Origin of the sequence: Nocardia sp. NPDC059240, assembly GCF_042753865.1 — a bacterium.
Taxonomy (GTDB): Bacteria; Actinomycetota; Actinomycetes; order Mycobacteriales; family Mycobacteriaceae; genus Nocardia.
In genome coordinates this window covers 1-113,340 of sequence record NZ_JBHZAC010000008.1, presented here as the reverse complement: position 1 = coordinate 113,340, position 113,340 = coordinate 1, and the positions used below count along the sequence as shown (strand labels likewise).

Here is a 113,340-nt window from a genome sequence, read left to right as displayed (position 1 = left end):
GCAGGATCGCGACGGTTCTGGACTGGCCACCTTGCGCACTTTGCCGCAGGTCCGGGCCGTGCTCGCCGATATCGAGCCGGGCGCCCGCCCGCCGCGCTTCCCGGTGCTGGCGGTGCAGGGCGTGCACGATCTGATCATCCCGTGCGGCAATGTGGACGCCTTGGTCGATCGCTATCGGGCCGCAGGCACCCCGGTCCGGTATGTCCGCGATGTGCTCGGCGGGCATGTCACTCTGGGGTTGCTGGCCGCACCGCTGTGCGAGAACTGGCTCGCCGATCGTTTCGCGGGCCGCCCGCTGCCGACCGGTACGACGGAAACCGTTGTTTCCCTGGCACTTTCGTTGTCGGCGCTGCGTGGTTATCTGGGCCTGGCCGGGGTGCTGGCCCGCGCACTGACCGCTCGTCCGCTGCCGGGCGCGAGTCTTCCGCCCGCGTCGTCACCGCCCTCGGTGAAGTTCGAGCATCGATTCCGCTGAACCGTGCGCACCCCCTCCGGCGGACTCCTACGGTGGATCCGTCCGGAAGGGGGACGCCATGAACGCAACCGACAAAGTCCTCATCATCGGTGGACTGCTGACCCTCACCTACGGGACGCTGCTCGGCTATCCCATGACCATGCTGCGCATGAAAGAGGGCAATCCGCCGACTCCTCGCTATCTCACCGTTGCCCACGTCGGCGCGGTCCTGCAGGGCGTGGTCCTGTTCGGCCTGGTCTTCGCCGCCAATCTCTCCGACCTGTCGAGCGGCTGGAACCTCACCGCCGCCTGGCTGGCCGTCGTCTCCGGCATCTTCATCGCAGCCAAGGACACCATCAACTGGCTGACCGGCATCAAGGACGAATTCGCCGAGAAGGCCCGTACCGCACCCCTCGGTCTGGCGGGCGCGGTGACTCTCACCGTCGCGCTGGCCATCTTCATCATCGGCGACCTCGCCGCCCTCTGATCGGAGCCGCGCCACCCACCACGCGTGCCACGACACCGGACCAGTCGTGCCGAGTTGATCTTCACCGGCGCGGCGTGCACGACTTTGCGTCAAAATCTTTGTGTCCGGTCACAAGTCACCGACCGGACGGTTCTGTAACCGCAGCCCGCACCCGGAAGGCCCTTCGTGCCCAAGCACCTGATCACCCTGGCGACCCTGACGGCAATGGTGGCCGTTCTCGTGGGCTGCAGCGACCACCGCAGCACCCCCCTGACCCCACCCACCACCACCGCGGTCCCCATGCTCGGCGGCGGCCAGATCCCCGACGTGATCGACGTGCCCACCGGAACCACCACCCCGGCATCGACAACTACCCCGACCACCACGACAACCGCCACGACCACGGCCACCACCACCCCGACCACGACCACAGCCACCCCGAGGGCCGCGGTCACCCAGGTGCGCTGACCGCTGGTTACAGCGTGTCGGCCTTGCTGATCCAGGCGACGACCGCACGGGTGACGAAGGGCGGGGACAGGCGGGTGGCCAGGGCCGTCAGCTTGGTCTGGAGGCCGACGAGCACGTGCGGGCCGCGCAGAGTGCGCGGCGTGGTCGCGGTGTGCCACACGGTGTTCGCGATATCGGCCGGGGTGAGGTGGACGCCGAGCGTGGTCGCGGACTTCGAGGCGCGGGTCACCTCGGTCATCATCTCGGTGGCCACGAACAGGGGGAGCAGATCGGTGACCCGGATGCCGTAGTGGCGCCATTCGAGGTCGAGGGCCTCGGTGAGGCTGCGGACGGCGGCCTTGGTCGCGCCGTAGGTGGCCAGGCCGGGCTGGCCGTAGAGGGCAGAGGCGGACGCCAGGTTGATGACCTGACTGTTCGCTGTGACACGCAGGTAGGGGAGAGCGGCGTGGCAGCCGTTGAGGACGCCCTTGATATTGACGTCCACCAGGCGGTGCTGGCGGTCGAGCGGGATGTCGGCGAAGGGACCGGAGAACAGGATGCCCGCATTGTTGACCAGTAGGTCGAGACGGCCTGTGGCATCGGCGAACTGCTTCAGCGCCGCGTCCCAGCCGGCGGGGTCGGTGACGTCGAAAGAGCCGATCACGGTGCGACCGCCGATCGCCTCGGCGGTGGCGCGCACCGCGTCCGGGTCGATGTCGTAGAGCCCGACCGTCCAGCCTTCCCGGGCGAAACGTTCCGCGATGGCACGGCCGATACCGGCGGCGGCACCGGTCACGAAGACGGCGGAAGCGTTGGCAGGCTGTGTCATCGGAGCCTTTCGGTGATCGGGGCCCTTCGGTTCAGGCCGCGCTGCGACCGGATTGCCCGCCTTCGATCATCGCACGGTGGAACTCGGCCGCATCGCGGGCGGCGTCGCGGCCGTCGGCCAGCAGCCCGGCGCCGAGATGAATCAGCGTGTGCGGGGCGCTCGGCCGGACCTGCAGGCGCAGCGGCACCCCGGCCGCCTCGGCATTGCGCGCCACCGCCAGTGCGTCGGCCAGCAGCATTTCCCGGGAGCCGACCTGCAGCAGAATCGGTGGCAGACCGGTGAAGTCGTGGTTGACGACCGACCAGGCCGGATCCAGCACCCCGTCCACCGCGATACCGCGACGCACCACCATGTCCGGGCCGAGCGCGGGCAGCACCGCGTCGTAGCGGGCGTTCGGGTGCGCCAGGCGCGCCGTGGAATCGAAGTCCGCCCACGGCGATGTCACCGAAAGTGCCACGGGCAGTGGCAGACCCAGCTCTCGCAGCGTCAGCGCCAGGCGCAGGGCCAGCCCGCCGCCCGCGGAATCTCCGGCCACGATGATCTGCTCGGGCGGGAATCCCTCGGCCAGCAGATGCCGGTAGGCGGCCAGGGCGTCGTCGAGGCTCTCGTTGGGATGCGCGTCGGGCAACTGCCGGTAGTCCACGGTCAGCACCGGCAGTTCGCTCAGCACCGCCATGCGTGCGGTGTGGCGGCGATAGCTGTTGAGCCCGCCCGCGATGAACGCGCCACCGTGGAAGTAGAGGATGGCGGCGTCGCGGTCCACGCGCGGATCCGGAATCGGCGACTGCCAGAGCCATTCGGCATCGCAGTGTTCGAAGCGCAGCGGTTCGCGCCGCACACCGCGCGGTTTGCCGAGTACGGCGGCGGGCTTCTCCGACAGCCGGGTGGCCCGGAAGATCAGGTTCGCGGGCTGCGGTCCGAGGTCGGCGACCCAGGCGCCGGCGCGCAGGAACTGCTGCAGTGTGGTGCGCAGGACGGGATGGACCAGCCGGGTCCCGATGCGGGCCGGTCGGATCGTTTCCACGATCACCGACGAGCTCGGCTCCGAGTTCTGCGGCATCGTCGCCACGGGCACTCCCCTCCGCGCCACGAAACCACGGGCACTGGTGAAACAACGTTGTTCGGTGGCCTGGGCCGTTGATCATCTTGACCCGCGATACGCGAATTGTCATGCCCGAGAATGAAATTCCCACGTGAGAAGGGGTGTCGGCAGCGGCCGGGAGCGACCCCCGTTGACTTATGCAGGTAAATGCCTGCATAATTTCGGGGTGCACTCCGAACCCGACATGGATGTGGTTTTCAAGGCCCTGGCCGACAGCACCCGCCGACTGGTCCTCGACCAATTGCGCGAGCGCAACGGCCAGACCTTGAGCGAGTTGTGCGAGCGGGTCGCGATGGCCCGGCAGTCGCTCACCCAGCATCTCGACATCCTCGAGCGGGCCGGTCTCGTCACGGTGCTACGCCGCGGCCGCGAACGGGTGCACTACATCAATCCGACCCCGATTCACGACATCGAACAGCGCTGGATCTCCGTCTTCGACCGCCCCCGGCTGGATGTCCTGCGTGCCATCAAGAACCAGGCAGAGGAGTACGCCATGACCACCACGATCCCGAACTACGTCTACGTCACCTACATTCACGCCAGCGCCGAGCAGGTCTGGAAGGCGCTCACCGATGCGGATCTGACCGCCCAGTACTGGGGGCACGCGAATGTGTCGGACTGGCAGGAGGGTTCGGACTGGGAGCACCGGCGGGTGGACGGCTCCGGCAAGGTCGACGTGGTCGGCAAGATTCTCGAGGTCGACGAACCCAACCGTCTGGTCCTCACCTTCGAGGATTCCCCCGAGGAGGACCGCTCGCCGTCGGTGGTGACCTTCCTGATCGAATCGCATGAGGACATCGTCCGGCTCACCGTGACTCACGAGAATCTGCCGAACAACGAAATGCTGCAAGGCATTTCGAGTGGCTGGCCCGCCGTGCTGGCCAACCTGAAGTCGCTGCTGGAGACCGGCAAGGTGCTGCCGCAGGCCCCCTGGAGCATGTAGCCGGGGCATGCGAAAGGCCCCGGAGCGAGTCGAATTCGCTCCGGGGCCTTTCGTTACCGAAACTAGCGCAGGGCCGTGCGGATCTACCGCGGCGCCATGCGGATCGCGCCGTCGAGGCGGATGACCTCACCGTTGAGCATCGGGTTCTCCACGATGTGGCGCACCAGCGCCGCGTACTCGACCGGGTCGCCCAGGCGCGAGGGGTGCGGCACCTGCGCGCCGAGCGCGTCGATGGCCGCCTGCGGCAGGGTGGCGAACAGCGGGGTGTGGAAAAGGCCCGGCGCGATGGTCATCACGCGGATCTTGAACGAGGCCAGATCGCGCGCGATCGGCAGCGTCATGCCCACGATGCCGCCCTTGGAGGCGGAGTAGGCGGCCTGCCCGATCTGTCCGTCGTACGCCGCGACCGAGGCGGTGTTGACGATGACGCCGCGCTCGCCGTCGGCCTCCTCGACCGCCGAGATGCGCTCCGCGGCCAACCGGATCACGTTGAACGTTCCGATCAGGTTAACGTTGATGATCTTGGTGAAGGCCTCCAGCGGGAACGCGCCCTGCTTGCCGACCGTCTTGACGGCATTGCCGATTCCCGCACAGTTCACCGCGATTCGCAGCGTGCCGAGCTCCTGGGCGGCGTCCAGCGCGGCGGTCACATCCGCTTCGCTGGTGACGTCACCGGGCGAGAACACCACGCGCTCACCGAGTTCCTCGGCGATGGCCTTGCCCTGCGACGAGGGAAGATCGACGATGACGACCTTCGCGCCGGCCGAGTGCAGTTCGCGCACCGTGGCCAGTCCGAGTCCCGAAGCGCCGCCGGTGACTACCGCTGCGATGTCTGCTGTCTTCACAAAACCTCCAAAATTCTTGGTCTTGTTAATGTAGATTCTGCTCTATTCGGACGGAAGACCGCCCCGTCGGCGTGGCGTTCACGGGCCGCCGCGATGGCTGCTATCCGCACGCGCGCGCGGATTTAGCGGAGTGGCATCCGGCGCGTCGAGTCGTTGGAATCCTGTTCATGCGAGAGAATTTCCGATCGGGACCGTTCCGAGGTCAGCGCCGTGGTTTGGCGCAGGATCGGTACCGCCGAACACCGACGACAACAGACCGTCCGCCACGACCGACGCCGAGAGGGTCAGACGATGCAGAGCGACGTGCCCGCACCGGGAATGTTGAAGTCGTACAAAAAAGTGTCGCGCTGGTACCCCGCCCTCGACCCCGCCGCCCAGTCCGCCGCCCCCGAACCGTCCGACGATGAACCGGCTTTCGAGCAGGAGGCGGGCGCGGCCCGTTTTCCGCACTACATCGCGGAGGCCGACCCCGAGCTCGATCTGCCGCCGGTGCCCGAATCGGTGCTGCGCCGCAATCACTTCGACGGGTCCTGGTCGGATTGGATGACCGAGCGCGGCGAGACCGGTTCGTACGCACCGCCGGTCCGTTTCCGCGGCAGCACGGTGGTCGAATTTCCCTCGGACACCGATGAAGCCGAGCCGGCGTCCACCGATCGGGCCTCGGAGCTGCTGGACGCCGTGGCCGACGAGGCCGCCGCACCGCCCGAACGCGGTCTCCGACGGCGGTTTTCCGCCATTGCCTTCTTAATTGTTGCCATTGTTTTGCTAACCATCGCCGGTGGGGTTGCCCTCTATGTGCTGAATTCCCACGGCGGCACTGCGCAATCCACCGGCACACCCGATGCGGGGCCCGGTTCCGGCCCGATCGCCGTCGCGGCGGCGTACAACGAAATGACGGCCCCCGCGATCATCGGCGACCATGAACCCGCCGCGGGCGTTCCGGCCGGATAAACAGGAAGAGCGGAGACAATGGATCAGGACTGGAGCCGCTGGCTCGACGAGGTGCCCGAAGAGGGTGAATCGCCGAGCCGTGCCGCGCGTTCCAAGGCCCCCGTGGTGCGCTTGCGCAAGCGCCGCGGCGACGGCGGCGACGCCGATCCCGCGCCGCGCCCGATTCTGGTGGTGGGTGGCTGCGGCGGCGCGGGCACCACCACGACGACCCTCGGCATCGCGGGGGAGCTGGGTGCCGGGGGCAGTCAAACAGTGGCCGTGGACGGCACTTTCGCCGGGAGTGACCTGGCTTTGCGCGGCGCCGACGAACACCTGAGCCCGATCAGCCTGCAGGCCTGGCTCTATGGCCGCGGTGAGGACGAACCCGCACCGCTCAAGGAATGTCTCTCGCGCGCGACCTCCGGAATCGGCCTGCTGTGGCGCGATCCCGCGCCGCTGCGCCGGCGCGCCACCTATCTGACCGTCGCGCGCGCGCTCGGCGAGACCGGCTACACCCCGGTGTACGACGGCGGCTCACCGATCGCCAGCCGCCACCTGCGCCCTCTGCTCGAGGACGCCGATATCGCACTGGTGCTGGCTATTCCGGCGCGGGTGGACGCGGCCAACCGGTTGCGGGTGACCCTGGAATGGCTCGACGACCAGTTCGGCGGTCAGGGCGAGGGGCCCGGCGACGGCATCGTCGGCGATACCACCATCGTGGTGTCACATCAGTTGCCGGGCAGCGACTCTCGGATCGCTGAACATTTGCGGGAGCATTTGGACGGTTGGGTCCGCGAAATCGTCGAGATACCCTATGACCCGCACCTCGCACGCGGAGAGTTGGTGCGGCACAGCAACCTGGCCGCCGAGACACGCCGCGCGTATCGCCGCCTGCTTGCTGGAGTGGCATCATGACCGCAGCCATGACCGAACGCCGATCCTACGACCGGAACCTCACCGCCGGAGCCGCAGTGGCGGCCGGAGTGGTGCCACCGCCGGAATCCCGCCGCGCACCCATCTGGGACCGACCCGTACCCGGGGGCGGTCGAGCGCCCCTGGTGTGGCTGCTCGGCGTGCACGGCGGCGCGGGCGCGACCACGCTCGCGCATGTGCTTGCGCCGGCGGCGGATTCGTACCGGCGCTGGCCGGGTGTCTTCGACCGCGAATCCCCGTTCGTCGTGCTGGTGGCGCGTGAGACCATCGCTGGGCTCACCCGCGCCCACGACCTGCTGCGCCAGCATCACGCCGGCCTGGCCGGTCCGTGCGAGGTGCTGGGCCTGGTGACCGTGGCCGCGCGCCCGGGCCGGATCCCGGCCGAGATCCGCCGCTACCGCGATGTGGTCGGCTCACTGGCCGGGCAGGTCTGGCAGCTACCGTGGCACGAGGAATGGACGCTGGTCGAGGCCGATCAGCTGCCGGTGTGGTCGCCCGGCGACCCGATCCCGCAGCAGCGCAAGCGCAAATCCGATCCGCTCGAGGAGATCACCACCGATGTGCGTGAGCTCGGCTCCGGCATCGTGGCGGCCGCGCAGGACGCGCTCGACGCACCCCGCTCCGATGACGCGGACGCGGAGGAGTGATCATGGTCACCGACGGAATCCGTTGGGCAGCAAAGATTTCCCGGTCACCGGGGATGCAGGGGCGATTAGCCGAGGGAGTTGTCGTGACCGGTTGGACGGCAGGACCGGTGATCGGCGAGATTGTTACTAGCAGTTCGCTTTTGGAGAAGGACAGACAATGAGCATGCTCCTCGCCGTACATGACGCGTACGGGCAGTTCCTCGCTCAGGTCGGGAATCCGACCCCCGAGGCGCCGCCCGCGTCGGACAAATTGCTGAAGCTGGTTCGGTATTTCACCTGGTTCGTACTGTTGTCGGGAGTCATGGGCATCACCTACGCCGGTGGCCGGTTTGCCTGGGAGAAGTGGACGGGAGGCGGTTTGGAGTCGCCGAAGATGGTGGCAGGGGCCATGATCGGAGGGATCATTGCCACGAGTGCGGGCACGATCATGAACGCTGTGATCACCTAATGTCCGCCGCGGTGGTAGTGCCACAGGCGCTGGATGCCGTGCTGGCCTACAAACAGATGCCGTCGGATGTGATCCGGCCGTTCATGCAGCTCATCGACTGGCTGCTGTGGTGCGTACTGCTGTTCTGCCTGGCCTGGATGATCCTGGCGGCCGGACGCCTGTGGTACGCGTTCCGCGACGACCTGGCCGCCAACGACGCGACCCACGGGGTGGTGATGAGCTTGCTGGGCGCGATCATGGCGACCTCGGCGAGCGGCATCGCACTGGCCCTGCTGCCGACCTGACCGGCACGGGCCGGCCGAGTTGTCCATAGGTACTGAATTGTCCACTGTCACACTTACTTCGGAGGCGAAGCGATGAGCGAGAAGGAGTCGCCCGAGCGCGACGGCGTCTCGTTCGGTGTGATCGCCTCGGCAGCACTGGTCGCGGTGATCGTGATCGCGGGCCTGGTGGTGTATTTCGGGCACGGCGACACCAAGCCGAGTGCGAAGAGCGACCCGAGCGCCGCGGTGACCGCGCCCGACACCACCGGGGTGACCGGATTCGCCTCTCCCGAGGTGGATCTGTTCGGCCGCCGGGTCGACATCCCGAACAACACGGCGGGCCAGCCGCTGCCCCAGGACCCGTCCAAGCAGCGCAAGGCGGGTGACCAGGATTGGCTGACCGCCGCACCGCTGGGCACCACCGGTCCCGACGGCTGGCAGCGGGTGTACGGCGCGTCGGTGCCGTTCTCCACCTCCGACGGTCCGGCCCGGCTGGAAAACGGTCTGGCCGTGGGGTATTCGCATACCCCGCAGGGTTCGGCGCTGGCGGCCGCGCAGATCACCTACCGGCTCAATGCGCGGCCGGCCGATCGGGAGCTGTACGTGCGACAGGTGCGCGTGGCGGCCGAACAGCTCACCGCCTACGACCAGGCGCTGGCCGATCAACGGCTGCCGAAACAGCAGCCGGAGAAGGTCACCCGCTATCTGGTCGCCCCGGATGCCTTCCAGATCGAGAACTACGCCGACGACATGTCCATCGTGCGGCTGGCCGCGCGCGGACCGGTCGTCGACAACCGGCAACTGTGGGCGGCCGTGCGTTTGATCATGGTCTGGGACGCCGGCGATTGGCGGCTCAAGCCCTCCACTTCCAAGACGGCACAAACCGAATACGTGGACTCACTGGCGGGGTGGACCCGATGGTGATGGCATCGCGACCCATCGAAAGGTGGACCACATGCTGAGGCGGCTCGTTACGATTCTCGCGGTCGTATTCACCGTCATGATCGCGACACCGACGGTGGCCTACGGGCAGACCTACGGTTTCGACCAGGCCTGCAACGAATTACACGACTCCCTCGACGGCCTGGGCGTGCCCGGCATCTCGCTGGGCGACGCGGCCTCGGCCGCGTGCAAGGCCGGCAATGTCGCCACGCATCCGTCCGACGCCGCGGCCGCGGTGCGGGACAAGGCGTGGGACTCCACCTTCGGCAAGGTGGTGGACTCGCTGATGAACGGCCTGGGCGAGGCGCTGATCCTGGCCCTGACGTTCTGGATGAAGCTCCCGAACGACCGGGTCAGTGACGCGGGAACGCTATTCACCAAGATCAACGACTACACCTATCAAGCGCAGATCATCCTGCTGATGGCGTCGGTGATCCTGACCGGCTTCAGACTCGCCAAAGCCAGACGCGGAGCCGCGGTCGACCAGGCCACCGACTCGTTCTGGATGTTCGCCCGAGTGGTGTTCAGCTCCTGGATGCTGGGTGCGGTGATCGTGGCGGCCACCCAGGCCTCGGACAAGTTCTCCGAGTGGGTGATCAACGACTCCACCAACGGCAATGCCAAGAACATGGCCGAGCTGATGGTGAAAACCTCGAAGCTGCAGGCATTCTCGCCCGGCCTGGTGTTGATCATCGCCATCGTCGGCCTGCTCGGGGCGCTCGCGCAGATCGTGCTGGCCATCGTGCGTCAGGGCATGCTCGTGGTCGCGGCCGGCGTGCTGCCGCTGGCGGCGGCGGGCTCGGGCACCAGCATCGGAATGTCGTCTTACAGCAAGCTGATTCGCTGGATCGTCGCGTTCATGCTCTACAAGCCGGTGGCCGCGATCGTCTACATGATCGCCTTCACCACCGCGGGCACCACCGACGACCGCACCGGCACCACCAACCTGCCCGACGCCGACGAGGCCCAGCGCATGCTGGTCGCCATCGTGCTGCTGGGCACCGTCGCCTTCGTGCTGCCGGCGCTCATGCGCCTGGCGACCGCGGGCGAGGTGGCGATCGTCGGTAGTGGCGGTTCGGGTTTGGCCGCGACCACCGGCACCCTGGTCGGCATCGCGGCGCTCGGCGCGGTCGGTTCGCGCGCGGTGGCCCCGCGTGCGGCGGCCGGTGCCCCGGGCTACGCGGGTCTCGGACGCGGTGGGCGTGGTCGCCCCGGACCGGGCGGCGCCGGACCCGGTGGTGGCGGTGGCGCGCCGCGTCCCGCACCGCAACCCCGGCCCGCCGGCGGCGGTGGTGGCGGTGGTGGCGCCGCGAGTCCTGCGGCCCAAGGTGGCGGTGGCGCAGTACCGTCAGGCGCATCCCGCGTGGCCAACCGGGTCTCCCAGGTGCGCGCCGCGACGGCGTCGCTGGGTAAGGCCGAGAACACAGCGGGTGACGTCGCCGGCGACCGCTGGGTCAACCGTTCACCCGACCTGGGCAGGAGCACCATTCCGCGATGACGATGACCGACACCTACGAGCGCCGCTCGTACGGACTGTGGAACAAGCCCCGCAGCGCCGGCCTTTTCGGCCTGCGCTGGGGTGAGACCGTGGTCGGTTTCGCCGTCGTGATCACCGCGCTGCTCACGGCGCTGGTGGCCGGCCCGAAACCGGCGCTGTTCGTGGCGGTCATCGGCACGGTCGTGATGATTCCCCTGGTGTGGCGATCGGGCGGCCGCTCCGGCTACGAGAACGGATTGATGATGTTCCATTGGCTGCGTGGCCGTTCCAAGGGCGAGCACGTGTATCGGGGCGGCCGGTTCTCCCGCATTCCGGGCGGCGTCACCCGGCTGCCCGGACTGATGGCCCCCTCGCGGCTCTACGAGGGCATCGACGCGGGCGGCTACAGCTTCGGCATGATCCACCTGCCCCAATTCGCCCAGTACACCGTGGTTCTGCGCGCCTGGCCGCAGGGCCACGAGGCCGTCGACCAGCCGGTCATCGACCGCTGGGTGGGCGCGTGGGGCACCTTCCTGGCCTCGCTGGGTCAGACCTCCGACATCGTCGCCGTGGTGCCGGTCATCGACACCGTGCCCGAGACCGGAAACCGTTTGCTCGCCGAGGTTTCCGCCATCACCCGGCCCGAAGCCCCCGATCTCGCCCAGCAGGTCATGTACGAGCTGGCCACCGAGCTGCCGCAGGAACGGGTGCAGCTGCTACCTCGGGTGGCCATCACCTTCAAGGCCACCACCGCCGAGCGCCGCAAGAACCCGGCCGAGGAGGCCGTCGAGATCGGCCGCCGCCTGCCCGGCATCTGTGCCGCGCTGGCCGAGGCCGGGGTGCGCGCCCAGCCGATGGCGGCCGAGGAGATCATCTCGTTCATCCGCCGCAGCTACGACCCGGCGGCCCAGGCCGACCTCGAGGTGGCGGCCGCGGAACCCGGTGGGCACGGCCTGGATTGGGCCGATGCGGGCCCGGTCTCGCACGAGGAGCGCTGGGACCACTTCATCCACGACGGCGGCCGCTCGGTCACCTGGGAGATGGACACCGCCCCCGAGGGCGCGGTCGACGAGCGGGTGCTGCAGCGGCTGCTGGCCCCGAATCCGGAGGTGCCGCGCAAGCGCATCACCATCGTCTACCGCCCGCACTCCGCCGGTGACGCCGCCCAGATCGTGGACGACGACTTCAAGAACGCCTTGGTCGCACAGCAATCCGAGCGCGGCGTCGTGTCCGCGTCGGCGACCCTGCGCGTCGGGGCCACCCAGCAGGCCCGTGAGGAACAGGCCCGCGGCCACGGCGTCACCCGCTTCGGCGCGCTGGTCACCATCACCGAACCGCTGCGCGGCGACCTGCCCCGCATCGAGGCCATCACCCGCGACCTGTCCACCCAGGCGCGCCTGAAGATCCGCCGCTGTTACCGGTATCAAGCGGCCGCGTTCGCGGCCTCCCTCGGCTGCGGGGTGATCCTCCCCGAACACGCCACCATTCCGAAAGCGCTTGCGGGGTAACCCACCATGCCACGTGACATCGAACCCCCCGTCCGCGAACGCGACGCCGCGCCCACCCGGCGCGGCTCCCGCCGCGAACAGGAATCCGCCGACCGCCGCGAACCACCGGACGACTTCGCCCCGCCGACCTCCCGGGTCGCCCGCGACGAACACCGTCCTCGCCGCGGCACCCTCCCCGACCGCCGCATGCTCCGCCGCGACCCGCCGATCGACTACTCGGCCGAGTTCACGGACCCGGACCCGGCGGCCGATGCCACGCGCGCACCAGCGCCGGAAGAGTTTGCGGCACAGCCGAATCAGGAACCCCTGGCCCCGGCCTTCCCGCCGGAGCCGGACCCGGTGATCGCCGCGCCACGTGCCGACGTGATCGCCACGCCACGGGTGGAGTCGATTGCCGAGCCACCGGTGGAGTCGGTCGTCGAGCCGGTCGTGTCGCCCGTGTCATCGGAGACGGGGTCGCCCGCAGTGGCGGCGGAGCCGGACGGTGGCGTGGCCGTGAGTGTCGACGAGGTCGTGAGTACGCCGGTGAAGCGTCGGCGTCCGGCGTTGCCCGCGCTCGAACCGCCCACCGTCGCAACCGAATCCGGGGCGTCCGAAACGGGCCGGGAGATCGCGATTCGGGCCGAGGCCGGGCCGGGCGATGCGTTGCGGGCCGGGGCGGCGGTGCTCGAGGGGGAGCACACCGTTGAGCGGCCGGCGAAGAAGCGGGTGCGTTCGGCGGAACCGACCGAGGGGGATCGCATGGAGCGCAGGCGAAGTCGTGACACGGTGGGGGAGAACGGCGAGGCCGGGCGGCGGCCGCAGCGCGAACGGCGCGGCGATCTCGACCAGGAATCGCGGCGTCCTGCGCCCGGCGGCGCCGAGTCCGCAGATCGCGGACCCGAATTCGAGGGCCGTGGCCGCGAGGCCGACGGGCGAGTCCGTGGACCTGAGCGTCGCGGCCGTGATGCGGACGGGCGTCGACGCGAGGCTGAAGGTCGTGGGCACGGGACCGACGGACGTGGGCGCGATGCTGACCCGCGTGGCCGTGATGCGGACGGGCGGAGCCGCGAATCCGAGCGGCGTGGACGCGAATCCGAGGGACGCGGCCGGCCTACCGATGCGGATCGGGTGCATTTGGGTGGGCGTGCCGGATCGCCGGGCCGGGCACGACCGCGGCCGGAGGGTGAGCCGGGGGAGCGCCCGGTGCGGGAGCGGCCGATGCGGAAGGGGAAGCCCGACCGGACTCCCACGGAGCCGCCGCGCAGCCGTAAGGGCAAGCGGGACAAGGTGACCGAGCAGGCCGATCGTGAGGCCGCGGCCAAGCGGGTGGCGGCGCGGCGGGCGGCGGCGAAGAAGAAGCCGAGCGGGCCGAAGCTGCTCGACGACTCCACCCGGGCCAAGCTCGAGGTCACCGCGCGCGAGAACAATGGCATCAAGGCGGCGTTGGCCACGTTCCGGCTGCATACCGATGATCTGCGGCGGCGGAATTTCGCGGCGCGCGCGGAGCGGATCGAGTACGGCAGCTTCGACGAATTCGACCGCACCACCGCGCAACTCACCGATCGCGGCTATATCGGCGCGGGCGGCGGGCGGATGAACGTGGTCGGGCGGCCGGTCGAGTATCGCGCCACCACCGCGCAGGTCGCCGGTCTGTGGCCGTGGTCGGTCGGCGCGGGTGCGCCGCTGATCGGTACCCCGCTGGGGTCGCATCTGCACACCGGCGCACCGGTCTGCTTCGACCCGATGAACTGGTTCATGCGCGGCAGCTTCATCACCGCGCCCAGCCTGTTCGTGCTGGGACTCAACGGTTTCGGTAAGTCCTCGCTGGTGCGCCGCATTGTGTTGGGCGGTGTCGCGCAGGGCATCACGCCGCTGATCCTGGCCGACGTCAAGCCCGACTACCGCAAGCTGGTGGAGATGGTCGGCGGCCAGGTCATCGACCTCGGTTACGGCCACGGCAAGCTCAACCCGCTCGCAGCCGGTGTGCTGGGTTCGATCGTGCCGCTGCTCGACGACCTGCCCGAGTTGCAGACCCAGGTGATGCAGGAGATGCGCGCCCGCCAGGTCACGCTGCTCGCGGGTCTGGTGGAGCTGGTGCGTGGCGCGCGCGTGCGCGACTTCGAGGAGACCCTCATCGCCACCGCCCTGCGCGTCCTCTACCGCGAGGGCAGCGGCTTCACCCCGGACCAGCCGCCCATCATCGAGGATCTCCTCGAGATCGTGGTGACGGGCGGCGATGAGCTGCAACTCGATGCGGGAGCGGACAATCCGGACGAATACCACGAGGCCATCAAGGGCCTGCGCCGCTCGCTGCGCGCGCTGACCCAGGGCCCGTTCGGTGCGGTCTTCAACGGCCAGACCACCACTCCCATCGACACCGACGCCACCGCCGTCTGCATCGACGTCTCGCACATCCCCACCGGCGACAAGAAACTCAAGGCCGCCGTCATGCTGGCCTGCTGGGCCGACGGTTTCGCCTCCGTCGAGGCCGCGCACGTGCTCGCCGACGCGGATATGGGCCCGCAGCGCTACTTCCAGGTCGTGATGGACGAGCTGTGGCAGGTGCTGGGCCTGGGCGACTTCATGGTCGACCGCGTCGACGAACTCACCCGACTGCAGCGCGGCATCGCCACCTCGCTCATCATGATCAGCCACACCATCAAGGACCTGCAGGCGCTGGGCTCCGAGGCCGCCATCGCCAAGGCGCTGGGCTTCTTGGAACGCGCGCGTGCCAAGATCTTCGGCGCGCTGCCCGCCGAGGAGATCTCGCGCCTGGATTCCACCGTGCCGTTCACGTCCGCCGAGGAGGAGATGGTGACCAGTTGGTCCGCGCCGCAGGCACTCACCGGCGAGGCGCTCAAACCGGGCCAGCAGCGCCCGCCCGCGCCCGGCACCGGTAAGTTCCTGCTCAAGATCGGCGAGGACCGCCGCCCCGGGATCCCGTTCCATATGGAGTTCACGCTTTCGGAGAAGGAGAGCGGAATCCACGACACCAACCAGCGTTTCAGCGAATTCACCGAATCGACCGCACGCCGCGGCGCGGACGAGGGGAGCGTCGCATGATGCCACACCGGTCGTATCGAAGAGTGTCGCCGGAGGTCCGCCAGGCCGCCGTCGAGCAGGTCATCGCGCTCACCGGGAAGCTCCGGTCGGAGTCCGAGGCCTGCCGGGTGGTCGCCGATCAGATCGGTGTGCACACCAATTCGGTACGCAACTGGGTGCGCGCGGCGGAAACCCCCGGCCTCGAACGCATGGACGCGATCGCCCTGCGGCGCAAGGTCGCTCTGCTGCAACAGCAGCTGGCCGCCGCCGCGGAGATGAACCGCACGTTGGTGGAAACGTTGTCCGACGCCAAGCGCGGCACATGACCGGACTCCGGCGACTAGCCTGGAAGGCAGGCCCTTCGCAGGTGGTGATGGTTGTGCTGAGCGTCGCGATGCTGGCCACCGCATGTGGCGGCAACTCGACCGGCGGTGGCTCGAAATCGACCGCCGCGCAACCGCCCACGTCCACCACCCGGCTGCTGGAACAGGCCCCGGCGCCCGACCCGACCACCCCCGACGGTGTTGCGGTTACCGCGCTGGAACAGATCTACACCTGGTATCCCGCCACCGAATCCGAGGGCGCGGCCCTGCAGCGCGCGCGGAAGTGGCTCGGACCCAGTCTGATCCGTACCCTGGATACCCCGTCCACCAGCGTGGATACGCCGAGACCGACACTGCGCTGGGCCGACTGGGCCAAAGCGGGTGCCCACGTCGAAGCCTTCGCGTTCGCCTCCGGTGAGAAGGCGCCCACGGGCGCCGATCCGAACCGGCAGCAGTACAAGATCGGCATCGAGCAAACGGTCGTCTACCCGGACGGCAAGCGTGAACCGCTACCCCCGGCCACGGTCGTCGCCACGGTCGTGCGTGGCGCTACCGGCGGCTGGCTGCTGGACGAATTTCGTTGAGCGGTAACGACTTACAGGTCATCCCAGGAGGATAGTGATGGCGAAGACACCGGTGAAGGACCCGGCAGATCCCGGTCCCGACACCACCCTGCACCTCATCTACGCCGGTTTCGCGATCTTCGGAACCCTGTGGGTGTCGGTCCAATTGGGCAATATGCTGTCCAATCCACGCCAGAAGATGCCGATCAACCCGATCTCCATCGTCGTCAACATGATCAAGGGCGAGCTGCACTGGCCGGGCTGGGCCGGCGTGATCATCGCCGTGATCGTGCTGCTCGGCGTCGGCTGGCAGTTGTTGAAGCGACGCCGGAAGGCCAATGCGAGCAAGGGGCGATTAGCGGTCGACGACAAGGCCGACTTCATGGGCTCAGGCGGTGCGATCAAATCGCTGAAGGCCGCAGGAGTCGCGGAAAAGGCTGAACAGCTCGGCGTCCATCTGGAGAAGCATGCGTTCACCGGCGAACTCTACGTGCCTTCCTCGCTGATGCAGCCCGGTGAGGTGGTGGTCCCGGGTGTTCCGATTGGCGTGTCCGTGGCAGACGGTGAAATGCTCTACGGCTCTTATGAAGACCTGCACGTGGACATCTGGGGACCTCGACAGGGCAAGACGACTTCCAGGGTGATTCCGGCGATCCTGTCGTCCATCGGTGCCACGCTCGTCACGTCGAACAAGCGTGACGTGGTCGATGCCACCCGCGATGTTCGCGCCGCAAAGGGCAGCCCGATCTTCATTTTCGACCCGCAGGACATCGCGGTCGACTTCAATTATCCGGCAGATCCGGCGCGGAGCTGGTTCTGGGATCCGCTGGCCTGGGTCGACATCCACAGCGAGGGCTGCGAGGCACGCGCTGCTCGCCTCGCCGGGCATTTCGCTGATGCGGAGAGTGGCTCTGGGTCGGCGCAGGTCTCGTCGGACTCCTTCTTCGATCAGGAGGCCGAAGATCTTCTCGCAGGGCTTTTCCTAGCGGCTTGTGTTGCGGGGGAGTCGATCACCAAGATCTGGGACTGGGTCACGCGCCCCTTCGATGGCTTCCCCGTGGAGGTGTTGCGACCGTCGCCGGACGTGGAAGAAGGATCGCCCGGCGATCGCTGGTCTTTCATGAGATCGGGTCTGGCTGCGCAGTACAATGTTGATCCCCGTACCCGCAGTGGTGTCTTCGGTACCGCGAAGAAGATGGTGCGCTGCCTGCAGCTGTCGAACGTGCACCCGTGGGTCCGGGGAGGGCCCGGTCGTGTTCGGTTCGACGAATTGGACTTCATCCATCGCAACGGCACACTGTACAGCCTGTCGCTCGAGGGCCGGGGTTCCGCGGCCCCGCTGGTGAGCGCGCTCTCCGAGGCCGTCATCGATGTGGCAATGCGCAGCGCTGCACGTTCGCGGGGTGGCCGCTTGCCGATCCCATTGCTGGCGGTGCTGGACGAGGCCGCGAACGTGGTGCGCTGGCGTGATCTGCCGAAGCAGTACAGCCACTTCGGATCTCGTGGCATCGTCGTGATGACTGTGCTCCAGTCATGGGCGCAGGGAGCACGGTGCTGGGGCGTGGACGGTATGGAGGCCCTGTGGGGCGCCGCCAATATCAAGGTGCTCGGCAGCGGTGTCGACGACATCAGGTTCCTTCAGGAGCGTTCGGAGGTGATCGGCGACTACGACTCGATCTCCCAATCGGTGTCGGAATCCTCGGGCGGAAAGAGCTATTCGCGATCCCTCGGATCGTCGAGGACCTTCAACGCGAACGCGCTGGCCACTCTCCCGCGAGGCAGAGCGATCGTGTTCTCCTCCGCGACACCCGCCGTGCTCGTCCGGACTGTGCCTTGGTGGGAGGGCGAGTACGAAACCGAGGTAAGGAATTCCATTATCAAGCACGAGCCGCAGAACCCGAACCGGATGCGGACCACGGTCGAGGATCTGATCGCCGAACAGCGGCAGAAGCAACGACTGACGTTGCCCACGAGCGAAAAACAGGGTCCCACAGAGTCGGGAACGATTGAGGAGGTCACGCCGCTGTGAGCGACCAGCAAGACGAACGTATGGTCTATGCCAGCGTGGTCGAGTTCGTCGAGAACTATCTCAGTCTCGTCTACCGCCGACAGGTCACCGACATCAGCGACACTGTCTGGTGCCCGGAATGGTGGAAGCACGCCGAGGCGGTCGCGCGCATGGACGCGATGTGGCGGGCGTGGGAACATCTCCGGCTCGACGGCAAAACCGGTCTGAGCATGTGGTTCCTGGATCATGCGGACATGCACATGGCGAAGCTGTTCGACCCGAAGGGGCCTTTCAAGTATTGCAGCGTGCGCAACGGCCACAAGGACATGCTGACACCGTTGCCGCTGAAGTCTCCTGAGCGCGGGATGTTCAGCGATCCGGGCGTGGGCGACTTCCTAGTCTGACTACGGGTCCGATATCGGGCTGAAACACGTTGTGGCGGAATGCAAATGGATTGCGTTCCGCCACAATACGAATGATGCCGATGGCCTAGCCGAGGGTGCGAACCACCGCTTCGCGTTCCCGTGCCCTGGCCTCCTGCTCGCGCTGCCGACGCTGCGCGGCCGTGGCCTCCTGTTCCCGGGCGCGTACGGCCTCGGCCGCGGACTGCGCCTGACCGACCTCCAGAAGCATGCGCACGGAAGCCAATTCGGGTGAGATGCCCATGCGATTGAGATGCTGGGCGAGTGCCTGCCGGCGTTCTACCGAGTCGTGGCGGACGAGACCCTTGTTCATCGCCGCCTGGGTCGCTGCCATCCGGGTGGTCTCCGCCTGAGCCGCGAAGCGGTCCTTCTCGAGTGTCACGCCCTGCTTTTCCAAGGGCGGCTTCTCGATCATGCGGGAAAGTTCGCGGTTGCGTGGGTCCTTGGCCTTGGCATCTGCGGCCTCGCGGAGCACGCGCTCGCGGCCTTCCTTTTGCCGGGCCTCGGTGACCTTAACGCGGGCTTCCGCTTCCTTCTGGCCACGTTCCCGGGTTCGCAGCGCGACAAGTGTCGCCAGCTGCAACATTTGCCTCATCATCGCCGCTGTTTCGCGGCCGATGTCGTCGAGTTCCTCGGCCATTGCCTGCTCCCCGATGCTGCAGTGATCACTATGGATGGTGGTGCTTCGTCACGGACATCGCCCGAACGGTAGTTCGAGAAGCAATGTCCCGCCTGCAAACGTGGACACCGGGAGCACGCGGGGCGCAGAGACTGCCCGTTTCGGGGGGTGACCCTGGGCTTTACTACGCCTTTGTACTCCGTTCTACGAGGTTACCAGCGAAAACTCGAATACCGCCGTACGTGTGAGTCGCGATCCAGCATATATCGCACAATTCCGGCAGGTGGCGAAAAACTCAGGATTTTCTTTGGTTAGGGAAGCCTTACCCCGAAGGTTCAACGGGACCTTCCCGAGACCTGCACCGGAAAAGCAACGGGCCCGGCGCACGAGTGCGCCGGGCCCGAAAAAGCATGCTGGTCAGTTGATTTGAACCGACTGGATGTTCACATCGAGGGCCGGCTTGCCGTCCGCACCGCCACCCTGCACGCCCGCCTTGGCGATCTTGTCGAGGGTCGCCAGGCCGGCGTCGTCGACGGTGCCGAAGATGGTGTACTGCGGCGGCAGCTGCGAATCGCCGTAGACCAGGAAGAACTGGGAACCGTTGGTGCCCGGTCCGGCATTGGCCATGGCCAGTACGCCGCGCTTGTAATCGACCGGGTACTGCGCGGCCTGATCGTTCGGGTCGTACTGGTCGGTCGGGTACTCGTTGTCGAATTGGTAACCCGGACCGCCCATTCCGCTACCGGTCGGGTCGCCGCACTGCAGCACCTGCAGGCCCTTGCCCGTGGTGATGCGGTGGCAGGAGGTGTTGTCGAAGAACTTCTGCTTGGCCAGGCTCTCGAAAGAATTGACCGTGCAGGGGGATTCACCCGGATTCAGGGTCATGGTGATCGGACCCTGACTGGTGTCCATGGTCGCCTTCACCTCACCGGCGGTCGAGATATTCGCCGTACCGGGTGCGTTCACCGGCTTGTCGGCGGGCTTCTGCGACGGGGAGTAGGTGCAGTTCACCTGGGCGGCCTTGGCCTTCGCGGCCGGCGGCGGCGCGGCGGTCAGCGAGGCGTCGGGAGTCTCCGAGGCCTTCGCGCTGGTGCTGCTGTCATCGCCCCGCGTCAGGAAGTAGATGCCGACACCGGCCGCGACCGCGACCGCGACGCCGAGAGCCGACGCGGCGATCGTGAGCTGCTTGCGCTTGCGCGCCCGCTGGGCCCGGTTCTCGAGTTGACGCTCCAGCTTCCGTTTCGCCGCAGCGCGTCGCTGTTCATTGCTCGGCACTAACTGTCCCTCCGTGAACGGTCGGTTTACTAGTTACGGCCGTCAGCCCAGCGGCCGCGGCAGACATTACCTGCATTCGCTGAGAAAAACCTACATATGCCAGGGCTGGATGGTAGATAGGCCGGGAACCGGTTGGACTTGGCGGACGGCCGTGGTGAAAACTGAACGCCGTGACCAAGACCAGCAGCTTCCGTGCCCCGAGGGGGGTCCCCGATTATCTGCCGCCCACTTCCGCGGAGTTCGTCGCCGTTCGTGACGGCCTCGTAGCGACCGCGCGACTGGCCGGATACGGGCATGTGGAGTTGCCGGTTTTCGAAGAGACCGCCCTGTTCGCACGGGGTGTGGGCGAATCCACCGACGTGGTGTCCAAGGAGATGTGGACCTTCGCCGACCGCAACGGGGAGAGCTTCACGCTGCGGCCCGAAGGCACCGCCGGAGTCATGCGCGCGGTCATCGAACACAGCCTCGACCGCGGCCAGCTGCCCGTCAAACTCTGCTACGCCGGACCGTTCTTCCGCTACGAACGACCGCAGAAGGGCCGCTACCGGCAGCTGCAACAGGTCGGTGTGGAGGCCATCGGCATCGACGATCCGGCCCTGGACGCCGAGGTCATCGCCATCGCGGACACCGGATTCCGCAGCCTCGGCCTGGACGGATTCCGGCTGGAGCTCACCTCGCTCGGCGATGACACCTGCCGCCCGCAGTACCGCGAACTGCTGCAGGACTTCCTGCTGAAGCTCGACCTCGACGAGGAGACCCGCCGCCGGGCGCAGATCAACCCGCTGCGCGTGCTCGACGACAAGCGGCCCGAGGTCAAGGAGATGACCGCGGACGCGCCGCTCATGATCGACCACCTCTCGGAGTCGGCCAAAGCGCACTTCGAGCAGGTGCTCGGCCACCTCGACGCGCTGGGTGTGCCGTACGTGGTCAACCCGCGCATGGTGCGCGGCCTCGACTACTACACCAAGACCACCTTCGAATTCGTGCACGACGGTCTGGGTGCACAGTCCGGCATCGGCGGCGGCGGCCGCTACGACGGCCTGATGGCCGAACTCGGCGGGCAGCCGCTGTCGGGCATCGGCTTCGGCATCGGCGTCGACCGCACCGTCCTGGCCCTCGAAGCCGAAGGCAAATCCGCCGTCGACGGCCCCCGCATCCAGGTCTACGGCGTCCCCCTCGGCGACGTCGCCAAGCAACGCCTGGTCGTCATCGCCGCCGAACTGCGCAAGGCCGGCATCCGCACCGACCTCGCCTACGGCGGCCGCGGCATGAAGGGCGCCATGAAGGCCGCCGACAAGTCCGGCGCCCAACTCGCCCTGGTCCTCGGCGACCGCGAAGTCGCCGAAGGCCAGATCGGCCTCAAGGACCTGAGCACCGGCGACCAACGCCAGATCCCCCTCGACGAGGCCGTCGCCCAGGTCGCCGCCGCCCTTGCGGGGCAACAGGATTGAGCAAGCGGCCGGGCCAGGGTGGTGCTACCACCACCCGGACCCCGGCCTGTTCGCGGCATGGTCGGACCGACCGACCGGGCTTTCCGGCCCGGGCTGCAATCCCGCACAGCGCGGAGTCTGGCACCGCAGCCTGATTCGTGCGGTTGGCGAGTGACGGATGTGGTCGGCAGGGGAGCGGCCGTCCGGTATTGGACGGGCGGATTGCTGTGCTGTGGTGGGCGGGTCAAGTGGGCGTGGCGCGAGGGAGCCGGGCCGGGGCGCGAATCCTGGCTTGGGGTGCGGGAAATCGGGGTATGGAGCTATGGCCTGCTGGTACCGTGCGGTGCGTCGTGCGGGGGCGGCGTGTGCCATCGGGCCGCGTGACTCATCGAGACTTGGATGAATGCAGCTGTGACTGATGAATCGAAAGCGGGGTCCGTCGGCGAAGTCGGGCTCGATCTGGTGGCACCGGAGTTGTTGGCTCCGGCGCTGCGGAAGCTGACCCTGGCCGCGCTCGGCGTGGGTGTCGGTGTCGGATTGCTGGCGGCGCTGTTCGTGCATTGGCCGGTGGCGTTGGCGACCGGGCTGGTGCTGGGTGCGCCGACGGCGTTGTACGCCATGGCGGTGCAGCGGCGGCGGATCACGGTGGCGGGCACGGTGATCCGGGCGCGGACGTGGCGCGGTGAACGGAGCATCGACGTGGCCGCGGCAACGGCGGCGGAGATTCTGGTGTATCCGGGCAAGATCAGCCGGATCGTGTTGCGCATTACCGCCGGGCCGGATACGCGCATCGTGCCGCTGGCCCTCTACAGCGACTCCGGCAGTGGGCGCGAACTTCATATTCTGGGTCTGCGCAAGCTCGCCGATGCGTTGGCGGGGTGTCCGCTGGCGGCGGCCCTGGCCATCTCGGGAATGTTGGTGCAGCAGTTGCGGGCCGAGGCTCGGGACGCGGTAGCCGAGGAGCGGCCGCTCTACCGGGCGGTCCGTATGGTTCGGGCTCGAGATGCGGCCGCGCCGATCATTCTCGCGGATTCGGACATTGCCGATCTGGCCCGCTGAATCATATACAGATGGGCTATTTGCCCGAATATTGCGATGCCGCTGTGCCTTTCGGTGAAAGGGTTGGTGGGGTGGGGGATTCGGGGATGTTGGCTTGCTCACGTGGGCGACGGCGCGGATGTGAGGCTGGCTAGGGTTAGGGCGGAAGCACCAGTACCGCGAGGAGATCGTCGTGAGCAACGCCGCGCCAGTGACCGTCACCGTGACCGGAGCCGCCGGGCAGATCGCCTACGGATTGCTGTTCCGCATCGCCTCCGGGGCGCTGCTCGGGACGGATACGCCGGTTCGGTTGCGGCTGCTCGAGATTCCGGCCGCCGTCGGCGCGCTCGAAGGCGTGGCCATGGAACTCGAGGACGGCGCGTTCCCGCTGCTGGCGGGCATCGATATCGCCGATGATCCATGGGTCGGCTTCGACGGGGCCAATATCGCCATCCTGGTCGGCGCGCGCCCGCGCACCGCGAACATGGAGCGCTCGGATCTGCTGGCCGCCAACGGGCCCATCTTCACCGATCAGGGCGCGGCCATCAATGCCAATGCGGCCGACGACATCCGGGTGCTGGTGGTCGGGAATCCGGCCAATACCAACGCTTTCATCGCGATGAGCAACGCACCCGACGTGCCCGCCGCGCGCTTCACCGCGCTCACCCGGCTCGACCACAATCGCGCGATCGCGCAGGTGGCCAAGAAGACCGGGGCGGCCGCGGCGGACATCCAGCGGATCGCGGTGTGGGGCAACCACTCCGCCACCCAGTATCCGGATCTCACCCACGCGACCGTCGCGGGCCGCAGCGCTCTCGAGGTGATCGGCGACCGCGCCTGGGTGACCGACGATTTCATTCCGACCGTGCAGCAGCGCGGCACGGCCATCATCAAGGCGCGCGGGGCGTCCTCGGCGGCGAGCGCGGCCAGCGCCGCCATCGACCACCTGCACGACTGGGTGCTGGGAACCGCTGCGGGGGACTGGACCTCGATGGCGGTGCCCTCGGACGGCTCCTACGGAGTGCCCGAGGGACTCATCAGCTCGTTCCCGGTGACCTGTGCGAACGGCGAGTATCAGATCGTGCAGGGGCTGGAGATCGACGACTTCGCCCGTGCCCGTATCGATGACAGCGTCGCGGAACTCGCGGGCGAGCGCGACGCCGTCATCGATCTGGGGTATGCCAAGCGGTTGTGATCAGGACAGCTTGCTGATCACGTTGTCGCCGTACCACTTGATCTTGACGATCTTCTCTTCGAGCGTCTCGGTGTCCTGCTCCTTGGCGTAGGAGTTGCGGAAACCGACGATCAGGTCGGTGATGCCCTTCTCCTCGCAGCGCTTCACCCCGTCGGGGGTGTAGCCGTCGTAGGAGACCGCGTGAATCTCGAAGTCGCCCTTGTGATCCCGCTCGGCGCGCAGCTCGTTGATGCGGGCCAGGTACTTGTCGAGCTCCTCGGCATTGCCGCCCGCGTGCATCCAGCCGTCGCACAACCGCACCGCGCGCTTGAGCGCGGCATCGCTGTGCCCGCCGAGCAGGATCGGCATCGGCTCGGTGGGGGCGGGGGTGAGCCTGATCTTGCGGATGTCGTAGAACTCGCCGTGGTACTCGAAGTACTCACCCGTGCACAGGCCGCGCACGATTTCGATGCACTCGTCCATGCGCTTGCCGCGCTTCTCGAACGGCACACCCATGATCTCGAAGTCCTCCGGCCACGGGCTGATGCCCACGCCCAGGGCGAAGCGGTTGTTGCTCAGCCGGGCAAGCGAACTGGCCTGCTTGGCCACCAGCACCGGCGGGCGGATCGGCAGCTTGAGCACGAACGGGGTCAGGCGCAGGGTGGTGGTGGCCGCGGCGATGGCGGCCGACAGCACGAAGGTCTCGATGAACGGCTTGCCGTCGAGGAATTCGCGATTGCCGTCCTGGGTGTACGGGTACTTGGAATCCGACTCGGCCGGGTAGGCGACGCTGTCGGCCACGGTGATGCTGTGGAACCCGGCGGCCTCCGCGGCCTGCGCGAGGGGGATGTAGTAATCCGGGTTGGTCATCGCCTCCGCGTAGGTGAAGCGCATCGATCGTCCTCTCGACAGTGAGCAGTGCGAAAACTAGAACAGATTCTAGTTCTGTGAGTGATGCTAGCCGTAGACTCGCCGGAAGGCACCCGATCCGGCGATCCTCGCCGAGCTGCGGATCGGCGGCGCTGTGCGCGTTCACCTGTCGTATCGCGGGGCGGGGTGGCCCGGCCGTTGCGGTCCCGGTGGCTGAGATGGCAGTCCCGGTGGCCTTGTCCGCATCTCTGGATCTTGTTCTAATCGCGGTATGACGATCGCCATCACCGGCTCGGGATCCGGCATCGGCGCGGCCACCGCCGCGGCCCTGCGTGCCGCCGGGCACGACATCATCGGCATCGACCTGCGCAATGCCGACATCACCGTGGACCTGACCGACGCGGCCGCCCGGGCCACCGCCGTCGAGGAGATCCTGGCGCGCTCGGGCGGCGCGCTCGACGGCGTGGTGCTGTGCGCGGGCGTCGGACCGCAGGTGCCCGACCCGAACCTGGTGGTGGAGATCAACTTCCGCGCCACCGTGGCCCTGCTCGATGCGCTGCTGCCCGCCCTGACCAAGGGCGAAAACCCTGCGGCCGTGGTGGTTTCGTCGGTCGCCTCCACCCAGATCAAGTGGGAGGACAACCCGATCGCCAAGGGCAACGAGGCCGAAGCCTTCGCCCAGGCCGGGGATTACGCGGGCCACTACGCCTACGCGGCGTCGAAGAACGCGGTCACCGTGGCGGTGCGCGAGCGCGCGGTCGAATGGGGCGCGGCCGGGGTGCGGCTCAACACGGTCGCTCCCGGCAGTGTCGACACTCCGCTGCTGCAGGCGGGATTGGACGATCCGCGCTACGGTGAAGCCATCCGCAACTTCGTGGCTCCCATCGGGCGCAACGGCAAGCCCGAGGAGATCGCCTCGCTCATCACGTATCTACTCGGCCCACAGGCCGGGTTCATCCACGGTGCACAGTTCGTCATCGACGGCGGCATCGACGCGCAGACCCGCCCGACCGCGGTGTAATCCGCCCGGAACGGTGGCCGAGCCCGCGGGGTGTACAGCCGCACATCGGCCTCCACCGATGCCGTGGTGATCGGGGCAGCTACCCCGATCGCCGCGGCATCACTGCGTCTAGGCCTCGGCGTCGTCGGCGGGCTCTTCCTCGGCCTGGCCGATCACGCCCGGGGCGAAGGTGCCCAGATTGCCGGTGAGTTCGCTTTCCACCGAAGGACTCTGGTGCGGCTGGACGGTGCGGCCGTGCTGGCCGTCGGGTGCGCCGCCCTTGCCCGCGCCCGCCGCGGCGGGGGAGCCCATGAAGCCCGAACCGGCCGCACCGCCCATGCCGGCGATACCGCCCGCGCCCGCGCCGAACGGGTTGGCGGCATTGGCGATCTTGCCGCCCGGGATGGACGAGCCGGGGCCGCCGGGCGTGGAGGGTAGACCGCCCCCGCCGCCGAGACCGCCGCCTCCGCCACCACCCGCACCGCCGCCACCCCCGCCGACACCTGCGGCCGAGGTGTCCGGCGCGCCGCCGAGGGGATCGGTCTTGCCGGGATCGGTGGATCCGGGAGTGCCTGCCTGCAAACCACTTTCGAGCAATCCCTTGGCCTGCTCCAGGATCGGCTGACCGACGTTCTGCGCCAGTGACTGCGCGACCTCGGCCGGGTTCGGGCCGCCGCCTTGGCCGAGCAGCTGGCCGATGACGCCCTGGACCTGCGCGGTGTAGACCGACAATTCGCCGTGCGTGGCATTCACGACGGCCACCGCCTCGCCGAGATGCCGGGTGGCAGAGGCGATCAGCGTGGTCTGTCCGACCGGGGTGAGGATGAGCGGGGCCATGGCGGTCGCCTCGCCGGCGAACGCCTGCGCGATGGCGGTGAGCTGAATATTGCCGCGCTGCACCACCGCCGCGGCCTGATTGGTGATCGAGGACAGGTCGAAACCGCGCTGCGAGGTCTCCTGGCCGTGGTTCTCGGCCTGCTTGCCCGACTCCTGCGCGCTGTTGGAAGCCTTGCCCTGCCACAGGGATTCGACGGTCTTGAGCGCACCACTGCCGACCTGGACCGCGGACTCGATGACCTTCGACCCCTGGCTGAGCAGGGTGGTCGGATTGAACTGGCCCAGCACGCCGGTGCCGAAACTCTGCAGCAACTGCAGGAACGGCTTGAACAGCGCGTCCAGTCCGGGGATGGCGGGCAGCGCCAGACCCTTCATGAGATCGCCGACCGGATCGGCGGGCAGCGGCGGCAGGATCGAGGCCGGATTCGCGGCGGCCCGGGCCAGCGCGGCGCCGGCGGCATCGAACGCGGCGGGCACATTGTTCAGCGCGAGGTGGGCGTCGGCGAGGACGTTCTGCGCGTTGCCGAGCGCACCCTGCGCGCCCGAGAGTGCGCTGTGCGCGCCGTCGAGCGCGGGGGAGAGCACCCCGGCGGTCGCGGAATCGCCCGCCGGTACGCCGCCCCCACCGGGAACGCCGCCGCTCAGCGGAGTTCCGGTTTGCTCGAATTCCTTGCGGGACAACGCGAATTCCGGCGGTTCGAACGGCGGTACGTCGGCGGGCAGGCTACCCAGCAGCAGATCCGGGAGTGGGCCGGGCGCGAGGAGATTCATGCTGTCTGCTCCCATCGTGGGGGTAGCCGGACCGGACTGCGGCGCGACGCCGATGACTCCCGAATCGGCGATGACTCCCGAATCGATCGGGCTCATACCTGCTCGCCGATCTGTCCCGCGATATTGCCCAAGCCTCCGGCGAACTCGGAGTCGGTGGCGTCGTAGGTGGCCGCGGAGCCGAAGGCGGCCTGGCCGATCTTGCCGAAGCGGGCGGAGAGGGCGTTGATATCGCGATCGTGCAGAAGTTCGGCGACAGCGAAGCTGGCCAGGAAGTCCGCGCCGATGAGTCCGAAGACCGGGGTCATGGCCGCGACATGCGACACCGTGTCGAGGCCGCCCTGGGCGGCGATGTCGGTGGCGACGCCGTCATTGGCGGCGGCGAAGGTGCGAACCGCACCGGTATCGACCGAGAGATCGGCCATGTCAATGCCCCCCAATCGTCGTGAACATGCGGAGCCGAATATAACCCATCCATCGTCCAGCCGGGCGTGGTGTCGGTCGCATCGTCGCACTTCGCACCCCCTGTCCGGATCGGAATGTGACCGTGGTTGCAAATTAGAACAAGTTCTATATTCTCGTCATCATGAAGGTCGCAGTCACCGGCGCTGCCGGGTTCCTTGGCACCAATTTGCTTCGCCTGCTTACGGATCGCGGTCACGAGGTGACTGCCATCGACCGCGTCGCCGGTACCACGCAGCCCGGCGTCACCTGGGTCAACGGCGACGTCCTGGACCCCGCGTCCATGCGTTCCGCCCTCGACGGGGCCGAGGTGGTCTACCACTTGGTGGCGCTCATCACCCTCGCGCACAAGAACGATCTGGCCTGGCGGGTCAATACCGAAGGCGTGCGCGTGGTCGCCAATGCCGCGCGCGAGGTCGGCGTGCGGCGCATGGTGCACACCAGCTCCATCCACGCGTTCAACCAGTACTCCTGTGGCGGCCGCATCAACGAGCGTTCGCCGCGCTCGGTCGACCCGGACCTGCCGGTGTACGACCGGTCCAAGTGGCAGGGCGAGATCGAGCTGCGCAAGGTCATCGACCAGGGTCTGGATGCGGTGGTGTGCAACCCGACCGGTGTGTACGGCCCGATCGACAACACCGCCTCGCGCATCAACCAGACCCTGTGGGACGCCGCGCGCGGCCGGGTGCCGGTCATGATCAGCGGCGGCTTCGACCTGGTCGACGTCCGTGACGTGGCCCAGGGCCTGATCCTGGCGAGCGAGCGCGGCCGCACCGGCGAGAACTACCTGCTCGGCGGACATTTCACCGACATGTTCCAGGCCACCCGCACCGCGGCCGAGGTGAACGGAAAGATGAAGCCCGCCTTCGCGATTCCCGCCAAGGTCATCAATGCCTGCATGCCGGTGATGGAGCCCGTCGCCAAGGCGTTCGGCAGCGACCGCATCTCCAAGGCCGCCATGGGTGCGCTGCTGAGCGCTCCGATCGTCGAACATTCCAAGGCCACCGAGGAATTGGGCTACCGCCCGCGGCCGGCCGAGCAGACCATTCGCGATCTGGTCGCCTTCTACAATGGGCAGCCGATCGAGGCCGACACGCAGAAGATTGCTTGACAGTAGTTAGAACACATGTTCGACTTGGGTGGTGCGGTGGCAACGGCAAACCTTAGGCGCTGACGACGGCGCGCTGCCCGGGCTCGAACGTGCGGGTTTCGTCCGCAGCGTACAGACGCCCGAGTTCGAGGGCATCACGTTTCACGAGGTGCTCTGCAAGAGCGCCTTGAACCGGGTGCCCGAATCCACCTTGCCGTTCAGCTGGACCATCAATCCCATGCGCGGGTGCTCGCACGCGTGCCGCTACTGCTTCGCCCGCGGCACGCACGAGTACCTCGACCTGGACGCGGGCGCGGACTTCGACTCGCAGATCGTGGTCAAGACCAATGTGGTGCCGATCCTGCGGCGCGAACTGCATCGCAAGTCGTGGCGGCGGGATTCCGTTGCGCTGGGCACGAATACCGATCCCTATCAGCGGGCCGAGGGGCGCTACCGGCTGATGCCGGGCATCATCTCCGCGCTCACCGAATCCGGGACCGGGTTCTCCATCCTCACCAAGGGCACGTTGCTGCGGCGGGATCTGCCACTGCTGACCCAGGCCGCCGGGCAGGTGCCGGTGCATCTGGCGGTGTCCATCGCGATTCTCGACGAAGAGCTGCATCGGGGACTCGAGCCAGGCACACCCTCGCCGCGCGCGCGGCTGGAGCTGGTGCGCGCGCTGGCCGAGGCCGGGTTCGCGGTGAATGTCATGGTGGCGCCGATCATTCCGTACCTGACCGACTCCAACGCTCATCTCGACGAGCTCTTCGGCGCGATCGCGGAGGCAGGGGCCGCCGGGGTTACCGCGTTTCCCATGCATCTACGCGGTTCCACGCGTGGCTGGTTCCTCAACTGGCTGGCCGAAGCCCACCCGGCGCTGCTGCGCCGCTACCGGCAACTGTATGGTCGCAGTACTTCGGTGACCCCGGAGTATTCTGCGTGGCTACGCGGCCGAATCGAGCCGTTGCTGGAGAAACACCGCTTGAACCGCGAACGGCAGGCCGAACCCGAGGTACGCGCCGCCGAATCGCACACGCCCGATACTCAGCTGGCGTTGTTCGCCTGACGTCGGTTCTTTGATCGAAACCATTGCGCTTCACGGGTGTGTCGCGAATATTGCGGAGTAGTTTGGCGTTGGTACCTCACACCTGACTAGGAAGTGATGCGCGCGCATGGTTTCGCAGCATGATGACTCTGTGACGACTCCGGGTGAACTCGGAGCCGCTGCGCTCGGAAGCGGCAGCGGCACAGAGAAATTGGCGGTCGAGAAACTGGAAAGGGTCGTCATCCGCTTCGCGGGCGACTCCGGGGACGGCATGCAGCTCACCGGTGACCGTTTCACCCACGAGGCCGCCGCATTCGGCAATGACCTTGCCACCCAACCGAACTTCCCGGCCGAGATCCGCGCACCTCAGGGCACGCTGCCCGGGGTGTCGTCGTTCCAGATCCAGATCGCGGACTACGACATTCTGACCGCCGGCGACCAGCCGGACGTACTGGTCGCCATGAATCCTGCTGCGCTGAAGGCGAATCTGGAGGATTTGGCCCGCGGGGCGATGGTGATCGTTAATACTGATGAATTCACCAAACGCAATATGGCGAAGGTCGGCTACGCCGGTGATCCGCTCACCGATGACACGCTGACCGATTTCGTGGTGCATCGGGTGCCGATGACGTCATTGACGCTCGGCGCGACCGAACCGACCGGTGTGGGCAAAAAGGATGGGCAGCGCGCGAAGAATATGTTCGCGCTCGGCTTGCTGTCGTGGATGTACGGGCGGCCCATCGGCGGCACCGAAGCGTTCATGCGGGAGAAATTCGCGGCCAAACCGGATGTCGCCGAAGCGAATATCCTCGCATTTCGGGCAGGTTGGAATTACGGCGAAACCACCGAGGCCTTCGCCACCACCTACGAGGTAGCGCCGGCGACGCTGCCACCGGGCACCTACCGGCAGATCACCGGCAATACCGCGCTGGCCTACGGCATCGTCACCGCCGGGCAGCTGTCCGGGCTGCCGGTATTCCTGGGCACCTACCCGATCACTCCGGCCTCCGACATCCTGCACGAGCTCAGCAAGCACAAGAACTTCGGTGTCACCACCTTCCAGGCCGAGGATGAGATCGCGGGCATCGGCGCGGCCCTGGGCGCGTCACTGGCCGGGTCGCTCGGGGTGACCAGTACGTCCGGGCCGGGTCTGGCGCTCAAGAGCGAGACCATCGGCCTGGCCGTCATGACCGAGCTGCCGCTGCTGATCATCGACGTGCAGCGCGGCGGGCCGTCCACCGGTCTGCCCACCAAGACCGAGCAGGCCGATCTGCTGCAGGCGCTCTACGGGCGCAATGGCGAATCGCCGGTGGCGGTGCTCGCGCCACGCTCGCCGGCCGACTGCTTCGATACCGCGGTCGAGGCCGCGCGGATCGCGCTCACCTACCGCACTCCGGTGCTGCTGCTCTCGGACGGCGCGATCGCCAATGGGTCGGAGCCGTGGGCAATTCCGCAGGTCACCGAGTTGGCCCCGATCGATCCTGCCTTCGAAGCCGATGGCTCCGAAGAGGATTCGTTCCAGCCGTACGCACGCGACCCGGAAACCCTGGCGCGCCCGCTGGCGGTCCCCGGCACCGTGGGCCGCGCCCACCGCATCGGCGGCCTGGAAAAGGCCGACGGCAGCGGCAATATCTCCTACGAACCGGCCAATCACGAACTCATGGTGCGGTTGCGGCAGGCCAAGATCGACGGCATCGCGATTCCCGACCTCGAGGTGGATGATCCCGGCGAGCACGCCGAACTGCTGCTCATCGGCTGGGGTAGTTCCTACGGGCCGATCGGTGAGGCGTGCCGGCGGGCGCGGCGGCGCGGGGTGCCGGTCGCGCAGGCGCATCTGCGGCATCTGAATCCGTTGCCGCCCAACCTCGGTGAGGTGCTGCGGCGCTATCGCACCGTGGTGTGCCCGGAGATGAACGGCGGCCAGCTGGCCATGCTGCTGCGCGCCCGCTATCTGGTCGATGTGCAGCCCTGGACCAAGGTGGCCGGGACGGCCTTCCAAGCGCAGGAACTGGTCGGTGTCATCGATGCGGCATTGGACGGGTCCATCGCCGAGATGGAACAGGCCAAGGCGTTCACCGCTCGCGCGCGGGCGACCTATCGCACCACAGGGGGTAAGTAATGACGATCCTCGAAAACCCGCTCGTGGGTACCGATCTCGGGCTCACCGGGCTGTCCGGCATTCCCGCCGCCGCCGGACCGCAGAAGGCCAAGGACTACGCCTCCGATCAGGAAGTGCGCTGGTGTCCCGGCTGCGGTGACTACGTCATCCTCAACACCGTGCGCGGATTCCTCGCCGAGCTCGGGTTGAAGCGCGAGAACCTGATGTTCGTCTCCGGCATCGGCTGCTCGAGCCGGTTCCCGTACTACCTGGAGGCGTACGGGATCCACTCGATCCACGGCCGCGCCCCGGCGATCGCCACCGGTATGGCGGTGACCCGCCCGGATCTGTCGGTGTGGGTGGTGACCGGTGACGGCGACGCGCTCTCCATCGGCGGCAATCATCTGATCCATGCCCTGCGCCGCAATGTGAACATGACGATCCTGTTGTTCAACAACCGGATCTACGGCCTCACGAAGGGGCAGTACTCCCCGACCTCCGAGCCGGGCAAGATCACCAAGTCCACGCCGATGGGCTCGGTCGACCACCCGTTCAACACCCTGTCGGTGGCGTTGGGGGCCGAGGCCACCTTCGCCGGGCGTGCCCTGGACTCCGACCGCGCCGGGCTGACCGAGGTACTGCGCGCCGCCGCCGAGCATCGCGGGACCTCCTTCGTCGAGATCCTGCAGGACTGCCCGATCTTCAACGACGGCTCCTTCGACGCCCTGCGCCGCGACAACGCCGAATCCCATCTCATCCGGCTCCACCACGGCGAGCCCATCCGCTTCGGTGCGGACCGCGAATTCGCGGTGGTCCGTGACGGTTTCGGGCTGAAGGTGGCGAGCGCCGACACGGTCGCCGAATCCGACATCGTCATCCACGACGCGTACACCGACCACCCCGAATACGCCTACGCCCTGTCACGCCTGTCGGATCAGGACCTCAACCACGTCCCGATCGGCATCTTCCGCAGCGTCTCCCGTCCCACCTACGACGACGGCGTCCGAGCCCAACTCGACACCGCCGCCGAACGTCAACCGGTGAGCGAGAATTCACTGCAGAACCTGCTCACCGGCCGCGAAACCTGGACGGTCGGCTGACTTTTCGCCGTTACGAGGCCACGAAGGCGTTCAGCATGCGCTGGAACAGATCGTCGAAGCGCTTGCGGGACGCCTTCTGGTCATCGTTGAGTCCGTCGGACGACTCCGGTGCGTAGACGACGAGATGCACGTCCTGATCGGGTGATTGGGGCATGTAGTCGATGATCGACGTGCCCTTGTCATCCTTCTCAGGGGTGCCCATGTCCACGGCGGCGAGCGCCTTCACCTCGGCGGTCGCCGCGCCGATCACGTCGGCGGGCAGCGTGCCCTCCACCGGCTGCGCATTGTTGTCGGCACGCTTGATCGCATGACCATCGGCCTGAACCTGCAGCGACGGATGCAGATCCGTGCGCGTCTGCCACCCGGCCGGCATGGCGGTCAAGGTGAACAGGGCGACCGCGGGCATGGGCGCCTGCGCGGGCGTGGGTGCCGGGGCGGGATCGGCCAGGGCGAATGCGCCTGTGCCCGTGACCATCACCGCCGCCAGTCCGGCCACCGTGACGGCCCGCCACCCGCGCCACCCGCGGCCCTGCCCGGTTCCGCCGAAAAGTCCTGTCGCCGCGGCCATCCGCATCGCATCCCTCCGAATTCCCTTGCGGGCACCCGCCCGCCGCCGCCGATTCTGCCGCGCGCCGCCGCCCACACCCACCCCGCCACGCCGACCCCCGATACGACGATGTCCCCGGCTTCGGGAGCCGGGGACATCGGGGTTTGTGGATGGTGTTGAAGCTCAGCGCAGGCCGGGCGGGTTGGCCAGGTCCTGGGCGGAGAAGGTGTCGCAGGACTTGACCTGGCCGGACTTGTAGCCGGAGAGGAACCATTTCTGGCGTTCCTCCGAGGAGCCGTGGGTCCAGGCTTCCGGGTTGACGCGGCCGGAGGAGGCCTGCTGGATGCGGTCGTCGCCGACTGCCGAGGCCGCGGAGAGAGCGTCGCGGATGTCGTTGTCGGTCAAGGGCTTCAGGAAGGGGGTGCTGGCGCCGGGGGCGGGGAGTTTGTCGGCGTAGTAGGCCCAGACACCCGCGTAGCAGTCGGCCTGGAGTTCGGTGCGGACCGCGCCGGAGGTGGGGCCCTTCGGGTCGCGTTGGGCGCGGTTGATGTCGCCGAGCAGGTTCTGGATGTGGTGGCCGAACTCGTGGGCGACCACGTACTCCTGGGCCAGCGGGCCACCGCTGGAACCGAAGCGGTCGACCAGTTCCTGGAAGAAGCTGGTGTCGAAGTAGGCGGTCTGGTCGGCGGGGCAGTAGAACGGGCCGACCGCGGAGGAGGCGCGGCCGCAGCCGGTGTTCACCGCGCCGGAGAAGAGGTTGAGTTTCGGGACCACGTATTTGCGATTGGTTTGCTTGGGCAGTTCGGTGCCCCAGATGGCGTCGAGGCTCTGGGCGGTGAGGATGACGCGACAGTCGACGTACTTGTTCGCGTCGGCACCGGTCTTGCAGTGGCTCGGCAGGGTTGTGCCGCCGGACTTCGTATTGGAGTCCGCGCCCGTGAACTGGCCGAGAATGCTGCCGGGGTCGCCGCCGAGCAGCAGTGCCGCGATCACCGCGATGATGCCCAGCGCGCCGCCGCCGAGGACCAGACCACCGCCCATGCCGGGTCCGCCACCCCCGCCACTGGCCCGGTTCGGGTCGATTTGCAGGCCCTCGTTGAAGGTCATGGCCATTACTGTGACACGGGCGAGTCGATTCCGGTTTCCACTCGCTGAACGTGTCTCTCTACGATGGGTCTGCACCTGGTGGCCCTTGCCGGTGCTTCGAGTCCGTCGAAAGGAATCCCGTGCTGCGCACCCACTTGGCTGGTTCGCTGCGAAGCGAGCACGCCGGTCAGACCGTCACCCTCACCGGATGGGTGGCGCGACGTCGAGACCACGGTGGCGTGATCTTCATCGATCTGCGTGATGCGTCGGGTGTGTCGCAGGCCGTCTTCCGTGAAGGCGAGCCCGCCGAGGCCGCCCACAAGCTGCGCAACGAATTCGTCGTGAAGGTCACCGGCGTGGTCGAGAACCGACCGGACGGTAGCGAGAACCCGAACCTGCCGACCGGTGCCATCGAGGTCAATGTGACCGCGCTCGAGGTGCTCAACGAGGCCGCGCCGCTGCCGTTCCAGCTCGACGACGAGCCCGGCGAGGAAGCCCGCCTCAAGTACCGCTACCTGGATCTGCGCCGCGAGGGCCCGGCCCACGCGATCCGCCTGCGCTCCAAGGTGAATGCGGCCGCCCGCGAGGTGCTGGCCAAGCACGCGTTCGTCGAGGTCGAAACCCCGACCATGACCCGCTCCACCCCGGAGGGCGCGCGCGACTTCCTGGTTCCGGCCCGCCTGCAGCCCGGCAAGTTCTACGCCCTGCCGCAGTCGCCGCAGCTGTTCAAGCAGCTGCTCATGGTCGGCGGCATCGAGCGCTACTACCAGATCGCGCGCTGCTACCGCGACGAGGACTTCCGCGCCGACCGTCAGCCCGAGTTCACTCAGCTCGACATCGAGATGAGCTTCGTCGAGCAGGAAGACGTCATCCTGCTGGCCGAGGACATCCTCGCCGCGCTGTGGAAGCTGGTCGGCTACGAGATCGCCACCCCGATCCCGCACATGACCTACGCCGACGCCATGCGCCGCTACGGCTCCGACAAGCCCGACCTGCGCTTCGGCATCGAGATCACCGAGATGATGGAGTACTTCAAGGACACGGAGTTCCGTGTCTTCCAGGCTCCCTACGTCGGCGCGGTCGTCATGCCCGGCGGTGCCTCGCAGCCGCGTCGCCAGTTCGACGCCTGGCAGGAGTGGGCCAAGCAGCGCGGCGCGAAGGGCCTGGCCTACATCACCTTCCAGGAGGACGGCACCCTCGGCGGCCCGGTCGCCAAGAACCTGACCGACGCCGAGCGCGAGGGTCTGGCCAAGCACGTCGGCGCGAACCCGGGCGACTGCGTGTTCTTCGCCGCCGGTGACGCCAAGTCCAGCCGGGCCCTGCTGGGTGCGGCCCGCGGTGAGATCGCCCGCAAGTGCGGTCTCATCGACGAGAACGACTGGGCGTTCGTCTGGATTGTGGACGCGCCCATGTTCGAGCCCGCCGCCGACGCCACCGCCAGCGGCGATGTGGCGCTGGGCCATTCGGCCTGGACCGCCGTGCACCACGCGTTCACCTCGCCCAAGCCCGAGCACCTCGCCACCTTCGACACCGATCCCGGTTCGGCGCTGGCCTACGCCTACGACATCGTCTGCAACGGCAACGAGATCGGCGGCGGTTCCATCCGTATCCACCGCCGCGACGTGCAGGAACGCGTGTTCAAGGTGATGGGCATCGGTGACGAGGAGGCGCAGGACAAGTTCGGCTTCCTGCTCGACGCCTTCTCCTTCGGCGCCCCGCCCATGGGCGGCATCGCCTTCGGCTGGGACCGCATCACCGCGCTGCTGGCCGGGATGGACTCCATCCGTGAGGTCATCGCGTTCCCCAAGTCCGGTGGCGGCGTCGACCCGCTGACCGATGCGCCGACCGCGATCACCCTGCAGCAGCGTCGCGAGGCGGGCCTCAACGCCAAGCTGGACGCCGACGGCAACCCGGTCAAGGAAGACGCGAAGTAGCGAACCCTGATACCACGGTGCCCTCCGATCTCGATGAGGTCGGAGGGCACTGTCGTGTGGAAGGGGTTAGACCGGAACGACCAGTCGGCCAGTCAGGATGCGGTACGCGTAGGTGGTCGCGATGGCGCAGACCGGACCGGCCACCACCAGACCGAGCCCGCACAGCAGCGCGCCGACCGTGGTGATGACGAGCACCGCCAGCGCCAGCAGCGACACGTGCAGCGCGTTGGCGATCACCAGCCGGACGCTGGACGCGATGGCGGCGAGGGGATTCTGGTCCTGGTCGATCACGAAGTGCAGGGCGAACATGCACAGCACGCCCACGATCACCGCGGGAACGAAGCAGGCGATGGCGGCCACGAAGCACAGCGCGAACACGATGAGCGCGGTGATGAGCACATTGCCGGCATTCACGAAGCCGAAGAAGGCCGGGAAATCCGGTGGCGTGCCGTCGGTTTCGTAGAGCGCGCCGCGGATCATCGCCGCCTGCAGCAGCCACACCACCAGCGACACCACGGCGAACAGCAGGATCACCGCCGAGAGCGACTGCACATCAACCATTCTCACCAGCAGCGTCACCACCAGCCAGGCGATCAGGCCGATCAGTACCATGCCGACCCAGGGAACGGGATTGAGCCGGAACCGATCCCAGCCGTAGGTCACGGCCGCACCCACATCGAGGGTTTCGCGCGGCGGCGCGTAGGCCTGTTGCGGCGGGAAGTCACCCGGCTGTGGGCCGCCCGCCGGCGGCATCCCGCCGGGCGGGAAGCCGCCTGGCGGAGGCGGATTGCCCGGCGGCATACCGCCGGGCGACTGATACTGCGGCGGCGTCGCGCCGGCGTAGCCAGGAGGTGGCAGCGGCGCGCCCGACTGCGGGGGCAGCGGCGGCGGGGGTTCGACGGGCTCGCTGCCGTAGTGCGCGGAGCCCGGTCCCTCGAACTGCGGATATCCGGCCATACCGGGCAACTGGTGGCGGCCGTGCGCCGGGCCCGGTTCGGGCGCACCGGAATACGGTGCGGGCTCGGGGTTTTGGTGCTGGCCGGTCTGCGGCGGATACTGTTCACCGCCCCCGGGACCGGGACGATCGCCGGTGGGGCCATACGGTGCTGAGGGCGGCGTGCCAGTCATGGTCGCAAGCCTTTCACATTTCCCGGTTTACGGTGTGGCGCACAGCAAGTGACCATGAGACAACTAGACCCTCCTGGTTGTGTCAAGCAACCAGCGCCGCATGGGCAAACCCTTCACAAAGACACGCCGTCCGACGCGCGAAAGGTTGCGCAACCGCTCGCTGAAAGTGACCTGACGGGAGTAACTTGGGTTCCGATGACCGCACTATTGGCCGAACGCGCCGCCGAAGTCGTGTCCGCGGCACAACAGTTGCTCACAAAGCGAATGGGTGCTGCGGTAAAGCTGAGTGATCCGATGGAACTCAGCGGCAGTGGTAGAACCACGGTTCTCCGTGTCCGTGTTGCGGAGAACGCATTTTCACTACCGCGCACACTGATTGTGAAGCAGGTTGCGGGCACGGCGAACCAACGACGCACCGGGGGTATGGCTCCCGGTGTCGCCAGCATCGACTCCGCATTCCTACGCGAGGCGGTGTCGTACCAGTTCACCACCGCGCTGGGCCGCGACCACCGCCCCGGTGCCTACCTCCTCGGCTACAGCCTGCCCGACCGTCTGCTCATCCTCAGCGACCTCGGCGAGAACCTCTCGCTGACCGCGGTCCTGCAGGCCGCCGCCGAACCCGCCGGGCGCAATGCGTTGATGGCGTTCGCGCAGGCATTGGGCCGCATGCACGCTGCGACCGTGGGCCGCGAGGCCGACTTCGTCGCGCTGCTACGCCGGGTGGACGTGGTGCATCGCGTGGACGGCATTGCGCAGCAGGCCGAATCCGCGGTCGCCGAGGTGCCGATCATGCTGCAGCGGGAGATGGGCATCGAGGTGCCCGGGGAGATCGCCGAGCGCATCGTGCGCGGCAACCGGCTCTTCTCGGCCGGGCGCTACCGTGCCTTCAGCCCCTCGGACCTGTGCCCCGACAATGTGATCCTCAACGACGAGGGCGCGCGCTTCCTCGACTACGAGTGGGGTGGCTTCCGCGACGCTACCCTCGATATCGCCTACGCCCTGGTCTCCTTCCCCGGCTGCCTGTGCGATTTCGAGCTGTCGCGTGAACGCGCCCGCCAAATGGTCGAGGCGTGGCGCTCCGAAGTGGTCGCGGTCTGGCCCGCCCTCGCCGACGACAACGTCCTCGCCGAACGCATCCTCGAGGCGCGCCTGATCTGGGTGTGGCTGTCCACCTACTGGTTCCTGCCCGCCGACCACGCCCGCATTGCCGCCGCCCGCGAACACGGCCTGTCCATCCCGCGCTCGGCCGCCCTGATCAACCGCTGGGCCGCCCTCGCCGAGGACGCCCGCTGCACCGGCGACGACACCCTCGGCGATTTCGCCGAACACGTGTCGGCGACCCTGGAAGAGCACTGGGAGGAGTAGTCCTCCGCGAGATGTGGGCCGGAATCGCAAGATGATTCCGGCCCACATTGCTGTCCGGGGACCTCGCGACCCGGAGACCGGCGGTGCTGCTGTGGGCGCCGGCGGACCCGGTCACTGCTCGGCGCGGGCCACGGCGTCCGGCGAACGGCCGAAGCGTCGGGTCTCGACAAGGGTCGGCCGCTTGATCGCTGACGGCCCGCCGCACCGACGCGCCGTACGTGGAGCAGAGCGGACAGCGTCGTGGTCGGGGTTGTGTCGGAGGTGCTGGGTAGGGTCGTGGCGTGAGTGATGGGCTGTTCGACGCGCCGGGGACACCGGTAGCGGTCGACGACTTCGAGGCGGGAGCCGCGCGTATTCCGAGTGGGGATGACCGGTTCGCGCCGTTGGCGGTGCGGATGCGGCCGCGCACCCTCGATGAGGTGGTGGGGCAGCAGCATCTGCTGGGGCCGGGGTCGCCGTTGCGGCGGTTGGTCGAGGGGTCCGGGGCGGCGTCGGTGTTGCTGTACGGTCCGCCCGGGACCGGTAAGACCACGCTCGCCTCACTGCTGTCGCGGGCGACCGGGCGGCGGTTCGAGGCGCTCTCTGCGCTGTCGGCCGGGGTGAAGGAAGTGCGCGCGGTGATCGATCTGGCGCGGCGGCGGCTCACCGCGGGTGAGCAGACCGTGCTGTTCATCGATGAGGTGCACCGGTTTTCGAAGACCCAGCAGGATGCGCTGCTGGCGGCGGTGGAGAACCGGATCGTGCTGTTGGTCGCGGCGACCACCGAGAATCCCTCGTTCTCCGTGGTGTCGCCGCTGCTGTCACGGTCGCTGGTACTGCAGTTGCAGTCCTTGTCCGAGGACGACATTCGGACCGTGCTGAAGCGGGCGATCGAGGATCCGCGCGGGCTGGCGGGGGAGTACACGGTCACCGAAGAGGCCCTGGATCACATCGTGCGGATCGCTGGTGGTGACGCCCGGCGCTCGCTCACCGCGCTGGAAGCGTCGGCGGAATCCTCGCTGGACGGGACCGTGGACGTGAAGCTGGTCGAGGCCAGCGTCGACAAGGCCGCGGTCCGCTACGACCGTGCGGGTGATCAGCACTACGACGTGATCAGCGCCTTCATCAAATCCCTGCGCGGCTCCGACGTCGACGCCGCCCTGCACTACCTCGCCCGCATGATCAGCGCCGGCGAGGATCCGCGATTCATCGCCCGCCGCTTGATGATCCAGGCCAGCGAGGAAGTAGGCATGGCCGACCCGATGGCCCTGCAGACGGCAGTCGCCGCCGCCCAGGTAGTCCAACTGGTCGGTATGCCCGAAGCGCAGCTGGCCCTCACTCAGGCCACGATTCACATCGCCACAGCCCCGAAATCCGGCTCGGTCCCCAAGAGTCTCGGTGCGGCCGTGGCGGACATCCGAGCAGGCAAGGCAGGCGCAGTGCCGCCGCATCTCCGTGACGGTCACTACGCGGGCGCCGCGGCTCTGGGTAACGCCCAAGGCTACAAATATCCTCACGATCATCCGGACGGCGTTCTCGCCCAGCAATATCCACCGGACGAACTGGTCGGCACCGACTACTACGCCCCCACCGACCACGGCTACGAACGCGAAGTAGGCCCCCGCGTAACCAAACTCCGCCGCATCGTGCGGGGCAAATAGCGTCGCGTGCCGAATTGCACTCGCTGCCACCGGGGCTCGGTCGATCCGGCCTGAGAATGGTTGGGGCGTAGCTCAGTCCGAGAGCAGTCCCTCGTGGATGGCGATGCGTTCGATCTCGCCGGGGGTGCCGCCCATGATTTCGCGGACGTGTTCGGTGATCAGTTCGACCGGCCAGTTCCACCAGGCTGCGCGCAGGAGTCGCTGCACGTCCTCGTCGGGGAAGCGTTGTTTGACGACTTGGGCCGGGTTGCCGCCCACGATCGTGTAGGGCGGGATGTCGGTGGTGACGACTGCGCCGGTGGCGATGATCGCGCCGTCGCCGATCGTTACGCCGGGCATGATCAGCGCGTTGTAGCCGATCCAGACGTCGTTGCCGACGACGGTGTCGCCCTTGGAGGGGATGGCGGTGATGATGTCCATCGTCTCCTCGGCCCAGGTGCCACCGAAGATGGTGAAGGGGAAGGTCGACACGCCCGAGGTGGCGTGGTTGGCGCCGGCCATGATGAAGCGGGTGCCGGTGGCGATGGCGCAGTATTTGCCGATGATCAGCTTCTCGGGGCCGAAGGCGTAGAGGACGTTGTTGGTCTCGAAGGCGGTCGGGTCACCGGGATCGTCGAAGTAGCTGTAGTCGCCGACCTCGATGTTCGGCGAGGTGACGTGCGGTTTCAGGAACACCGTGCGGTGCGCGTGGGGGAGCGGGAAGCGCTGGGATGGGTCGGGGATCACAGTCACCCGGGCGATGGTAGCTATCGCCCGGTGGTGGGTGGAAACTCCCTGGACCGGGACCGGTAGGCTGGATACCTGTGCAGACCCACGAGATTCGACGGCGCTTCCTGGAGCATTTCGTAAAGGCCGGACATACCGAGGTGCCGAGTGCCTCGCTGATCCTGGCCGACCCCAACCTGTTGTTCGTGAACGCAGGCATGGTCCAGTTCGTACCGTATTTCCTCGGTCAGCAGACGCCGCCCTTCCACACCGCGACCAGCGTGCAGAAGTGCGTGCGCACCGGCGATATCGAGAACGTCGGCGTCACCACCCGCCACAACACCTTCTTCCAGATGGCCGGCAACTTCTCCTTCGGCGACTACTTCAAGCGCGAGGCCATGCAGTTCGCTTGGTCGCTGCTGACCAAGTCCGTCGAGGACGGCGGCTACGGCTTCGACCCGGAAAAGCTCTGGGTCACCGTGTATCTCGACGATGACGAGGCCGAGCAGATCTGGCGTGAGCTCGGGGTGCCGGACGCCCGCATCCAGCGTCGCGGCATGGCCGACAACTACTGGTCCATGGGTATCCCCGGACCTTGCGGCCCGTGCTCGGAGATCTACTTCGACCGCGGACCCGAGTACGGCGTGGAGGGCGGCCCGGAGGCCGACGAGGACCGCTACCTCGAGATCTGGAACCTCGTGTTCATGCAGAACGAGCGTGGCGCGGGTCGCGGCAAGGACGACTTCGAGATCCTGGGCCCGCTGCCCAAGAAGAACATCGACACCGGCATGGGCATCGAGCGTGTCGCGTTCCTGCTGCAGGGCGTCGACAACGTTTACGAGACCGACCTGCTGCGCCCGATCATCAACAAGGCCGAGGAGCTGACCGGTCGCTCCTACGGTGTCGAGCACACCGACGATGTGCGTTTCCGTGTCATCGCCGACCACGCCCGCACCGCCGCCATGCTGATCGGCGACGGCGTGAACCCCGGCAACGACGGCCGCGGCTATGTGCTGCGCCGCCTGCTGCGTCGCATCGTGCGTTCGGCCCGCCTGCTGGGCGCGGACCAGCCGGTGATGGGTGAGTTCATCAAGGTCGTCGCCGAGCTGATGGCCCCCTCCTACCCGGAGCTCGCCACCGATCACAAGCGCATCGAAACCGTCGCCGTCGGTGAGGAAGCCGCGTTCCTCAAGACCCTCAACACCGGCACCAAGCTGTTCGACGAGACCGTCGACGAGGTGAAGGCGCAGGGCAGCAAGAAGATCAGCGGCACCGACGCGTTCACCCTGCACGACACCTACGGCTTCCCGATCGACCTGACCCTCGAAATGGCTTCCGAGGCCGGGCTGCAGGTCGACGAGGAGGGCTTCCGCGCGCTCATGGCCGAGCAGCGCAAGCGGGCCAAGGAGGACGCGCTCTCGCGTAAGCACGCGCACGCGGATCTCACCATCTACAAGGAGTTCGTGGACCGCGGCGCGACCGAGTTCACCGGCTTCGACGAACTGGCCACCGAGGCCACGGTTCTCGCCCTGATCAAGGACGGTGTCCGGGTGCCGGTCGCCGAGGTCGGGCAGGACGTCGAGATCATTCTCGACCGCAGCCCGCTGTATGCCGAGTCCGGCGGCCAGATCGCCGACCGCGGTTCGATCGTGTCCTCGCACGGTCTGAAGGTGGCCGTCAACGACGTGCAGAAGATCGCCAAGAAGGTGTGGGTGCACAAGGCCACCGTCGAGGCCGGTCAGCTCACCGAGGGCGACACCGTGCTCGCCCAGGTCGATCCGGCCTGGCGTAAGGGCGCGACCCAGGGTCACACCGGCACCCACATGGTGCATGCCGCGCTGCGACAGGTGCTGGGCCCCAACGCCGTTCAGGCCGGTTCGCTCAACAAGCCCGGCTACCTGCGCTTCGACTTCAACTGGCAGGGCGCGCTGTCCGAGCAGCAGAAGGCCGATATCGAGGCCGTGTCCAACGACGCCGTCGGCGACGACTTCAAGGTCAACACCTTCGTCACCGATCTGCCGTCGGCCAAGAAGATGGGCGCGATGGCGCTGTTCGGCGAGAACTACGGCGACGAGGTGCGCGTCGTGGAGATCGGCGGACCGTTCTCGATGGAGCTCTGCGGTGGCACGCACGTGCAGAGTTCCGCGCAGATCGGGCCGATCACCGTGCTCGGTGAGTCGTCGGTCGGCTCGGGCATCCGCCGCGTGGAAGCCTTTGTGGGCCTGGACTCCTACCGCTACCTGGCCAAGGAGCGCGCGCTGCTGGCCGGTCTCGCGTCGTCGCTGAAGGTGCCTTCGGAAGAGGTGCCGGGCCGTGTCGAGCAGCTCGTCGAACGTCTCAAGGTCGCCGAGAAGGAACTCGAGCGCACCAAGATGGCGGCCGTGCTGTCGAGCGCCGGAACCTTCGCCGAGCAGGCGCAGCGGGTCGGCAAGGTGCTGCTGGTCGCCGCCGCCGCGCCCGAGGGTGTCGGCGCGGGCGATCTGCGCACCCTGGTGCAGGACATCAAGGGCCGCTTGGGTTCCGAGCCCGCCATCGTGGTGCTGCTCGGCAATGCCGACGGCAAGGTGCCGTTCGTCGCCGCCGTCACCAAGGCCGCCCAGGATCTGGGCATCAAGGCCGGGGATCTGGTGGCCGCGTTCGGCCCGTCCATCGCCGGTCGTGGTGGCGGCAAGCCGGAGATGGCCCAGGGTGCGGGTTCCGACCCGTCGGGCATCGAGGCGGGTCTGGCCGCGCTGCGCGCCCGGGTCGCCGAGCTCGCCGGGTAATGGCGGACTCCGACACATCCGACACACCCGGCTCCGATCACGGGGCCGGGTCCACCCTTGAAACGGGCTCTCCGGGGCCCGATTCAGGGCATTCCTCCGGATTTGCCCGCACGCCCACCGAAGCCTCCGGGGTGACGGCCGGGCGTGATTTCGCGTCCGAGCGACCCTCCGCCGAACGCGATCCCGGTCGCGGCCGGCGCATCGGCATCGATGTGGGCTCGGTCCGCATCGGCGTCGCCTCCAGCGATCCGGACGGCCTGCTGGCCACCCCGGTGGAAACCGTGCCGCGCGCGAAGAAGGTCGCGCCCGGCACGCTGGCGTCCGATCTATCCAGAATTGCCGAGATTGTGCGGGAGTACGAGGCCGTCGAAGTGATCGTCGGCCTGCCGCGCACCTTGCGCGGCGAGAGCGGGTCTTCCGCTAAGCTGGCGGCCACCTTCGCGGGGCGTTTGCGGGGTCTGATCACACCGGTACCGGTGCGACTTTCCGACGAACGTTTGACTACGGTGTCTGCTGCACGTGCGTTGCGAGACAGTGGAGTTCGCGCACGCGGGCAGCGGCAGGTCATCGATCAAGCCGCCGCCGTGTCGATCCTGCAAGGATGGTTGGACGAACGGAGTGCCCTTTTGAAGCCGCGCGGTGATGACGCATGACCGACCGCTGGACGCGCGCTGAGGAACGCTACCGGCAGAATGCCGAACGGCGTTACCGCCGCGACGATCTGGAATGGTCCGAAGCGGACGATTACGAGGACGACACCACCGTCATCCCGCGCTACGAGGACGAGCGCTACGAGGACGAACACTTCGAGGGCGACGACTACGAGGACGAGCCCCCGCTGGCCCCGGAACCGCCGCGCCGCAGCGCACCCCAGCGCGCGGAACGAACCGGCCGGGCCGCCAGCAGGTCCGGGCGCGGCCAGTCGCGCTCCGGCAGCCGTGGCGGCAACCGGCCCAAGCGTTCGCGGGTGGCCTCGCGCAAGGCGGCCGAACGCAAGCGCCGCCGCCGCAACCTGTTCGTCATCGCGGGCGTGTTCGCCGTATTGTTCCTCGGCGCAGTCGGATTCGCGGCCTGGAAGTTCGTCGGCAAGCTGAGCCCGCCCGCCGACTTCTCCGGCCCGCAGGGTGCGTTGGTGGTCATTCAGATCAAGCCCGGCGACACCTCCACGCAGATCGCGCAGACCATGGCCGACAAGGGCATCGTGCAGAGCAGTGGCGCGTTCTACGAAGCGGCCGTGCGCAATACGAACATGAACTCCATTCAGCCCGGCTACTACGCCATTCCGAGCCACAGCAAGGGCTCGGAGGCGGTGACCGCGCTGTTCAGCAAGGACGCGCGGGTCGGCAACGTGGTCATCTCCGAGGGCCGGCAGTTGCACGACTCCAGCGATGTCACCACCAATGCGCGCAAGGACGGCATCTACCGCAAGATCTCCGAGGCCAGCTGCGTCGGCACCGGCACCGCCGCCAAGTGCGTGACCTACGAGCAGCTCGACCAGGCCGGTGCCAATCCCGATCCGACCGCGCTCGGCGTGCCCGCGTGGGCGTTGGAACGAGTCAAGACGGCACCGGACCGCACGCGTCAGCTAGAGGGCCTGATCGCCGGTGGCACCTGGGATTTCGATCCCAGCGCCAGCGCACAGGACATCCTCAAGCAGCTGGTGGCCAGCAGCGCGCAGACCTACGAGTCCAGCGGGCTGCTGCAATCGGGCACCGCCAATGGCCTGACCCCTTACGACACGCTGATCGCGGCGTCGCTGGTGGAGCGGGAGGCATTGCCGCAGGACATGTCGAAGGTGGCGCGGGTCATCGTGAACCGGCTCGCGGCCCAGCAGCCGCTGCAGTTCGACTCCACCGTCAACTACACCCTCACCCAGACCGAGGTCGCCACCACCGACGCCGACCGGAACAAGAAGACGCCGTGGAACACCTATGCCATGGCCGGGCTGCCCGCGACGCCGATCTCCGCGCCGTCGCTGGATGCCATGCGCGCCATGGAGGCGCCGGCGCCGGGGCCGTGGCTGTACTTCGTGACCGTCGACAAGCAGGGCACCACGTTGTTCACCGACAACTACCAGGAGCATCTGCGCAATATCGAAAAGGCCAGGCAGAGTGGAATCCTCGACAGTGGGCGCTGATCGGAAGGCTGCTGTCCTAGGCAGCCCGATCTCGCATTCCCGTTCGCCGCAACTGCATCTGGCGGCCTATCGGGCGTTGGGCCTGAACTGGAGTTACGAGCGCATCGAGTGCACGGGCGAGCAGTTGCCGGGCTTGGTCGACGGGCTCGGGCCGGAGTGGGTCGGGCTGTCGGTGACCATGCCGGGCAAGGTGGCCGCGCTCGCGTACGCCGACGAACGCACCGAACGTGCCGAGCTGGTGGGTTCGGCGAACACGCTGGTGCGCACCGACTCCGGCTGGCGTGCCGACTGCACCGACGTGGACGGCGTGCGTGGCGCACTGGAAGGCGCGGGCGTGAAAGAGGTGGCCCGCGCGGTCGTGCTGGGTGCGGGTGGCACCGCCCGTCCGGCGCTGCTGGCGCTGGCGGATCTGGGTGCGCACACCGTCACCATCGTGGCCCGCGATCGCGGCCGCGCCGCCGACACCCTGGAACTGGCCGAGCAGCTGGGCATGTCGGCCGAGGTGCTCGGCTTCGATCCCGAGGGCCTGCTGTTCGTCTGCTCCGATGTCGACGCCGTCGTCAGCACGGTGCCCGCCGAAGCCGCCGCGGCCGTGGCGGATTCGATCGCAGCGGCCCCCGTCGTGCTGGATGCCATCTACAACCCGTGGCCGACTCCGCTCGCCGAAGCGGTGGCGCGTGCGGGCAATACGGTCGTCAGTGGCCTCGAGATGCTGCTGAATCAGGCGTACGGGCAGGTGGAGCAGTTCACCGGCAAGCCCGCGCCGCGCACGGAAATGGCCGCGGCCCTACAGGACTGATTCCGGCAGTTCGGGTTCGAACGACTGCCGGAAGGTGAAAGCGTAAGGCGTGGGGCCGTTCTCGCGCAGATGCTCCAGGCGGCGCATGGCGTCGTCCAGGTCCGGCACGCTGCCTTCCGGCACCCACCACAGCACCGTGAACACCTCGCGCAGCGGGACGAAGAACTCGCGACGCCGTCGCACGTATTCCATGTGCGCGCTGCGATACACGTAGTCGAACAACGCCTCTCGCGTCTCCCACACGCTCATGTTCACGAGCATGTCCGGATCCTGTTGGTAGGGGCGCAATGTGGTGGCGTTATTGGTCTCGCCGTCGACCATGCGCCAGACGAAACCGGGGGAGGACTCGGCGAGGGCATTGATCTCATCGAGGGCGGCATAGAAATCGGCGACCCGGGGGTCGCCTTCGGGTGCGACGAGCCTGCCGATATTGAGCTGTGCGAGGTGCATGCCCCGACTATAACTAATCATCATTGTTTTTAGAGAAGCTTACGCAGCATCGGCCCGGAGCCGGGTCCATCCGCGCGGTCCAACCGGCCGCTGTCGCCGGACCGGCGAGCAAGGCCAGGTTCATGCCGCAGACCAGCGGCGGGAAGTCGACGGCGAGTCGATGAAAAGGGCAGTTGCGCAGGCGAATCACATCGTCGTCGACATACGGCTCGTAACCGTGCGCGCTCAGCGCCTCGAACAGGCTGCGGCCCTCCAGATTCGGCGCGTGTGCGGCCGCCGCCTGCGCGATCGCGTCCTCGAAACCCTCGTGCTCGACCACCTCGGCGAGAACCGTTGCGACCGTTCGATAGTCGCGGGCGGGGAGACTGACCTCGAACTCGGCATCGGCGCGCCGATAGAGCTTGGCGGGCCGTCCCGATCCGGGCCCGGTGCGACCCTCCGGCCGCCGGAACACCGCGTCCAGCAGTCCTGCCTCAGCCAGTTTGTCCAGGTGGAACGCCGCGAGCGGCCGCTTGATCTCGACCGCTTCGGCCGCCTCGTCCCGGCTGACATCGTGGCCCGCGCCCGCGACATAGTCGTAGAGCCGCTTGCGGACCGGATCCTGCAGCAGGGCGACGGCTTCGATGCTCACTCCGCATTTCTAGCAGCGTGTCGGGCCCGCCCGTCCGCAGCGCCCCCGCTCCCGCTATGGTTCTGGAACAAGTTTCAGTTCATCCGGTTCGCCAGAGCGGCCGCGCAGGTTAAGGTGATCGACATGAATGCGTGGGTGTTGCGCGCCGTGGGCTTGGGCGGGTTGACCGTAGTGCTGGAAACCCTGCTCGGTTTCGGCATGATGAGCTGGCCGACCGCGGGGGCGTGGATGCGGATCCTGTGCCTGATCGTGCTGGTCGTCGCCATCGTGACCTGGGGTGTGCTGGACGGCCGCGCCGACCGGCGGGCCAATCCGGATCCCGAACAGGGGTCGGATCTGACCATGCGCTGGCTCAAGGCCGCGCTCGCCGGCGGCATCGGCGCGGGCCTGGTCGCGTGGATCCTGGACTTCATCCCCAAGTTCGACCTCGGTGATCAAGGTCTGCTCTTCAATGTCACCTCCGGTGCGGCCTGGATCGTGCTGCTCATCTTCATTCCGGGCATGCTGGGCGTGACCGTCGGCCGCTGGCTGACCGGGCGCGAGCACAAGAAGAGCGCCCCCGCCGCCTCGACCCCCGAGCCCGCGAACGCCTGACGTTCCCTTCGGCAAACCCCGCGCCAGTCTTGTTGTGGCGTGGGGTTTTTCGTTGTCCGGTACCGATTCACCCCGGGGTGATCGCCTCGATCTCCTCGGCCCAGGCATTGAGGCCCGCGACGAAACCCTCGCGCTGATCGGGGGTCAGGCGGGCCATCGCGCGCAACAGGACCTCGCTGCGCCGATCGATGAACGCGGCGAAGTCGGCCTGCCGCTCGGGCGGGACCGAGAGCAGCGTGCGGCGATGGTTGGCCGGATCGCTGTCGCGGCGTAGCCAACCCGCTCGGGTGAGTTCGCCGCTGAGCTGACTGGTGTTGGTGAGGCTGAGGCCCAACTGCCGTGCGGCATCGCTGACGCTCACCGGTCCGGACGACCAGACGAAGGCGAGCACCGCGCCGTGGCGTGCACCCAGGCCCGCCGCCTCGAACGCCTGCCGCATCTCCGGCGGCATGTCGGTCCGGGCGCGGCGCAGATAGGCCGAGATCAGCGGTACCACGGCGACCAATCGATCCCGCATGTCGGTGTCCGCCGGATGTGCCTGCGCCACCGGGCCTTCCAGATCCACAGAGCCTCCCATCGGTTCTTGACAGGCACCAGCATACAAGTTCAGACTTCTGAACTATTCAGAAATCTGAACTTTGAGAGGTTGTCATGAGCGCACGGACCTGGCAGCGCGTGCTGCGCGCGATCACCACCCTGGTCACCCTCGATTCCTTCGCCCAGGCCATGTTCGCGGGGCGGTTCATGGCCGGCAGCTACGACGCACTGGATGCTCACGCCGCCAACGCGGGGGTGCTGTTCGGCGGAATCCTGGTCATGACAGTGTGTTTCGCGGCGGCCTGGCGGTTCGCGGGCGTGCCGTGGTGGACGGCGGCGGTGGGGGTGGGGCTGACCCTGGCGGCGGGCATTCAGATCATGCTCGGCTATCGCATGGCACTGGCCGTGCACATTCCGCTCGGCGTGATGCTGGTGGCGGGGCTGCTGGCCCTGACCATCCAGGCGTGGAGCACCGCGAGCGCGGCGATTCCGGCGGCGGGCCGATGACCCTCTCGCGACGCGCCCTGTTCCGGACGGCCGCTGCGCTCGGCGTGGCCGGGGCCGCGGGAGCCTGGCAACTGTCGGTCGATTCGCCCGCCGACCGACTGCACCTGACCAGCGCGGCACGACTGCCGGAACCGTTCACCCTGCCGCTGACCGTGCCGCCCGTGCTCGCGCCGGAGGGGCGCGACGCCACCACCGACTACTACCGGATCACTCAGCGGGTCGCGAATGCCACGGTGCTGCCCGGCTATTCGACGCCGGTCTGGGGCTACAACGGGATCTTCCCCGGGCCGACGGTGATCTCGGATCGGGCCCGCCGCACGGTCGTCACGCATCGCAACGAACTGCCCGTGCCGGTGGTCGTGCACCTGCACGGCGGGCACATCCCGGAGGAATCCGACGGGTACCCGATCGACCTGCTGTACCCGGTGGGCGGCGGGCCGGGCGACATGGGCGAGATGAGCATGGCCGATATGGGCGGGCATCCGGATCCGTCCGCGCACACCATGATCGGGGAGCGCGACTACACCTATCCGGCGGGGCAGCCTGCCGCCACCCTCTGGTACCACGACCATCGGATGGACTTCACCGGTCCGGCGGTGTGGCGTGGGCTCGCCGGATTCCACCTCGTCACCGACGCCGCCGAACAGCGGCTGGGGCTGCCCTCGGGAGCGAGGGATATCCCGATCATGCTCGCCGACAGGGCTTTCGGCGCGGACGGTGGTTTCCTGTACCCGGCACTCGACCCGACCTCGCTGCACACGCCCGGCGTCGGTGGAAAATTCGGTCGCGGAGTACTCGGCGATGTCGTGCTCGTCAACGGGGTGCCCTGGCCCGCGCACCGCGTCGACACCGCGCGCTACCGGCTGCGGTTGCTCAACGGCTCCAATGCCCGCGTGTACCGGCTGCGCTTCGATCGGCGCGGCGGGTCACTGCCGATCGTGCAGATCGGCTCCGACGGCGGATTGCTCGCGCGGCCACAGGAACTCACTGAACTGACCATCGCGCCCGGGGAACGGTACGACGTGATCGTGGACTTCTCCGGTTGCGCGGTCGGCGAGCAGATCACCGTCTACAACGACCTCGGAGCCGGAACCACCACGCGCGTCATGAGATTCGAGGTCGCCGACCGGGTCATCGATACCTCGGTCATTCCCGATCGGCTCGCCGACTTCGAGACCCTCGAGCGGCGCGGTGCGGTCACCACCCGTCGCTTCGCGTTCCGGCAGGGCGACGCCGGTGGTATGCGCGGGTGGGTGATCAATGGCCGCGCCTACGATCCGGTCACCCCGATCGCCCGGCCCAAGCTGGGCGAGGTCGAGATCTGGCAGCTCTCCACCGATCTCGACCACCCGATTCACCTGCACCTCAACCAGTTCCAGGTGCTCTCGCGCGACGGCAGGCCGCCGCGTCCCGCCGACGGCGGCTGGAAGGACACCCTCTACCTCACCGCCACCGGGATGGCCGAGATCGCGGTGCGGTTCACCGACCACGCGGGCCGGTTCGTGCTGCACTGCCACAATCTCGAACACGAGGACATGGCCATGATGGCGACCTTCACCACCGTGGCCGATGTCGCGTCGTGACTACAGCAGGACGGCTCCGCTGGTCGGGCCGTCCTCGCGGGCGATGGCCGAATAGGCCGCCGCCAGCAGGCTCGGGTCCGGGCCCTCGAGGCGGCCCGGCTTGGCCAGACCGTCGAGCACCACGAAACGCAGTACGCCCGAACGGGTCTTCTTGTCGGTCTGCATGGCGTCCATCAACTGGCCGAGCGCGTCGGCGTCGTAGGTGGTGGGCAGGCCGATGCTGGCCAGGATGCTTCGGTGACGCTCGGCGGTGGCGTCGTCGAGACGGCCTGCCAGGCGGCCCAATTCGGCCGCGAACACCAGACCCACCGACACCGCCGCGCCGTGGCGCCAGCGGTAGCGCTCGCGACGCTCGATGGCGTGGCCGAGAGTGTGGCCGTAGTTGAGGATCTCGCGCAGATCCGATTCCTTCAGATCCGCGGCCACCACATCGGCCTTCACCTGGATGGCCCGGCGGATCAGCTCCGGCAGCACGTCCCCGGTCGGATCCAGGGCGGCCTGCGGATCGCGCTCCACCAGCTCCAGAATCACCGGGTCGGCGATGAAACCGGCCTTGATGATCTCGGCCATGCCCGCCACGATCTCGTTGCGCGGCACGGTTTCCAGCGTCGCCAGGTCCACCATCACCGCGGCCGGCTCGTGGAAGCTGCCCACGAGGTTCTTGCCCGCCTCGGTATTGATACCGGTCTTACCGCCGACCGCGGCATCCACCATGGCCAGCAGCGTGGTCGGCACGTGCACGATATCCACACCGCGCATCCAGGTGGCAGCCACGAAACCGGACAGATCGGTGGCCGCGCCACCACCCAGGCTGATGATGAGGTCCTTGCGGGTCAGCCCGATCCGCCCCAGCACCTCCCAGCAGAACCCCGCGACCTGCAGATCCTTCCCGGCCTCGGCATCCGGAATCTCCACCCGATGCGCGTCGATCCCCTTGTCCACCAGCGCCTTACGCACCACCTCGGCCGTCTCGGCCAGCGGCGGCTGATAGAAGATCGCCACCGTCCGCACCGCAGACCGCCCGGTCACCTGCTCCACCAGATCCCCCAGCAACCCACGCCCGATGATCACCGGATACGGGTCGGCGGTACGCACCTCGATGCGAGTCGGCTCGCTCATAGGACTCCTCCGTGAATGATCCCGCCCGACGGCGGGGAGCTGATGAATCCCCGGCGCACGGGGAAGTGGTCAAAATGCCGATCTGTCGGCGACGGCGTGCTGGATCGGTCTGCGCGAAGCCGTATCTCAGTGCCGCGAGGACCCACTCGGCGGTGTGCGGTAGCACGCACTGCGGCGGTGGCGTTCACGAATTGCCCTCCGTCGGTGGGGGCGTGGGGGCCGGGGCGGTGCCATTGCCGTTGCTCGCGATCTCGTGGTCGCGGGCGCGAGCTCGGGCGCGGCGGGCGCGGGCGCGGCGGGAGCGGCCGTTGCCGGGTGTCGCGACCGGTCCGGCCGAAGGATCGGTCTCGTTGCGCGGATTCTGCTGCGCAAGCTTCGAATCTCGGCTCGCCGCCTCGGGATTCAGCGGCGCACCGGCCGCGCGGGAGGCGCGGCGTCGACGGCCGCGTCCGGCGCGGCCTTCCGCGGACTCGGAAGAGGTTGGGCCGTCGCCGGATTCGCTCACCGCTCCGGACTGGGGCGCGGCGGCCTCGGAGGTTGTTGCGGGCGAGCCGGTTTCGGGGGATCGGCCACCGCGGCGGCGGGGACGACGGTTGCGGCGGCGTTTCGTGGGCTCGGTCTCGCCGGCCGGGGCCTGACCGTTGCGGGTGGCCGAATCCGGTTCGGCAACAGTGGTTTCGGCGGTGGCCGTGGCCGGGGGTTGTTCGCCGCGGGTGCGGCTGCCGCGGCGGCGTTTGCGGCGGGCGCGGGAACGGCTGCTCACGCCGGGCTCGACGGTGGTGGTGTCGGTGGGCGAATCGTCCGGGCGCGGTGTGGGTTCCAGGCCGAGTTTGGCCAGGATCATGCGGACCACGCGGCCGGGGCTGCGGCCGTCGGTGCGGACGCGGACCGAGGCCACCTCGCGGTAGAGGGGGCGGCGCAGCTTCATCAGCTCGCGGTACTTCTTGGCCGGGTCGTCGCCGTTGAGCAGGGGGCGGTTGGTGCTGGCACCCGTGCGCCGGAGTCCTTCGCCCACACTGATTTCCAGGTAGATGACGGTGCGGTCGCGCAGCAGGGCGCGGGTCGCGGCCGAGAGCACCGAGCCGCCGCCGAGGGAGACCACGCCGTGTCCGGCGAGGACCGCGTCGCGCACGACCTCTTCCTCCATGCGGCGGAACTCCGGCTCGCCGTCCTGCGCGAAGATCTCCGGAATCGTGCGTCCGGCCCGCTCCTCGATCCCGGCGTCGGTGTCGTACATCTCGACGCCGAGTTCGCGCGCCAGTTTGCGGCCGATCGTCGACTTGCCCGCACCCGGCGGGCCGACCAGCACCACACTCATTGCGGCCCGGTCGGTTTCATCGGGGTGTTCGGCGGCCGTGATCGGTGCGTCCTGGCCGGGCGCGGTGCTGTCGTCAGTGACCGGCGCCGCGCTGTCGTCGGTGGTCACTGCCCGGCATTGCCCGGGATGTGCGGGCGGGCATTGATCCGCTTCAGGTAGGCGTGGATATTGTCGACGGTCTCCGGCAGCGAGTCGCCACCGAACTTCTCCAGCACCGACTGCGCGACCACCAGCGCCACCATGGCCTCGGCGACCACGCCGGCGGCCGGAACCGCGCATACATCCGAACGCTGGTGAATCGCCACGGCCTCCTCGCCGGAGGACATGTCCACCGTCGAAAGCGCCCGCGGCACCGTCGAAATCGGCTTCATGGCCGCGCGCACGCGCAGCGCCTCGCCATTGGTCATGCCGCCCTCGAGACCGCCCGCGCGGTTGGTCGAGCGCAGCACCCCGTCGGCGCCGGGCTTCATCTCGTCGTGGGCCTGGCTGCCACGGCGGCGCGCGGTCTCGAAACCGTCACCGACCTCGACACCCTTGATGGCCTGAATGCCCATGAGCGCGGCCGCGAGTCGCGAATCCAGGCGCGCCTCACCGGAAGTGAACGAGCCCAGGCCGACCGGCAGCCCCTCGACCACGACCTCGACCACGCCACCGAGGGTGTCGCCGTCCTTCTTGGCCGCCTCGATCTCGGCGATCATCGCCGCCTCGGCGTCCTTGCTGAACGCGCGCACCGGGGACTCGTCGATGGCCGCGAGATCCGTGGCGCTCGGGACCACACCGCTGGTGTCGGCGGCGGTGCCGATGGACACCACGTGCGAGATCACCTCGACACCCAGGGCCTGGCGCAGGAAGTTCCGGGCGACCGTACCCGCCGCGACGCGTGCCGCGGTCTCGCGGGCGCTGGCCCGCTCGAGCACATTGCGGGCATCGTCGAAGCCGTACTTGAGCATGCCCGAGTAGTCGGCGTGCCCCGGACGCGGCCGGGTCAGCGGCGCATTGCGGGCCATATCCGCCAGCTCGGCCTGATCCACCGGATCGGCCGACATGACCTGGGTCCACTTGGGCCACTCCGAGTTCGCCACCTCGATGGCGACCGGACCGCCCATGGTGCGGCCGTGGCGCACGCCACCGACCATCGTCACCACGTCGGCCTCGAACTTCATTCGCGCGCCACGCCCGTAGCCGAGTCGGCGTCGGGCCAGCTGCGCGCCGATCTCGGCGGAGGTCACCTCGACACCGGCCACCATCCCCTCGAGGATGGTGACGAGAGCGGGACCATGGGATTCTCCGGCAGTTATCCAGCGCAACACGAGCTACATCTTTCCATGAGAGTTGGGGTGCCCGAACACACGGGCCCACGCATAGCACGATGTCAGCGCCCGGCCGCCAGCGCGATCACACTTGCGACACACATGGCGGGACCGTGCGCGAGCGTTCCGGGCAACGTGCCGGCCCGCTCCGGAAACGCCCACACTGCCGGGGTCCGTAATGCCCGAGGCCGGTTCCGGGCGGGTGAATCATGGCCCGGCGCGGCCGGTTTGCGCGGGCGCGGCAGCCTCGGTGGGCATGTCAGCAGCGTGCCCAGGGCCGCCGCGGCGGTGAGCATGGGGGCGGCCACCGCCGCCCAGGTCCACGTCGGTGCCCCGCCGAGGGCTGTCGCCGCCCCTAGACCGACGGCGAGTTTCACGTCGCCCGCACCGAGTGCGCCGGGGCGGGCGAGATGCACGAGCAGGTAGGGCAGCGTGAGCAACGCCGCACCGGCGAGCGCGGGTATCGGTGTGCCCACGGCGAATCCGTAGGCGAGCACCACTACCGCGCCCGGCAGGGTGAGGGCGTCGGGCAGGCGGCGTGCGCGTAGATCGCACGCGGTGAGCGCCGTGCACCAGAGGCTCAGTGCGAGAAGCGGAATCGGGGCCATGCTTCGAGGTTCTCGCGATCTCGGCGCCGGTGGGGCGCGCGATCGCGAAATGTGGATAACTGCTTCGGTTGTGAACACCGGTGTTTCCTTAACCGGCCGATTCACGTGTTGCGTGTCGGTGTTGCGGCGTGTCGGCGGTAGCTTTGACACATGTCTGCTGATCACGAGAAGACACAGCACGAGAAGGCACCGCACGATCCGACCCCGCGACCCGACTACGCGCTGCGCCGGGCCAACCTGCGCAACCTGCTCGTGGAGAATCGTGTCGACGCCCTGCTGGTGACGGACCTGATCAATATCCGCTACCTGACCGGCTTCACCGGATCGAATGCCGCGCTGCTGGTGTACGCCTGGGATTCCAGCGAGGACCGCACCATCATCTGCACCGACGGCCGCTACCTCACCCAGGTTGGGGTGCAGGTGCCGGATCTGCGCGCGGAGATCAACCGGGCCAGCGCGCGGCGCGTCGTCGAGATCGCGGGGGAGTGGCAGACCGGCCGGGTCGGTTTCGAGAGCCAGGTCATGACCTTCGAGCAGCATCGCGGGCTGTCGGCGCTGGCCACCGGCCTCGAGCTGGTGCCGGTCTCGGGTCTGGTCGAACAGTTGCGCATGGTGAAGGACGCCTACGAGGTGGGGCAGTTGCGGGCGGCCTGCGATGCCGCCGACGCGGCCCTGGCGGTCCTGCTCGAGCGCGGTGGCCTCGCGCCCGGCCGCACCGAACGGCAGGTGGGCCGCGACCTGGAGTGGCTGATGTTCGAGCACGGCGCGGAGGCGGTCGCCTTCGAGACCATCGTGGCCGCCGGTGCGAATTCGGCTGTCCCGCATCACCGTCCGACCGACGCGGTGCTGGCCACCGGCGATTTCGTGAAACTGGACTTCGGGGCCATGGTCGGCGGCTACCACTCCGACATGACTCGCACCTTCGTGCTGGGGCAGCCCAGCGACTGGCAGCGGGAGGTGTACGACCTGGTCAACGCCGCGCAGGCGGCGGGCCGTGCGGCGCTGGCCCCCGGCGTCTCGACCAAGGCGGTGGACGCGGCGTCACGGTCGGTGATCGAGGCGGCCGGTCACGGCGAGCTGTTCGTGCACGGCCTCGGACACGGAGTCGGCCTGCAGATCCACGAAGCGCCCGGAATCGCCAAAACCGGCACGGGTACACTTCTCGATGGCGTGGCGGTGACCGTCGAGCCAGGTGTGTACTTCCCCGGCCGCGGTGGTGTCCGGATCGAGGACACGCTTGTGGTTCGCAAGGGGGGCCCGGAACTGCTCACCAACACCAGCAAAGACCTGACCGTCGTCGACTGACGCGCGGTTGAAACGACTAGTAGGAGATCCGAGGACAGTGGCGGACACCAGTGACTTCAAAAACGGCCTCGTGCTGAAGATCGACAACAATCTCCAGCAGATTGTCGAGTTCCAGCATGTGAAGCCGGGTAAGGGTCCCGCCTTCGTGCGCACCAAGCTGAAGAACGTGGTCTCGGGCAAGGTCGTCGACAAGACCTTCAACGCGGGCGTCAAGGTCGAGACCGCGACCGTCGACCGTCGCGACATGACCTTCCTCTACCACGATGGTGAGGACTACATCTTCATGGACGGCGACACCTTCGACCAGGTGCACCTGAGCGAAGAGCTGCTCGGCCGCAATGCCGGCTTCCTGCTGGAGAACATGGCCGTGCAGATCGCGATGCACGAGGGCGCGGCGCTGTTCGTCGAGCTCCCGGTCGCCATCGACGTCATCGTCACCCACACCGAGCCGGGCCTGCAGGGCGACCGCTCCTCGGCCGGCACCAAGCCCGCCACCGTGGAGACCGGCGCCGAGGTGCAGGTGCCGCTGTTCATCAACCAGGGTGACAAGCTGCGCATCGACACCCGCGACGGCAGCTACATCAGCCGCGTCAACTCCTGACGCGACGGATAATGTCTTCCGTGGCCGATCAATCGGACAAGAAGTTCAAGAAGCTCGGCGCACGGCACAAGGCGCGCCGGCGTGCGGTGGATCTGCTGTTCGAGGCGGAGGCCCGCGATATCGATCCCGCGGACCTGCTCTCCGAGCGGGTCTCGCTGTCGGTGCGTGAGGAATCCGTCGCCCCGGTGAGCCCTTACACCCGGGTCCTGGTCGAAGGTGTCGCCGACGATCTGGACCGGGTGGACGGCACCATCGAGTCGTACCTCTCGCAGGATTGGACGCTGCCGCGGCTGCCCGCCGTGGACCGCGCCATCCTGCGGGTGGCGGTGTGGGAGTTGTTCCACGCCAACGACGTTCCCCCGGTGGTGGCCGTGGACGAGGCGGTGGAGCTGGCCAAGGAGCTCTCCACCGACGACTCCCCGTCGTTCATCAACGGTGTGCTCGGCCAGGTGGTCCAGGTGGCCCCGCAGGTCCGGGCCGCCGCGGCGGCGACCCGCGCGGTCGTGCCGCCCGCCGACGCCGAATAGTTTCGGCCGAGCAGTAATTCGAAGGAGAAGCGCAGGGTGCGCAAGTATCTCGTGATGGCTATGCGCACCCCGCGCTTCGACGATTCCGTCATCGTTCCGCACAAGGAATGGCTGGCGGGCGTCCGCGAACGCGGACAGCTGGTGGAGACCGGCAAATTCACCGACGGCAGCGGCGGCGCGTACGTGATCACCGCCGAAACTCTGGCTGCCGCTAAGGATCTGATCCACACCGACCCGATTCACACCACGGGCGCTTCGGAACTCACCGTTTACGAGTGGGAGATCACCGGCTGATCGTTCCGGCCACGGTTCCAAGATCGAACCGCGAAACCGGCTCTGCGGCACCGCCGATTGCGGCACCCTCGGGATAGGCGTCCCGCGCGGGCAGTCGGTTCGGCGGGTGGCGGAAGGAACCGGGATGGCGCGGGCTCGTGAGACGGTGGCGGGGAAGGTCGTGGCGGTGACCGGGGGCGGCCGGGGGATCGGGTTCGCCATCGCACGGGCGGTGCGGGACGCGGGCGGCACCGTCGTGATCGGCGATATCGATGCGGGCGCGGTGGAGAAGGCCGGGGCGGAGCTGGGGGTCACCGCGCTGGCGCTGGATGTCACCGAACGGAAGTCGTTCGAGGACTTCGTCGACGGGGCCGAGGCGGCGGCCGGACCGCTGGACGTGCTGGTCAACAATGCGGGACTGATGCCCATCGGGCCGGTGATCGCGGTGACCGATGCCGAGGCCGCGCGGTGTATCGACGTGAATCTGCACGGGGTGATGCTCGGGACGCAGCTGGCGTTGCGCCGCATGCTGCCGCGCGGACGTGGGCAGATCGTGAACATCGCCTCGGTGGCGGGGGTGACGCCCGCGCCAGGTATCGCGCTGTACAACGCGAGCAAGGCGGGGGTGGTGGCGTTCACCGAGGCGACGCGGATCGAGGTGCTGCGCAGCGGGGTGCGGGTGGGTGCGGTGCTGCCGTCGTTCACCAATACCGAATTGATCTCCGGCACCGGGCATCCCAAGGGGCAGCGCCCGCTCGAGCCCGCCGATGTCGCGGCCGGGGTGCTCGACATGATCGCCCGGCCGCGACCGCGGCTCACCGTGCCGCGCGGATTGGGTGTGATGCTGCGGTTGGGCGCGCTCTACCCGGAGCGGCTGACCCGCGCCCTCTATCGGTGGATGGATGTCGACACCATGTTCGTCGACATCGACCAGGCCGCACGCGCCGGGTATGACGCCAGAATCCATGCCGCGCCCGGAGATTCGGCCGGTTGAGCTCGCGTTACGGGTTCGCGGGCGTCAGTACGACGGTGCCCTTGGCGACCCGGTCCGCCAGCAGCCGATGCGCCTGGGCGGCCTGATCCAGGGGCAGGACGCGATCGACCAGCGGCGTGATCGACCCTGCCGCAGCTCTTTCCAACGCTTCCCTGCGGGCGGCGGCGACCCCGGCCAGCCAGTCCGGTCCGGAGCAGCCGATGAAGGTGAGCCCCCGCATGATCAGGTCCATGGTGCTGACCTGCGCGGCCGTGCCGGACAGGAACCCGTAGCCGAGCATGCGACCGCGCAGCGGGGTCATGAGATCCAGCAGGGCGAGGGCGGATTCGCCGCCGATCGAGTCGAACACCACGTCCAGGGTTGCGCCGCCGAGGGTTTCGCGCAGGTGGTTCGTCCAGTCGGGCACGCTGTGGTCGATGACCACATCGGCCCCGAATCCCCGTGCCTGCTCGGCCTTTTCCGGGTCGCCCGCGGTGGCGATGACCCGGGCCGCGCCGAATTCCTTGGCCAGCTGGGTGAGGTAGGCGCCCACCCCGGTTCCGGCGGCCTCGATCAGCACCGTCTCGGTGCCGGTCAGTTTCGCGGTCTCGAGCAGCGGCAAGGCCACCGAGGCGCTCATGGTGACGGCCGCCGCGTCCACGCTCGACAGGTTGTCCGGAATGCGCACCGCGATCTGCGCCGGGACGCTGACCTGCTCGGCGTAGGTGCCGAAGGTGTTGCTGCTGACCAGGACTCGCTGCCCGAGCAGGGTGGTGTCCGCGCCCGCGCCCGCCTCGATCACCACGCCCGCCGCCTGGGTGCCGAACACGATCGGGAACTGAACTGGCAGCGGGAACGCCCCTGAACGCAGCATGGTCTCGGGGAACAGCACCGGAATCGCCTCGGTCCGGATCAGGAGTTCGCCGGCCTGCGGTCGCGGCGCGGGAACCTCGCCGGGGACGAGGACGTCGGGGCTACCGGTAGCGGTCAATAGGATTGCTTGCACTGAAGACACCTCATAAGTTGACTGACGGTCAAGTTGGGCACTGCCGAACATATTGACCGCCGGTCAAGTTGTCAACGCTGTAATTCCGCACGAAAGTGGTGATATGGACCGGCCCAAGGAACGCGCCGACGCCGCCCGCAACCGGGAGGCAATCCTCACCGCGGCGCGCAAGCTGTTCGCCGAGGAGGGGGCCGAAGCCGCCTCGATGGAACGGATCGCCGCCGCGGCCGGCGTTGCCAAGGGCACGCTGTTCCATCGCTTCGGCAGTCGCGCCGGGCTATTGCACGAACTGATCGCCGAGGGTGCCTTCGGACTGATGGAGGCTGTTCGGTCGGGCCCGCCGCCGTTGGGTCCGAGTGCCCCGGCGGGGGAGCGACTGCTCGCCTACTTCGATGCCATGACCCGCCTGATCGCCGACGACATCGAGATCTCGGTCGCGTACCGGGCAATCCCCCCGCATCCACGCGCCGAGGAGCTCCACGTGTTCTGGGCCACCCACATCAGCACCCTGCTGCGCGAGCTCCGCCCCGATCTCGACGCCGACGTGGTCGGGGGTCTGCTCCTCGCTCCGCTGGGCGGAGATCTGGTGCCGCACATGGTTCGAGCCGGTCAGAAGGACCGCCTCCTCGAAGCCGTCCGCCAACTCGTCCAATCCGTGCTGAATCAACCAGTGTGAGGTCGACCGACCGAGTGTCGCTCGGCGGATGTTGTATCGATGTGGCCGTAATCAGTTCGCGGCGCGGTCGTAGGTCTCGCGCGCGGTGAGGACGTCCTCGATATAGGTCTCGGCCCAGCCTTTGATCGCCTGCATGACCGGGAGCAGGCTGCGGCCGAGCGCGGTGAGCTCGTAATCGACGCGGACCGGGACCGACGCCGTGACCGTGCGGCTGACCAGTCCGTCGCGTTCCATGCTGCGCAGCGTCTGGGTGAGCATCTTCTGGCTCACCCCGGTGACGATGCGGGACAACTCCGAATAGCGGCGCGGACTGTCGCCGAGGGCGTTGAGCAGCAGGCTCACCCATTTGTCGCTGATGCGGTCGAGTAGCTGCCGGGTCGGGCAGTCCTGGATGTAGGCGTCGTAGACGCGGCGGGCCTCTTCGCGCCGCTGCGCCGCGGTTTTGGTCGCCATGGCTCTCCCTGGTGTGCGGTACGCACTCCGAGGTACGTACTTCCCAACGGAGAGTAACACTCCCTAGGTTTGCTGCTGGAAGCGAAAGTGCTGAAGCAGAGGAGAATTCAGATGCGTGCCGTGGTGATTCGGTCGTTCGGCGGACCCGAGGTGCTGGAGATCGCGGAGGTCGCGATGCCGGTGCCGGGTCCGGGGCAGGTGCGGATTCGGGTGGCCGCGGCCGCAGTACACCCGGTGGACCTGCACACCAGGTCCGGCGGTCTCGCGGACGCCGGGCTGATGGTGCCGCGCGACGTGATCGGCCTCGGCTGGGACGTGGCGGGAACGATCGACGAAATCGGTTCCGGTGACCTGGGATTCGCGTTCGGTGACGAGGTCTTCGGACTGTCCGATCGGCTGGACGTGCCGCTCGGCACGCACGCCGACCATGTGGTTCTCGATGCGACCGCGGTGGCCCACGCACCCCGGACGGTGTCGTTGATCGAGGCGGCCGCGGTACCACTGGGCGCGCTGACAGCCGTGCAGTCCCTGGATCTGCTCGCGCTGACCGCCGGGCAGACGGTGCTGATCACCGGTGCGGCGGGCGCGGTCGGCGGTTTCGCGGTGGAATTGGCCGTGGCACAGGGGCTTCGGGTGGCGGCGACGGCGCACGTCGAGGATGAAGCACTGGTGCGGAAGCTGGGCGCGGAGTGGTTCGTCCCGCGCGGCGCGCGCCTCGGCGAAGCCGTGCGCGCACTGGTGCCCGGTGGCGTCGACGGTGCGGTGGACGCCGCGTCGCTGGGTGCCGAGGCACTCGACGCGGTCCGCTCCGCAGGGGTGTTCGCGGCCGTGGTGGGTGGTGCGGAACCGGTGGGACTGCGTGGAATTCGCGTCGCCAACACCTGGATTCGCGCCGATGGTCGCCGCCTCGACGAGCTGGCCGCATTGGTCGACGCGGGCCGGTTGACGCCGCGCGTCGCCGATTCGCTGCCGCTTCACCTGGTGGCGGACGCCCACCACCGACTCGCGGCGGGCGGCCTGCGCGGACGCCTGGTACTGGTGCCCTGACCGGCAGCCGAGCAACTTGCCGCGAGGTCGGCCGGAGTTCGGGGTTGGGCGAGCGTGATTCGGGCCGTGCGGTGCGCTGGTCGCGGTGGCTAGCCGAAGGACCAGACGGCGGCCGGGCGGCCGGTGGCCTTGACTCGCACCCGCTCGCCGGTGCGGTCGAGGCCGGGTAGTGCCGCGAGGGTGCGGTTGAGGTTGCCCGGGTCGGGTTTGGTGCCGTGCAGGGCGGTGGTGAGGTTCACCGCGCGGGTGGCGGTGAATTGGTCGCCGGTGAGGGCGCGGGTGAAAGTCAGGTCCTTCCACAGCATTTCGGCCAGGCGGGCGCGGGCCGCGGCGATGATCTGGTTGTGGTCGAAGGCCAGCGGTGGGATGCCGTCGAAGGGAAACCAGGTGGCGGTGTCGGCGGTGTGGGGGCCGACGACGGCCCACATGGCGATCGAGAGGGTCGGGCCGCGAGGGTCGCGGTGGGGTTCGTCGAAGGTGGCGACCTGGCCGACGGCGAGGATCGCGTCCTCGGGGACACCGAGTTTGGTGTGGACCGCGCGGTGGGCGGCCTCGGCGAGGCGTTCGCCGAGACCGAGCAGGACGCCGGGCAGGGCGAGCTCACCGGCGAACGGCTCCCACCGCCGCGCGGCGACGCCGAGCGTGGCGGTGGGGTCGTCGCTGCCGTAGCGCAGGGCGATCACATCGATGGATACCGCGGATTGTTGCTCCACAAGCAGACAATCATGCCTCAGCGGCGATCCGGATCCGGCGGTCGGCCCGGTCCGGGCCGTGTCCGGTGAGCACTACCGGTGCGCCGAGCTCGGTTTCGAGGTAGCCGGGGACGTCGGCGGGCAGGTCGGACAGGGCCGGGGTGGCGGCCTCGAGCAGGTCGGTCAGCGAGCGTTGGTGGTCGAGGTCCTGCCAGACGCCGGGTTCGAGGCGGTCCACGCAGCCGTCGGCGGTGAGATAGCCGGTGGCGGTGCGAATGTCGCCGACGGCGTCGAGGTGGTTGACGGCCAGTCCGTCGATGCCGTCACAGGCCTCGATCGCATAGCGCAGCAGCAGCGGATCGAGGTGCCCGAGCCGGAACGTCCCCTGGTATTCGCCGGTGCCGTTGTGCCGCTCGGGAATCGAGAGCGCCGCATCCTCGGTCGGGAACGGTCCCGCCCCGTGGCGGGTCATATACGTCCGAGTGACACCCAGGACATAACCGGGAGCGTCGATGCGAGCGAGCATGCGGCGTGCGTAGCGGGGCTCGACGGTCGACCAGGTGGTGTGGGGGTGCAGTCCCCGCCATTCGTCCAGCAGCACCCCCTGCGCACCCTCGAACACCAGCCGCCCGGTCCGGGCGAACGCGGCGAGCTGATCGCCCGGCAGGATCGCCACCGCCTCCGCGAACGCGATGTACGCGTCGACGAGATCGTCGATGGCGTCGTAGCGGTGGCGACCTCCGGCCAGCAACGGCGCGTAGTGCTGCTCCAATGCGATCAGCTTGCGCCGCAGCACCTCCGGCCGCCGGCAGTCGGCGATCCGAGGCGCGTCGTGGTCGAGCGCGTAGCTCGCCGTCTCACCGATCCCGATGCCGCACGAACCGTGCCGGGAAGTACCCCTCGTATCCTCCCGGCAACGGTTGACGGCCCCGTGGATCGGCGTGGTGAGCAGCGCCCGCTCGTCGACATAGAGCAACGACAGCGGATCGGCGACCCCGAAGGCGGCGAGTTCCCGCGCCTCGGCGGCCAGCGCCAACGGCTCGACCAGCATGTACCGCGACAGCAGGGTCGGCACCCCCGACAGGGTGCCGGACCCGAACTGGCGGAACGTGTGGTGGCGGCCGTCGGCGACGACATTGTGGGCGGCCTGCGCCCCGCCGTTGAACCGCACCACGGCGGCCACGTCGAGCCCGGCCGCCGCCGAGCACAGCCAGTCGACGGTGGCACCCTTACCGGCATCGCCGAAGCCGAGGTCTACCACGATGAGGTGCTGATCGCCGAACATGAGCTGTCCCTTCGTATTTCCGTGCTATCAGAGATCGACGTCGTCGGTCCCGGTGGCGGCGGGCAGCGCGCCGACGCTGCGGCCGCGCCGGGTGCCGCCCAGCGGTGCCAGCGCCTTGCCGACCGCGTCGGCCTCGCTGGTCGAGCCGATATCGCGGAGGTCGGCCAGCCCGGCACCGAGATCGACCCGGTCCTCACCGATGCCGATGGTCAGGGCGATGAGCTCGCACACCGCCGCCGGATCGTCCAGGCGCAGGAAACGCTCGCCCAGCAATCCCTGCCAGTGCTCCGCGATCTCCGGATCCTGGTAGTAGCTGGACTGATTGGGCAGGATGTAGTGCACGTGCCAGCGGTCGGCCAGTTCCCGGTAGATCGAGTCGACCGCGATATCGCTGGGCACGTCGTCGCCGATGACGGTGCGAATGTGCTTGGCGGTCAACCGCTTCTTGTTCAACTCGTCGCCGACGATGAACAGGTAGCCCTTCTGGCCGCGCTTGTCCCAGGCGTCGGTGGCGGTGTGCCGGGCGATGAAATACCCTGCCAGCTCGTAGCTTTCGGACTTCTGCCCGCCCCCGCCGCCTTCCAGCAGGATCAGCCGCAGCTGCTCGTCCATGCGGTTGTCGGATTCGAACTGCCCGACCTGCAACGGAACCCGGTCGCTGTCGGCATCGCCGATGGCCCCGAACAGGATCTGCGGATCATCGGCGTAACCCTTGCGCTGCAACAGACCGTGCAGTTTGGCCAGCTTCTCCTGCATGATGCGCGGCACGCTGCCCATCGATCCGGTGACGTCGAACAGCACCGCGATCGGCAGCGAATTCCCGTGGTCGGCAGAGTCTCTCGACTCCCGCACACCCACCCCCAGCGGATCCAGGGTGGGGTGCGCCTTCCACTTGTCCCACGGCACCGAGCGCATATCGGCGGTGTAACCGAAGTCGTCGAGTCCCTTCGCCGCGCGGAAGGTCCGCGCCGCGTCGTACGCCCGGTCGTCCCAGCTTCCGTAACCCATTGCTATCACTTACCTTTCGTGAGCTCGAAGGGCCGGAAGCGGCGCTTCCCGTAGAGCCGGTCGAGCAGGTCGTCGAATTCGTCGAGCAGGTCGGCGGCGTCGGGCCGCAGCCTGGGATCGGCTTGCATGCACCCGGCGGCGTAGGCGCGCAGCGGGGCCGGCGCGCGGTCGCCGAGCATGGTGAGCATGAGGCGATGCGCGAGATGGACGTCGGTGGCGGGGGAGACCCGGTCGCCGATCTCGGGTGGATAGTCCAGCGACTTCAGGGTCGCGGCCGCCGGCTGGCCCGGCCGGGTCGCGAAAGACCAGCCCACCAGCACGATTCCGTGCTGTCGAGGATGCACCAGCACATTGGCCGGACTGATCGCGGTGTGCACCCAGCCCGCCCGTTCGGTCCCGGCCAGGCATCGCAGCAGACGTCGATGCATCCACGCGTAGTCGCGGGGGTCCAGTCCGCCGGGGTAGGCGGCCCGGATGTCCTCGAGGGTGACGAAGCGGTCGGTCAGGGCGGCGAGCACGTTCACCGTCCGGTGTTCCCCGGTGGCGGAGTCCAGATGGTCGACCGTGTCGACGAGTTCGGGGAAGTAGGGCCGCAGCCACGGGTGTTCCCCGGTCACTCGCGCGAGGTCGCGCAATGCGTTCCGCTCCCCGGACAGCAGCCGGTTGGCCGCCGCGCGGCGCGGGATCTTCACGACCCGATCCGATCCGCTGAGGTACACATCGGCGACGGATCCGGTGGCGTGCAGGGCCCCGACCGGGTACCGGCCGCGCGTGCCGGTCACCTCGAAGTCTGCTTCGTCCAGTTCCAGCCACCGCCGGTACAGCTCGGCGAGCCGGGCGAACGCCGCACTCGCGAGGCTCGCGTCGACGGCCTCGACCCGGTCTGGATGGACCAGGGCGGCCATCCGGTGGTAGCGCCGGCGGGCGGCCTGGCGGGTCGTGGAATCGGTTGTGGCGGAACCGAAGAGATCCTCCGGCCGCTGTGCCGCCTGGATGGTCTCCGCGGTCTCTCGCGCTGTCGTCATGTGTTTTAGGCTAGACGACTAAAACATGCCGCGCCAGGGGTTTGGGCCATCTTTTTGTGAATCTGACAAAAAGTCGGTGCGGAGGGCGTGACCGCCGCGCGGCCCGGGTCACGGCGCGGTATTCACTTCCCGAACATCGAACGGCCGCAGAGTATTTGCCGTCCCGGCGACAGGTGATTCTTAGGATTGCCCGGCCCTGGCCGTGGTGCCCGGGTTCGTTCGAATCCTTCAGGAGGATCCGTGTTCAGCAAGCGCATCGCGCCCGTAATCATGGCGGCCGCAGCGTTTTTCGGGATGGCGACGACCGCGGTCGTCGGCTCGTCGCAGGCGCAGGCGGCGTCGAGTGTTCCCGCGTTCGACCACATCGTGCTGGTGATGTTCGAGAACCACGCCTACTCGCAGATCACCAGTTCCACAGCCCCCTACTTCACCAGCCTCGCCGGGCAGGGCGCGAAATTCACCCAGTCCTTCGCGGTCACGCACCCGAGCCAGCCCAACTACCTGGCCATGTTCTCCGGCTCCACCCAGGGCATCACGGATGACAGCTGCCCGCACACCTTCAGCGCAAACAACCTCGGCAACCAGCTGTTCACGGCGGGCAAGAGCTTCAAGAGCTACTCCGAGTCAATGCCCTCGGACGGCTACACCGGTTGCACCAGCGGCAAGTACGCGCGCAAGCACAACGCGGCCCCGAACTTCAGCAATGTCCCGGCCAGTGCGAACGTGCGGTACAGCACCTTCCCGACCGACTACACGACCCTGCCGACGGTCTCCTTCGTGGATCCCAACCTGTGCAACGACATGCACGACTGCTCGGTCGGCACCGGTGACTCCTGGCTGAAGTCGAACATGGACGCCTGCGCGCAGTGGGCCAAGACCCACAACAGCCTGCTCATCGTCACCTTCGACGAGGACAACGGCGGGTCCTCCAACCACATCTACACCGCCTTCGTCGGCGCGCACACCCAGGTCGGCAGCTTCGCCAACCAGATCGGCCACTACAACGTGCTCAGCACCCTCGAGAGCGCCTACGGCCTGTCGCATCTGAACTCCGCCTCGGAGATCACCAACGTGTGGAACTGAACCGGTCCGCACCGATCGATAGCTGACATCCCTTCCGCTCGCGGGCACAACGACGTGTCCGCGAGCGGTTCTCGCGACGCACCGAGGTGGCCCACCCCATGTACCTGTCGACGATCGACCGTCCGCACGCCGAGGACGACGGCGCGCGACCATCGCGCCGGAAGATGCTGTTCCTGTTGAGCGGCAATGTGTTCGCGCTCGGCGCGGTCAGCCTGGTCACCGACATCTCCTCGGAGATGGTGACCGCGGTGCTGCCGGTCTATCTGGTCATCGGGCTGCATCTGAGCCCGGCCGTGTACGGGGTCGTGGACGGCGGATACACCGGGGCGACAGCGCTTTTGCGGCTCGTCGGCGGTTACGTCGCCGATCGGACGCGCCGCCGCAAGCTGATCGCGGGCCTCGGCTACGGCATGTCGGCGGTGGCGAAACTCGGCCTGCTGGCCGTCGGCAACACGGTCGGTGCGATCGGCGCGGTGATCGCGATCGACCGCACCGGCAAGGGATTGCGCACCGCACCCCGCGACGCGCTGATCACCCTCTCGACTCCGCCTCGGCTCTACGGTTTCGCCTTCGGCGTGCACCGGACCATGGACACCCTCGGCGCGTTCGCCGGACCGCTGGTCGCGATCGGGATCCTGGCCGCCACCGCGCAGGCCTACGACGCGGTGTTCGTGGGCAGCTTCTGCATCGCCGCCTTCGGCGTGCTGATCCTGGTGCTGTTCGTCCGCGATCACCGCGACCTGCCGTCATCGCAGGATGACACCCGGTCGTCGCAGGGCGCTACACCACCATCCGCGAGCGCTGCGCTGCCGTCTCCGAGCACTGCACTGCGGTCCGCGAGCGCTGCACTGCCGTCGCCCAGCACTGCACTGCCGTCCACGAGCAGTGCACCACCGTCCACCAGCACTGCGCGCCAGGCCGAGCCGCGAGTGTCGCCGGCGGCGCTCGGCGGCCTGCTCCGGCTCGCGGCCGTGCGGCGGCTGGCGGTGGCCGCGTGCCTGGCCGGGCTGGTGACCATCGGTGACGGGTTCGTTTACCTGCTGCTGCAGGAGCGGGAACACGTTGGTGTGAGCTGGTTTCCGCTGCTGGCGGTCGGCACCAACCTGTCGTACTTGATTCTCGCCACCCCGCTGGGCCTGCTCGCCGACCGGATCGGCAGGCTGCCGGTGGTGCTCGGCGGCTACACCGCGCTGGTGCTGGTCTATCTGCTGCTGTTCGGGCCGCTCGGCGGCACCGCGCTGCTGGTGGTCGTACTCGCTCTCTACGGCCTGTTCTACGCGGCCACCGACGGCGTGCTGATGGCGCTGGCGGGCCCGGCGCTGCCGGAAGCGTTGCGCACCACAGGAATCGCGTTGATCCAGACCGGTCAGGCGTTGTCGTACCTGGTGTCGTCGGTGGCGTTCGGGGTGGCCTGGACGATGTGGGGTCCGGCGGATGCGAGCCGGGTCGCGGCGGTGCTGGTGGTGGCGGCGGTGCTGGTGATGGGGCTTCTTTTACGCGGTCTGCGCGCCGCCGGCAACGGTGCGGCGGCAGAAGAGAATTCGGTGGTCGATGAACGTGTGGAGGCCGATGGCGAGGGTGTGGCGGCGGACGAGGATGCCGCGCCCGGCAACGGCAAGACCTTTGCGCGCTCCGAGGGCGCGGAGGTGCGGGCATGAATCGCCCCGTGCTGCTCGCATTGCTCGGTGCCGTTCTGCTGACCGGGGTCGCCGTCGGCTACGGCGTGTTCAGCGCGAACCGCGCGCAACCGGCGTCCACTGCCTACAGTGCGCTGAGTCTCGCGCCCGGGCCGCGAATCCTGTTCCGTAGCACCGCGTCCGAGAGCAAGGGGCACGCTGCGATGGTGACCGCGGCGGATCCGGGTGCACCGCGCGCGGTATCGGAACTGGAATGCCTGCGCGTCGACGCGGCGGGCGGGACCGGCGTGTGCCTGCGTCAGGACGGCATGCTGAGCACCTTCCAGGCCGCCATTCTCGACGCCGATCTCCATGTGGCGCGGGAGATTCCGCTGGTCGGCGTGCCCAACCGCACCCGGGTGTCCGCGGATGGGCGGTTGGTGGCGTGGACGGTCTTCGTGGCGGGCGACTCCTACAACAACGGCCGGTTCTCCACCCGCGCCGGGCTGATCGATCTGCGATCCGCCGACATGATCGACTCGCTGGAATTCCTGCCGGTGACCCTCGACGGGCATCCCTACACCGCCGCCGACCTCAACTTCTGGGGTGTGACCTTTGCGGCGGACGACAGCACCTTCTACGCGACGATGTCGACCGCCGGACACCGGTATCTCGTGCAGGGCGACATCGCGAGCCAGTCGCTGCGGACCATCGCGCAGAACGTCGAATGCCCGTCGCTGTCGGCCGACGGCAAGCGCATCGCGTTCAAGTCGGCGATCGACGGGGACCCCGCCAAGGGTTGGCGGCTGTCGGTGCTGGATCTGGCGTCCGGCGTGCGCACGCCCTTGGCCGAAACCCGCAGTGTGGACGACCAATCCGCGTGGCTGGACGCGAACACGATCGGATACGCCATCGCGAGGGGGAGCGACGACGCCGATGTCTGGGCGGTCCCGGCGGACGGCACGGGCAGTCCGCGACTGCTCATTCCGCACGCCGAATCCCCGGCGGCCCTCGGCTGAATCGGCATATTCGGCCAGTGTGGCCGTTGGGATGTCACTCCCGCTCTAACGAGCGCGCCGAACCCGGACCTAGGGTGAGAGAGATTGTGTTGCCGACTCTCATCGAGGAGATCATGATGGTTGCCGCCGACCCGGCGACGGACCCTGCGGTGCGCCTGCGGGCGCTGATGGAACGTGGTGCCACGGCCGCGCAGGCCTGGGAGCTGTTCGACAGCCTGCCCACGGTGCGGGTCGAGGAGATCACCACCGGCCGCTGGCGGGGCGACGAGGTCGCGACGGGGCACCCGTGGGATGGGCTGCTCATCGCGAGCGGCTGGTACGGCAAGCAATTCGACAGTGCCGACAGTGTGCAGCCGCTGCTGTTCGCCGGGCCCGATGGCGAGGTCTTCCCCGTCGATCCCGGCCGCGTCCCGTTGGGGCTGGCCGGCAAGGTGCCGGTGACTACGGTCCGGCCCGCACGCGGGGCACTGGGTGTGCTGCGGCCGCTGCTGCGCACCCGGACCCCGCGCGCGCGGCTGCGGAATCTGGAATTCCGTGGAAAAACCAGTGCCGCAATGATCTACGACCAGTTGCCGATCATCGACATCTTCCGGCGCGTCGACGAGGACACGCTGCTGGGCGTGATGGATAAGCGCGGACTGACCGAACCGTACTTCTTCGTCCTCTACCGCGACCGCTAGCGGCTCCCGCGAAGCGTCTGTCCCCGAGCCGAATTCGGCCTACCATCGAATTCGACGGTAGTAAGTCATCGGCCGGGGAGGCCCCGATGGAACGCACGACCTGTCTGATCGCCGGTGGGGGACCGGCGGGAATGTTTCTGGGACTCATGCTGGCGCGGGCCGGTGTCGAGGTCACGGTGCTGGAGAAACATGGTGACTTCCTGCGCGACTTCCGCGGCGACACCGTGCACCCCACCACCCTGGAACTCATCGACGCGCTGGGGCTGCGCGAGGACTTCGCGAAGCTACCGCAGCGGCGGCTCAATGACATCCAGATCCCGATCGGCGGCCGCATGGTCCCGCTGGCCACGCTCGCGCACATCCCGGGCCGGCACAAGTACATCGCCATGGTGCCGCAGTGGGATCTGCTGGACCTGCTGGCGCGCGCCGGTGATGTCGAACCGGCCTTCCGGCTGCGGATGAACACCGAGGTGGTCGACCTCGTTCGCGAGGGCGGCACCGTCGCCGGGGTGCGCTATCGCGCGAAAGATGGTGTGACCGGCGAGATTCGCGCGGACCTCACGGTGGCGTGCGATGGCCGCGCCTCCGTGCTGCGCGCTGCGGCCGGGCTCGGCGTGCGCAGTTGGGCGACCCCGTTCGATTCCTGGTGGTTCCGGATTCCACGCCACGGCACCGATCCGTCCGGTCTGATCCCGGTGCTCAGTGCCGACCGGATGGTCATCATGTTCGACCGCGGCGACTACTTCCAGTGCGCCGCACTCATCGCCAAGGGCAGCGACCCGGAACTGCGTGCGCGGCAACCGGTCGGCGTCATCATGAGTGGCGTGGCGGCGGTGGTGCCGTGGCTGGCCGACCGCACCGGTGCGCTACAGAGCTGGGACGAGGTGAAACTCCTCGACGTGAAACTCGATCGGCTCGACCGCTGGTATACCGACGGCTTGCTCTGCATCGGCGACGCCGCCCACGCCATGTCCCCGGTCGGTGGCGTCGGCATCAACCTCGCGGTCCAGGACGCGGTGGCCACGGCACGCATCCTCGGGCCGAAACTGGTGTCGCACACCGTCACTACCGCGGACCTGGCCCGCGTGCAACGTCAGCGCACCCTGCCCACCGCCGTCATCCAGGGCATGCAGCGCATCGCGCACGCCAGGCTCATCGGCCCGGCCGTCGCCGGAAGGTTGAACCTGTCGAACGCACCGCAGCCGCCAACGGCCCTGCGCATTTTCCGGCGCATCCCGGTGCTGCGCAGCGTGCCGGTGACGCTGGTGGCGCGCGGTGTCATTGCCGAGCGGGTACCGGATTTCGCGCGCCGCACCTGACCACCCCTCGCGCGGAACGCATCCCGTCCCGCGCGAGGAGTGTGCGCGGCGTCCGGACCCCTCGTCTGTACGACCGGACGCCGCGCCGGGTGGGCTCCGGCATCCGCCTACCGGACGCCGCGGGGGCGGAACTGAATGCTGATGCGCGGGCCGACCGGCCGTTTCGTCTTGGGAATGGCGTGCTCCCAGGTCCTTTGACAGGAGCCGCCCATCACGATGAGATCGCCGTGGCCGAGCGGATACCGCACGCTCGCACCGCCGCCGCGCGGCCGCAGCAGCAGGGCGCGCGCCGCACCGACGGAGGCGATGGCCACCATGGTGTCGTCGGTCGCGCCACGCCCGATCGTGTCCCCGTGCCAGGCGACACTGTCGTTCCCATCGCGGTAGTAGCACAGCCCCGAGGTGGTGAACGGCTCCCTGAGCTCCTCGGAGTAGTATGCGCTCAACGCTTCTCGCGCCTCGGTCAATGCCGGGTCCGGTAGTTCGCGCCCCTCGTCGTAGAAGCACAGCAGCCGCGGCACATCCACCATCCGGTCGTACATGGCCCGCCGATCCGTCCGCCACGGCACCCCGGCCGCTAGGCGTTCGAACAGTTCGTCGGCCCCACTCAACCAGCCGGGCAGCACGTCCACCCACGCGCCGTCCCCGAGCTCGGTGCGCCGGACCCCCTTCAGCGCACCGACCCCGACCTCCCCGAATCCATCGAGCAGCGATCCCTGCAGTGGCGTCGACATGCGTTCGAACCTAGCACAAGATCGAACGTATGTTCGGATCTTGTCGGAATCCCGCGCACGTCGCGTCAGCGATCGCTCAGGCAGGCACCTGATCATGCTGCTTCGCGAACTCCAGGAACCGGGGAATCACCTGTTCGGGTATGGCCCAGAGCATCTCGTGGCCTACCCCGGGATAGATGTCGACGGTGGCTCCGGCGATATGGTCGCGCGCTCTTTGCGCCCCGGCCACGGGATCGTTGACGACCGTGTCACCGCCGAACAACACCACCGCTCAGGTACTTCGCCTTGGCCTTCGCGCTGATGAAACGTCCGATCTTGTCGGCCATTCCGGCCTCCTCTTCCTCTTTGATGCTGTGGGTTCGTGGCTGTGGGGTTAGTCGGCGCGGGACAGGTTCGCCGGTTCGTGCAGGCGGGCGAAGCCCAGCAGCCGGTCGAGCACGGCATCCTTGTCGGGGCCTTGGAACAGCAGCCCGTGGTTCGCACCCGGATAGATCTCGACCTCGCAGTGGGGAATCTGCTGTCGCGCCCGCTCCGCGGCCAGTTCGGGATCGCCCAGTACGGATACGGCTCCGTAGATGAGCAGGCTGGGGGCGTTGATGGCTTGCAGCTCTTCGTCTTTCAACCGCTGCGGCCACGGCGACCGGGTCTTGTAGCCGAGTCCGGCCTTCGCGCAGGCAATTTCCTCATCCACCGGGACATTGCCGGGCATCATCCATTCGGTGGCCTTGCGCATGTTCTTCTCCGACGGCGGGATGGCGTAGCGAATCATCTTGAACAGCACGCCCCACGGGGTCTTGCCGACCGCCCCGCCCGGCTCGACCAGCAGTAGGCTGGCGATCCGCTTCGATCCGTCGACAGCTGCCATGCACGACCGCCACGCGCCATCGGAATAGCCCATGACATGGGCGTACGGCAGTTCGAGCGCCGTGAGCGTCTCATCGAGCCAGGTCGCGTAGTCGGTGCGGCCGGTGATGGGTGCGGTCTGCACGCTCAATCCCGGTCCGCCGATGATGTCGAGCGCGTAGACGGTCCGCTCGGCGGCGAGCCGCTCGATGATCGGATACCAGACCGCCCCGTTCCCCATTACCGGCGGGACGAGTACCAGCGGTGCCCCTTCGCCGCTGCCGCACTGGCGGACATGTGTTGTGCCGTAAGAAGTTTCGACGTCGAACTCGGTGGACGGAATCGTCCACAATTTCGACAGTGACGCATAGGCCTGCATGTAGGCGTCCTCGGCCGCCTCGCTCTTCCATTGCCCGATCTTGGCCATCGCGCCTCCCCATCTCCGTTGATGGTATGAACGTACCATAAAAATGATATGGGCGTACCATCAAAAACTTCGCACCCGATGAGCCACAGGAGAGCCGGTTCGCATGCCACGTTTGGTCGATCACGAGCAGCGTCGGCGGGAGATCACCACCGCCGCGCGCCAGGTCATCGCCGCCGGTGGGCTGGATGCCGCCACCTTCCAGGCGGTGGCGGCCGAGGCAGGAATCTCGGTGCGGCTCATCCAGTACTATTTCGGCACCAAGCGCGATCTGATGCTCGCGACGCATCGGGCGGTGGTGGAGGACTGGGGGAAGGGGTTCGCGGCGGCACTCGGGAGCTTGGGGCCCGAGCCGACGCCACGCGAAGTCATCCGCGCCGTATCGATCGGCCTGATTCCGCTCGATGATGTGAAACACCAGGACAATCTGGTGTTCGCGGCCTTCCATGCGGCCAATCTGACCGGCAATACCGTCACCTCCGAGGAGATGATGGGTGCGCCGCGCTATCTGATCACGAGTTTCACCGAGCAGTTGCGCCGCCTGTGGCCGGATGAATCCGACACGCTCGCAACGGAACTCGACGCCGAACTGATCGTGCTGGCGGTAACCGGCGTCAGTCAGGCGATCCTGGCGGGCGGGACCACCCGGGAGCGCGCGGTCGAACTGCTCGACCACATGCTCGACCGGGTGTTCCTCCGGTGACCGGGGCTACTCCCGTGTGGCGACCTGGGCGCGCACGAAATCGACTACAGCGTCGGTGAATTCGTCGTTGGCGTCGCTGGCGGCGGTGTGTGCGGCGCTGTTGATCTCGGCGTAGTCGGCGTGCGGGACCAGCGCGCGGAAGGCGGCCACACCCTCGTCGCTGACCACGTCGGAGAGCGCGCCGCGCACCAGCAGCACCGGGATGGTGAGTTGGCGGGCAGCGTTTTCCAGCAGTTCGGTCTGCACGTCGATCTCCTCACCGCGCCCGTCGCCGCGCGGCGACAGCATGGCCGGATCCCAGTGCCAGTACCAGCGGCCGTCCTCGCGCTGACGCAGATTGCGTTGCAGCCCTTCGGGATTGCGGGGCCGGCGCCGGTGGGGGAGGTACTCGGCGACGGCGTCGGCGGCCTCCTCCAGGCTCGCGAATCCTTCCGGGTTGCTGCCCAGGAAGTTGATCACCCGCTCGACGCCCTTGCGTTCGGGGCGCGGCACCACGTCCACCAGCACCAGGCCCGTAATGCGTTCGCGCTCAGGGTGAGTGGTGGCGATGAGGCCGGTCAGCCCGCCCATGCTGGCCCCGACGATGAACGCGGGCTTGCCGAGTTCGCGCAGCACCGCCATCAGGTCCTCGACCATGGCGTCGCGGCGATAGTTGCCTTCCGGATCCCATTCGCTGTCGCCGTGGCCGCGCGCGTCCAGTAGGACCGCGTGCATGCCGGCCTTGGCCAGCGCCAGCCCGGAGTCCTTCCAGGATCCGCGGGTCTGGCCGCCGCCGTGCAGGAACACCACCAGTGGACCGTCCTGGGGTCCCCAGGAGTCGCCGGCGAGGGTGATGCCGCCGTGCCCACGGAAGCTCACCGGGGCCGGTTCGGAGAATTCAGCGTCGTTGCTCACCCTCCGAGCATCGCACACGTCGGTTTACGGTGTATGAAGACTGGCCGGTAGCCAAGATCGCGGGTCTACCTCGGGGGTGAAGGACAGGGTGCGCACCGGGTACGGAATACCGATGCCCTCCTGCCGATAGCGGCGGTGCAGCGCCTTGATGAACTCGCTGACCAGCAGGTACTGGTCCTCGTAGTGGCGGGTGCGCAGCACCACCCGGAATTCGATGCCGGATTCGCCGAAGGTGTGGAAGCGCACCCGCGGATCCGCGCCCGCGAAGCCCACATCGAGGCCCTTCATCACCTGCTGCGCCACTTCCAGGGTCACCGCCTCGACATAGTCGAGGTCGCTGTCGTACCCGGTGGACACTTCGACGGTCACCGCCATGTCCTGTTCCGGGCGGTGGAAGTTGGTGAGGATCGAGTCGGCGAACTTGCGGTTGGGCACGATGATGTAGTTGCCCGGGATGTCCTGGATGGTGGTGGTCCGCCAGTTCACGTCGTGGATCCAGCCGGTCTCGCCGCTGTCGAGCTTCACGAAGTCACCGGGCTGAACCGTCTTCGACGCCAGGATGTGCACGCCCGCAAAGAGATTCGCCAGCGTCCCCTCCAAGGCCAGCGCGATGGCCAGCGCGCCGATGCCCAGCGCGCCGAGCAGGGGAGTGATCTGCACACCCACCGAGTCCAGGGTGATGAGCACGCCGAGCACGAACACCACCACGCGGGTGATGGTGGAGAACAGGCTGACCGACCCCGAGACGCCGGTGATCCGGCGTGCCACCGTGCTCACCACCTCCGCGGCCAGCCGGGCCAGCGCGTAGGTGACGGCGATCATGAACGCCGCCTCCAGGATTCGGTGCACGGCCTGCGGTGAGAACGGCAGGCCGTTGGGCAGCGAGAGCGCGATGAGCAGACCGGTCAGTGAGCAGACCGGCATCGCGAGATCGCGGGCGAGTCCGAAGCCCATGCGGTGCACGGCCAGTTCACGGGTGGAGGTCTTCGCGGCCATCCGATCGATCAGCCTGCGGGCGACGATCCCGAGCAGCGGGCCGAGCAGGGCGATGACGACGGTCAGCGTCCAGATCAGCGGCTTGTTCATCCGAGCTTCCTCCCAGCAGCAGTGATGGGGGTGGAACGCCAGCGGGCAGCCTCCGGATCATAGCGAGCGGTCGAACGCCGACAGGCACAGGCACAGCGCGGCGGCTACCAGCATGAACGCGGCCAGATGATGCAATCCGGCGGCACCCGAGCCGGGGGTGAGGAACGCACCGCTGACAGCCGCCGACCCGATCGCGCCGAAGTAGGCGAAGGTGCGCAGCAGCCCGGCCGAGGAACCGATGCGCTCGGGTTCGGCCTGGTGGTAGAGGGCGTTCTGATTGGCCAGATTGTTGAGGCCCTGCGGGATACCGTTGAGGATTGCGGCGGTGACCAGCAGCCACAGCGCCACGCCCGCGTGCAGCGTCAGCAGCAGGACGGTCATGAGCACCTGACAGGTGCCGCCGACGAGCAGCTTGCCGCGAATCGCGCTACGGCGTCCGGTGATCGCGGAGATGCCGATCGCGGTCAGGGACATGGGTAGCAGGATCAGCCCCGCCCCGGCGGCGGTGAGTCCGCGACCCTCCTCCAGCCATTGGGTGAAGCCGTACAGGAAGCAGTAGCCGACGAGCGAGGTCAGCAGTGTGCGGGCGTAGGTGGCGAGCAACGGCAGGTTCCCCGCGAGCAACCGCACATCGAGGAACGGCCGCTCGACCCGGGTTTCGCGCCATACCAGCGCGATCGCCGCCGCGATCGCGAGTGCGGGCAGATACCAGTGCGCCGCTTGCGGTTTCATCAGGAAGAACAGGATGCTGATCAGTGTCAGCGTGAACCACGCGATGCCAGGCAGGTCGATATCGGTCCACCAGCGTGGCTCGGTGGCTGCCGTGTCACGCTGTGGCACGGCGGTTTTCGCTATCCGCCGCCACCCGATCGCGAGGCAGAACAGCGCCAGCGGCAGGTTGACCGCGAAGGTGGTCCGCCAGCCGCCGAGGTGAATGAGCAGCCCGCCCAGCGTGGGGCCGATGACCGCGATGGTCTGGGTGGCGACCGCGAGCACGGCCAGCACCCCGGCCGGACTGTCCTTGCCGGTGCGCCGGGATTCACTGCGAATCAGGTACATGGACGCGGGATAGCCTGCGCACGTACCGAATCCGAGGATCACCCGGGCCAGCACCAGCACCCACAGGCTGGGCGCGAGCATGCCCAGCAGTCCCGCGAAACCGGTGAGCGCCGCACCGGTCAGATACAGCCGCCGCGGCCCGTAGAGGTCGATGAGCCGACCGACGACCGGCTGTCCGATGGCGGTGGCCAGATACAGCGCCGACACCAGCCACGCGGTCTGCGCTGCCGGTGCGCCGAAGGCCACGCCGATCGGCACCAGCGAGACGGCCAGGATGGACGAATTGATCGGGTTCAGAATCGAACTGCTGATCATGGGCAGCAGCAGTCGCCGGTCGAACCCGTCGGGCGGCTGGGCCCGGGTTCGCCGGTGGAGGATGGCAATCATTGCGCCCCGAGTCTTTCCAACAGCTGCAGGGCGTCCAGCAGGGTCTGCCGTTCCGCCTCGGTGTAGCCGTCCTGCAGGGCGGAGGTGAGCCATTCCTGTCCGGCCTGCGAGCGCCCCGCCATCAATTCGAGTCCGGCGGCGGTGAGCGAAACCAGCTGCCGCCGACCGTCCTTCGGGTCGGGCCGACGTTCCACATAGCCCTGCTCGGCCAGCATCGACAGATGGGTGGCGATGGCCTGCGGGCGGACGCGCTCGGCGGCGGCGATCTCACTGGCCGTGGCGTCTCCGTGCTTCAACCGGCTCAGCACCGACAGCTGTGATGGGGTCAGCTCGCGATTGTCCGACGCCTCCAGGAATCGGCGTCGCAGGCGACTGACCAGCACGCGGAGTTCGCGCGCGGCCTGGATCGAGGAGTCGGACAGGACCGCCGGGGCATCGGGCATGCTCTTCACGGTAGATAGACAATCCAGATTGTGCAATTGAGATTGAACAATCTGGATTGTCTATCCCCTCATCGTGGGCCGGTCAGCTCGCGGGTGCGGGCTCGGGGTCGAGGTACTCCTCGCGGATCTGTTTGGGGCCGAACGGCCAGGTCTTCTCCATCCGCGACCAGCCGAGGAAGGCGACCAGGCCCAATGCGGTCCAGGCCAGGGACCATTCGATCGGATGCACCCCCGGGTTGGCCTTGTCCGCGTAGCCGTAGATGACCGCCCAGCCGATGCCCGCGATGATCATGGGCAGCGGATACAACAGCATCTTGTACGGCCGGGACAGGTTCGGCTGCCGCCGGCGCAGCACCGCGACCGCCGCGATCTGAGCGAACGCCTGCACGATCACCATCACGGTGGTCAGCAGCGAAATCAGTACGGCCAGTGGGGGATGCGTGGCCGAGGTGCCGATGTGGCGGGCGAAGACGAAACCGGCCGCGGTGATGACACCCATGACGAGCAGGCCGAGCATCGGGAACTCGTGGCGGGGATGCAGACGGCCGAAGGATTTGAAGAACACGCCGTCCTTGGCCGCGTCGAAGGGCACTCGGGACCCGCCGAGCAGGCCGGTGAAGACCGACGCGAAGGCGGTGATCAGGATCAGCACCGTCACGACGTTCGCCGCACCCTTGCCCATCGTCTTCTCCAGCACGGCCGACGCGACCGATTGCGAGGCAACATTGTTGGAGTCGAGCATGTCGTGCCAATCGATGACACCGAGCACGCCGATCTGCATGCCGAGGTAGATCACCATGACCGCGAGCACCGCGTAGATGATCGAGCGCGGCAGCACCCGGCCCGGATCCTTCAGTTCCGCACCGATATACGCGCTGGTGTTGTAGCCCAGGTAGTCGTAGATGCCGATGGTCAGGCCCGACGCGAAGCCCAGCCAGAAGCTGCCGTGCCCGAAGTCGATGGCGTGCGCGGGCCAGGTGAAGGCCAGGCTCGGATGGAAGTGCGTGAACGCGGCCAGGATCACCGCCGCCACCGACACGATCATCACGCCCCACATCACCACGGTGATACGGCCGATGGAATCGACTCGCCGCCACAGCAGGACGACCACCAGCGCCACCACGGCCAGGCCGACGATATCGCCCTGCCCGGTGGTCATCGACGGCCACAGATAGGTCAGGTACTGCACCAGACCCTGCACGCCCGTCGACATGATCAGCGGAATGAAAAGGATTGCGGTCCAGACGAACAGGAACGGCATCAGCCGCCCGCTGCGGTATTGGAATGCCTCGCGCAGGTACACGTAGGTGCCGCCCGCGCCGGGCATGGCAGCGCCGAGTTCAGCCCAGATCAGGCCGTCGGCCAGGGCCAGCACCGCGCCGGCGACGAAGCCGATGACGGCCTGCGGTCCACCGAAGGCGGCGACCATGAGGGGGATGGTGACGAAGGGTCCGATGCCGACCATCTGGCTCATATTGATGGTCGTGGCCTGGAACAGGCCGATTCTTCGGGGCAGGGTGCGGGGGCCGGTCATGGCTGCCTCCGGGGCGCGCTGGGGGAGGGCGTAAGGATTTTGTAAAGTTAAATTCCTTTACTATCTGAGTCAAGGGGTCGGGCCGATTGTTTACAGTCGGCCCCGTGACGCATCAGGATCGGAGTGCGATGGACGAACTCCCGTGGAACAGGCAGCGTTTGCGCAGCAACAACGAGTGGCTGCTGCTCGAACAGCTGCGCACCACCGGACCCAGCTCGCGCGCCCAGCTGGCCCGCGACACCGGGCTGTCCAAGCCGACCGTGTCCAGTGCCCTTGCCACGCTGCAGCAGCACGGCCTGGTCCGTGAGATGGGGACGCTCGCCCCCGAACGCGGTCGCACGGCCGTCGTCTACGAACCCGACCCGACCGCTGGCTACGTGCTCGGCCTCGACGTGGGCCGTGCCTTCCTCCGCACCGCCGTCGCGGATCTGTCCGGAAAAGTGCTGTCCCGCACCGACGTTCCCAACCGGGTCCGAACCGCCAGCGCCCTCTCGCAGCTGGCCGCCGAGGCGGTCCGTGAAACCATCTCCGACGCAGGCATTTCCGTCACCGACGTGGTCCACACCGTGCTCGGCAGCCCCGGCGTCTTCGACCCCCAGGACGGCCGCATGCACTACGCGGTCAACCTCCCCGGCTGGGGCCGCGCGGGCCTGCTCGCCGAACTCCGCGACGCCCTCGGCGTCACCGACCTGTCCGTCCACAACGACGCCAACCTCGCCGCCCTCGGCGAATACGCCCACGGCGGCGGCCGCGGCAGCCGCCTGTTCGTCTACGTCCTCATCGGCACCGGCCTCGGCGTCGGAATCGTCTCCCGCGGAGAACTTTTCACCGGAGCCCACGGCGCAGCGGGCGAAGTAGGCTTCCTCCCCGCCGCTTTCGGCGACCCGGCTGCGGGAGCCTCCCGCCGCGGCGCCCTCGAAGAAGCCGTCACCGCCGACGCGGTCGTCCGCGCCGCCCGTGACCGCGGCATGACCGGCCGCCTCACCGCCAAACGTGTCTTCGACGCCGCCCGCGCGGGTGACCCCCTCGCAACGGACGTCGTCCGTCAGGAGGGCGAGCGCATCGCCCTGGTAATAGCGGCCGTCACCGCGGTCCTCGACCCCGACGTCATCGTCGTAGGCGGCGGCCTCGGCCGCAGCGCCGACCTCCTCCTCGACCAGGTCCGCACCGCCCTGCAACGCACCACCCCCCTCCGCCCCACCGTCCGCCCGAGCGAACTCGGCGACGACGCCGTCCTCCTCGGCGCGATCGCCACCGCCCTCCGCACCGCCCGCCCGCAAGTCTTCGACCGCCGCACCCCGAATTCGCAGTGACGCAGTGTGATTGGCTGGCTATCCTCGAAGTTCGGCGGGTGCGGGAGGGGCAGAATGGCTGTCTACGACACGATGCGAGAGCTGTTCGAGCGCAACGATCTCGGGGTTCCGCCGATCCCGCCGGCGCTGCGGCCCGAGCTGAGGCAATTCGGTAGGTGGGCATTCGGCACCCGCACCGTCGAACCCTTCGAGATGTACATGTTCCACGGCTACATCCAAGAAGCTCAGCGCGCCTGGGTGCCCGACTATGTCGCGGTCTCGCACGCGGGCCACGGCATCAACTCCTACGCCATCACCTATCAGCTTTGCGCCGGCCCGCTTGTCGTTATTGCCCAATCAGGCTGGGGCGGCGTCTATTCGGACCCCGTCGAATCGGCGGCGATGCTGCGCCGCATGTTCGCCGGGATCGCTACCCTGGTCGGGGATCTCGCCGTAGCCCACGTCGACGCCGGTCACCGCTGGCTGATCGTCCACTCCGAGTTCCGTGGCGGCGGATTCGCCGAGTGCCGCTCCTACCCGGAGAGCGGAGAGCCGCGCCGGGAGAGCCGCGTGCGCTTGTCCGAAGACGTCGGCACGGCCCTTGCCGCCGGCGCACAACTGCTGCGCGGCAATCGGTGAGGACGGGCGGGCCGGGGGCAATGCATCGGCCGATTCTCGCCAGCGCGGGCGGCTCGGGCCGGTGAGGCTGGGGGACATGACAACCGATGTGATGGCGACCCTGCGCGGTTTCTATGCGGCCGAGGCCGCCTATCTGACCGATGGTGCCGGGTTCGAGGGCATGGCGAAGTATCTGGCGGCGGATGTCGTGATGTATCAGGCCGACTGCCTGCCCTACGGCGGGCAGTGGCGTGGGCATTGCGGGATGCGGGGATTTCTCGCCGCAATGGGGGCCAGTTGGGATGGGTTGTGGTTCGACGAGCAGCGGTTCGTGTCCGAGGGGGATCGGGTCGTGGTGTACAGCCGGGGGCGGCTGCGGGCGCGCGGCAGTGGGCGGGTGGTGGAGACGTCGCTGTTGCAGTGGATCGGATTCGAAGACGGGTTGATCACGGAGTTCCGGCCGTATTACCACGACACCTCGGCGATCCTGGCGGCGTTGGCGGATCAGGAGTGAGGCCCGGCGGCACGGTGGCGTGAACCGCGCCACAGCCGCCGGGCGGTTGTATTGCTGCGGACTTGCTGGTGAGGCGGGGTGTGGTGGGTTGCGGCAGGTCGGGGGTGGTGGGGGTGCGGCGCGCCGGGGTGGGTTGCGGAGGGGGTGCGGGGTTAAAGGCCGGTGGGGGCGCTGGTAGGGTTCGTCGGCGAAAGACATCCTTTAACGGACCGTCCCGTGAGGCGGGGAAGGAGGTCGGCATGGCTGTGCCCGAAGATAGGGCGGCCAAGTCGAGCGCTGGCGAGTTCTCGCAGCGGCACGACCCGGACAAGGTCGGGGCCGGGCGTGAGCTGCTCTCGGATTCGGATGTCGGCCGGACGATCGCGCGCATGGCGCACCAGATCATCGAGAAGACGGCTCTGGACTCCGGCGACCCGACGCTTGCCCGCGTGGTGCTGATCGGAATTCCCACTCGCGGAACCACTCTCGCTCATCGTCTGGCGAACCGGATCGAGGAATTCTCCGGCGTGCGCCCCGCGATGGGTTCCCTGGATATCACCCTTTATCGGGATGATCTGCGCTCCAAGCCGCATCGTCCGCTCGAGCGCACCTCGGTGCCCGAGGGTGGGATCGAGGACGCGCTGGTGGTGCTGGTCGACGATGTCCTGTTCTCCGGCCGCACCGTCCGCTCCGCGCTGGACGGGCTGCGCGATCTGGGGCGCCCGCGCGCGGTGCAGCTCGCCGTGCTGATCGATCGCGGTCATCGCGAACTCCCCATCCGCGCCGACTATGTCGGCAAGAACGTCCCCACCGCCCGCACCGAGGACATCTCGGTGCTGCTGCGCGAGCACGACGGTCGCGACGGTGTCTATCTGCGTCAGGAAGGTGACAACGAGTGAAGCATCTGCTGTCGGTCACCGACCTGGACCGGGACGCGGCCACGGGTTTGCTGGACGAGGCGGAGCGGTTCGAGCAGGCGCTGCTGGGCCGCGAGGTCAAGAAGCTGCCGACGCTGCGCGGACGCACCGTCATGACCGCGTTCTTCGAGAATTCCACCCGCACCCGGGTCTCCTTCGAGGTCGCGGGCAAGTGGATGAGCGCCGACGTGATCAATGTGAGCGCGTCGAGTTCCTCTGTCTCCAAGGGTGAATCGCTGCGCGACACCGCGCTGACCCTGCACGCGGCGGGCGCGGACGCGCTCATCGTGCGGCACCCGGCTTCCGGCGCGGCACACCAGATCGCGCGCTGGTTCGCCGAAATGGACCAGGACGCAAGCGGTTACGCCGGTCCCGGCCCCGCGATCATCAATGCCGGTGACGGCATGCACGAGCACCCCACCCAGGCGCTGCTGGACGCGCTGACCCTGCGTCAGCGCCTCGGCGACCTCGAGGGCAAGCGGGTCGTGCTGGTCGGCGACATCCTGCACAGCCGGGTCGCGCGCTCGAATGCCTTCCTGCTCAGCACCCTCGGTGCCGAGGTGGTACTGGTCGCGCCGCGCACGCTGCTGCCGATCGGCGTCGAAGCCTGGCCGGTGCGGATCTCGGATTCCCTGGACGCCGAACTGCCGGGCGCGGACGCGGTCATGATGCTGCGCGTGCAGGCCGAGCGCATGAACGGCGGGTTCTTCCCGTCGGCGCGCGAGTACTCGATCCGCTACGGGCTCAACGAGCGTCGCCTGAACATGCTCGACGACCACGCGGTCGTGCTGCATCCGGGTCCGATGCTGCGCGGCATGGAGATCGGTTTCACCGTGGCCGACTCCCCGAAAGCGGCGGTGCTGCAACAGGTCAACAACGGTGTCCATATGCGCATGGCGGTGCTGTTCCGCCTGCTGGTCGGAACCGACGAGGTGGTGGCATGAGCGTCCTGATCAAGAATGTCCGTCTGTACGGCGAAGGTGAAGCGGTCGACGTGCTGCTCGCCGACGGCGAGATCCGCGAGATCGGCGCGGGCCTGAAAGCCGACGACGCCGAAATCGTCGACGGCACCGGGCAGTTCCTGCTTCCCGGCTTCATCGATATGCACACGCATCTGCGCGAGCCGGGTCGTGAAGACACCGAGACCATCGAAACCGGTTCCGCCGCAGCGGCTCTCGGTGGCTACACGGCGGTCTTCGCCATGGCCAACACCAGCCCGGTCGCCGACAATGCGGTCATCACCGACCACGTGTGGAAGCGCGGCCAGGAGGTCGGCCTGGTCGACGTGTACCCGGTGGGTGCCGTCACCGTCGGCCTCGAGGGCAAGCAGCTCGCCGAAATGGGCACCATGGCAGCCGGTCTCGGTCAGGTGCGCATGTTCTCCGACGACGGCATGTGCGTCTACGACCCGCTGATCATGCGCCGCGCACTGGAATACGCGAACTCCCTCGGAGTGCTCATCGCGCAGCACGCCGAGGAGCCGCGCCTGACCAAGGGCGCTGTCGCACACGAGGGTCCGAACGCCGCCCGCCTGGGCCTGGCCGGCTGGCCGCGCGCCGCCGAGGAATCCATCGTGGCTCGCGACGCACTGCTGGCCCGCGACGCCGGTGCACGCGTGCACATCTGCCACGCCTCCACCGCGGGCACCGTCGAACTGCTGAAATGGGCCAAGGCGCAAGGTATTTCGATCACCGCCGAGGTCACCCCGCATCATCTGCTGCTGGACGACTCGCGCCTGGAGACCTACGACGCAGTCAACAAGGTGAACCCGCCGCTGCGCGAGACCTCCGACGTGGCCGCGCTGCGCCGAGCGCTGGCCGACGGTGTCATCGACTGTGTCGCCACCGACCACGCCCCGCACGCCGATCAGGACAAGTGCTGCGAATTCGCGGCCGCCCGTCCCGGCATGCTCGGCTTGGAGACCGCGCTGTCGATCATCGTGGAGACCATGGTCAAGCCGGGCCTGCTCGACTGGCGCGGTGTCGCCAAGGTCATGAGCGAGAACCCGGCCGCGATCGTGGGCCTGGACGATCAGGGCCGACCCCTCGCGGTCGGCGAGCCCGCGAACGTGGTGCTGATCGACCCGGCCGCCGAATGGACGGTCGAAGCCAAGGAATTGGCCTCGATCGCCCGCAACACCCCGTTCCAGGCGATGACCCTGCCCGCGAAGGTGACCGCCACCTTCCTGCGCGGCAAGGCCACCGCCCGGGACGGCAAGATCGTCGCCGGTTAGCGGCGGGTGGGGTACCGAGGAGGACCGTAATGGAACGCACACTGCAAGTGGTGGGATTGCTGGTGCTGTTCGCGCTGTGCCTGGAGCTCATGTACTGGGCTTGGACCAGTCGGGCCAAGAAGCAGGCCGGTGCGATCGGTGACCTGCCCCCTATCCCCGGCGACTGCGGTGCGCAGCTGCTGGAGCCGACCACGGGCCTCTACCTCGGCAGCACCCTGGCCCCCAGCTGGATTCAGCGAATCACGGTGGGTGATCTGGGTTTCCGCGCCACGGCGGAACTCACACGATTCGAGCGCGGCATCCTCCTCGAAAGGGATGGCGCGGCAACGATCTGGATTCCCCAGGAATCCATTACCGCAGTGCGCGCCGAGCGCGGGCACGCGGGCAAGGTTATGACCGAAGACGGTGTGCTGGTGATTCGCTGGACATTGCCGACCGGGACCGAGGTGGATACCGGTTTCCGCGGCGATGACAAGGCGGTGTACCCGGCATGGACCGCAGCAACGAAGACGGGAGACGAGGCATGAGCAGCGGCGATACCGCAGTGATGGTGCTCGAGGACGGCCGTGTATTCCGCGGATCGACCTTCGGCGCTGTCGGAGAAACCTTGGGCGAGGCGGTGTTCTGCACCGCCATGACCGGGTACCAGGAGACCCTGACCGACCCCAGCTACGACCGCCAGATCGTGGTGGCCACCGCGCCGCAGATCGGCAACACCGGCTGGAACGACGAGGACGACGAGTCCGGCAAGATCTGGGTCGCCGGATACGCCGTGCGTGACCCCGCGCGCCGCGCCTCCAACTGGCGCAGCAACCGCACCCTGCAGACCGAGCTGGAGAACCAGAACGTCGTCGGCATCGCGGGCATCGACACCCGGGCCCTGGTGCGGCACTTGCGCACTCGCGGCTCCATGAAGGCGGGCATCTTCTCCGGTGCGTCGCTGACCGAGTACGAGGACATGCTGGCGCGGGTCAACGGGCAGGCCTCCATGCTGGGCGCGGACCTCGCCGCCGAGGTCTCCACCGATGAGATGTACACCGTCGACCCGGTCGGCGAGCACCGCTTCACCGTCGTCGCGGTCGACCTGGGCATCAAGTCCAACACCCCGCGCATGTTCGCCCAGCGCGGCATGCGGGTGCACGTGGTGCCGTCGAACGTCACCTTCGACCAGATCAAGGAACTCAACCCCAACGGGGTGTTCCTGTCGAACGGTCCCGGTGACCCGGCCACCCAGGACGCCATGGTGGCCCTCACCCAGCAGGTGCTGGGCGAGGACATCCCGCTGTTCGGCATCTGCTTCGGCAACCAGATCCTGGGCCGCGCCTTCGGGCGCAACACCTACAAGATGAAGTTCGGCCACCGCGGCATCAATGTGCCGGTCATCGAACATCATTCGGGCCGCATCTCGATCACCGCCCAGAACCACGGCTTCGCCCTGGAAGGCGAGCGCGGCGAGGTGTTCGACACCCCGTTCGGTAAGGCCGAGGTCTCCCACGTGTGCGCCAACGACGGTGTCGTCGAGGGTGTGCAGCTGGTGAGCGGCCGCGCCTTCTCCGTGCAGTACCACCCCGAGGCCGCGGCCGGTCCCCACGACGCCGCCTACCTCTTCGACCGTTTCGCCATGCTGATGGAAGGTGCCTGATGCCACGCCGTACCGACCTCAACCACATCCTGGTGATCGGCTCGGGCCCGATCGTCATCGGCCAGGCTTGCGAGTTCGACTACTCGGGAACCCAGGCGTGTCGCGTCCTGCGGTCCGAGGGTCTGCGCGTGTCGCTGGTGAACTCCAACCCGGCGACCATCATGACCGACCCGGAGTTCGCGGACGCGACCTATGTCGAGCCGATCACCTGGGAATTCGTCGAGAAGGTCATCGCCAAGGAGCGTCCCGACGCGATTCTCGCGACCCTGGGCGGGCAGACCGCGCTCAATTGCGCTGTCGCCCTGCACGACAACGGCATCCTGGAGAAGTACAACGTCGAGCTGATCGGCGCGGACTTCGAGGCCATCCAGCGTGGTGAGGACCGCCAGAAGTTCAAGGACATCGTCGCCAAGGTCGGCGGTGAGTCCGCGCGCTCCAAGGTCTGCTACACCATGGCCGAGGTCCGCGACACCGTCGCCGAACTGGGTTTCCCGGTGGTCGTGCGCCCGTCGTTCACCATGGGCGGCCTGGGCTCGGGCATGGCCTACAACCACGACGATCTCGATCGCATCGCCGGTGGCGGCCTCGCTGCCTCGCCGACCGCGAACGTGCTCATCGAGGAATCCATCCTGGGCTGGAAGGAATTCGAGCTCGAGCTCATGCGCGACCGCAACGACAATGTGGTCATCGTCTGCTCGATCGAGAACGTGGACCCGATGGGCGTGCACACCGGTGACTCGGTCACCGTCGCCCCGGCCATGACCCTCACCGACCGCGAATACCAGAAGATGCGCGATCTCGGCATCGACATCCTGCGCGAGGTCGGCGTCGACACCGGCGGCTGCAACATCCAGTTCGCGGTGGACCCGGCCGACGGCCGCCTCATCGTCATCGAGATGAACCCGCGCGTGTCGCGCTCGTCCGCGTTGGCTTCCAAGGCAACGGGTTTCCCGATCGCCAAGATCGCCGCCAAGCTGGCCATCGGCTACACCCTGGACGAGATCGTCAACGACATCACCGGGGAAACCCCGGCCTGCTTCGAGCCGACCCTGGACTACGTGGTCGTCAAGGCCCCGCGGTTCGCGTTCGAGAAGTTCGTGGGCGCGGACCCGACGCTGACCACCACCATGAAGTCGGTCGGCGAGGCAATGTCGATGGGCCGCAACTTCTCCGAGGCACTCGGCAAGGTGCTGCGCTCGCTGGAGACCAAGGCCACCGGCTTCTGGACCCAGCCCGACGGCGACTGGACCGACGTCGAGGCCATCCTCGAGGATCTGCGCACCCCGACCGAGGGCCGCATCTACCAGGTGGAGCGGGCGCTGCGCCTGGGCGCGAGCATCGAGGACACCGCCAAGGCTTCGGGCATCGACCCGTGGTTCGTGGCCGAGGTCGCCGCCCTGGTCGAGCTGCGTCAGGAGATCCTCGACGCCGCCGTACTCGACGAGCCGCTGCTGCGCACCGCCAAGCACTACGGCCTGTCCGATCGCCAGATCGCCGCGCTGCGACCGGAACTCGCGGGCGAGGACGGGGTGCGCGCACTGCGTCACCGCCTGCAGATCCGCCCGGTGTTCAAGACCGTCGACACCTGCGCCGCCGAGTTCGAGGCCAAGACCCCGTACCACTACTCGGCCTACGAGCTGGATCCCGCCGCCGAATCCGAGGTGGCCCCGCAGCGTGAGCGCGAGAAGGTGCTCATCCTGGGTTCGGGTCCCAACCGCATCGGTCAGGGCATCGAGTTCGACTACTCGTGTGTGCATGCGGCGCAGACGCTTTCGGATGCGGGCTACGAGACCGTCATGGTCAACTGCAACCCCGAGACCGTCTCCACCGACTACGACACCGCCGATCGTCTCTACTTCGAGCCGCTCACCTTCGAGGACGTGCTCGAGGTGTACCACGCGGAGACCGAGTCCGGCACCGTCGTCGGCGTCATCTGCCAGCTCGGCGGTCAGACCCCGCTGGGTCTCGCCCAGAAGCTGACGGACGCGGGCGTGCCCGTGGTCGGCACCTCCGCCGCCGCCATCGACCTGGCCGAGGATCGCGCCGAATTCGGTGATGTCCTTGTCGCCGCGGGTCTTCCGGCTCCGAAGTACGGCACCGCCACCACCTTCACCGCGGCCAAGAAGATCGCCGCCGAGATCGGCTACCCGGTGCTGGTGCGCCCGTCCTACGTGCTGGGCGGCCGCGGCATGGAGATCGTCTACGACGAGGCCACCCTCGAGGGCTACATCTCCCGCGCCACCGACATCAGCCCGGATCGCCCGGTGCTCATCGACCGGTTCCTGGAAGACGCCATCGAGATCGACGTCGACGCCCTGTGCGACGGCGAAGAGGTCTACCTCGGCGGAGTCATGGAGCACATCGAAGAAGCCGGTATCCACTCCGGTGACTCGGCGTGCGCCCTGCCCCCGATCACCCTGGGCCGCAGCGATATCGAGGCCGTGCGCCGCTCGACCACCGCGCTCGCCAAGGGCATCGGCGTCAAGGGCCTGCTGAACGTGCAGTACGCGCTCAAGGACGATGTGCTCTACGTCCTCGAGGCCAACCCGCGCGCCAGCCGCACCGTGCCGTTCGTCTCCAAGGCCACCGCGGTGCCCCTCGCCAAGGCGGCGGCGCGAATCGCCTTGGGCGCCAGCATCGCCGAACTCCGCAAGGAAGGCCTGCTCCCGGCCGAGGGCGACGGCGGCACCGTGCCGATCGACGCCCCCGTCGCGGTCAAGGAAGCGGTCCTGCCGTTCCACCGCTTCAAGCGGCCCGACGGCAGCGGCATCGACTCGCTGCTCTCCCCGGAGATGAAGTCCACCGGTGAGGTCATGGGCATCGACGCCGACTTCGGCACCGCATTCGCCAAGTCGCAGACCGCCTCCTACGGTTCGCTGCCGACCGAAGGCGCCGCCTTCGTCTCGATCGCCAACCGCGACAAGCGCGCCATGGTGTTCCCGGTCAAGCGCCTGCACGACCTCGGCTTCCGCATCCTCGCCACCGAGGGCACCGCGGAAATGCTGCGCCGCAACGGTATTCCCTGCGAGCAGGTGCGCAAGCACTCCGACGAGGCCGCCGACCAGCCCAGCATCGTGGACATGATCAAGGACGGGGAGGTCGACATCGTCTTCAACACCCCGTACGGCAACAACGGTCCGCGCGTGGACGGCTACGAGATCCGCACCGCCGCAGTCGGTGCGAACATCCCGTGCATCACCACCGTGCAGGGTGCGGCCGCGGCCGTGCAGGGCATCGAGGCCACCATTCGCGGCGGCATCGGCGTGCGCTCCCTGCAGGAACTCCACGCGGTGCTGCGCGGATGACCAGCTTCGGTGTGCGGCTGCGGGAATCGATGCGCGAGCACGGTCCGCTGTGCGTCGGCATCGACCCGCATCCGCCGCTGCTGCGGGCCTGGGGCCTGACCGAGGACGCCGCGGGCGTGGCGAAGTTCGCCGACGCCTGCGTGCGCGCCTTCGCGGGCAAGGTGGCACTGGTCAAACCGCAGGTCGCGTTCTTCGAGACCTACGGTTCGGCCGGAATCATGGTGCTGGAGGAGACGATCTCCGCACTGCGTGAGGCGGGCACCCTGGTGCTCGCCGACGCCAAGCGCGGCGACATCGGCTCCACCATGGACGCCTACGCCCACGCCTGGCTCGCCGACGGGCCTTTGGGCACCGACGCGGTCACCATCTCGCCGTACCTCGGATTCGGCTCCCTCACACCGGCCCTCGACCTCGCCAAGGCGAACGGCCGCGGAGTGTTCGTCCTCGCCGCCACCTCCAATCCGGAGGGCGTGGAGCTGCAGAACATCACCGGACCCGACGGCCGCACCATCGCCCAGCGCATGGTCGACGACGCGGCCACCGCGAACGCCGGAACCGAATTCGGTTCCGTCGGCGTGGTGATCGGCGCGACCCTGGACAAGGTCCCGGACCTGAGCAAGCTCAACGGCCCCATCCTCATGCCCGGCGTCGGCGCCCAGGGCGGGGGAGCGGACTCCATCCGCAACCTGGTCCCCGCAAACGACCTCGGCGCAGTCCTGCCGAACGTCTCCCGCGAGGTCCTCAAGGCAGGCCCGACCGTCGCCGCTCTCGAACACAAGGTGGCCGAACTGCAAGCCGAATTCGCCTTCCTGCAGCACTGATTCACCGCACTGCACACCTCGGGGCATCGGATCGATTCCGGTGCCCCGAGGCGTTTCGGCACGCTCCACCGGCCCGGCGGAATTTGTGGTTACAGTGGCGGCATGTCTTCTCCAGTGTCGCCCAATGGATTTCGCAATGCACTCGTACTCGGCGGCGGTGGTGGCGTCGGCATCCGCTGGATGACCGGTCTGGCGGTCGGGCTCCGAGAGCTCGGCATCGACCTGTCGCGTGCGGACCGGTTCGTCGGCACCTCCGCGGGTGCGGTGGTGGCGGCCAATCTGGCCAACGAGGTCGACCTGGTCGCACTGGTGGCGGGGACGACCGGGGCCGGTCCCGACGCGCCGCCGGACGCTTCGGGTTTGCGGCGGATCATCGCCACCGTGGCCGGTCTCGGGCTGGGTCCGGACGAGAGTCGCCGCCGCATCGGCGAACTCGCCCTCGAGATGAACGTCGGCCAGCCTGCCGAGCACATCGCACGCATGTCGCGGACGCTGGGCGCGACCGGCTGGCCGGATCGCGATCTGGTCATCACCGCCGCCGATGTCAGCACCGGCGGCCTGCACACCTGGTTCCCCGACGGCAAGGCCACCCTCGCGGAGGCTGTCGCGTCGAGCACCGCCGCGCCGGGCGTCTTCCCGCCCATTCCCGTAGACGGGACCTACTACCTCGACGGCGGCCTGATCTCGCCGATCAATGCGGGTCTGGCCGCGGGCGCGGAGGTCATCGTCATCGTGGAGCCGATGGCCGGCCTGTTCCCGCATGCGCAGTCGGACAGCGAATTGGGCGATGCCACGGTGATTTTCGTGGTGCCCGACGATGAGGCCAAGCCGCTCATGGATCCCAATGTCTGGGATCATGCCGGGTTGCGGCTCGCCTACGACGCCGGTTGGCGGCAGGCGGCCGAGGTCGCCGAGCGCCTGCGCGGGGTGTGGCCGAGCGCCTGACCCGATACCCACCGCTATCGGAGGATCCCTCTCCGCTTCGTCGGTTGAGCGGTTACAGTGGCGGCATGTCTGCCGCGGTACCGCCCAACGGAATTGGTCATGCCCTCGTGCTCGGAGGGGGTGGCGCGGTCGGCCTGAGCTGGATGGCAGGCGTCGTCATCGGCCTGCGTGAGCACGGCATCGACACCGCGCTGGCCGAACGCATCGTCGGCACCTCCGCGGGTGCGGTCGTCGGCGCGGCGCTGGCCGCCGAGGTCGATCTGACGCTGCTGCTGCGTCGCCCCGGCCCCGACTCCGACCTGGAGCCGATCGAGTTCGACCCGAACAGCTTCGGCGAGATCCTGGGCCTGCTGGCCACGCCCGGACTGGATCCCGCCGAGGCCCGCCGCCGCGTTGGTGCGCGCGCTCTCGAGATGAACGTCGGCGACCCGGCCGCCCACATCGCCCGCATCGGCGGCTTCGTCGGCAATGTGGCCTGGCCGCAACGCGATCTGCGGATCACCGCCGTCAGCGTCACCACCGGCGACCTGCAGGTGTGGACGCCCGACGGCAAGGCCACCCTGCCCGAGGCATTGGCGTCGAGCACCTCGGTTCCCGGTGTCTTCCCGCCCATTCCGATCGACGGCGACTTCTACATCGACGGCGGCATGCGCTCACCCATCAATGCCGACCTGGCCGCCGGCGCCGAACGCATCCTGATCATCGAGCCCCTCGCGCACCTGTTTCCGCACGTTCCCTCCGACCGTGACCTGGGCGGCGCGGCAACATCTTTCATCGTCCCCGACGCCGACGCGATCGCCGCCTACGGCCTCGATCTGTTCAATGCCGCCGCCCTCGAGCCCGCCTACGAAGCGGGTCTGCGGCAGGGCGGGGAAGCCGCTCCGGGCTTGAAGGACTTCTGGCCCACCGCCTGAATCGAACCCGAAATCGGTATCCGGTCGCCGCGTAGGCTGGCCGGGTGCTGTCGCTCACCGAGATTCTCACGCTGGCCGGGGTGATCGTGCTCGGCTCCATGTCGCCCGGGCCGGATTTCCTGATCGTGCTGCGGAATTCGGTGGTCTCGGGCCGCCGCGCCGGCGTCGCGAGTGCGGGCGGCATCGCGGTGGGCGTGTTCGTGTGGGCGCTGGTGACCGCGGTCGGCGTGGCCGGGCTGCTGGCGGCGTCGGCCGAGGCGTACACGGTGGTGAAGCTGGTCGGCGCGATCTATCTGGCGTTCATCGGGATTCGCGCCCTGCTGGCCGCCCGGCGCGGGGACTACCGGCCCGACCCGGAGGCCGCGGCGAATCGCCGCGCCACGCCGGTCGCGTTCCGGCAGGGCCTGCTCACCAATCTGCTGAACCCCAAGTGCGCCGTGTTCTTCATCGCCCTGGTCCCGCAGTTCCTGCCCGCGCACCCCTCCGCGCTCGGCACCCTGGAACTGGCCATGGTGTGCACGGTCGCCAATCTGCTCTGGTTCGTGACCCTGGCCTTCGGGGTGGGCGCGCTGCGGCAGGTGTTCACCCGCCGCCGGGTGCGCCGCGCGCTCGACGCCGCCATGGGCACCTTCATGGTCGGCCTCGGGCTGCGAATCGCCATGGAAAGCAACTGATTCCATCCCTGAACGTGTGACACCCGCTCTTCTGCCGCGCATTACGCTGAACCGGACCGCTCGGTAGAAAGGTGGGATTTCTCATGTCCGATGCCGCCCTCGGCCTCGTCTCCTACGCCCAGACCCGCGTCCTGGTGGACGATTTCGCGCCCAGCTATCGCTTCTATCGCGAGGTGCTCGGTCTGGCCCTGAAGCACGAAACCCCCGGCGACGTACCGGAATCCGACGACGGCCCGTACGCCTGCTTCAGCCTCGACGGCCGCGATCTCGCGCTGTTCACCCGCGCCTATCAGGACGCCGCCATCGGCGCCGAGCATCGTCCGCGCGACGGCGTCGACGGCGTGGTCGTGGTGCTGCGCGTCGCGGACGTCGACAAGTCCGTCGCCGTCGTGCGCGAGCGCGGTGCGCAGATCGTCGCCGAGCCCGTCGATCAGCCTGCCTGGGGCATGCGCGTGGCACACGTGCGCGCTCCCGAGGGCACGCTCATCGAGTTCTGCCAGTACGACGACTGAGTTTCGCGTGTTCGCCCAGCGCGAACAGATCGAACGCTTGTCCTGATCGCTCGTCTCACCGCCGCCGTCGCCGTGGCGGTGAGTGTGTCGCTCGACCCCGGTTTCGCGCGCGAGCGTGTCCGCCAGGGCCCGAAACAGGCGGTCCTGGCGGTAATCCGGGGCCCCACACCCTGCCCTACCTGCACCGGAACCATGTCGGAATTGTGTGTTTCATCGCTGTAGCGAACGGCTGTCGTGAGGTGCGACACGCGGTACGGATTCGAACGACACGCCGAGAAATCCAAGAAAAATCCAGGTCGCGAGATTACAGCTCGGTCACGGTTTCATCCGGGGCCAGTCCGGCCTCCCGCGAGCCCTGTCAAGTTCGCGAAAAACCCCTGGCTGCAAGGATATTCGCGGCACCCCCGAACGGAGCTCGGGAGCCGCTTCGAGACGGCCCGCGCGGCCGTGCATCCGGCCGGGTCGCGCGCCGAATCACGCGCTGACCTGGGGGGTGGGTTCGCAATCGGCAGGCGTCGTGGGTACGGTCGCTGAGACCACCGGGTTACCGGAGGTAGATCAAGCAATGAACGATGAGACGGAGGAACCGTGGCCCTTCCCCAGCTGACTGACGAGCAGCGCGCCGCTGCTTTGGAGAAGGCGGCTGCCGCTCGCCGCGCTCGGGCGGAGCTCAAGGAGCGTCTGAAGCGTGGCGGTACCGATCTGAAGACGGTCCTGGCCGATGCCGAGAAGGACGAAGTTCTCGGCAAGATGAAGGTTTCGGCGCTGCTCGAGGCTCTGCCGAAGGTTGGCAAGGTCAAGGCGGCCGAAATCATGAGCGAGCTCGAGATCGCTCCCACCCGCCGCCTGCGCGGACTGGGCGACCGGCAGCGTAAGGCGCTGCTGGCCCGGTTCGACTTCAGCGCCGATTAATCCGAGGGTGGTCGAACACACTCGGAAGGGTCGACTGGTTGTTCTGGTCGGCCCCTCGGCCGTCGGTAAGTCCACTGTCGTGCGCTGCGTGCGCGAACGACTGCCCGAATTGGTATTCAGTGTGTCGGCCACCACCCGGGCTCCGCGGCCCGGGGAGGTCGACGGTCAGGACTACCGATTCGTCACCCGCGAAAAGTTCGACGCCATGATCGACGACGGCGAACTGCTCGAATGGGCCGATATCCACGGTGGACTGCAGCGGTCGGGCACCCCGGCCGCACCCGTGCGGGAAGCGCTCGCCACAGGGCATCACGTCCTGATCGAGGTAGACCTCGAGGGCGCGCGCTCGATCCGCAAGACGATGCCGGAGGCCAAACTGGTCTTCCTGGCCCCGCCCAGCTGGGATGAGCTGGTGTCCCGCCTGACGTCACGCGGGACGGAATCGCCCGAGGTGATCGAGCGTCGTCTGCAGACGGCGCGCACCGAATTGGCGGCATGTGACGAGTTCGACATCGTCATCGTGAACGACCACGTGACCACCGCCTGTGAGCAGTTGGTATCGTTGTTCGTTAGCACAAATTCGGGATCGTAGGTCGCAAAACCGACGAAACCGACCATCGGCCCGTCTCTGTCTCGATCGATCAGACAGCAGACGGGGCCGATAGCCCCCTTCCGAACAACCCCGCAGGAGCCTTCCTAGTGAGTACGGACATCAAGACCGTTCCCGCCTACGACACTCCGGTCGGCCTCACCAACCCGCCGATCGACGAACTGCTGGAGCGGACTTCGTCCAAGTACGCGCTGGTCATCTACGCGGCCAAGCGTGCCCGGCAGATCAACGATTACTACAACCAGCTCGGCGACGGCATTCTCGAATACGTCGGTCCGCTGGTCGAGCCGGGTCTGCAGGAGAAGCCGCTGTCGGTGGCGATGCGCGAGATCCACGCCGACCTGCTCGAGCACTCCGAAGGCGAGTAAAACCGCGGTGACCCGAGTCGTCGTCGGAGTCGGCGGCGGTATCGCCGCCTACAAGAGCTGCAACCTCGTGCGCCGGTTCACCGAAACCGGGCACGAGGTTCGTGTCATTCCCACCGAGTCGGCGTTGAACTTCGTCGGCAAGGCCACCTTCGAGGCGCTGTCCGGACATCCCGTGCACACCGGTGTCTTCGCCGATGTGCCGCAGGTGCCGCACGTGCGCCTCGGCCAGGAGGCCGACCTGGTCGTCATCGCCCCGGCGACCGCGGACCTGATGGCCCGCGTCGCGCAGGGTCGCGCCGACGATCTGCTCACCGCCACGCTGTTGACCGCGCGATGTCCGATCCTGTTCGCGCCGGCCATGCATACCGAGATGTGGGAGCACCCGGCCACCCGCGCGAACGTGGCGACGCTGCGTGCGCACGGCGCGGTCGTGATGGAACCCGCCTCGGGTCGCCTCACCGGAACCGATACCGGTCCGGGTCGGCTGCCCGAGCCGGAGGAGATCTTCGGTCTGGCCCGGCTGCTGCTCGAACGCGCCGACGCGCTGCCGCGCGACCTCGAGGGTCGCCGCGTGGTCGTCACCGCCGGCGGCACCCGCGAGCCGCTGGATCCCGTTCGCTTCCTTGGCAATCGGAGCTCCGGCAAGCAGGGCTACGCAGTCGCTCGCCTGGCCGCCCAGCGTGGCGCGCAGGTGACGCTGATCGCGGGCAATACCATCGGACTCGACGCTCCCGCGGCGGTCGAGGTGGTCCACGTGACCACCGCCGAACAGCTGAAGGTGGCCGTCGACAAGCACGCCCTCGGCGCGGACGCGGTCATCATGGCCGCGGCGGTGGCCGACTTCCGCCCCATCAACGTGGCGGCGGCTAAAATCAAAAAGGGTGCGGGAGAACCGGATTCGATCGCACTCGCCAAGACACCGGATATCCTGGCCGGGTTGGTACAGGCCCGTCGAGACGGGCACCTTCCGGGCACCGCGATCGTCGGCTTCGCCGCCGAGACCGGGGACGAGCACGCGGATGTGCTCACCCACGCCCGGGCCAAGCTCGCCCGCAAAGGCTGCGACCTGCTGGTCGTGAACGCCGTCGGGGAGGGTAAGGCCTTCGAGGTCGATACCAACGACGGCTGGTTGCTCGGTGCCGATGGCACCGAGATCGCCCTGGACCACGGGTCCAAGGCGCTTTTGGCCAGCCGAGTGCTCGACGCACTCGGCCCCTTGCTCCGCTGAAGCCTCGGCACCGCAGGGTTCAGGCGGTTGACGCCCGCGTCTGATAGGCAGACGCGGGTCGACAACTGTCTGAGTCACAATGTGTTCGTCATGGTGGCAGCCCGCCCCTGTGACGCACATATTGGAATAACCTGAGACAAAGGGTTGTGCGATGGCGCGGAGACGCTACTGTCGCACCCCGATACGAGAACCCGTTGAGGGAGAGGGAAGAACTGTGCGCACGTCTGGCAGCCGCCTATTCACCAGTGAGTCGGTCACCGAAGGTCACCCCGACAAAATCTGTGATGCCATCAGCGATTCCATCCTCGACGCGTTGCTCGCGGCCGATCCGCGCAGCCGGGTCGCGGTGGAAACCCTGGTGACCACCGGTCAGGTGCACGTGGCCGGTGAGGTCACCACGACCGCTTACGCCGATATCCCGACCATCGTTCGCGAGAAGGTCCTGGAGATCGGATACGACTCCTCGGCAAAGGGTTTCGACGGCGCCTCCTGTGGCGTGAACGTCGCCATCGGCGCGCAGTCGCCGGATATCGCTCAGGGCGTGGACACCTCGCACGAGGCCCGCGTCGGCGGCGAGGACGATGACATCGCGCGTCAGGGCGCGGGCGACCAGGGCCTGATGTTCGGCTACGCCACCATCGAGACCCCCGAGCTGATGCCGCTGCCGATCTCGCTGGCGCACAAGCTCTCCCGCCGGCTGACCGAGGTCCGCAAGTCCGGCGTGCTGCCGTACCTGCGTCCCGACGGCAAGACCCAGGTCACCATCGAATACGACGGCTCGATCCCCAAGCGCCTCGACACCGTGGTCATCTCGACCCAGCACGCGGCCGACATCGACCTCGACAACCTGCTGACCCCGGACATCCGCGAGAAGGTCGTCGACTCGGTGCTCGCCGAGCTGAAGCTGCCGAATCCGTTGGACACCTCCAACGTCCGACTGCTGGTCAACCCGACCGGCAAGTTCGTTCTCGGTGGCCCGATGGGTGACGCGGGCCTGACCGGCCGCAAGATCATCGTCGACACCTACGGCGGCATGGCCCGCCACGGTGGCGGCGCCTTCTCCGGCAAGGACCCGTCGAAGGTCGACCGCTCGGCCGCCTACGCCATGCGCTGGGTCGCCAAGAACGTCGTCGCGGCCGGCCTGGCCGAGCGCGTCGAGGTCCAGGTCGCCTACGCCATCGGCAAGGCCGCCCCGGTCGGCCTGTTCGTGGAGACCTTCGGCACCGAGCTGATCGACCCGATCAAGATCTCCGACGCCATCGGTGAGGTCTTCGACCTGCGTCCCGGCGCGATCATTCGCGACCTGGACCTGCTGCGCCCGATCTACGCGCCGACCGCCGCCTACGGCCACTTCGGCCGCACGGATGTCGATCTGCCGTGGGAGCGCACCGACCGCGCGGAGAAGCTGCGCGCGGCCGCCGGGCTGTAATTGACCGGCACCCCACTCTTTCCGACGGGAGCGTCGGGCACGGAAAACCCTTCCGAGCCCGACGCTCCCGCCGTCGTTGGCGTCGCGCGCCCCATCGCGCGCGTCCTCCCGCTGCTCGAACCCGCCCACCTGGACCGCGATTTCGACTACCTCGTCCCGCCCGAGCTCGACGAACTCGCCCAGCCCGGCGTCCGGGTCCGAGTCCGCTTCTCCGGCCGCCTCATCGACGGATACCTCCTCGAACGTCTCGAACGATCCGATCACACAGGCAAACTCGTCCGCCTCGAACGAGTTGTCTCCGGTGAACGAGTCCTTACCCCCGAGATCCTGAAACTCGTCGCCGCCGTCGCCTCCCGCTATGCCGGGACCCGAGCCGACGTCCTCCGCCTGGCCATCCCACCCCGCCACGCCAAGGTCGAAACTGAAGGCATCGACAAACCCGAAAAACCCAAGCGCACCTCGAAAAAGACCAAAGCCGCTGCACTCGTGGACGATCGGGTCGACCTCGACCTCACGGACGTCGACCTGCCCACCACACCGCAGGGTGAGACGGGTGCCGACAGCCCCGGCGGCGGAGCGAAAGAGCCCGCCGCCGAACCTGTTCCGGAAGGCCGGGCGGCGGCCGCGCCGCCTGACTCGGGTGACGAGCAGGGCGTGAGTCAGGACCCCGCCCCGACGTCTGTCGAAGCGGTGACCTCGGAGGGCGCGCCGCAATCAGGTGAGTACGCGGTCGATGACCAGGATCACGGTGACGGCAGCCGCAGCGAGACCGAGGTGACTGCGGCAAGCGACGCAGCCGGGGGCGTTCCCGAGGGTTCAGGTGGAGTTGCGTTGCCGCAACAGGGTTCTGAGAACGAGGGTGGCGACTCAGCGCGGGATATGACTGCTGACCCTGCCGTGGCTCCGGACACTGCCGTGGGCGCGGGCCCGGCCTCGGGCGCTGAGTCGGACTCGGGCGCTGGGTCGGCTGGTGACGTGGCGGGCTTGCCGACAGGTCCGGCGACAGCGGCGGCAGCGTCCGCGGGGAATCCCGCCGGTGCGGCGTCGTTGGCCGCCGAATTCCCTGGGTGGGGGCGGTATCTGCATGGGCATTCGTTCTTGGGTGCGCTCGAGGCGGGGCGGGGGCCCAGGGCTGGGTGGCAGGCGTTGCCGGGGGAAGAGTGGGCCAAGCGGTTGGCGGAGTTGGCGGCGGTGACCGTGCGGGGTGGGCGCGGGGTGGTGATCATGGTGCCGGATCAGCGGGATTTGGATCGGGTGCTGGTGGAATGTGTTGCGCTGATCGGGGAGTCGGCGGTGGGGTTGGCGGCTGGGTTGGGGCCGTCGGCTCGGTATCGGCGGTGGTTGTCGGTGTTGCGGGGGCAGGCGAAGGTGGTCATCGGGACGCGGAGTGCGGTGTTCTCTCCGGTGAAAGACCTTGGGTTGATCGCCATTTGGGATGACGGCGACGACACGTTCGCGGAACCAAGATCGCCGTATCCGCATGCGCGGGAAGTGGCGATGTTGCGGGCGCATGAGACCGGGGCGGCGTTCGTGGCGGGCGGGTTCTCTCGGACGGCCGAGGTGCAGGCGATCGTCGAATCGGGGTGGGCGCATGACCTACTCGCGGATCGGGCGGTGTTGCGGCAGGTCATGCCGCGGATTACCGCGCCCGGTGATACGGATGCCGCGCTGGAGCGCGATCCGATCGCGCAGGCCATTCGCATTCCGGCGGTCGCGTTCATGGAGGCGCGTAAGGCGCTCAAAGATGGTGGGCCGGTGCTGGTTCAGGTGCCGCGTCGGGGATACATTCCGGCGCTGTCGTGTGCCAAGTGTCGGACGCCCGCGCGGTGTCGACATTGCAATGGTCCGTTGGCGCTGCCGGACAGTGCTCCTGCGTCACGTGGCGTTTTGCGCAGTGGGCGTGAGGGTGTCGCGGAAGCGCAGAGTCCGGCCTGCCGTTGGTGTGGAATTACCGAGGCGGCGTTTCGCTGCGGGGCGTGTGGATCCCGCGCGCTGCGGGCCGTTGTGATCGGTGCTTCGCGGACGGCCGAGGAGTTGGGGCGCGCGTTTCCCGGTGTGCCCGTGCGGGGTTCAGGTGGGGCGTCGATCCTGAACACGGTGCCCGAGGGCGCGCAGGTCGTGGTGTCGACGATTGGTGCGGAGCCCCCGGTGCCGGGCGGTTACGCGGTCGCCATGCTGCTGGACGGGTGGGCACTGCTCGGGCGCGCCGATCTGCGGGCAGCCGAGGATACATTGCGTCGCTGGATGTCCGCGGCCGCGCTGGTGCGGCCGGGCGGTCGTGTGATCGTCATGGCTGATGCCGGTCTGCCCACCGTGCAGGCGTTGGTGCGCTGGGATCCGGTGTGGCACGCCGGATTCGAGCTGGAGCAGCGCATCGAGGTGCGTTTCCCGCCTGCTGTCCGATTCGCGGCGATTGACGGCACCACGGAGTCGATCGCCGAATTGCTCGGTGAGGCAAAACTTCCCGAGAGTGTCGAGGTGCTGGGCCCGGTGCCATTGCCGCCCGGCGCTCGAAAGCCGTTCTCCTCCGGTGATTCTCCCGCCGAGGTGGAGCGCATGATCCTGCGCGCCGACCGCGCCGCCGGTCCCGCCCTCTCCCGCGCCCTCACCGCCGCGCAGGCCGTCCGCAGCACCCACCGCTCCGACGCCCCCCTGCGCGTGCAGATCGATCCCGTCGACATCGGCTGACAGAGGTCCGGAGTACTCAGTGCGGATTTTCGCCCGATTTCCCGCGCTGAGTACTCCGGACCTCGGTTACTCGCCGGTGATTTCGTTGCGGGGGAGGGCGGCGAGGGTGAGGAGGGCGTTGAGGAAGCCGCGGCGGTCGGCGGCGGGGAGTTTCGCTAGGAGGCGGTCCTCCTGGGACTGGATTTCGGCTTGCGCCGCGTCGCGGACTGCGCGACCCTCGGGGGTGAGGGCGAGGAGGCGGGCGCGGCGGTCGGCGGGGTCGGGGCGGCGTTCGATGAGGCCGCGGTCCTGGAGGTCGTCGAGGACGACGATGATGCGGGTCTTGTCGGCCCCGATCTCCTGGGCCAGCACGCCCTGCCCCCGCGTGATGGTCTCGTCCAGACGCAGCAGCACGACGTACGCCCACATGGTGAGGCCGTGCGCGGCCAGCACCGGCTGTTCGGCCGCCATCAGGTTGCGGCCCAGGGGGACGATCATTGCTGCCAGGTCGGGACGGTCTGTCATGCGGACAAGATTAGGCGGCGTGCCGGTGTGGTCTCTCGATCGTGTCGCCCGCGCGGGTCAGAATCGCGTCGGCGTCGAAGGATTCGGCCTGCCAGGAGTCGACGCCGATGCCGACCCGGGTCCGCCACGCCCGCACGATCGCGGTGTGTTTCGGCCACCGCACGAAGCGCCGCATATCGGCCTCCGCCTGCCACACCGAGACCGAGCCGCCGCGCAGTTCGCTCGGCCTGCCCCACAACCACAGTCCCACCGCGCCCTGCATGATCGGCCACGCCTGCGCCAATTCGTCTCCGGCCTGGTAGATCTCGACCCACTCCTCCTGTGACCGGGCCAGGAAGTCGGTGACGCTGACGAACACCGGGCCCGAAAGTTGGTGGTTCGGACCCGGATTCCACGGCATCAGGATGGTTCCTTCGGAAAAAGATTTAGTGTGCATATGCGTACGATATGCGTATGCACACGAAAACTTCAATGGCCGATTTCAGCGGAAGGCGGGCGCGACCCGATCCGCCCACTCCGCGTACGACGTCGCCCGCCGGCCCAGCACCCGCTCGACATCGCCGCTGACCAGCTGCTCCTCCGGCGTCGGTGTGCCGATGATGTCGAGGGTGTGGTCCGCGACGGACTCCGGCATGAAGCGCAGCATGTTGGTCCGCGCCTCGTCGCGGGTGAGCTCCACGAACCGGATCGGCTCGCCGAGGGCTGCTTCCAGGGCGGCCGCCTGCTGCCGTGGCGTCACCGCTTCCGGGCCGGTGATCGTGTAGGCCTGTCCGTGGTGCCCCTCCTGGGTGAGGGCCGCCGCGGCCACGGCCGCGATATCGGCCGGATCCACCTGCGGCAGTGCCACATTCGCGAACGGGGCGGGAATCATCTGCCCGGTCCGCACCGGCTCGATCCAGGCGAAGGTATTGCTGAAGAAGCCGCCCGGCCGCAGCGCCGTCCACTCCAGATCCGAAGCCGCGAGTGCCCGTTCGAATTCGAGGGTGCGGGCGTACCCGTCGCTGTCGGGGCGGGTCACCGCGCCCTGGGAGGACACGAACACCACGCGCCGGACACCCGCCGCCGCAATGGCTTTCAGCACCTGTGTCGCCGCCGGGCCTTCGACCAGCTGGGGGCCGGTGATGAGCAGGAACAGGGCGCTCGCGCCCGCCGCCGCCTCGGTGAGGCTGTCCAGGTCGCCGAGATCGGCCCGGCGGTGCTCGACACCGGCCGGCAGATCCACCGGCTTCTCGCCGCGCGATACCGCGACGACCTTCTCGCCCGCCGCGGCGAGCTGACGGACCAGGACGCTGCCGATGTTTCCGGTTGCTCCGGTTACCACGATCATTTCGTTCACTCCCTGAGTTAGTTGGCTGACTAACACGAACAGTAGAGCACGTCACCCGTGGTTGTCTATAGTGAGTCGTATGACTAACTCAGTGGGTCGGGCCGCGGCTCCGGCGGCAGGCAAGCGGGAACGACTCGCGGACGCGGCGGCCAAGGTCTTCCACGAACAAGGCGTGGAGAAGACGACCATCGCCGACATCGCGCGCGCGGCCGAGGTTCCCGTCGGCAATGTGTACTACTACTTCAAGACCAAGGATCAGCTGGTCCAGGCCGCGATCGGCGCGCACGCGCGCACCGCGCAGGACATCATCGCGGCCCTCGAGCAGTTCGACGCCCCCGCCGCGCGTTTGAAGGCACTGGTCCGCGGCTGGGTCGACCAGCGTGAGCTGGCCTCCCAATTCGGTTGCCCGTCAGGCACTCTCGCCACCGAACTCGACAAGCGCGCCGACGGCCTCGACCGGGAACTCGCCGACGTCATGCGCGGCCTGCTGGACTGGATCGATGCCCAGTTCGCGGCCATGGGCCGCAACGACTCCCGCGAACTGGCGGTCGCCCTGCTGGCCGCGTATCAGGGAATCTCCCTGCTCACCAACACCTTTCGCGACCCGGCCATGATGGCGGCCGAGGGTGCGCGCCTGGAACGCTGGATCGACTCCCTCGTCCCCGCGACCTGACCGGCCGCGGGGCGGGCGGGTCAGTTCAGCTGGCGCTGAGCGGGTCTGACGCTCCAGCGGCCCTCGTCACGCAGGATCCGGACCGGATGGTCGAAGCAGGTGCTGATGTTCGAGGTCGTGATGACGTCGTCGACCGGGCCGGAGGCGATGGCGCGGGCTGCGCGCAACAGCATGGCGTGGCTGGTGCCGGGTGGAAGATCCTCGAGATGGTGGGTGACCAGCACCGAGGCGAGGTTCGGATGGGTGCGCTGGAGTAGATCGATACTCTCCAGAAGTTGTTCGCGCCCGGCCAGATCCAGACCGGTGGCCGGCTCGTCGAGCAGCAGCAGCCGCGGATTGGGCATGAGCGCGCGGGCGATAAGGGTGCGGCCGCGCTGACCCTGCGACAGGATCTCCCAGTCGGCGTCACGACGGTGCGTGAGGCCCAGCAGGTCGATCAGGCGGTCCGCGTCCGCCAGTTGTGCCGGAGTCGGCCGCCAGCGGGGGATGAGCGCCGCGGTATTGGTCGCGCCGGTGAGGACCACCTGCCGCACGGTCATCGGATCACTGGGGGAGTGGCGCGGATCGACGTGCCCGATGCCCGCGCGCAGGGCGCGCATATCGACCCGGCCCAGCCGATGGCCCAGCACCTCGACGCTGCCCCGGGTCGGATGCTCGAAAGCCCCGAGCATGCGCAGCAGGGTGGTCTTGCCCGCGCCGTTGGGGCCGAGCAGCGCCCAATGCTCACCGGCGTGGACGGTCAGCGAAACCTCTTGCAGGATAGCGTTTCCGCTGCGCACCACCGTCACATTGTCCACGTTCAGCACCTGATCCGTCATCGGTCCACCGTAGCAAAGTCCTCAGACAAGTTGAGGAGTGATTTTCACTGCACGGATCGCGACGTGACCGCCTGTGTAGGGTGGCGGACATGGCGATCGACGCGGTGCTGTTCGATTTCTCCGGCACGGTTTTCCGGTTCGAGGAGGCCGCGTTCCATGACGCGCGGCTCACCGACACCGACGGCCGTCCACTCGACACCCACGAGATCGCCGAGATCATGCGGCGGCTGACCGCACCGGTCGGGCAGATCGTGCAGTTCGATGCCGAGGGTCAATACGCCTGGGAGAACCGGGATCTCGACCCTGCCCTGCACCGGCGGGCATATCTGGAAGTGTTGGAGAAGACGGGCGTTCCGCACGCCCAGGCATTGCAGGTCTACGAATTGCTGCTCGATCCCGACGGCTGGACGCCCTACCCGGACACCGGCGACGTCCTGCGCGCACTGCACGAGGCCGGGCTGCGTATCGGCATCGTCAGCAATATCGCCTTCGACATCCGCCCGGCCTTCGTCGATCGCGGCTGGGGCCGATATATCGACGATTACGCGTTGTCGTTCGAAGTCGGCGCGATCAAGCCCGATATCCGCATCTTCAAATCGGCCCTCGACCACCTGGGTGCGGCTCCCGGCAATGCCCTCATGGTCGGCGACAGCGACGAGGCCGACGGCGGCGCGCGAGTGCTGGGCTGCGCCTTCTCCCTGGTGGATCCGCTGCCGACGGCCGATCGGCCGTCCGGGCTGTGGGATGCCGTGCGTGCGCACGGGCTCTTGACCAGCTAAAAGTCCAAACCGCATGGTTTGTGTCCCGCCTCACCCTTGTCGTAGATAGACTGCCGATATATCGTTGATAGCAGCAAGAACAACGACGAGCCTTGAAGGAGGCACGACCATGGAACACATGGACAACACAGAACGGGGCCGCGGCCCCTGGCGGCGACTGCGCGCGGAAGAGCAGCAGGGCCCCGAACATCCGCGGATGCGACGTGGTGGACCTCGCGGTCCGCGTGGTGAATTCGGCGGGCGTGGCGATTTCGGCCCGCAGCGGCACGGTCACGGCCGTGGCGGCTTCGGCCCGGACTTCGGTCCCGGCTTCGGCCCGGGTGGCTTCGGTCCCGGCGGTTTCGGCCCCGGTGGCTTCGGTCGCGGACGTGGCCGAGGTGGACGCGGCCGGCGCGGTGACGTGCGGGCCGCGGTACTCCTGCTGCTGCAGGAACGGCCCATGCACGGCTACGAGCTGATCCAGCAGATCCGTGAGAAGAGCCAGGACGTCTGGCGGCCCAGCCCGGGGTCCATCTACCCCGCGCTCGCGCAGCTCGAGGACGAGGGCCTGGTCATCATCGAGAAGGTGGCGGGTCGAAAGACGGCCAAGCTCACCGAATCCGGTGTCGAATACGTCGAGGCCAACAAGACCGAACTGGGCGATCCGTGGCAGGACGTCAAGGACGGCGTCGGCGATCAGGCGCTCGATCTGCGCGGTCTGGTCGGTCAGCTGATGGGCGCGGTCGCACAGGTCGCCGCCGTCGGCAACCCCGAGCAGGCGGCCAAGGCGGCCGAGGTGCTCACCGAGGCGCGCCGGTCTTTGTACCGGATCCTCGCCGAGGATGACACACCCGAAAAGTAATGGCTCCGAATCACCGGCCCCCGCTGGGACTTTCGACCGAAAACCAGTCACTATCGTGACATGGGACAACAGCGCCCCATGGATTCTTGTGACATGGGACAACAGAGGAGCCGGACGCGCGGATTCATGCGCCGCGTCGCACCGGCGGGGGTAATGGCGCTGGCGGCCGCCGTGATCGGTACGGCCGCCACACCGACGGGGACGATCGCCTCGGCCGCACCGGCCGTGACCTCGGTATTGAAGGTACCGACGCAACAGGGGCCGCCCCAGACGGGACATTTGGCGGCGGCCCGCTATCTCAAGGAGCATCCGGACTCGGCGCCCCAGGGCGCCAACGACTTCGGCTGCAAACCGTCCGCCGACCATCCGCACCCGGTGGTGCTGGCGCACGGCACCGACTCCTCGGCCTACTCCGACTGGTCGGGCATCGGCCCGCTGCTGGCGCAGGCCGGGATCTGCGTGTTCGCGCTCGACTACGGCGGCGCGGCCGGCAAGGACACCTACGGCACCGAGGACGTGTACGAGAGCTCCGCCCAGATCGGCACTTTCGTCGATCAGGTGCTCGCCGCCACCGGGGCCGGCCAGGTGGATATGGTCGGTTTCTCCCAGGGCGCGAGCGTGACCCGCTACTGGATCAACAAGCTCGGGGGAGCACCCAAGGTCGGGCAGTGGATCGGGCTGGCCTCACCCAGCTACGGCGGCGTCATGTACGGACTCGTGCCGATCGCCGACGCGGTGCCGGGCATCTACAAACTCGTCGAGATGGGTTCCTCGCTCGCGGCGGTACAGCAGGCGGCGGGCGCACCCTTCATCAAGGACCTCAATGCGGGCGGTGACACCGTGCCGGGCGTGACGTACACGACCGTCGGCAGCCGCGTGGACGAGATGATCCAACCCAACACCAATATCGCGCTGCGGGGCGCGGGCGCGACCAACATCGTGCTGCAGAACCTCTGCGCCGAGGACATGACCGGGCATTTCAATATGGTCTACGACCCGTACGTGCAGCGGTTGGTGGTCAATCTGCTCGATCCCGCACACGCCGTGGCACCGGCGTGCGTACCGGTCGCGCTGGGCACCGGGATCAGCGACGTGGTGCTCGCGGCACATTCCTGACGATTGTGACCGCGGCCCTGCCGGAAACTCGAAGTGGTCGATGAAACGCCGCTCTACCTGCGTTTTCGAGCGGATTTTCAAGGCAGGATCGAGGCATGGACCGCACATGTCGACGGATGGGATCGATCGCGCTGGCAGTCTGGTCGGCGGTCGTGGGTGCGGCGGTGATTCCCGTGGGGGACGCCGCCGCCTCCGACCCGGCATCGGTCATGGCGGTCCCGGATGATCCGGGGCCGCCGCAGCTCGACCATCTGGGCGCGGCCCGCTTCCTGCAGGACCATCCCGACGCGGTTCCCGTGGGCGTCAACGATTTCGGGTGCAGGCCCACGGCCGCGCACCCGCGCCCGGTGATCCTGGCGCACGGCACCGACGCCACCGCCTACGCCGACTGGTCGGTCATCGGGCCGCAGCTGGTGGACGCGGGATTCTGTGTGTTCGCGCCCAATTACGGCGGTAAGCCCGGCAGCAGTACCTCTTTCGGTACCCAGGACATCTACGTCAGCGCCGGGCAGATCGGTGATTTCGTCGACCGGGTGCTCGCCGCGACCGGTGCCGACCGGGTCGAACTGGTGGGATTCTCGCAGGGCGCCAACGTGACTCGCTACTACGTCAACAAGCTCGGGGGCGCGCCCAAGGTCGGGCAGTGGATCGGCGTCGCCTCACCCAGCTACGGCGGCATCCTCTACGGGCTGGTGCCGGTGGCCGAGGAGCATCCGTTCATCTTCGACCTGGCCGAGCTGGCCTCCTCGCCCGCGGCGGTGCAGCAGGCGCAGGGATCGCCGTTCATGAACGACCTGAACGCCGGGGGCGACACCGTGCCCGGTGTGCGATACACCACCATCGGCAGTTGGGTCGACGGCATCATCCAGCCCTTCGAGAATCAGAAGTTACGGGGGCCCGGCGCGACCAATCTGATCCTGCAGGATTCCTGTCGCGTCAACCTGACCGGGCATTTCCATATGGTCTACGACCCTTATGTACAGCAACTGGTGCTCAACACCCTGGACCCGGCGAATGCCGTCGCACCGGTGTGCGTTCCGGTCGCCCTGGGCACCGGGATCGGCGAGACACTACGCGCAGGTTCGGGATCGGCGCAGTAGCACGCCGCGACGTCCGTAAAATGAGACGACCCGCAATCGTGAGCTATCGGAGCTGCCCGTGACCATCCAGCCTGTCCGCCTGTTCGGCGATCCCGTCCTGCGCGCCCGCGCGGCGGAGGTCGAGACATTCGATCGGGAGGTGCGCCAGCTGGTGAACGACCTCATCGACACCATGTACGAGAGCGGTGGTGTCGGGATGGCGGCACCGCAGATCGGGGTCGGGCTACGGGTTTTCGTCTACGACACCGGCGACGCGCAGGGGCACCTGATCAACCCCGTCTTCGAGGTGATCGGTGAGGAGACCCAGGTCGGGCCCGAAGGCTGCCTGTCGATCCCGGGCGTGCGTTTCGACGTCACCCGGCCGTATGCGGTGCTCGCGCGCGGCGTGGACGTGGACGGCAAGCCGGTCGAGTTCCGGGCCGAAGGGCTGCTGGCGCGCTGCGTGCAGCACGAGACCGACCATCTCGACGGGGTGCTGTTCCTGCAGCGCCTCGAGTCGGCTTCGCGCAAGGAAGCCATGCGTACGATTCGCGAATCATCTTGGTTCACAACTGGAATCACTGTGCTGCCCGCCTCCGAAATCGGTGGCGGACGCAGCCGGGAACGGAGCCGCTGATATGCGTCTGGTCTTCGCGGGAACCCCCGAGCCGGCGGTGCCGTCGCTGCGGCGGCTGCTGGCCTCCACCAGGCATGAGGTGGTCGGGGTGGTGACCCGGCCGGACGCGGTGGCGGGACGTGGCCGCAAGGTCACCCGCTCGCCGATCGGGCGACTGGCCGATGAGCACGGCATCCCCGTGTTCACGCCCAAGCGGCTGTCCGAACCCGAATTCATCGAGCAGCTCACCGCGCTGGCGCCGGACTGCTGCCCGGTGGTCGCCTACGGTGCGCTGCTGCCCGAACCTGTCCTCGACATCCCGGTGCACGGCTGGATCAACCTGCACTTCTCGCTGCTGCCCGCCTGGCGTGGCGCGGCGCCCGTGCAGGCGGCATTGCTGGCCGGGGACGAATACACCGGCGCCTCCACCTTCCGCATCGAGAAGGGCCTGGATACCGGTCCGGTCTTCGGCACCATGACCGAGAAGATCAACGTCACCGACACCGCGGGCACCCTGTTGGAGCGGCTCGCCGAAGCCGGCGCGCACCTGCTGGAATCGACCCTCGAAGGCGTGGAGGACGGCAGCGTGCAAGCGGTTCCGCAGTCGCTCGACGGAATCTCCTACGCCCCCAAGGTCGATGCCGACGCCGGTCACATCCGCTTCGATCAACCCGCCCTCGCCATCGGCCGCCGCATCCGCGCGGTCACCCCGGCCCCGGGCGCCTGGACCGAGATCGACGGCAAACGCCTCAAACTCGGCCGCGTCGACCTGGTGGAGGAGGACCTCCCACCCCGCACCATCGACGTCCGCAAGTCGGGCGTCTACGTCGGCACCGCCACCACGGCGGTGCGCCTGACCGAGGTCCAACCCCAGGGCAAGCGCATGATGCCCGCCCTCGACTGGGCCCGCGGCGCGCGCCTCGAGCCGGGCGCGGTGGTCGAGTGACCCGCCCCGAAGGCCCGAACGACTCGGGCACCGGCGACACGCCCCCACGCCGCGGCTTCCGCCGCTCCGCCCCTCCGGCCGCCGACTCGGGCAACGCCCGACGCGGCAGTGGTTCGTCCGGCGGCGACCGACGCGAATCGGGTTCGGCGCGATCGGTTTCGGGCCGCGCGGGCGGCGACCGCAATGCTCGCCCGGACCGCAACGACGACCGCCGCGGCGGTTCCAACGGCACAGACCGCAATTCAGGCTCGAACCGGTCCACCGGCGGCGACCGCAACGGCGGCTGGACCCGCCGCGACGACACCGGGCGCGCCGGATTCTCGGGCGGCGCCCGCGAATCCGGTTCGAATCGCTCGACCGGTGGCAGCGGTGGTCGTGACCGTGCGCCCGGGGATGGGCGCACCGGTGGCTGGGATCGGCCGCGTAGCGGTCGGCCGGCCGACCGCCGCGAAGACGATGGGCGTGGCGGATTCGCTGCGGGACAACGTAACTCGGGGTCGGATGATCGACGCGAGCGCGATGGTGGCCGCGCGGGCGGATCCGGGGACAACCGCAATGGTCGCGGTGGGTCGGGTGCCGGTCGTGGCTTCGATGACAGGCGCGGTGAAGGCGCAGGTACCCGCGGCAGCGGCACGGAGCGTCGCGGTGCTGCGGGTTCGCGTGGGGACTCCGGCTCCGGCGGGCAGCGCTCGGCCGGTGGTCGGGGTGGGGCGGGCAACCGCTCGTCCGATCGGGGTGGGGCGCGCGGGGATTCGCGGTCGAAGGCGGCGGGTGAGTCGCGGGAGGATCCGAGTACTGCGGCGGCGCGGCGGGCGGAGAAGGCGGGGGCCGATCCGGTGCGGATCGTGGCGCGGGATGTGCTGCGGGCGGTGCGGGAGCGGGATGCTTACGCGAATCTGGTGTTGCCGGGGTTGTTGCGGGAGCGGAAGATCAGTGGGCGGGATGCGGCGCTGGCGACCGAATTGGCTTATGGGGCTTCACGATCGCTGGGGTTGCTGGATGCGGTGATCGCCGATTGCGCCGGTCGCAGCGTCGAGGAGATCGACGGGCCGCTGCTGGATGCGTTGCGGCTGGGCACCTATCAGCTGTTGCGGACTCGGATCGGGGCGCACGCCGCCGTCGACACGTCGGTGGCGCTGGCGCGCGTGGAGTACGGGCAGGGGCGGGCCGGGTTCGTGAACGCGGTGCTGCGCCGGGTCGCCGAGCGCACGCCGGAGGAGTGGGTGCAGCGGCTCGCGCCGTCGGATCCGCTGGGGCACTTGGCCTTCGAGTACGCGCATCCGGTGTGGATCGCGCAGGCGTTCGCGGACGCACTCGGGGCGCGGGCCGGGGAGCTCCGCGACGTGCTCGAGGCCGACGACGCCCGCCCGCTCGTGCACCTGGTGGCGCGTCCGGGCGAGATCACCGCCGAGGAACTGGCCTTGATCACCGGTGGTGACGAAGGCCGCTGGTCGCCGTATGCGGTGTACCTCGACGGCGGTGACCCGGGCAAGCTGGAGCCGGTCCGTGAAGGCATGGCCGCGGTGCAGGACGAGGGCAGTCAGCTGGTGGCCCTGGCCGTCACGAAGGCCCCGCTGGAAGGTCCCGACGGCGGCCGCTGGCTGGATCTGTGCGCCGGTCCGGGCGGCAAGACCGCGCTGCTGGCCGCGATCGCCGATATCGACGGATTCCGTGTCGATGCGGTCGAACCCGCCGAGCATCGCGCGGAACTGGTCCGCCAGACCACCCGTGGCATGCCGGTCGACATCCACGTCGCCGACGGCCGCGACAGCGGCCTGGAGCCGGGTTTCGACCGCATCCTGGTCGACGCCCCCTGCACCGGCTTGGGCGCACTGCGCCGCCGCCCGGAGGCCCGCTGGCGTCGTCAGCCCTCCGACGTCCGGGAACTGGTCGCCTTGCAGCGCGAACTGCTCACGGCCGCCTGGGATCTGGTCCGCCCGGGTGGCGTAGTGATCTACTCCACCTGCTCCCCGCACCTACCGGAGACAGTCTCGGTGGTATCCGATTTCGTCCGCCGCACCGACGTCGAACAACTCGACACCCGCGAATTGCTCCCGGGCGTCCCGGAACTCGGCGACGGCCCCGGCGCCCAGCTGTGGCCCCACCGCCACGGCACCGACGCCATGTTCCTGGCGGCGTTGCGCAAACCGGTATAGCCGCACAGGCATTCCGCGAGCCCGGCGGCCCAGCGCAGTCCTGCGC

112 protein-coding genes and 1 pseudogene (1 of these 113 only partly in view) are annotated in these 113,340 nt (G+C 68.2%); 76 read left to right on the top strand and 37 right to left on the bottom strand.

The window, feature by feature from the left end:
• From ACFXHA_RS27980 to ACFXHA_RS27970, 3 genes are all read left to right on the top strand, one after another.
• Positions 1–475, top strand: the end of a protein-coding gene (locus ACFXHA_RS27980) for a lipase family protein (RefSeq protein ID WP_379361839.1). Its footprint begins 890 nt before the window's first position; 475 of the gene's 1,365 nt are visible here — the last part of the coding sequence; its start codon lies off the left edge, out of view; its stop codon occupies positions 473–475.
• A gap of 58 nt (positions 476–533) precedes the next feature.
• Positions 534–941 (top strand): hypothetical protein, encoded by a 408-nt coding sequence (locus ACFXHA_RS27975; protein ID WP_379361837.1) that lies wholly within the window; start codon positions 534–536, stop codon positions 939–941.
• Between the two features lie 165 nt (positions 942–1,106).
• Entirely contained in the window at positions 1,107–1,388 is a 282-nt protein-coding gene (locus ACFXHA_RS27970; RefSeq protein ID WP_379361835.1) for a hypothetical protein, read from the top strand.
• Positions 1,389–1,395: 7 nt separating this feature from the next.
• On the opposite strand, the gene ACFXHA_RS27965 is transcribed toward ACFXHA_RS27970, so the two are convergent.
• Together ACFXHA_RS27965 and ACFXHA_RS27960 are read right to left on the bottom strand one after the other, a co-directional pair.
• On the bottom strand, positions 1,396–2,196 hold the full coding sequence (locus ACFXHA_RS27965; RefSeq protein WP_379361833.1) for an SDR family oxidoreductase: 801 nt from the start codon (positions 2,194–2,196) through the stop codon (positions 1,396–1,398).
• A gap of 31 nt (positions 2,197–2,227) precedes the next feature.
• Positions 2,228–3,256, bottom strand: coding sequence for an alpha/beta hydrolase (locus ACFXHA_RS27960; protein ID WP_379362295.1), 1,029 nt, complete (start codon positions 3,254–3,256; stop codon positions 2,228–2,230).
• A gap of 232 nt (positions 3,257–3,488) precedes the next feature.
• Here ACFXHA_RS27960 and ACFXHA_RS27955 point away from each other — a divergent pair, with 232 nt between their 5' ends.
• Positions 3,489–4,241 carry an ArsR/SmtB family transcription factor gene (locus ACFXHA_RS27955; RefSeq protein WP_379362294.1) on the top strand — a complete coding sequence of 251 codons (753 nt, stop codon included), beginning with the start codon at positions 3,489–3,491 and terminating at the stop codon, positions 4,239–4,241.
• An 83-nt stretch (positions 4,242–4,324) separates the two neighbouring features.
• Here the strand turns inward: ACFXHA_RS27955 and ACFXHA_RS27950 are convergent, their stop codons facing one another.
• A complete protein-coding gene (locus ACFXHA_RS27950) occupies positions 4,325–5,086 on the bottom strand; it encodes a 3-hydroxyacyl-CoA dehydrogenase (protein WP_379361831.1) in 762 nt (253 codons plus the stop codon).
• A gap of 291 nt (positions 5,087–5,377) precedes the next feature.
• On the opposite strand from ACFXHA_RS27950, the gene ACFXHA_RS27945 reads away from it, so the two are divergent.
• The 13 genes from ACFXHA_RS27945 (at position 5,378) to ACFXHA_RS27885 (ending at position 18,556) form a co-directional block, all read left to right on the top strand.
• The gene (locus tag ACFXHA_RS27945) at positions 5,378–6,037 is read left to right on the top strand and encodes a hypothetical protein (RefSeq protein ID WP_379361829.1); all 660 of its coding nucleotides are present in this window, start codon (positions 5,378–5,380) and stop codon (positions 6,035–6,037) included.
• Between the two features lie 18 nt (positions 6,038–6,055).
• On the top strand, positions 6,056–6,931 hold the full coding sequence (locus ACFXHA_RS27940) for a MinD/ParA family protein (protein WP_379361827.1): 876 nt from the start codon (positions 6,056–6,058) through the stop codon (positions 6,929–6,931).
• Complete coding sequence (locus tag ACFXHA_RS27935) at positions 6,928–7,596, top strand: hypothetical protein (protein WP_379361825.1); 669 nt, start codon at positions 6,928–6,930, stop codon at positions 7,594–7,596. Before ACFXHA_RS27940 ends, ACFXHA_RS27935 begins: the two co-directional genes overlap by 4 nt.
• 157 nt (positions 7,597–7,753) lie before the next feature.
• Positions 7,754–8,044: a hypothetical protein gene (locus ACFXHA_RS27930; RefSeq protein ID WP_379361823.1), complete on the top strand. Its 291-nt coding sequence runs from the start codon at positions 7,754–7,756 to the stop codon at positions 8,042–8,044.
• An 11-nt stretch (positions 8,045–8,055) separates the two neighbouring features.
• Positions 8,056–8,328 (top strand): hypothetical protein, encoded by a 273-nt coding sequence (locus ACFXHA_RS27925; protein WP_379361821.1) that lies wholly within the window; start codon positions 8,056–8,058, stop codon positions 8,326–8,328.
• A 72-nt stretch (positions 8,329–8,400) separates the two neighbouring features.
• Positions 8,401–9,231, top strand: a complete 831-nt coding sequence (locus ACFXHA_RS27920) for a hypothetical protein (protein WP_379361819.1) — start codon at positions 8,401–8,403, stop codon at positions 9,229–9,231.
• 31 nt (positions 9,232–9,262) lie between these two features.
• Entirely contained in the window at positions 9,263–10,747 is a 1,485-nt protein-coding gene (locus tag ACFXHA_RS27915) for a hypothetical protein (protein WP_379361817.1), read from the top strand.
• Positions 10,744–12,234 carry an SCO6880 family protein gene (locus ACFXHA_RS27910; RefSeq protein ID WP_379361815.1) on the top strand — a complete coding sequence of 497 codons (1,491 nt, stop codon included), beginning with the start codon at positions 10,744–10,746 and terminating at the stop codon, positions 12,232–12,234. Before ACFXHA_RS27915 ends, ACFXHA_RS27910 begins: the two co-directional genes overlap by 4 nt.
• A 6-nt stretch (positions 12,235–12,240) precedes the next feature.
• The gene (locus ACFXHA_RS27905; protein WP_379361813.1) at positions 12,241–15,279 is read left to right on the top strand and encodes a hypothetical protein; all 3,039 of its coding nucleotides are present in this window, start codon (positions 12,241–12,243) and stop codon (positions 15,277–15,279) included.
• 23 nt (positions 15,280–15,302) lie between these two features.
• Positions 15,303–15,584: a transposase gene (locus ACFXHA_RS27900; protein WP_379361811.1), complete on the top strand. Its 282-nt coding sequence runs from the start codon at positions 15,303–15,305 to the stop codon at positions 15,582–15,584.
• 47 nt (positions 15,585–15,631) lie between these two features.
• Positions 15,632–16,165 carry a hypothetical protein gene (locus ACFXHA_RS27895; protein ID WP_379361809.1) on the top strand — a complete coding sequence of 178 codons (534 nt, stop codon included), beginning with the start codon at positions 15,632–15,634 and terminating at the stop codon, positions 16,163–16,165.
• A 37-nt stretch (positions 16,166–16,202) separates the two neighbouring features.
• The gene (locus ACFXHA_RS27890) at positions 16,203–18,173 is read left to right on the top strand and encodes a type IV secretory system conjugative DNA transfer family protein (protein ID WP_379361807.1); all 1,971 of its coding nucleotides are present in this window, start codon (positions 16,203–16,205) and stop codon (positions 18,171–18,173) included.
• A complete protein-coding gene (locus tag ACFXHA_RS27885; protein WP_379361805.1) occupies positions 18,170–18,556 on the top strand; it encodes a DUF4913 domain-containing protein in 387 nt (128 codons plus the stop codon). Before ACFXHA_RS27890 ends, ACFXHA_RS27885 begins: the two co-directional genes overlap by 4 nt.
• A gap of 85 nt (positions 18,557–18,641) precedes the next feature.
• On the opposite strand, the gene ACFXHA_RS27880 is transcribed toward ACFXHA_RS27885, so the two are convergent.
• A complete protein-coding gene (locus tag ACFXHA_RS27880) occupies positions 18,642–19,214 on the bottom strand; it encodes a hypothetical protein (protein ID WP_379361803.1) in 573 nt (190 codons plus the stop codon).
• Between the two features lie 396 nt (positions 19,215–19,610).
• A complete protein-coding gene (locus ACFXHA_RS27875; RefSeq protein WP_379361801.1) occupies positions 19,611–20,468 on the bottom strand; it encodes a peptidylprolyl isomerase in 858 nt (285 codons plus the stop codon).
• A 170-nt stretch (positions 20,469–20,638) separates the two neighbouring features.
• Here ACFXHA_RS27875 and hisS point away from each other — a divergent pair, with 170 nt between their 5' ends.
• The 3 genes from hisS to ACFXHA_RS27860 all read left to right on the top strand — a co-directional run bounded on the left by hisS (position 20,639) and on the right by ACFXHA_RS27860 (position 24,131).
• Positions 20,639–21,919, top strand: a complete 1,281-nt coding sequence (gene hisS / locus ACFXHA_RS27870; RefSeq protein WP_379361799.1) for a histidine--tRNA ligase — start codon at positions 20,639–20,641, stop codon at positions 21,917–21,919.
• A gap of 390 nt (positions 21,920–22,309) precedes the next feature.
• Entirely contained in the window at positions 22,310–22,957 is a 648-nt protein-coding gene (locus ACFXHA_RS27865) for a hypothetical protein (RefSeq protein WP_379361797.1), read from the top strand.
• Between the two features lie 172 nt (positions 22,958–23,129).
• Positions 23,130–24,131 (top strand): malate dehydrogenase, encoded by a 1,002-nt coding sequence (locus ACFXHA_RS27860; RefSeq protein WP_379361795.1) that lies wholly within the window; start codon positions 23,130–23,132, stop codon positions 24,129–24,131.
• Here ACFXHA_RS27860 and ACFXHA_RS27855 read toward each other — a convergent pair whose 3' ends face one another.
• A complete protein-coding gene (locus tag ACFXHA_RS27855) occupies positions 24,132–25,004 on the bottom strand; it encodes a TIGR03619 family F420-dependent LLM class oxidoreductase (RefSeq protein ID WP_379361793.1) in 873 nt (290 codons plus the stop codon).
• Between the two features lie 247 nt (positions 25,005–25,251).
• Between ACFXHA_RS27855 and ACFXHA_RS27850 the strand changes: the two genes are divergently transcribed.
• Positions 25,252–26,001, top strand: a complete 750-nt coding sequence (locus tag ACFXHA_RS27850; protein ID WP_379361791.1) for an SDR family oxidoreductase — start codon at positions 25,252–25,254, stop codon at positions 25,999–26,001.
• A 108-nt stretch (positions 26,002–26,109) separates the two neighbouring features.
• Here ACFXHA_RS27850 and ACFXHA_RS27845 read toward each other — a convergent pair whose 3' ends face one another.
• Positions 26,110–27,684 (bottom strand): hypothetical protein, encoded by a 1,575-nt coding sequence (locus ACFXHA_RS27845; RefSeq protein ID WP_379361789.1) that lies wholly within the window; start codon positions 27,682–27,684, stop codon positions 26,110–26,112.
• The gene (locus ACFXHA_RS27840) at positions 27,681–28,010 is read right to left on the bottom strand and encodes a type VII secretion target (protein ID WP_379361787.1); all 330 of its coding nucleotides are present in this window, start codon (positions 28,008–28,010) and stop codon (positions 27,681–27,683) included. Before ACFXHA_RS27840 ends, ACFXHA_RS27845 begins: the two co-directional genes overlap by 4 nt.
• Before the next feature lie 161 nt (positions 28,011–28,171).
• Here ACFXHA_RS27840 and ACFXHA_RS27835 point away from each other — a divergent pair, with 161 nt between their 5' ends.
• From ACFXHA_RS27835 to ACFXHA_RS27820, 4 genes are all read left to right on the top strand, one after another.
• Complete coding sequence (locus tag ACFXHA_RS27835) at positions 28,172–29,158, top strand: NAD-dependent epimerase/dehydratase family protein (RefSeq protein ID WP_379361785.1); 987 nt, start codon at positions 28,172–28,174, stop codon at positions 29,156–29,158.
• 31 nt (positions 29,159–29,189) lie between these two features.
• On the top strand, positions 29,190–30,203 hold the full coding sequence (locus ACFXHA_RS27830) for an Rv2578c family radical SAM protein (RefSeq protein WP_379361783.1): 1,014 nt from the start codon (positions 29,190–29,192) through the stop codon (positions 30,201–30,203).
• Positions 30,204–30,309: 106 nt separating this feature from the next.
• Entirely contained in the window at positions 30,310–32,301 is a 1,992-nt protein-coding gene (locus tag ACFXHA_RS27825) for a 2-oxoacid:acceptor oxidoreductase subunit alpha (protein WP_379361781.1), read from the top strand.
• On the top strand, positions 32,301–33,380 hold the full coding sequence (locus ACFXHA_RS27820) for a 2-oxoacid:ferredoxin oxidoreductase subunit beta (protein WP_379361779.1): 1,080 nt from the start codon (positions 32,301–32,303) through the stop codon (positions 33,378–33,380). Before ACFXHA_RS27825 ends, ACFXHA_RS27820 begins: the two co-directional genes overlap by 1 nt.
• Positions 33,381–33,390: 10 nt before the next feature.
• Here ACFXHA_RS27820 and ACFXHA_RS27815 read toward each other — a convergent pair whose 3' ends face one another.
• On the bottom strand, positions 33,391–33,948 hold the full coding sequence (locus tag ACFXHA_RS27815; RefSeq protein WP_379361777.1) for a hypothetical protein: 558 nt from the start codon (positions 33,946–33,948) through the stop codon (positions 33,391–33,393).
• 162 nt (positions 33,949–34,110) lie between these two features.
• The gene (locus ACFXHA_RS27810; protein WP_379361775.1) at positions 34,111–35,034 is read right to left on the bottom strand and encodes a neutral zinc metallopeptidase; all 924 of its coding nucleotides are present in this window, start codon (positions 35,032–35,034) and stop codon (positions 34,111–34,113) included.
• Positions 35,035–35,153: 119 nt separating this feature from the next.
• On the opposite strand from ACFXHA_RS27810, the gene aspS reads away from it, so the two are divergent.
• Complete coding sequence (aspS, locus tag ACFXHA_RS27805; protein WP_379361773.1) at positions 35,154–36,947, top strand: aspartate--tRNA ligase; 1,794 nt, start codon at positions 35,154–35,156, stop codon at positions 36,945–36,947.
• A 66-nt stretch (positions 36,948–37,013) separates the two neighbouring features.
• On the opposite strand, the gene ACFXHA_RS27800 is transcribed toward aspS, so the two are convergent.
• Positions 37,014–38,075, bottom strand: a complete 1,062-nt coding sequence (locus tag ACFXHA_RS27800) for a hypothetical protein (protein ID WP_379361771.1) — start codon at positions 38,073–38,075, stop codon at positions 37,014–37,016.
• A 195-nt stretch (positions 38,076–38,270) separates the two neighbouring features.
• Here ACFXHA_RS27800 and ACFXHA_RS27795 point away from each other — a divergent pair, with 195 nt between their 5' ends.
• Complete coding sequence (locus tag ACFXHA_RS27795; protein ID WP_379361769.1) at positions 38,271–39,440, top strand: phosphotransferase family protein; 1,170 nt, start codon at positions 38,271–38,273, stop codon at positions 39,438–39,440.
• A 281-nt stretch (positions 39,441–39,721) separates the two neighbouring features.
• Positions 39,722–41,080, top strand: a complete 1,359-nt coding sequence (locus tag ACFXHA_RS27790) for a replication-associated recombination protein A (RefSeq protein ID WP_379361767.1) — start codon at positions 39,722–39,724, stop codon at positions 41,078–41,080.
• A 72-nt stretch (positions 41,081–41,152) separates the two neighbouring features.
• On the opposite strand, the gene ACFXHA_RS27785 is transcribed toward ACFXHA_RS27790, so the two are convergent.
• On the bottom strand, positions 41,153–41,812 hold the full coding sequence (locus ACFXHA_RS27785; RefSeq protein ID WP_379361765.1) for a CatB-related O-acetyltransferase: 660 nt from the start codon (positions 41,810–41,812) through the stop codon (positions 41,153–41,155).
• Positions 41,813–41,883: 71 nt separating this feature from the next.
• Here ACFXHA_RS27785 and alaS point away from each other — a divergent pair, with 71 nt between their 5' ends.
• The 4 genes from alaS (at position 41,884) to ACFXHA_RS27765 (ending at position 47,486) form a co-directional block, all read left to right on the top strand.
• Positions 41,884–44,550 (top strand): alanine--tRNA ligase, encoded by a 2,667-nt coding sequence (gene alaS, locus ACFXHA_RS27780; RefSeq protein WP_379361763.1) that lies wholly within the window; start codon positions 41,884–41,886, stop codon positions 44,548–44,550.
• A 131-nt stretch (positions 44,551–44,681) separates the two neighbouring features.
• Positions 44,682–45,203 carry a Holliday junction resolvase RuvX gene (gene ruvX, locus ACFXHA_RS27775; RefSeq protein WP_379361761.1) on the top strand — a complete coding sequence of 174 codons (522 nt, stop codon included), beginning with the start codon at positions 44,682–44,684 and terminating at the stop codon, positions 45,201–45,203.
• Entirely contained in the window at positions 45,200–46,687 is a 1,488-nt protein-coding gene (gene mltG / locus ACFXHA_RS27770; RefSeq protein ID WP_379361759.1) for an endolytic transglycosylase MltG, read from the top strand. The genes ruvX and mltG overlap by 4 nt, the downstream gene beginning before the upstream one ends.
• On the top strand, positions 46,677–47,486 hold the full coding sequence (locus ACFXHA_RS27765) for a shikimate dehydrogenase (protein WP_379361757.1): 810 nt from the start codon (positions 46,677–46,679) through the stop codon (positions 47,484–47,486). The genes mltG and ACFXHA_RS27765 overlap by 11 nt, the downstream gene beginning before the upstream one ends.
• Here the strand turns inward: ACFXHA_RS27765 and ACFXHA_RS27760 are convergent.
• Positions 47,475–47,936, bottom strand: a complete 462-nt coding sequence (locus tag ACFXHA_RS27760; protein WP_379361755.1) for a DUF3291 domain-containing protein — start codon at positions 47,934–47,936, stop codon at positions 47,475–47,477. The two genes, ACFXHA_RS27765 and ACFXHA_RS27760, sit on opposite strands and share 12 nt — an antisense overlap.
• Positions 47,937–47,949: 13 nt before the next feature.
• On the bottom strand, positions 47,950–48,567 hold the full coding sequence (locus ACFXHA_RS27755; RefSeq protein ID WP_379361753.1) for a helix-turn-helix transcriptional regulator: 618 nt from the start codon (positions 48,565–48,567) through the stop codon (positions 47,950–47,952).
• 123 nt (positions 48,568–48,690) lie between these two features.
• Between ACFXHA_RS27755 and ACFXHA_RS27750 the strand changes: the two genes are divergently transcribed.
• On the top strand, positions 48,691–49,161 hold the full coding sequence (locus ACFXHA_RS27750) for a B-4DMT family transporter (protein WP_379361751.1): 471 nt from the start codon (positions 48,691–48,693) through the stop codon (positions 49,159–49,161).
• 67 nt (positions 49,162–49,228) lie between these two features.
• On the opposite strand, the gene ACFXHA_RS27745 is transcribed toward ACFXHA_RS27750, so the two are convergent.
• A complete protein-coding gene (locus ACFXHA_RS27745) occupies positions 49,229–49,726 on the bottom strand; it encodes a MarR family winged helix-turn-helix transcriptional regulator (protein ID WP_379361749.1) in 498 nt (165 codons plus the stop codon).
• A gap of 86 nt (positions 49,727–49,812) precedes the next feature.
• On the opposite strand from ACFXHA_RS27745, the gene ACFXHA_RS27740 reads away from it, so the two are divergent.
• The gene (locus ACFXHA_RS27740) at positions 49,813–50,205 is read left to right on the top strand and encodes a hypothetical protein (RefSeq protein WP_379361747.1); all 393 of its coding nucleotides are present in this window, start codon (positions 49,813–49,815) and stop codon (positions 50,203–50,205) included.
• The gene (locus tag ACFXHA_RS27735) at positions 50,163–51,788 is read left to right on the top strand and encodes a multicopper oxidase family protein (protein WP_379361745.1); all 1,626 of its coding nucleotides are present in this window, start codon (positions 50,163–50,165) and stop codon (positions 51,786–51,788) included. The genes ACFXHA_RS27740 and ACFXHA_RS27735 overlap by 43 nt, the downstream gene beginning before the upstream one ends.
• Here ACFXHA_RS27735 and aroB read toward each other — a convergent pair whose 3' ends face one another.
• The 4 genes and pseudogenes from aroB to ACFXHA_RS27715 all read right to left on the bottom strand — a co-directional run bounded on the left by aroB (position 51,789) and on the right by ACFXHA_RS27715 (position 56,143).
• The gene (aroB, locus tag ACFXHA_RS27730; protein WP_379361743.1) at positions 51,789–52,907 is read right to left on the bottom strand and encodes a 3-dehydroquinate synthase; all 1,119 of its coding nucleotides are present in this window, start codon (positions 52,905–52,907) and stop codon (positions 51,789–51,791) included.
• Positions 52,908–53,733: 826 nt separating this feature from the next.
• Positions 53,734–54,225, bottom strand: a pseudogene (locus ACFXHA_RS27725) (shikimate kinase); the annotation flags it as partial.
• Positions 54,226–54,329: 104 nt separating this feature from the next.
• Positions 54,330–55,535: a chorismate synthase gene (gene aroC, locus ACFXHA_RS27720; protein WP_379361741.1), complete on the bottom strand. Its 1,206-nt coding sequence runs from the start codon at positions 55,533–55,535 to the stop codon at positions 54,330–54,332.
• Positions 55,536–55,597: 62 nt separating this feature from the next.
• Complete coding sequence (locus tag ACFXHA_RS27715) at positions 55,598–56,143, bottom strand: prepilin peptidase (RefSeq protein ID WP_379361739.1); 546 nt, start codon at positions 56,141–56,143, stop codon at positions 55,598–55,600.
• 150 nt (positions 56,144–56,293) lie between these two features.
• On the opposite strand from ACFXHA_RS27715, the gene ACFXHA_RS27710 reads away from it, so the two are divergent.
• The 5 genes from ACFXHA_RS27710 (at position 56,294) to ACFXHA_RS27690 (ending at position 59,843) form a co-directional block, all read left to right on the top strand.
• Positions 56,294–57,448, top strand: a complete 1,155-nt coding sequence (locus tag ACFXHA_RS27710) for a M24 family metallopeptidase (RefSeq protein WP_379361737.1) — start codon at positions 56,294–56,296, stop codon at positions 57,446–57,448.
• A 37-nt stretch (positions 57,449–57,485) separates the two neighbouring features.
• The gene (gene efp / locus ACFXHA_RS27705) at positions 57,486–58,049 is read left to right on the top strand and encodes an elongation factor P (RefSeq protein WP_379361735.1); all 564 of its coding nucleotides are present in this window, start codon (positions 57,486–57,488) and stop codon (positions 58,047–58,049) included.
• 20 nt (positions 58,050–58,069) lie between these two features.
• Positions 58,070–58,576, top strand: a complete 507-nt coding sequence (gene nusB / locus ACFXHA_RS27700) for a transcription antitermination factor NusB (RefSeq protein WP_379361733.1) — start codon at positions 58,070–58,072, stop codon at positions 58,574–58,576.
• A 36-nt stretch (positions 58,577–58,612) separates the two neighbouring features.
• On the top strand, positions 58,613–58,870 hold the full coding sequence (locus ACFXHA_RS27695) for a YciI family protein (RefSeq protein WP_379361731.1): 258 nt from the start codon (positions 58,613–58,615) through the stop codon (positions 58,868–58,870).
• A gap of 124 nt (positions 58,871–58,994) precedes the next feature.
• Positions 58,995–59,843 (top strand): SDR family oxidoreductase, encoded by an 849-nt coding sequence (locus tag ACFXHA_RS27690; RefSeq protein ID WP_379361729.1) that lies wholly within the window; start codon positions 58,995–58,997, stop codon positions 59,841–59,843.
• A gap of 7 nt (positions 59,844–59,850) precedes the next feature.
• On the opposite strand, the gene ACFXHA_RS27685 is transcribed toward ACFXHA_RS27690, so the two are convergent.
• Entirely contained in the window at positions 59,851–60,828 is a 978-nt protein-coding gene (locus tag ACFXHA_RS27685; RefSeq protein WP_379361727.1) for a zinc-binding alcohol dehydrogenase family protein, read from the bottom strand.
• Positions 60,829–60,931: 103 nt separating this feature from the next.
• Between ACFXHA_RS27685 and ACFXHA_RS27680 the strand changes: the two genes are divergently transcribed.
• A complete protein-coding gene (locus tag ACFXHA_RS27680; protein WP_379361726.1) occupies positions 60,932–61,504 on the top strand; it encodes a TetR/AcrR family transcriptional regulator in 573 nt (190 codons plus the stop codon).
• 51 nt (positions 61,505–61,555) lie between these two features.
• Here the strand turns inward: ACFXHA_RS27680 and ACFXHA_RS27675 are convergent, their stop codons facing one another.
• Complete coding sequence (locus tag ACFXHA_RS27675) at positions 61,556–61,957, bottom strand: winged helix-turn-helix transcriptional regulator (protein WP_379361724.1); 402 nt, start codon at positions 61,955–61,957, stop codon at positions 61,556–61,558.
• 111 nt (positions 61,958–62,068) lie between these two features.
• Here ACFXHA_RS27675 and ACFXHA_RS27670 point away from each other — a divergent pair, with 111 nt between their 5' ends.
• Entirely contained in the window at positions 62,069–63,004 is a 936-nt protein-coding gene (locus ACFXHA_RS27670) for an NADP-dependent oxidoreductase (protein WP_379361722.1), read from the top strand.
• A gap of 89 nt (positions 63,005–63,093) precedes the next feature.
• Here the strand turns inward: ACFXHA_RS27670 and ACFXHA_RS27665 are convergent, their stop codons facing one another.
• From ACFXHA_RS27665 to ACFXHA_RS27650, 4 genes are read right to left on the bottom strand one after another with little or no spacing between them, the layout of a single operon-like run.
• Entirely contained in the window at positions 63,094–63,717 is a 624-nt protein-coding gene (locus ACFXHA_RS27665) for an NUDIX hydrolase (RefSeq protein ID WP_379361720.1), read from the bottom strand.
• 10 nt (positions 63,718–63,727) lie between these two features.
• Positions 63,728–64,981 (bottom strand): adenylosuccinate synthetase, encoded by a 1,254-nt coding sequence (locus ACFXHA_RS27660; RefSeq protein ID WP_379361718.1) that lies wholly within the window; start codon positions 64,979–64,981, stop codon positions 63,728–63,730.
• A gap of 27 nt (positions 64,982–65,008) precedes the next feature.
• A complete protein-coding gene (locus tag ACFXHA_RS27655; protein ID WP_379361716.1) occupies positions 65,009–65,989 on the bottom strand; it encodes a hypothetical protein in 981 nt (326 codons plus the stop codon).
• 5 nt (positions 65,990–65,994) lie between these two features.
• Positions 65,995–67,014 (bottom strand): hypothetical protein, encoded by a 1,020-nt coding sequence (locus tag ACFXHA_RS27650; protein ID WP_379361715.1) that lies wholly within the window; start codon positions 67,012–67,014, stop codon positions 65,995–65,997.
• Positions 67,015–67,254: 240 nt separating this feature from the next.
• Here ACFXHA_RS27650 and ACFXHA_RS27645 point away from each other — a divergent pair, with 240 nt between their 5' ends.
• From ACFXHA_RS27645 to ACFXHA_RS27625, 5 genes are all read left to right on the top strand, one after another.
• Positions 67,255–68,097 carry an alkaline phosphatase family protein gene (locus ACFXHA_RS27645; protein WP_379361713.1) on the top strand — a complete coding sequence of 281 codons (843 nt, stop codon included), beginning with the start codon at positions 67,255–67,257 and terminating at the stop codon, positions 68,095–68,097.
• Positions 68,098–68,195: 98 nt separating this feature from the next.
• Positions 68,196–69,755, top strand: a complete 1,560-nt coding sequence (locus ACFXHA_RS27640) for an MFS transporter (RefSeq protein ID WP_379361711.1) — start codon at positions 68,196–68,198, stop codon at positions 69,753–69,755.
• The gene (locus tag ACFXHA_RS27635; RefSeq protein WP_379361709.1) at positions 69,752–70,732 is read left to right on the top strand and encodes a TolB family protein; all 981 of its coding nucleotides are present in this window, start codon (positions 69,752–69,754) and stop codon (positions 70,730–70,732) included. Before ACFXHA_RS27640 ends, ACFXHA_RS27635 begins: the two co-directional genes overlap by 4 nt.
• A gap of 167 nt (positions 70,733–70,899) precedes the next feature.
• Positions 70,900–71,412 carry a DUF4334 domain-containing protein gene (locus ACFXHA_RS27630; RefSeq protein ID WP_379362293.1) on the top strand — a complete coding sequence of 171 codons (513 nt, stop codon included), beginning with the start codon at positions 70,900–70,902 and terminating at the stop codon, positions 71,410–71,412.
• Positions 71,413–71,498: 86 nt separating this feature from the next.
• Complete coding sequence (locus ACFXHA_RS27625) at positions 71,499–72,731, top strand: FAD-dependent oxidoreductase (RefSeq protein WP_379361707.1); 1,233 nt, start codon at positions 71,499–71,501, stop codon at positions 72,729–72,731.
• Positions 72,732–72,838: 107 nt separating this feature from the next.
• Here the strand turns inward: ACFXHA_RS27625 and ACFXHA_RS27620 are convergent, their stop codons facing one another.
• From ACFXHA_RS27620 to ACFXHA_RS27610, 3 genes are all read right to left on the bottom strand, one after another.
• Complete coding sequence (locus tag ACFXHA_RS27620; RefSeq protein ID WP_379361705.1) at positions 72,839–73,465, bottom strand: alpha-ketoglutarate-dependent dioxygenase AlkB; 627 nt, start codon at positions 73,463–73,465, stop codon at positions 72,839–72,841.
• 76 nt (positions 73,466–73,541) lie between these two features.
• A complete protein-coding gene (locus tag ACFXHA_RS27615) occupies positions 73,542–73,733 on the bottom strand; it encodes an alpha/beta fold hydrolase (RefSeq protein ID WP_379361703.1) in 192 nt (63 codons plus the stop codon).
• A 105-nt stretch (positions 73,734–73,838) separates the two neighbouring features.
• Positions 73,839–74,735, bottom strand: a complete 897-nt coding sequence (locus ACFXHA_RS27610) for an alpha/beta fold hydrolase (RefSeq protein ID WP_379361701.1) — start codon at positions 74,733–74,735, stop codon at positions 73,839–73,841.
• Between the two features lie 103 nt (positions 74,736–74,838).
• On the opposite strand from ACFXHA_RS27610, the gene ACFXHA_RS27605 reads away from it, so the two are divergent.
• Positions 74,839–75,435 (top strand): TetR/AcrR family transcriptional regulator, encoded by a 597-nt coding sequence (locus ACFXHA_RS27605; protein WP_379361699.1) that lies wholly within the window; start codon positions 74,839–74,841, stop codon positions 75,433–75,435.
• A 6-nt stretch (positions 75,436–75,441) separates the two neighbouring features.
• Here ACFXHA_RS27605 and ACFXHA_RS27600 read toward each other — a convergent pair whose 3' ends face one another.
• The 5 genes from ACFXHA_RS27600 to ACFXHA_RS27580 form a co-directional block, all read right to left on the bottom strand.
• Positions 75,442–76,329, bottom strand: a complete 888-nt coding sequence (locus ACFXHA_RS27600) for an alpha/beta fold hydrolase (RefSeq protein WP_379361697.1) — start codon at positions 76,327–76,329, stop codon at positions 75,442–75,444.
• 24 nt (positions 76,330–76,353) lie between these two features.
• Positions 76,354–77,415 carry a mechanosensitive ion channel family protein gene (locus ACFXHA_RS27595; protein ID WP_379361695.1) on the bottom strand — a complete coding sequence of 354 codons (1,062 nt, stop codon included), beginning with the start codon at positions 77,413–77,415 and terminating at the stop codon, positions 76,354–76,356.
• A 57-nt stretch (positions 77,416–77,472) separates the two neighbouring features.
• Complete coding sequence (locus ACFXHA_RS27590) at positions 77,473–78,861, bottom strand: MFS transporter (protein WP_379361693.1); 1,389 nt, start codon at positions 78,859–78,861, stop codon at positions 77,473–77,475.
• On the bottom strand, positions 78,858–79,304 hold the full coding sequence (locus tag ACFXHA_RS27585; RefSeq protein ID WP_379361691.1) for a MarR family winged helix-turn-helix transcriptional regulator: 447 nt from the start codon (positions 79,302–79,304) through the stop codon (positions 78,858–78,860). Before ACFXHA_RS27585 ends, ACFXHA_RS27590 begins: the two co-directional genes overlap by 4 nt.
• Positions 79,305–79,386: 82 nt before the next feature.
• The gene (locus ACFXHA_RS27580) at positions 79,387–80,838 is read right to left on the bottom strand and encodes an APC family permease (RefSeq protein WP_379361689.1); all 1,452 of its coding nucleotides are present in this window, start codon (positions 80,836–80,838) and stop codon (positions 79,387–79,389) included.
• A 104-nt stretch (positions 80,839–80,942) separates the two neighbouring features.
• Between ACFXHA_RS27580 and ACFXHA_RS27575 the strand changes: the two genes are divergently transcribed.
• The 20 genes from ACFXHA_RS27575 to ACFXHA_RS27480 all read left to right on the top strand — a co-directional run bounded on the left by ACFXHA_RS27575 (position 80,943) and on the right by ACFXHA_RS27480 (position 102,439).
• Positions 80,943–82,151, top strand: a complete 1,209-nt coding sequence (locus ACFXHA_RS27575; protein WP_379361687.1) for an ROK family protein — start codon at positions 80,943–80,945, stop codon at positions 82,149–82,151.
• 54 nt (positions 82,152–82,205) lie between these two features.
• Entirely contained in the window at positions 82,206–82,769 is a 564-nt protein-coding gene (locus ACFXHA_RS27570) for a hypothetical protein (protein WP_379361685.1), read from the top strand.
• Between the two features lie 76 nt (positions 82,770–82,845).
• Positions 82,846–83,262 carry a nuclear transport factor 2 family protein gene (locus ACFXHA_RS27565; protein WP_379361683.1) on the top strand — a complete coding sequence of 139 codons (417 nt, stop codon included), beginning with the start codon at positions 82,846–82,848 and terminating at the stop codon, positions 83,260–83,262.
• Positions 83,263–83,501: 239 nt separating this feature from the next.
• On the top strand, positions 83,502–84,140 hold the full coding sequence (gene pyrR / locus ACFXHA_RS27560) for a bifunctional pyr operon transcriptional regulator/uracil phosphoribosyltransferase PyrR (RefSeq protein ID WP_379361681.1): 639 nt from the start codon (positions 83,502–83,504) through the stop codon (positions 84,138–84,140).
• The gene (locus ACFXHA_RS27555) at positions 84,137–85,102 is read left to right on the top strand and encodes an aspartate carbamoyltransferase catalytic subunit (RefSeq protein ID WP_379361679.1); all 966 of its coding nucleotides are present in this window, start codon (positions 84,137–84,139) and stop codon (positions 85,100–85,102) included. The genes pyrR and ACFXHA_RS27555 overlap by 4 nt, the downstream gene beginning before the upstream one ends.
• Positions 85,099–86,391, top strand: coding sequence for a dihydroorotase (locus tag ACFXHA_RS27550; protein ID WP_379361677.1), 1,293 nt, complete (start codon positions 85,099–85,101; stop codon positions 86,389–86,391). The genes ACFXHA_RS27555 and ACFXHA_RS27550 overlap by 4 nt, the downstream gene beginning before the upstream one ends.
• Before the next feature lie 29 nt (positions 86,392–86,420).
• Positions 86,421–86,918, top strand: a complete 498-nt coding sequence (locus tag ACFXHA_RS27545) for a transporter (RefSeq protein WP_379361675.1) — start codon at positions 86,421–86,423, stop codon at positions 86,916–86,918.
• A complete protein-coding gene (gene carA, locus ACFXHA_RS27540; RefSeq protein ID WP_379361673.1) occupies positions 86,915–88,033 on the top strand; it encodes a glutamine-hydrolyzing carbamoyl-phosphate synthase small subunit in 1,119 nt (372 codons plus the stop codon). Before ACFXHA_RS27545 ends, carA begins: the two co-directional genes overlap by 4 nt.
• Positions 88,033–91,338, top strand: coding sequence for a carbamoyl-phosphate synthase large subunit (carB, locus tag ACFXHA_RS27535; protein WP_379361671.1), 3,306 nt, complete (start codon positions 88,033–88,035; stop codon positions 91,336–91,338). The genes carA and carB overlap by 1 nt, the downstream gene beginning before the upstream one ends.
• Positions 91,335–92,159, top strand: coding sequence for an orotidine-5'-phosphate decarboxylase (gene pyrF, locus ACFXHA_RS27530; protein WP_379361669.1), 825 nt, complete (start codon positions 91,335–91,337; stop codon positions 92,157–92,159). The genes carB and pyrF overlap by 4 nt, the downstream gene beginning before the upstream one ends.
• 102 nt (positions 92,160–92,261) lie before the next feature.
• Positions 92,262–93,104 (top strand): patatin-like phospholipase family protein, encoded by an 843-nt coding sequence (locus ACFXHA_RS27525; RefSeq protein WP_379361667.1) that lies wholly within the window; start codon positions 92,262–92,264, stop codon positions 93,102–93,104.
• A gap of 65 nt (positions 93,105–93,169) precedes the next feature.
• Entirely contained in the window at positions 93,170–94,018 is an 849-nt protein-coding gene (locus ACFXHA_RS27520) for a patatin-like phospholipase family protein (RefSeq protein WP_379361665.1), read from the top strand.
• A 44-nt stretch (positions 94,019–94,062) separates the two neighbouring features.
• On the top strand, positions 94,063–94,692 hold the full coding sequence (locus ACFXHA_RS27515; protein WP_379361663.1) for a LysE family translocator: 630 nt from the start codon (positions 94,063–94,065) through the stop codon (positions 94,690–94,692).
• Positions 94,693–94,775: 83 nt separating this feature from the next.
• Positions 94,776–95,204 carry a VOC family protein gene (locus ACFXHA_RS27510; RefSeq protein ID WP_379361661.1) on the top strand — a complete coding sequence of 143 codons (429 nt, stop codon included), beginning with the start codon at positions 94,776–94,778 and terminating at the stop codon, positions 95,202–95,204.
• A 588-nt stretch (positions 95,205–95,792) separates the two neighbouring features.
• Positions 95,793–96,116: an integration host factor, actinobacterial type gene (gene mihF / locus ACFXHA_RS27505; RefSeq protein ID WP_213556273.1), complete on the top strand. Its 324-nt coding sequence runs from the start codon at positions 95,793–95,795 to the stop codon at positions 96,114–96,116.
• Between the two features lie 7 nt (positions 96,117–96,123).
• Positions 96,124–96,708, top strand: coding sequence for a guanylate kinase (gene gmk, locus ACFXHA_RS27500; RefSeq protein ID WP_379361659.1), 585 nt, complete (start codon positions 96,124–96,126; stop codon positions 96,706–96,708).
• Positions 96,709–96,815: 107 nt separating this feature from the next.
• A complete protein-coding gene (rpoZ, locus tag ACFXHA_RS27495) occupies positions 96,816–97,094 on the top strand; it encodes a DNA-directed RNA polymerase subunit omega (RefSeq protein ID WP_033086942.1) in 279 nt (92 codons plus the stop codon).
• Between the two features lie 7 nt (positions 97,095–97,101).
• Positions 97,102–98,322: a bifunctional phosphopantothenoylcysteine decarboxylase/phosphopantothenate--cysteine ligase CoaBC gene (gene coaBC / locus ACFXHA_RS27490; RefSeq protein ID WP_379361657.1), complete on the top strand. Its 1,221-nt coding sequence runs from the start codon at positions 97,102–97,104 to the stop codon at positions 98,320–98,322.
• A gap of 214 nt (positions 98,323–98,536) precedes the next feature.
• Positions 98,537–99,751, top strand: coding sequence for a methionine adenosyltransferase (gene metK, locus ACFXHA_RS27485; protein WP_379361655.1), 1,215 nt, complete (start codon positions 98,537–98,539; stop codon positions 99,749–99,751).
• Between the two features lie 93 nt (positions 99,752–99,844).
• The gene (locus tag ACFXHA_RS27480; protein ID WP_379362292.1) at positions 99,845–102,439 is read left to right on the top strand and encodes a primosomal protein N'; all 2,595 of its coding nucleotides are present in this window, start codon (positions 99,845–99,847) and stop codon (positions 102,437–102,439) included.
• Positions 102,440–102,505: 66 nt separating this feature from the next.
• Here ACFXHA_RS27480 and ACFXHA_RS27475 read toward each other — a convergent pair whose 3' ends face one another.
• The 3 genes from ACFXHA_RS27475 to ACFXHA_RS27465 all read right to left on the bottom strand — a co-directional run bounded on the left by ACFXHA_RS27475 (position 102,506) and on the right by ACFXHA_RS27465 (position 104,270).
• The gene (locus ACFXHA_RS27475) at positions 102,506–102,943 is read right to left on the bottom strand and encodes a MarR family winged helix-turn-helix transcriptional regulator (RefSeq protein ID WP_379361653.1); all 438 of its coding nucleotides are present in this window, start codon (positions 102,941–102,943) and stop codon (positions 102,506–102,508) included.
• 10 nt (positions 102,944–102,953) lie between these two features.
• Positions 102,954–103,343 (bottom strand): hypothetical protein, encoded by a 390-nt coding sequence (locus ACFXHA_RS27470; RefSeq protein ID WP_379361651.1) that lies wholly within the window; start codon positions 103,341–103,343, stop codon positions 102,954–102,956.
• 81 nt (positions 103,344–103,424) lie between these two features.
• Positions 103,425–104,270, bottom strand: a complete 846-nt coding sequence (locus ACFXHA_RS27465; RefSeq protein ID WP_379361649.1) for an SDR family oxidoreductase — start codon at positions 104,268–104,270, stop codon at positions 103,425–103,427.
• 79 nt (positions 104,271–104,349) lie between these two features.
• On the opposite strand from ACFXHA_RS27465, the gene ACFXHA_RS27460 reads away from it, so the two are divergent.
• Complete coding sequence (locus ACFXHA_RS27460) at positions 104,350–104,943, top strand: TetR/AcrR family transcriptional regulator (RefSeq protein ID WP_379361648.1); 594 nt, start codon at positions 104,350–104,352, stop codon at positions 104,941–104,943.
• Positions 104,944–104,963: 20 nt separating this feature from the next.
• Here the strand turns inward: ACFXHA_RS27460 and ACFXHA_RS27455 are convergent, their stop codons facing one another.
• A complete protein-coding gene (locus tag ACFXHA_RS27455; protein WP_379361646.1) occupies positions 104,964–105,761 on the bottom strand; it encodes an ABC transporter ATP-binding protein in 798 nt (265 codons plus the stop codon).
• Positions 105,762–105,850: 89 nt separating this feature from the next.
• On the opposite strand from ACFXHA_RS27455, the gene ACFXHA_RS27450 reads away from it, so the two are divergent.
• The 7 genes from ACFXHA_RS27450 to ACFXHA_RS27420 all read left to right on the top strand — a co-directional run bounded on the left by ACFXHA_RS27450 (position 105,851) and on the right by ACFXHA_RS27420 (position 113,294).
• On the top strand, positions 105,851–106,540 hold the full coding sequence (locus ACFXHA_RS27450; RefSeq protein WP_379361644.1) for an HAD family hydrolase: 690 nt from the start codon (positions 105,851–105,853) through the stop codon (positions 106,538–106,540).
• Positions 106,541–106,736: 196 nt separating this feature from the next.
• The gene (locus ACFXHA_RS27445; RefSeq protein WP_379362291.1) at positions 106,737–107,381 is read left to right on the top strand and encodes a PadR family transcriptional regulator; all 645 of its coding nucleotides are present in this window, start codon (positions 106,737–106,739) and stop codon (positions 107,379–107,381) included.
• Between the two features lie 93 nt (positions 107,382–107,474).
• Entirely contained in the window at positions 107,475–108,497 is a 1,023-nt protein-coding gene (locus ACFXHA_RS27440; RefSeq protein WP_379361642.1) for an esterase/lipase family protein, read from the top strand.
• 95 nt (positions 108,498–108,592) lie between these two features.
• Complete coding sequence (locus tag ACFXHA_RS27435; protein ID WP_379361640.1) at positions 108,593–109,597, top strand: esterase/lipase family protein; 1,005 nt, start codon at positions 108,593–108,595, stop codon at positions 109,595–109,597.
• 58 nt (positions 109,598–109,655) lie between these two features.
• Positions 109,656–110,213 (top strand): peptide deformylase, encoded by a 558-nt coding sequence (gene def / locus ACFXHA_RS27430; protein WP_379361638.1) that lies wholly within the window; start codon positions 109,656–109,658, stop codon positions 110,211–110,213.
• A gap of 1 nt (position 110,214) precedes the next feature.
• Entirely contained in the window at positions 110,215–111,138 is a 924-nt protein-coding gene (gene fmt / locus ACFXHA_RS27425; protein WP_379361636.1) for a methionyl-tRNA formyltransferase, read from the top strand.
• Between the two features lie 845 nt (positions 111,139–111,983).
• A complete protein-coding gene (locus ACFXHA_RS27420; protein ID WP_379362290.1) occupies positions 111,984–113,294 on the top strand; it encodes an RsmB/NOP family class I SAM-dependent RNA methyltransferase in 1,311 nt (436 codons plus the stop codon).
• Positions 113,295–113,340 lie beyond the last annotated feature (46 nt).

What these genes read in the sequence shown, in the direction of transcription:
- ACFXHA_RS27975 (WP_379361837.1), top strand. Translation starts at nt 534, where the DNA reads ATGAACGCAACCGACAAAGTCCTCATCATCGGTGGACTGCTGACCCTC.
- ACFXHA_RS27965 (WP_379361833.1), bottom strand. Translation starts at nt 2,196, where the DNA reads ATGACACAGCCTGCCAACGCTTCCGCCGTCTTCGTGACCGGTGCCGCC.
- ACFXHA_RS27960 (WP_379362295.1), bottom strand. Translation starts at nt 3,256, where the DNA reads ATGCCGCAGAACTCGGAGCCGAGCTCGTCGGTGATCGTGGAAACGATC.
- ACFXHA_RS27945 (WP_379361829.1), top strand. Translation starts at nt 5,378, where the DNA reads ATGCAGAGCGACGTGCCCGCACCGGGAATGTTGAAGTCGTACAAAAAA.
- ACFXHA_RS27940 (WP_379361827.1), top strand. Translation starts at nt 6,056, where the DNA reads ATGGATCAGGACTGGAGCCGCTGGCTCGACGAGGTGCCCGAAGAGGGT.
- ACFXHA_RS27935 (WP_379361825.1), top strand. Translation starts at nt 6,928, where the DNA reads ATGACCGCAGCCATGACCGAACGCCGATCCTACGACCGGAACCTCACC.
- ACFXHA_RS27930 (WP_379361823.1), top strand. Translation starts at nt 7,754, where the DNA reads ATGAGCATGCTCCTCGCCGTACATGACGCGTACGGGCAGTTCCTCGCT.
- ACFXHA_RS27920 (WP_379361819.1), top strand. Translation starts at nt 8,401, where the DNA reads ATGAGCGAGAAGGAGTCGCCCGAGCGCGACGGCGTCTCGTTCGGTGTG.
- ACFXHA_RS27915 (WP_379361817.1), top strand. Translation starts at nt 9,263, where the DNA reads ATGCTGAGGCGGCTCGTTACGATTCTCGCGGTCGTATTCACCGTCATG.
- ACFXHA_RS27910 (WP_379361815.1), top strand. Translation starts at nt 10,744, where the DNA reads ATGACGATGACCGACACCTACGAGCGCCGCTCGTACGGACTGTGGAAC.
- ACFXHA_RS27905 (WP_379361813.1), top strand. Translation starts at nt 12,241, where the DNA reads ATGCCACGTGACATCGAACCCCCCGTCCGCGAACGCGACGCCGCGCCC.
- ACFXHA_RS27895 (WP_379361809.1), top strand. Translation starts at nt 15,632, where the DNA reads ATGGTTGTGCTGAGCGTCGCGATGCTGGCCACCGCATGTGGCGGCAAC.
- ACFXHA_RS27890 (WP_379361807.1), top strand. Translation starts at nt 16,203, where the DNA reads ATGGCGAAGACACCGGTGAAGGACCCGGCAGATCCCGGTCCCGACACC.
- ACFXHA_RS27880 (WP_379361803.1), bottom strand. Translation starts at nt 19,214, where the DNA reads ATGGCCGAGGAACTCGACGACATCGGCCGCGAAACAGCGGCGATGATG.
- ACFXHA_RS27855 (WP_379361793.1), bottom strand. Translation starts at nt 25,004, where the DNA reads ATGCGCTTCACCTACGCGGAGGCGATGACCAACCCGGATTACTACATC.
- ACFXHA_RS27850 (WP_379361791.1), top strand. Translation starts at nt 25,252, where the DNA reads ATGACGATCGCCATCACCGGCTCGGGATCCGGCATCGGCGCGGCCACC.
- ACFXHA_RS27845 (WP_379361789.1), bottom strand. Translation starts at nt 27,684, where the DNA reads ATGAGCCCGATCGATTCGGGAGTCATCGCCGATTCGGGAGTCATCGGC.
- ACFXHA_RS27840 (WP_379361787.1), bottom strand. Translation starts at nt 28,010, where the DNA reads ATGGCCGATCTCTCGGTCGATACCGGTGCGGTTCGCACCTTCGCCGCC.
- ACFXHA_RS27835 (WP_379361785.1), top strand. Translation starts at nt 28,172, where the DNA reads ATGAAGGTCGCAGTCACCGGCGCTGCCGGGTTCCTTGGCACCAATTTG.
- ACFXHA_RS27825 (WP_379361781.1), top strand. Translation starts at nt 30,310, where the DNA reads ATGGTTTCGCAGCATGATGACTCTGTGACGACTCCGGGTGAACTCGGA.
- ACFXHA_RS27820 (WP_379361779.1), top strand. Translation starts at nt 32,301, where the DNA reads ATGACGATCCTCGAAAACCCGCTCGTGGGTACCGATCTCGGGCTCACC.
- ACFXHA_RS27815 (WP_379361777.1), bottom strand. Translation starts at nt 33,948, where the DNA reads ATGGCCGCGGCGACAGGACTTTTCGGCGGAACCGGGCAGGGCCGCGGG.
- ACFXHA_RS27810 (WP_379361775.1), bottom strand. Translation starts at nt 35,034, where the DNA reads ATGACCTTCAACGAGGGCCTGCAAATCGACCCGAACCGGGCCAGTGGC.
- ACFXHA_RS27800 (WP_379361771.1), bottom strand. Translation starts at nt 38,075, where the DNA reads ATGACTGGCACGCCGCCCTCAGCACCGTATGGCCCCACCGGCGATCGT.
- ACFXHA_RS27795 (WP_379361769.1), top strand. Translation starts at nt 38,271, where the DNA reads ATGACCGCACTATTGGCCGAACGCGCCGCCGAAGTCGTGTCCGCGGCA.
- mltG (WP_379361759.1), top strand. Translation starts at nt 45,200, where the DNA reads ATGACCGACCGCTGGACGCGCGCTGAGGAACGCTACCGGCAGAATGCC.
- ACFXHA_RS27760 (WP_379361755.1), bottom strand. Translation starts at nt 47,936, where the DNA reads ATGCACCTCGCACAGCTCAATATCGGCAGGCTCGTCGCACCCGAAGGC.
- ACFXHA_RS27750 (WP_379361751.1), top strand. Translation starts at nt 48,691, where the DNA reads ATGAATGCGTGGGTGTTGCGCGCCGTGGGCTTGGGCGGGTTGACCGTA.
- ACFXHA_RS27740 (WP_379361747.1), top strand. Translation starts at nt 49,813, where the DNA reads ATGAGCGCACGGACCTGGCAGCGCGTGCTGCGCGCGATCACCACCCTG.
- aroB (WP_379361743.1), bottom strand. Translation starts at nt 52,907, where the DNA reads ATGAGCGAGCCGACTCGCATCGAGGTGCGTACCGCCGACCCGTATCCG.
- ACFXHA_RS27715 (WP_379361739.1), bottom strand. Translation starts at nt 56,143, where the DNA reads ATGGCCCCGATTCCGCTTCTCGCACTGAGCCTCTGGTGCACGGCGCTC.
- ACFXHA_RS27710 (WP_379361737.1), top strand. Translation starts at nt 56,294, where the DNA reads ATGTCTGCTGATCACGAGAAGACACAGCACGAGAAGGCACCGCACGAT.
- ACFXHA_RS27690 (WP_379361729.1), top strand. Translation starts at nt 58,995, where the DNA reads ATGGCGCGGGCTCGTGAGACGGTGGCGGGGAAGGTCGTGGCGGTGACC.
- ACFXHA_RS27680 (WP_379361726.1), top strand. Translation starts at nt 60,932, where the DNA reads ATGGACCGGCCCAAGGAACGCGCCGACGCCGCCCGCAACCGGGAGGCA.
- ACFXHA_RS27675 (WP_379361724.1), bottom strand. Translation starts at nt 61,957, where the DNA reads ATGGCGACCAAAACCGCGGCGCAGCGGCGCGAAGAGGCCCGCCGCGTC.
- ACFXHA_RS27670 (WP_379361722.1), top strand. Translation starts at nt 62,069, where the DNA reads ATGCGTGCCGTGGTGATTCGGTCGTTCGGCGGACCCGAGGTGCTGGAG.
- ACFXHA_RS27660 (WP_379361718.1), bottom strand. Translation starts at nt 64,981, where the DNA reads ATGTTCGGCGATCAGCACCTCATCGTGGTAGACCTCGGCTTCGGCGAT.
- ACFXHA_RS27655 (WP_379361716.1), bottom strand. Translation starts at nt 65,989, where the DNA reads ATGGGTTACGGAAGCTGGGACGACCGGGCGTACGACGCGGCGCGGACC.
- ACFXHA_RS27650 (WP_379361715.1), bottom strand. Translation starts at nt 67,014, where the DNA reads ATGACGACAGCGCGAGAGACCGCGGAGACCATCCAGGCGGCACAGCGG.
- ACFXHA_RS27640 (WP_379361711.1), top strand. Translation starts at nt 68,196, where the DNA reads ATGTACCTGTCGACGATCGACCGTCCGCACGCCGAGGACGACGGCGCG.
- ACFXHA_RS27635 (WP_379361709.1), top strand. Translation starts at nt 69,752, where the DNA reads ATGAATCGCCCCGTGCTGCTCGCATTGCTCGGTGCCGTTCTGCTGACC.
- ACFXHA_RS27630 (WP_379362293.1), top strand. Translation starts at nt 70,900, where the DNA reads ATGGAACGTGGTGCCACGGCCGCGCAGGCCTGGGAGCTGTTCGACAGC.
- ACFXHA_RS27625 (WP_379361707.1), top strand. Translation starts at nt 71,499, where the DNA reads ATGGAACGCACGACCTGTCTGATCGCCGGTGGGGGACCGGCGGGAATG.
- ACFXHA_RS27620 (WP_379361705.1), bottom strand. Translation starts at nt 73,465, where the DNA reads ATGTCGACGCCACTGCAGGGATCGCTGCTCGATGGATTCGGGGAGGTC.
- ACFXHA_RS27610 (WP_379361701.1), bottom strand. Translation starts at nt 74,735, where the DNA reads ATGGCCAAGATCGGGCAATGGAAGAGCGAGGCGGCCGAGGACGCCTAC.
- ACFXHA_RS27605 (WP_379361699.1), top strand. Translation starts at nt 74,839, where the DNA reads ATGCCACGTTTGGTCGATCACGAGCAGCGTCGGCGGGAGATCACCACC.
- ACFXHA_RS27595 (WP_379361695.1), bottom strand. Translation starts at nt 77,415, where the DNA reads ATGAACAAGCCGCTGATCTGGACGCTGACCGTCGTCATCGCCCTGCTC.
- ACFXHA_RS27590 (WP_379361693.1), bottom strand. Translation starts at nt 78,861, where the DNA reads ATGATTGCCATCCTCCACCGGCGAACCCGGGCCCAGCCGCCCGACGGG.
- ACFXHA_RS27585 (WP_379361691.1), bottom strand. Translation starts at nt 79,304, where the DNA reads ATGCCCGATGCCCCGGCGGTCCTGTCCGACTCCTCGATCCAGGCCGCG.
- ACFXHA_RS27580 (WP_379361689.1), bottom strand. Translation starts at nt 80,838, where the DNA reads ATGACCGGCCCCCGCACCCTGCCCCGAAGAATCGGCCTGTTCCAGGCC.
- ACFXHA_RS27570 (WP_379361685.1), top strand. Translation starts at nt 82,206, where the DNA reads ATGGCTGTCTACGACACGATGCGAGAGCTGTTCGAGCGCAACGATCTC.
- ACFXHA_RS27565 (WP_379361683.1), top strand. Translation starts at nt 82,846, where the DNA reads ATGACAACCGATGTGATGGCGACCCTGCGCGGTTTCTATGCGGCCGAG.
- pyrR (WP_379361681.1), top strand. Translation starts at nt 83,502, where the DNA reads ATGGCTGTGCCCGAAGATAGGGCGGCCAAGTCGAGCGCTGGCGAGTTC.
- ACFXHA_RS27550 (WP_379361677.1), top strand. Translation starts at nt 85,099, where the DNA reads ATGAGCGTCCTGATCAAGAATGTCCGTCTGTACGGCGAAGGTGAAGCG.
- ACFXHA_RS27545 (WP_379361675.1), top strand. Translation starts at nt 86,421, where the DNA reads ATGGAACGCACACTGCAAGTGGTGGGATTGCTGGTGCTGTTCGCGCTG.
- carA (WP_379361673.1), top strand. Translation starts at nt 86,915, where the DNA reads ATGAGCAGCGGCGATACCGCAGTGATGGTGCTCGAGGACGGCCGTGTA.
- carB (WP_379361671.1), top strand. Translation starts at nt 88,033, where the DNA reads ATGCCACGCCGTACCGACCTCAACCACATCCTGGTGATCGGCTCGGGC.
- pyrF (WP_379361669.1), top strand. Translation starts at nt 91,335, where the DNA reads ATGACCAGCTTCGGTGTGCGGCTGCGGGAATCGATGCGCGAGCACGGT.
- ACFXHA_RS27525 (WP_379361667.1), top strand. Translation starts at nt 92,262, where the DNA reads ATGTCTTCTCCAGTGTCGCCCAATGGATTTCGCAATGCACTCGTACTC.
- ACFXHA_RS27520 (WP_379361665.1), top strand. Translation starts at nt 93,170, where the DNA reads ATGTCTGCCGCGGTACCGCCCAACGGAATTGGTCATGCCCTCGTGCTC.
- ACFXHA_RS27510 (WP_379361661.1), top strand. Translation starts at nt 94,776, where the DNA reads ATGTCCGATGCCGCCCTCGGCCTCGTCTCCTACGCCCAGACCCGCGTC.
- ACFXHA_RS27475 (WP_379361653.1), bottom strand. Translation starts at nt 102,943, where the DNA reads ATGACAGACCGTCCCGACCTGGCAGCAATGATCGTCCCCCTGGGCCGC.
- ACFXHA_RS27470 (WP_379361651.1), bottom strand. Translation starts at nt 103,343, where the DNA reads ATGCCGTGGAATCCGGGTCCGAACCACCAACTTTCGGGCCCGGTGTTC.
- ACFXHA_RS27465 (WP_379361649.1), bottom strand. Translation starts at nt 104,270, where the DNA reads ATGATCGTGGTAACCGGAGCAACCGGAAACATCGGCAGCGTCCTGGTC.
- ACFXHA_RS27460 (WP_379361648.1), top strand. Translation starts at nt 104,350, where the DNA reads ATGACTAACTCAGTGGGTCGGGCCGCGGCTCCGGCGGCAGGCAAGCGG.
- ACFXHA_RS27455 (WP_379361646.1), bottom strand. Translation starts at nt 105,761, where the DNA reads ATGACGGATCAGGTGCTGAACGTGGACAATGTGACGGTGGTGCGCAGC.
- ACFXHA_RS27450 (WP_379361644.1), top strand. Translation starts at nt 105,851, where the DNA reads ATGGCGATCGACGCGGTGCTGTTCGATTTCTCCGGCACGGTTTTCCGG.
- ACFXHA_RS27445 (WP_379362291.1), top strand. Translation starts at nt 106,737, where the DNA reads ATGCGACGTGGTGGACCTCGCGGTCCGCGTGGTGAATTCGGCGGGCGT.
- ACFXHA_RS27440 (WP_379361642.1), top strand. Translation starts at nt 107,475, where the DNA reads ATGGGACAACAGAGGAGCCGGACGCGCGGATTCATGCGCCGCGTCGCA.
- ACFXHA_RS27435 (WP_379361640.1), top strand. Translation starts at nt 108,593, where the DNA reads ATGGACCGCACATGTCGACGGATGGGATCGATCGCGCTGGCAGTCTGG.
- fmt (WP_379361636.1), top strand. Translation starts at nt 110,215, where the DNA reads ATGCGTCTGGTCTTCGCGGGAACCCCCGAGCCGGCGGTGCCGTCGCTG.